112 protein-coding genes (2 of these 112 cut by a window edge) are annotated in these 114,153 nt (G+C 69.4%); 35 read left to right on the plus strand and 77 right to left on the minus strand.

Features of this window, described 5'->3' with window-relative positions; all coding sequences use genetic code 11:
- Both IU450_RS06605 and IU450_RS06610 read left to right on the plus strand, forming a co-directional pair.
- Positions 1-98, plus strand: partial view of a hypothetical protein gene (locus IU450_RS06605; RefSeq protein ID WP_195148899.1) — the final stretch only. Its footprint begins 262 nt before the window's first position; the window shows 98 of its 360 coding nt (coding positions 263-360); the start codon falls outside the window, past its left edge; it ends in the stop codon at positions 96-98.
- Between the two features lie 687 nt (positions 99-785).
- A complete protein-coding gene (locus IU450_RS06610) occupies positions 786-2,036 on the plus strand; it encodes an SGNH/GDSL hydrolase family protein (protein WP_195148900.1) in 1,251 nt (416 codons plus the stop codon).
- Between the two features lie 48 nt (positions 2,037-2,084).
- Here IU450_RS06610 and IU450_RS06615 read toward each other — a convergent pair whose 3' ends face one another.
- A complete protein-coding gene (locus IU450_RS06615; protein WP_195148901.1) occupies positions 2,085-2,249 on the minus strand; it encodes a hypothetical protein in 165 nt (54 codons plus the stop codon).
- A 227-nt stretch (positions 2,250-2,476) separates the two neighbouring features.
- Here IU450_RS06615 and IU450_RS06620 point away from each other — a divergent pair, with 227 nt between their 5' ends.
- Positions 2,477-4,009, plus strand: a complete 1,533-nt coding sequence (locus tag IU450_RS06620; protein WP_195148902.1) for an acyl-CoA synthetase — start codon at positions 2,477-2,479, stop codon at positions 4,007-4,009.
- Between the two features lie 33 nt (positions 4,010-4,042).
- Here the strand turns inward: IU450_RS06620 and IU450_RS06625 are convergent, their stop codons facing one another.
- Both IU450_RS06625 and IU450_RS06630 read right to left on the minus strand, forming a co-directional pair.
- The gene (locus tag IU450_RS06625; protein ID WP_195148903.1) at positions 4,043-4,999 is read right to left on the minus strand and encodes an alpha/beta fold hydrolase; all 957 of its coding nucleotides are present in this window, start codon (positions 4,997-4,999) and stop codon (positions 4,043-4,045) included.
- Between the two features lie 111 nt (positions 5,000-5,110).
- On the minus strand, positions 5,111-5,992 hold the full coding sequence (locus IU450_RS06630) for a TetR family transcriptional regulator (protein ID WP_195148904.1): 882 nt from the start codon (positions 5,990-5,992) through the stop codon (positions 5,111-5,113).
- A gap of 158 nt (positions 5,993-6,150) precedes the next feature.
- Between IU450_RS06630 and IU450_RS06635 the strand changes: the two genes are divergently transcribed.
- Both IU450_RS06635 and IU450_RS06640 read left to right on the plus strand, forming a co-directional pair.
- On the plus strand, positions 6,151-7,353 hold the full coding sequence (locus IU450_RS06635; RefSeq protein WP_195148905.1) for an acyl-CoA dehydrogenase family protein: 1,203 nt from the start codon (positions 6,151-6,153) through the stop codon (positions 7,351-7,353).
- A 128-nt stretch (positions 7,354-7,481) separates the two neighbouring features.
- Positions 7,482-7,697, plus strand: coding sequence for a hypothetical protein (locus tag IU450_RS06640; protein ID WP_195148906.1), 216 nt, complete (start codon positions 7,482-7,484; stop codon positions 7,695-7,697).
- A gap of 102 nt (positions 7,698-7,799) precedes the next feature.
- On the opposite strand, the gene IU450_RS06645 is transcribed toward IU450_RS06640, so the two are convergent.
- Positions 7,800-8,045, minus strand: a complete 246-nt coding sequence (locus IU450_RS06645; protein WP_195095360.1) for a CsbD family protein — start codon at positions 8,043-8,045, stop codon at positions 7,800-7,802.
- Between the two features lie 97 nt (positions 8,046-8,142).
- Positions 8,143-8,976 carry a hypothetical protein gene (locus IU450_RS06650; protein ID WP_324197570.1) on the minus strand — a complete coding sequence of 278 codons (834 nt, stop codon included), beginning with the start codon at positions 8,974-8,976 and terminating at the stop codon, positions 8,143-8,145.
- 512 nt (positions 8,977-9,488) lie between these two features.
- Between IU450_RS06650 and IU450_RS06655 the strand changes: the two genes are divergently transcribed.
- From IU450_RS06655 to IU450_RS06665, 3 genes are all read left to right on the plus strand, one after another.
- Complete coding sequence (locus IU450_RS06655) at positions 9,489-10,907, plus strand: hypothetical protein (protein ID WP_195148907.1); 1,419 nt, start codon at positions 9,489-9,491, stop codon at positions 10,905-10,907.
- 5 nt (positions 10,908-10,912) lie between these two features.
- Positions 10,913-11,527 carry a DUF5134 domain-containing protein gene (locus tag IU450_RS06660; RefSeq protein ID WP_195148908.1) on the plus strand — a complete coding sequence of 205 codons (615 nt, stop codon included), beginning with the start codon at positions 10,913-10,915 and terminating at the stop codon, positions 11,525-11,527.
- A gap of 171 nt (positions 11,528-11,698) precedes the next feature.
- The gene (locus IU450_RS06665) at positions 11,699-11,983 is read left to right on the plus strand and encodes a hypothetical protein (protein ID WP_195148909.1); all 285 of its coding nucleotides are present in this window, start codon (positions 11,699-11,701) and stop codon (positions 11,981-11,983) included.
- Positions 11,984-12,032: 49 nt separating this feature from the next.
- Here the strand turns inward: IU450_RS06665 and IU450_RS06670 are convergent, their stop codons facing one another.
- The 7 genes from IU450_RS06670 to IU450_RS06700 all read right to left on the minus strand — a co-directional run bounded on the left by IU450_RS06670 (position 12,033) and on the right by IU450_RS06700 (position 17,044).
- Positions 12,033-13,256 (minus strand): NADH:flavin oxidoreductase, encoded by a 1,224-nt coding sequence (locus IU450_RS06670; RefSeq protein ID WP_195148910.1) that lies wholly within the window; start codon positions 13,254-13,256, stop codon positions 12,033-12,035.
- On the minus strand, positions 13,253-13,831 hold the full coding sequence (locus IU450_RS06675; RefSeq protein ID WP_195148911.1) for a TetR/AcrR family transcriptional regulator: 579 nt from the start codon (positions 13,829-13,831) through the stop codon (positions 13,253-13,255). Before IU450_RS06675 ends, IU450_RS06670 begins: the two co-directional genes overlap by 4 nt.
- A gap of 86 nt (positions 13,832-13,917) precedes the next feature.
- Entirely contained in the window at positions 13,918-14,337 is a 420-nt protein-coding gene (locus IU450_RS06680) for a MerR family transcriptional regulator (RefSeq protein ID WP_195148912.1), read from the minus strand.
- Positions 14,334-14,540, minus strand: a complete 207-nt coding sequence (locus IU450_RS06685) for a hypothetical protein (RefSeq protein WP_195148913.1) — start codon at positions 14,538-14,540, stop codon at positions 14,334-14,336. The genes IU450_RS06680 and IU450_RS06685 overlap by 4 nt, the downstream gene beginning before the upstream one ends.
- 101 nt (positions 14,541-14,641) lie before the next feature.
- Positions 14,642-15,649 carry an esterase/lipase family protein gene (locus tag IU450_RS06690; protein ID WP_195148914.1) on the minus strand — a complete coding sequence of 336 codons (1,008 nt, stop codon included), beginning with the start codon at positions 15,647-15,649 and terminating at the stop codon, positions 14,642-14,644.
- Positions 15,650-15,709: 60 nt separating this feature from the next.
- The gene (locus tag IU450_RS06695; protein ID WP_195149556.1) at positions 15,710-16,363 is read right to left on the minus strand and encodes a PadR family transcriptional regulator; all 654 of its coding nucleotides are present in this window, start codon (positions 16,361-16,363) and stop codon (positions 15,710-15,712) included.
- A gap of 102 nt (positions 16,364-16,465) precedes the next feature.
- Positions 16,466-17,044, minus strand: a complete 579-nt coding sequence (locus IU450_RS06700) for a TetR/AcrR family transcriptional regulator (protein WP_195148915.1) — start codon at positions 17,042-17,044, stop codon at positions 16,466-16,468.
- Between the two features lie 73 nt (positions 17,045-17,117).
- Here IU450_RS06700 and IU450_RS06705 point away from each other — a divergent pair, with 73 nt between their 5' ends.
- Positions 17,118-17,960 carry an NAD(P)H-binding protein gene (locus IU450_RS06705; RefSeq protein ID WP_195148916.1) on the plus strand — a complete coding sequence of 281 codons (843 nt, stop codon included), beginning with the start codon at positions 17,118-17,120 and terminating at the stop codon, positions 17,958-17,960.
- An 82-nt stretch (positions 17,961-18,042) separates the two neighbouring features.
- Here the strand turns inward: IU450_RS06705 and IU450_RS39520 are convergent, their stop codons facing one another.
- From IU450_RS39520 to IU450_RS06775, 14 genes are all read right to left on the minus strand, one after another.
- Positions 18,043-20,799 carry a hypothetical protein gene (locus tag IU450_RS39520; protein WP_416382853.1) on the minus strand — a complete coding sequence of 919 codons (2,757 nt, stop codon included), beginning with the start codon at positions 20,797-20,799 and terminating at the stop codon, positions 18,043-18,045.
- A gap of 46 nt (positions 20,800-20,845) precedes the next feature.
- Entirely contained in the window at positions 20,846-22,057 is a 1,212-nt protein-coding gene (metK, locus tag IU450_RS06715; RefSeq protein ID WP_195148917.1) for a methionine adenosyltransferase, read from the minus strand.
- 233 nt (positions 22,058-22,290) lie between these two features.
- A complete protein-coding gene (gene coaBC, locus IU450_RS06720) occupies positions 22,291-23,514 on the minus strand; it encodes a bifunctional phosphopantothenoylcysteine decarboxylase/phosphopantothenate--cysteine ligase CoaBC (protein WP_195148918.1) in 1,224 nt (407 codons plus the stop codon).
- Positions 23,515-23,557: 43 nt separating this feature from the next.
- Positions 23,558-23,839, minus strand: coding sequence for a DNA-directed RNA polymerase subunit omega (gene rpoZ / locus IU450_RS06725; RefSeq protein ID WP_039798918.1), 282 nt, complete (start codon positions 23,837-23,839; stop codon positions 23,558-23,560).
- Between the two features lie 26 nt (positions 23,840-23,865).
- A complete protein-coding gene (gene gmk / locus IU450_RS06730) occupies positions 23,866-24,450 on the minus strand; it encodes a guanylate kinase (RefSeq protein WP_062973597.1) in 585 nt (194 codons plus the stop codon).
- An 8-nt stretch (positions 24,451-24,458) separates the two neighbouring features.
- The gene (gene mihF, locus IU450_RS06735; protein ID WP_028476708.1) at positions 24,459-24,779 is read right to left on the minus strand and encodes an integration host factor, actinobacterial type; all 321 of its coding nucleotides are present in this window, start codon (positions 24,777-24,779) and stop codon (positions 24,459-24,461) included.
- A gap of 568 nt (positions 24,780-25,347) precedes the next feature.
- A complete protein-coding gene (gene pyrF, locus IU450_RS06740; protein ID WP_195148919.1) occupies positions 25,348-26,172 on the minus strand; it encodes an orotidine-5'-phosphate decarboxylase in 825 nt (274 codons plus the stop codon).
- 25 nt (positions 26,173-26,197) lie between these two features.
- Positions 26,198-29,506, minus strand: a complete 3,309-nt coding sequence (carB, locus tag IU450_RS06745) for a carbamoyl-phosphate synthase large subunit (RefSeq protein WP_195148920.1) — start codon at positions 29,504-29,506, stop codon at positions 26,198-26,200.
- A complete protein-coding gene (carA, locus tag IU450_RS06750) occupies positions 29,506-30,645 on the minus strand; it encodes a glutamine-hydrolyzing carbamoyl-phosphate synthase small subunit (protein WP_195148921.1) in 1,140 nt (379 codons plus the stop codon). The genes carB and carA overlap by 1 nt, the downstream gene beginning before the upstream one ends.
- Positions 30,642-31,163, minus strand: coding sequence for a transporter (locus IU450_RS06755; RefSeq protein WP_195148922.1), 522 nt, complete (start codon positions 31,161-31,163; stop codon positions 30,642-30,644). Before IU450_RS06755 ends, carA begins: the two co-directional genes overlap by 4 nt.
- A 39-nt stretch (positions 31,164-31,202) precedes the next feature.
- Positions 31,203-32,531 (minus strand): dihydroorotase, encoded by a 1,329-nt coding sequence (locus IU450_RS06760; protein WP_195148923.1) that lies wholly within the window; start codon positions 32,529-32,531, stop codon positions 31,203-31,205.
- The gene (locus IU450_RS06765; RefSeq protein ID WP_195148924.1) at positions 32,528-33,487 is read right to left on the minus strand and encodes an aspartate carbamoyltransferase catalytic subunit; all 960 of its coding nucleotides are present in this window, start codon (positions 33,485-33,487) and stop codon (positions 32,528-32,530) included. The genes IU450_RS06760 and IU450_RS06765 overlap by 4 nt, the downstream gene beginning before the upstream one ends.
- 46 nt (positions 33,488-33,533) lie before the next feature.
- Positions 33,534-34,166 carry a bifunctional pyr operon transcriptional regulator/uracil phosphoribosyltransferase PyrR gene (gene pyrR, locus IU450_RS06770; RefSeq protein WP_220135262.1) on the minus strand — a complete coding sequence of 211 codons (633 nt, stop codon included), beginning with the start codon at positions 34,164-34,166 and terminating at the stop codon, positions 33,534-33,536.
- A gap of 139 nt (positions 34,167-34,305) precedes the next feature.
- Entirely contained in the window at positions 34,306-34,821 is a 516-nt protein-coding gene (locus IU450_RS06775) for a class I SAM-dependent methyltransferase (RefSeq protein ID WP_195148925.1), read from the minus strand.
- Positions 34,822-34,851: 30 nt separating this feature from the next.
- On the opposite strand from IU450_RS06775, the gene IU450_RS06780 reads away from it, so the two are divergent.
- The 4 genes from IU450_RS06780 (at position 34,852) to IU450_RS40865 (ending at position 37,613) form a co-directional block, all read left to right on the plus strand.
- Entirely contained in the window at positions 34,852-35,478 is a 627-nt protein-coding gene (locus IU450_RS06780; protein ID WP_195148926.1) for an alpha-ketoglutarate-dependent dioxygenase AlkB, read from the plus strand.
- Between the two features lie 76 nt (positions 35,479-35,554).
- Positions 35,555-36,004, plus strand: a complete 450-nt coding sequence (locus IU450_RS06785; RefSeq protein WP_195148927.1) for an SgcJ/EcaC family oxidoreductase — start codon at positions 35,555-35,557, stop codon at positions 36,002-36,004.
- A 43-nt stretch (positions 36,005-36,047) separates the two neighbouring features.
- The gene (locus tag IU450_RS06790; RefSeq protein WP_195148928.1) at positions 36,048-36,761 is read left to right on the plus strand and encodes an HD domain-containing protein; all 714 of its coding nucleotides are present in this window, start codon (positions 36,048-36,050) and stop codon (positions 36,759-36,761) included.
- 108 nt (positions 36,762-36,869) lie between these two features.
- Positions 36,870-37,613 (plus strand): CPBP family intramembrane glutamic endopeptidase, encoded by a 744-nt coding sequence (locus IU450_RS40865; RefSeq protein ID WP_195148929.1) that lies wholly within the window; start codon positions 36,870-36,872, stop codon positions 37,611-37,613.
- 4 nt (positions 37,614-37,617) lie between these two features.
- Here IU450_RS40865 and IU450_RS06800 read toward each other — a convergent pair whose 3' ends face one another.
- On the minus strand, positions 37,618-38,193 hold the full coding sequence (locus IU450_RS06800; RefSeq protein ID WP_195148930.1) for a TetR/AcrR family transcriptional regulator: 576 nt from the start codon (positions 38,191-38,193) through the stop codon (positions 37,618-37,620).
- 85 nt (positions 38,194-38,278) lie between these two features.
- On the opposite strand from IU450_RS06800, the gene IU450_RS06805 reads away from it, so the two are divergent.
- The gene (locus IU450_RS06805; RefSeq protein WP_228834165.1) at positions 38,279-39,259 is read left to right on the plus strand and encodes a quinone oxidoreductase family protein; all 981 of its coding nucleotides are present in this window, start codon (positions 38,279-38,281) and stop codon (positions 39,257-39,259) included.
- Positions 39,260-39,304: 45 nt separating this feature from the next.
- Positions 39,305-40,471, plus strand: coding sequence for a serpin family protein (locus tag IU450_RS06810; RefSeq protein ID WP_195148931.1), 1,167 nt, complete (start codon positions 39,305-39,307; stop codon positions 40,469-40,471).
- Positions 40,472-40,756: 285 nt separating this feature from the next.
- Here the strand turns inward: IU450_RS06810 and IU450_RS06815 are convergent, their stop codons facing one another.
- The 4 genes from IU450_RS06815 to IU450_RS06830 all read right to left on the minus strand — a co-directional run bounded on the left by IU450_RS06815 (position 40,757) and on the right by IU450_RS06830 (position 43,795).
- The gene (locus IU450_RS06815; protein WP_195148932.1) at positions 40,757-41,989 is read right to left on the minus strand and encodes an FAD-dependent oxidoreductase; all 1,233 of its coding nucleotides are present in this window, start codon (positions 41,987-41,989) and stop codon (positions 40,757-40,759) included.
- 120 nt (positions 41,990-42,109) lie between these two features.
- Positions 42,110-42,643, minus strand: coding sequence for a DUF4334 domain-containing protein (locus tag IU450_RS06820; protein ID WP_195148933.1), 534 nt, complete (start codon positions 42,641-42,643; stop codon positions 42,110-42,112).
- Between the two features lie 98 nt (positions 42,644-42,741).
- Positions 42,742-43,245: a DMT family transporter gene (locus IU450_RS06825; RefSeq protein ID WP_195148934.1), complete on the minus strand. Its 504-nt coding sequence runs from the start codon at positions 43,243-43,245 to the stop codon at positions 42,742-42,744.
- 61 nt (positions 43,246-43,306) lie between these two features.
- Positions 43,307-43,795: a DMT family transporter gene (locus IU450_RS06830; RefSeq protein ID WP_195148935.1), complete on the minus strand. Its 489-nt coding sequence runs from the start codon at positions 43,793-43,795 to the stop codon at positions 43,307-43,309.
- Between the two features lie 189 nt (positions 43,796-43,984).
- On the opposite strand from IU450_RS06830, the gene IU450_RS06835 reads away from it, so the two are divergent.
- Positions 43,985-45,256: an SLC13 family permease gene (locus tag IU450_RS06835; protein ID WP_228834166.1), complete on the plus strand. Its 1,272-nt coding sequence runs from the start codon at positions 43,985-43,987 to the stop codon at positions 45,254-45,256.
- A 310-nt stretch (positions 45,257-45,566) separates the two neighbouring features.
- Here the strand turns inward: IU450_RS06835 and IU450_RS06840 are convergent, their stop codons facing one another.
- The 4 genes from IU450_RS06840 to IU450_RS06855 are packed head-to-tail and all read right to left on the minus strand — an operon-like array spanning position 45,567 to position 48,110.
- Complete coding sequence (locus tag IU450_RS06840) at positions 45,567-45,830, minus strand: YciI family protein (protein WP_181720843.1); 264 nt, start codon at positions 45,828-45,830, stop codon at positions 45,567-45,569.
- The gene (nusB, locus tag IU450_RS06845) at positions 45,827-46,336 is read right to left on the minus strand and encodes a transcription antitermination factor NusB (protein ID WP_195148936.1); all 510 of its coding nucleotides are present in this window, start codon (positions 46,334-46,336) and stop codon (positions 45,827-45,829) included. The genes IU450_RS06840 and nusB overlap by 4 nt, the downstream gene beginning before the upstream one ends.
- Positions 46,337-46,370: 34 nt before the next feature.
- Complete coding sequence (gene efp, locus IU450_RS06850; RefSeq protein ID WP_039798939.1) at positions 46,371-46,934, minus strand: elongation factor P; 564 nt, start codon at positions 46,932-46,934, stop codon at positions 46,371-46,373.
- Between the two features lie 48 nt (positions 46,935-46,982).
- Positions 46,983-48,110: a M24 family metallopeptidase gene (locus IU450_RS06855; protein ID WP_195148937.1), complete on the minus strand. Its 1,128-nt coding sequence runs from the start codon at positions 48,108-48,110 to the stop codon at positions 46,983-46,985.
- A gap of 223 nt (positions 48,111-48,333) precedes the next feature.
- Between IU450_RS06855 and IU450_RS06860 the strand changes: the two genes are divergently transcribed.
- The 5 genes from IU450_RS06860 to aroB all read left to right on the plus strand — a co-directional run bounded on the left by IU450_RS06860 (position 48,334) and on the right by aroB (position 53,191).
- Positions 48,334-48,801 carry a prepilin peptidase gene (locus IU450_RS06860; RefSeq protein WP_195148938.1) on the plus strand — a complete coding sequence of 156 codons (468 nt, stop codon included), beginning with the start codon at positions 48,334-48,336 and terminating at the stop codon, positions 48,799-48,801.
- A gap of 205 nt (positions 48,802-49,006) precedes the next feature.
- Entirely contained in the window at positions 49,007-49,888 is an 882-nt protein-coding gene (locus tag IU450_RS06865; protein WP_195148939.1) for a universal stress protein, read from the plus strand.
- A 98-nt stretch (positions 49,889-49,986) separates the two neighbouring features.
- A complete protein-coding gene (gene aroC, locus IU450_RS06870; RefSeq protein WP_195149559.1) occupies positions 49,987-51,195 on the plus strand; it encodes a chorismate synthase in 1,209 nt (402 codons plus the stop codon).
- Complete coding sequence (locus IU450_RS41265; RefSeq protein ID WP_195148940.1) at positions 51,192-52,073, plus strand: shikimate kinase; 882 nt, start codon at positions 51,192-51,194, stop codon at positions 52,071-52,073. Before aroC ends, IU450_RS41265 begins: the two co-directional genes overlap by 4 nt.
- Entirely contained in the window at positions 52,070-53,191 is a 1,122-nt protein-coding gene (gene aroB, locus IU450_RS06880) for a 3-dehydroquinate synthase (RefSeq protein ID WP_195148941.1), read from the plus strand. Before IU450_RS41265 ends, aroB begins: the two co-directional genes overlap by 4 nt.
- A 117-nt stretch (positions 53,192-53,308) precedes the next feature.
- On the opposite strand, the gene IU450_RS06885 is transcribed toward aroB, so the two are convergent.
- The 6 genes from IU450_RS06885 to IU450_RS06910 form a co-directional block, all read right to left on the minus strand.
- Positions 53,309-53,767, minus strand: a complete 459-nt coding sequence (locus tag IU450_RS06885) for a B-4DMT family transporter (RefSeq protein WP_195148942.1) — start codon at positions 53,765-53,767, stop codon at positions 53,309-53,311.
- A 48-nt stretch (positions 53,768-53,815) separates the two neighbouring features.
- Positions 53,816-54,643 carry a shikimate dehydrogenase gene (locus IU450_RS06890; RefSeq protein WP_195148943.1) on the minus strand — a complete coding sequence of 276 codons (828 nt, stop codon included), beginning with the start codon at positions 54,641-54,643 and terminating at the stop codon, positions 53,816-53,818.
- On the minus strand, positions 54,633-56,123 hold the full coding sequence (locus IU450_RS06895) for an endolytic transglycosylase MltG (protein ID WP_195148944.1): 1,491 nt from the start codon (positions 56,121-56,123) through the stop codon (positions 54,633-54,635). The genes IU450_RS06890 and IU450_RS06895 overlap by 11 nt, the downstream gene beginning before the upstream one ends.
- Positions 56,120-56,683, minus strand: a complete 564-nt coding sequence (ruvX, locus tag IU450_RS06900) for a Holliday junction resolvase RuvX (RefSeq protein ID WP_195148945.1) — start codon at positions 56,681-56,683, stop codon at positions 56,120-56,122. The genes IU450_RS06895 and ruvX overlap by 4 nt, the downstream gene beginning before the upstream one ends.
- The gene (gene alaS, locus IU450_RS06905) at positions 56,683-59,352 is read right to left on the minus strand and encodes an alanine--tRNA ligase (RefSeq protein ID WP_195148946.1); all 2,670 of its coding nucleotides are present in this window, start codon (positions 59,350-59,352) and stop codon (positions 56,683-56,685) included. The genes ruvX and alaS overlap by 1 nt, the downstream gene beginning before the upstream one ends.
- Positions 59,353-59,447: 95 nt before the next feature.
- Positions 59,448-60,791 (minus strand): replication-associated recombination protein A, encoded by a 1,344-nt coding sequence (locus tag IU450_RS06910; protein ID WP_195148947.1) that lies wholly within the window; start codon positions 60,789-60,791, stop codon positions 59,448-59,450.
- Positions 60,792-60,929: 138 nt separating this feature from the next.
- Here IU450_RS06910 and IU450_RS06915 point away from each other — a divergent pair, with 138 nt between their 5' ends.
- The gene (locus tag IU450_RS06915; RefSeq protein ID WP_324197571.1) at positions 60,930-62,585 is read left to right on the plus strand and encodes an alkaline phosphatase D family protein; all 1,656 of its coding nucleotides are present in this window, start codon (positions 60,930-60,932) and stop codon (positions 62,583-62,585) included.
- A 13-nt stretch (positions 62,586-62,598) separates the two neighbouring features.
- Here IU450_RS06915 and IU450_RS06920 read toward each other — a convergent pair whose 3' ends face one another.
- Positions 62,599-62,844 (minus strand): hypothetical protein, encoded by a 246-nt coding sequence (locus IU450_RS06920; protein WP_195148949.1) that lies wholly within the window; start codon positions 62,842-62,844, stop codon positions 62,599-62,601.
- 365 nt (positions 62,845-63,209) lie between these two features.
- Positions 63,210-64,379, minus strand: coding sequence for a phosphotransferase family protein (locus tag IU450_RS06925; RefSeq protein WP_195148950.1), 1,170 nt, complete (start codon positions 64,377-64,379; stop codon positions 63,210-63,212).
- 190 nt (positions 64,380-64,569) lie between these two features.
- On the opposite strand from IU450_RS06925, the gene IU450_RS06930 reads away from it, so the two are divergent.
- Positions 64,570-65,535 carry a hypothetical protein gene (locus IU450_RS06930; RefSeq protein WP_195148951.1) on the plus strand — a complete coding sequence of 322 codons (966 nt, stop codon included), beginning with the start codon at positions 64,570-64,572 and terminating at the stop codon, positions 65,533-65,535.
- Between the two features lie 7 nt (positions 65,536-65,542).
- Here the strand turns inward: IU450_RS06930 and IU450_RS06935 are convergent, their stop codons facing one another.
- Together IU450_RS06935 and aspS are read right to left on the minus strand one after the other, a co-directional pair.
- Positions 65,543-66,511 carry a DUF389 domain-containing protein gene (locus tag IU450_RS06935; protein WP_195148952.1) on the minus strand — a complete coding sequence of 323 codons (969 nt, stop codon included), beginning with the start codon at positions 66,509-66,511 and terminating at the stop codon, positions 65,543-65,545.
- A gap of 75 nt (positions 66,512-66,586) precedes the next feature.
- Positions 66,587-68,377 (minus strand): aspartate--tRNA ligase, encoded by a 1,791-nt coding sequence (gene aspS, locus IU450_RS06940; RefSeq protein WP_195148953.1) that lies wholly within the window; start codon positions 68,375-68,377, stop codon positions 66,587-66,589.
- A 190-nt stretch (positions 68,378-68,567) separates the two neighbouring features.
- On the opposite strand from aspS, the gene IU450_RS06945 reads away from it, so the two are divergent.
- Together IU450_RS06945 and IU450_RS06950 are read left to right on the plus strand one after the other, a co-directional pair.
- Entirely contained in the window at positions 68,568-69,491 is a 924-nt protein-coding gene (locus IU450_RS06945) for a neutral zinc metallopeptidase (RefSeq protein ID WP_195148954.1), read from the plus strand.
- Between the two features lie 116 nt (positions 69,492-69,607).
- Entirely contained in the window at positions 69,608-70,144 is a 537-nt protein-coding gene (locus tag IU450_RS06950) for a hypothetical protein (protein WP_195148955.1), read from the plus strand.
- A gap of 75 nt (positions 70,145-70,219) precedes the next feature.
- Here IU450_RS06950 and IU450_RS06955 read toward each other — a convergent pair whose 3' ends face one another.
- Both IU450_RS06955 and IU450_RS06960 read right to left on the minus strand, forming a co-directional pair.
- On the minus strand, positions 70,220-71,845 hold the full coding sequence (locus tag IU450_RS06955) for a hypothetical protein (RefSeq protein ID WP_195148956.1): 1,626 nt from the start codon (positions 71,843-71,845) through the stop codon (positions 70,220-70,222).
- Complete coding sequence (locus tag IU450_RS06960) at positions 71,842-72,171, minus strand: type VII secretion target (protein WP_195148957.1); 330 nt, start codon at positions 72,169-72,171, stop codon at positions 71,842-71,844. The genes IU450_RS06955 and IU450_RS06960 overlap by 4 nt, the downstream gene beginning before the upstream one ends.
- Before the next feature lie 211 nt (positions 72,172-72,382).
- On the opposite strand from IU450_RS06960, the gene IU450_RS06965 reads away from it, so the two are divergent.
- The 4 genes from IU450_RS06965 to IU450_RS06980 all read left to right on the plus strand — a co-directional run bounded on the left by IU450_RS06965 (position 72,383) and on the right by IU450_RS06980 (position 77,595).
- A complete protein-coding gene (locus IU450_RS06965) occupies positions 72,383-73,387 on the plus strand; it encodes an NAD-dependent epimerase/dehydratase family protein (RefSeq protein WP_195148958.1) in 1,005 nt (334 codons plus the stop codon).
- 31 nt (positions 73,388-73,418) lie between these two features.
- Complete coding sequence (locus tag IU450_RS06970; protein ID WP_195148959.1) at positions 73,419-74,435, plus strand: Rv2578c family radical SAM protein; 1,017 nt, start codon at positions 73,419-73,421, stop codon at positions 74,433-74,435.
- A gap of 110 nt (positions 74,436-74,545) precedes the next feature.
- The gene (locus tag IU450_RS06975; protein ID WP_195148960.1) at positions 74,546-76,519 is read left to right on the plus strand and encodes a 2-oxoacid:acceptor oxidoreductase subunit alpha; all 1,974 of its coding nucleotides are present in this window, start codon (positions 74,546-74,548) and stop codon (positions 76,517-76,519) included.
- Positions 76,516-77,595 carry a 2-oxoacid:ferredoxin oxidoreductase subunit beta gene (locus tag IU450_RS06980; RefSeq protein WP_195148961.1) on the plus strand — a complete coding sequence of 360 codons (1,080 nt, stop codon included), beginning with the start codon at positions 76,516-76,518 and terminating at the stop codon, positions 77,593-77,595. The genes IU450_RS06975 and IU450_RS06980 overlap by 4 nt, the downstream gene beginning before the upstream one ends.
- A gap of 33 nt (positions 77,596-77,628) precedes the next feature.
- Here IU450_RS06980 and IU450_RS06985 read toward each other — a convergent pair whose 3' ends face one another.
- The 3 genes from IU450_RS06985 to hisS form a co-directional block, all read right to left on the minus strand.
- On the minus strand, positions 77,629-78,633 hold the full coding sequence (locus tag IU450_RS06985; RefSeq protein WP_195148962.1) for a malate dehydrogenase: 1,005 nt from the start codon (positions 78,631-78,633) through the stop codon (positions 77,629-77,631).
- Between the two features lie 104 nt (positions 78,634-78,737).
- Positions 78,738-79,385 carry a hypothetical protein gene (locus tag IU450_RS06990; protein ID WP_195148963.1) on the minus strand — a complete coding sequence of 216 codons (648 nt, stop codon included), beginning with the start codon at positions 79,383-79,385 and terminating at the stop codon, positions 78,738-78,740.
- Positions 79,386-79,525: 140 nt separating this feature from the next.
- Positions 79,526-80,797, minus strand: coding sequence for a histidine--tRNA ligase (gene hisS, locus IU450_RS06995; RefSeq protein WP_195148964.1), 1,272 nt, complete (start codon positions 80,795-80,797; stop codon positions 79,526-79,528).
- Between the two features lie 140 nt (positions 80,798-80,937).
- Between hisS and IU450_RS07000 the strand changes: the two genes are divergently transcribed.
- Both IU450_RS07000 and IU450_RS07005 read left to right on the plus strand, forming a co-directional pair.
- Positions 80,938-81,816 carry a peptidylprolyl isomerase gene (locus IU450_RS07000; RefSeq protein WP_195148965.1) on the plus strand — a complete coding sequence of 293 codons (879 nt, stop codon included), beginning with the start codon at positions 80,938-80,940 and terminating at the stop codon, positions 81,814-81,816.
- Between the two features lie 501 nt (positions 81,817-82,317).
- The gene (locus IU450_RS07005; RefSeq protein ID WP_195148966.1) at positions 82,318-82,866 is read left to right on the plus strand and encodes a hypothetical protein; all 549 of its coding nucleotides are present in this window, start codon (positions 82,318-82,320) and stop codon (positions 82,864-82,866) included.
- An 81-nt stretch (positions 82,867-82,947) separates the two neighbouring features.
- Here IU450_RS07005 and IU450_RS07010 read toward each other — a convergent pair whose 3' ends face one another.
- From IU450_RS07010 to IU450_RS07100, 19 genes are all read right to left on the minus strand, one after another.
- Positions 82,948-83,334, minus strand: coding sequence for a DUF4913 domain-containing protein (locus IU450_RS07010; RefSeq protein ID WP_233060934.1), 387 nt, complete (start codon positions 83,332-83,334; stop codon positions 82,948-82,950).
- Positions 83,331-85,166: a type IV secretory system conjugative DNA transfer family protein gene (locus IU450_RS07015; protein WP_195148967.1), complete on the minus strand. Its 1,836-nt coding sequence runs from the start codon at positions 85,164-85,166 to the stop codon at positions 83,331-83,333. Before IU450_RS07015 ends, IU450_RS07010 begins: the two co-directional genes overlap by 4 nt.
- Positions 85,167-85,208: 42 nt before the next feature.
- Positions 85,209-85,841, minus strand: coding sequence for a hypothetical protein (locus IU450_RS07020; protein ID WP_324197572.1), 633 nt, complete (start codon positions 85,839-85,841; stop codon positions 85,209-85,211).
- Positions 85,838-87,502: a M23 family metallopeptidase gene (locus IU450_RS07025; RefSeq protein ID WP_195148968.1), complete on the minus strand. Its 1,665-nt coding sequence runs from the start codon at positions 87,500-87,502 to the stop codon at positions 85,838-85,840. Before IU450_RS07025 ends, IU450_RS07020 begins: the two co-directional genes overlap by 4 nt.
- Before the next feature lie 37 nt (positions 87,503-87,539).
- A complete protein-coding gene (locus IU450_RS07030) occupies positions 87,540-87,848 on the minus strand; it encodes a transposase (RefSeq protein ID WP_159919349.1) in 309 nt (102 codons plus the stop codon).
- Positions 87,845-89,989, minus strand: coding sequence for a hypothetical protein (locus tag IU450_RS07035; RefSeq protein WP_195148969.1), 2,145 nt, complete (start codon positions 89,987-89,989; stop codon positions 87,845-87,847). The genes IU450_RS07030 and IU450_RS07035 overlap by 4 nt, the downstream gene beginning before the upstream one ends.
- Before the next feature lie 7 nt (positions 89,990-89,996).
- On the minus strand, positions 89,997-91,487 hold the full coding sequence (locus tag IU450_RS07040; RefSeq protein WP_174187181.1) for an SCO6880 family protein: 1,491 nt from the start codon (positions 91,485-91,487) through the stop codon (positions 89,997-89,999).
- Complete coding sequence (locus IU450_RS07045) at positions 91,484-92,911, minus strand: conjugal transfer protein TraG N-terminal domain-containing protein (RefSeq protein ID WP_228834169.1); 1,428 nt, start codon at positions 92,909-92,911, stop codon at positions 91,484-91,486. Before IU450_RS07045 ends, IU450_RS07040 begins: the two co-directional genes overlap by 4 nt.
- A gap of 38 nt (positions 92,912-92,949) precedes the next feature.
- Positions 92,950-93,759 (minus strand): hypothetical protein, encoded by an 810-nt coding sequence (locus IU450_RS07050; RefSeq protein WP_195148971.1) that lies wholly within the window; start codon positions 93,757-93,759, stop codon positions 92,950-92,952.
- A gap of 23 nt (positions 93,760-93,782) precedes the next feature.
- Positions 93,783-94,595 carry a hypothetical protein gene (locus IU450_RS07055; RefSeq protein ID WP_195148972.1) on the minus strand — a complete coding sequence of 271 codons (813 nt, stop codon included), beginning with the start codon at positions 94,593-94,595 and terminating at the stop codon, positions 93,783-93,785.
- Positions 94,592-95,248 (minus strand): hypothetical protein, encoded by a 657-nt coding sequence (locus tag IU450_RS07060; protein ID WP_228834170.1) that lies wholly within the window; start codon positions 95,246-95,248, stop codon positions 94,592-94,594. The genes IU450_RS07055 and IU450_RS07060 overlap by 4 nt, the downstream gene beginning before the upstream one ends.
- A gap of 28 nt (positions 95,249-95,276) precedes the next feature.
- Positions 95,277-95,552, minus strand: coding sequence for a hypothetical protein (locus tag IU450_RS07065; RefSeq protein WP_195148973.1), 276 nt, complete (start codon positions 95,550-95,552; stop codon positions 95,277-95,279).
- A gap of 8 nt (positions 95,553-95,560) precedes the next feature.
- Positions 95,561-95,857 carry a hypothetical protein gene (locus IU450_RS07070; protein ID WP_043694168.1) on the minus strand — a complete coding sequence of 99 codons (297 nt, stop codon included), beginning with the start codon at positions 95,855-95,857 and terminating at the stop codon, positions 95,561-95,563.
- 51 nt (positions 95,858-95,908) lie between these two features.
- A complete protein-coding gene (locus tag IU450_RS07075; RefSeq protein ID WP_181724850.1) occupies positions 95,909-96,571 on the minus strand; it encodes a DUF6668 family protein in 663 nt (220 codons plus the stop codon).
- Positions 96,568-97,446 carry a MinD/ParA family ATP-binding protein gene (locus tag IU450_RS07080; protein WP_195148974.1) on the minus strand — a complete coding sequence of 293 codons (879 nt, stop codon included), beginning with the start codon at positions 97,444-97,446 and terminating at the stop codon, positions 96,568-96,570. The genes IU450_RS07075 and IU450_RS07080 overlap by 4 nt, the downstream gene beginning before the upstream one ends.
- Positions 97,447-97,461: 15 nt before the next feature.
- Entirely contained in the window at positions 97,462-98,430 is a 969-nt protein-coding gene (locus IU450_RS07085; RefSeq protein WP_195148975.1) for a hypothetical protein, read from the minus strand.
- Positions 98,431-98,487: 57 nt separating this feature from the next.
- Complete coding sequence (locus IU450_RS07090; protein WP_195148976.1) at positions 98,488-100,086, minus strand: cutinase family protein; 1,599 nt, start codon at positions 100,084-100,086, stop codon at positions 98,488-98,490.
- A 301-nt stretch (positions 100,087-100,387) separates the two neighbouring features.
- Positions 100,388-102,796 carry a RelA/SpoT family protein gene (locus IU450_RS07095; RefSeq protein ID WP_195148977.1) on the minus strand — a complete coding sequence of 803 codons (2,409 nt, stop codon included), beginning with the start codon at positions 102,794-102,796 and terminating at the stop codon, positions 100,388-100,390.
- Between the two features lie 391 nt (positions 102,797-103,187).
- Positions 103,188-104,165: an alkaline phosphatase family protein gene (locus IU450_RS07100; RefSeq protein ID WP_195148978.1), complete on the minus strand. Its 978-nt coding sequence runs from the start codon at positions 104,163-104,165 to the stop codon at positions 103,188-103,190.
- Positions 104,166-104,437: 272 nt separating this feature from the next.
- On the opposite strand from IU450_RS07100, the gene IU450_RS07105 reads away from it, so the two are divergent.
- Entirely contained in the window at positions 104,438-105,193 is a 756-nt protein-coding gene (locus IU450_RS07105) for a metallophosphoesterase family protein (protein ID WP_324197573.1), read from the plus strand.
- Between the two features lie 14 nt (positions 105,194-105,207).
- Entirely contained in the window at positions 105,208-105,540 is a 333-nt protein-coding gene (locus IU450_RS07110; RefSeq protein WP_195148979.1) for a YnfA family protein, read from the plus strand.
- Positions 105,541-105,643: 103 nt separating this feature from the next.
- Here IU450_RS07110 and IU450_RS07115 read toward each other — a convergent pair whose 3' ends face one another.
- From IU450_RS07115 to IU450_RS07130, 4 genes are all read right to left on the minus strand, one after another.
- The gene (locus tag IU450_RS07115) at positions 105,644-106,279 is read right to left on the minus strand and encodes an NUDIX hydrolase (RefSeq protein WP_195148980.1); all 636 of its coding nucleotides are present in this window, start codon (positions 106,277-106,279) and stop codon (positions 105,644-105,646) included.
- Between the two features lie 47 nt (positions 106,280-106,326).
- Positions 106,327-107,580: an adenylosuccinate synthetase gene (locus IU450_RS07120; RefSeq protein ID WP_195148981.1), complete on the minus strand. Its 1,254-nt coding sequence runs from the start codon at positions 107,578-107,580 to the stop codon at positions 106,327-106,329.
- Positions 107,581-107,593: 13 nt separating this feature from the next.
- Positions 107,594-108,541, minus strand: a complete 948-nt coding sequence (locus tag IU450_RS07125) for a hypothetical protein (protein WP_195148982.1) — start codon at positions 108,539-108,541, stop codon at positions 107,594-107,596.
- A 158-nt stretch (positions 108,542-108,699) separates the two neighbouring features.
- Positions 108,700-109,209 (minus strand): winged helix-turn-helix transcriptional regulator, encoded by a 510-nt coding sequence (locus IU450_RS07130; RefSeq protein WP_195148983.1) that lies wholly within the window; start codon positions 109,207-109,209, stop codon positions 108,700-108,702.
- 80 nt (positions 109,210-109,289) lie between these two features.
- Here IU450_RS07130 and IU450_RS07135 point away from each other — a divergent pair, with 80 nt between their 5' ends.
- A complete protein-coding gene (locus IU450_RS07135; protein WP_195148984.1) occupies positions 109,290-109,703 on the plus strand; it encodes a nuclear transport factor 2 family protein in 414 nt (137 codons plus the stop codon).
- 9 nt (positions 109,704-109,712) lie between these two features.
- A complete protein-coding gene (locus IU450_RS07140; protein ID WP_195148985.1) occupies positions 109,713-110,069 on the plus strand; it encodes an MmcQ/YjbR family DNA-binding protein in 357 nt (118 codons plus the stop codon).
- A gap of 4 nt (positions 110,070-110,073) precedes the next feature.
- On the opposite strand, the gene IU450_RS07145 is transcribed toward IU450_RS07140, so the two are convergent.
- The 4 genes from IU450_RS07145 to IU450_RS07160 all read right to left on the minus strand — a co-directional run.
- Positions 110,074-111,663 carry an ABC-F family ATP-binding cassette domain-containing protein gene (locus IU450_RS07145; protein ID WP_195148986.1) on the minus strand — a complete coding sequence of 530 codons (1,590 nt, stop codon included), beginning with the start codon at positions 111,661-111,663 and terminating at the stop codon, positions 110,074-110,076.
- 165 nt (positions 111,664-111,828) lie between these two features.
- The gene (locus IU450_RS07150) at positions 111,829-112,434 is read right to left on the minus strand and encodes a DUF4291 domain-containing protein (RefSeq protein WP_195148987.1); all 606 of its coding nucleotides are present in this window, start codon (positions 112,432-112,434) and stop codon (positions 111,829-111,831) included.
- A 105-nt stretch (positions 112,435-112,539) separates the two neighbouring features.
- The gene (locus tag IU450_RS07155; protein WP_195148988.1) at positions 112,540-113,112 is read right to left on the minus strand and encodes an adenine phosphoribosyltransferase; all 573 of its coding nucleotides are present in this window, start codon (positions 113,110-113,112) and stop codon (positions 112,540-112,542) included.
- Positions 113,113-113,149: 37 nt separating this feature from the next.
- Positions 113,150-114,153, minus strand: partial view of an ABC transporter substrate-binding protein gene (locus tag IU450_RS07160; RefSeq protein ID WP_195148989.1) — the 3' portion only. It continues 718 nt past the right edge of the window; 1,004 of the gene's 1,722 nt are visible here — the last part of the coding sequence; its start codon lies off the right edge, out of view — the gene reads right to left on this strand; the stop codon is at positions 113,150-113,152.

Genomic DNA, 114,153 nt, shown 5'->3' on the forward strand with positions numbered 1-114,153 from the left:
ACGGCGAGATGTCCGACGAGGTCCTCGCCGGGCTGCGTTCGGGACCGGCCGGCGAGGCGCCGGTACGGCCGATGCTCACCGGCTTCATCCGGTTCTGAATATCCGCACGGCTGGTCCACTACCTCGGCGCGGGCACAGCCGGCCTGCGGGCCGACCCGGACCGCTTTCGGGACTCCAGCGTGTCGGCGCGAGGATCGCCATCCCCGCCTGGAGCCACCGCTCTGCTGACCGCTGCGCGCGGCTCGGGTCCGGCGCCGGTCCCCGACGCCGTGGGCGGTGGCTCGAAGGTGGGGCGCCCGCTGTCTCCAGGGGCGGTCGACGCCGAATTCGACCAGTTCGCCGTAGGTTTCGGGTCGCACAGGGCTGAGCGCGAGGTCGAGCAGCGCTTTCGCTGCCTGGGCGAGGCTGTGCGCCTGGTTCATATCGTCGAACCGATACTCGCCGCCGGATGGTTCGGTGCCGATCAAGGCCAGTCGTAGCGCCAGATGAGTGTTTCGGACAAGAATCTGATCTTCTTGCCCATGTTGACGCTCACAGCGGATCCGTAGATTCAGCGTTCGAACAAACACGCACCGAACGGAGTTCGATATGGAGATCGCCCCCGGCGGCGTCAACGGCCGCACAGGCGGCCGCCGCACTGCAGAATCGGTTCGACCGGGTATCCGGCCGGTCCTCGCCGGACCGGACGGCGACCGACCGAGGTCGATCGCCGCAGACACCGGCTCCGAGATCGGAATCGCCGTGCGCGACGACCGCGAGGGCTCGGGTCGATGAGCCTGCGGAATATGCGAACTGCCGTGCTGTCGGCAGTGGCGGCGTCGCTCCTGGCCGTCACGGGCACAGCACTGTATGCCGGCGACCGATCGCAGCAGCGCGAGATATGGCTCGACGGTTGGTCCGCCGCGCAGATGGCCGCCGCCGATGTGGCGGGGGCCAACTGGTCTACGAAAGGCTTTGTCGACCAGACCATCCGGCAGACCGTGCGCCCAACCCTCGCAGGCGAATCCGTCCGGATCACGCTGTCCAATCTCTTCGGCGATCGCCCGTTGCGGATAGCGGCGGGCACGATCGCGCGCAGCGCTGAAGGGGCGGCGGTGCATCCGGGCACCGTGCGGCCACTCACCTTCGGCGGTGCGCAGGGCGCGGTGATCCCGCGCGGCGCCGAGTTCACCTCCGACGCCACCGATTTCCCGGTCACCGCGCGACAGTCGATTACCGTGACCCTCTATCTGAGCGAGGTAACCGGGCCGGCCACCTTCCACTTCCTCGGCAACGCCACCTCATACCGCGCGGACGGCGATCACAGCGCCGATACCCCCGGTGCGGCATTCACCGAGTCCGACGACTCCTGGTACTACCTGGCCGACGTCGAAGTCCGGGGCGCACCGAATCGCGACGGTGTGGTTGCCTTCGGCGATTCCATCACCGACGGCGCGGGCGCCGGCACCGACGCGGACAACCGATACCCCGATGCTCTGGCCGATCGCCTCGCCGACGACGCGCCCCGAGCCGTGCTCAACACCGGAATCGGCGGAAACCGGATCGTGTCGGACTCGGATTACCTGGGCCAACGCGCGGCCACCCGATTCCGCCGAGATGTGCTCGACAAGAACGGAATCGGCACCGTGATCCTGCTCTCGGGCATCAACGACATCGGGGCCAGTGAACTCCCCGAGCTGTGGCTGCGACCGAATCCCGAGGTCTCCGCCGAGCAGCTGATCGCCGAATATCGGCTCCTCATCCACATGGCACGTGCGGACGGTCTGCGCATCATCGGCGGCACCCTGCTTCCTTATCGCGGAGCCCCGTACTACAGCGAACGCGGCGAACGGGTCCGGGACGCGGTCAACTCCTGGATACGAAGCTCCGGCGAATTCGACGCCGTCATCGACTTCGAGCGCGCTCTCGCGAACCCCTCGGACCCGGACGTCCTCGCCGCGCCGTTCGACAGCGGAGACCACCTGCATCCCAATCCCACCGGGTATTCGGTAATGGCCGACGCCGCCGCGCGCGTCCTGAACGAGACGGACGACTAAGGCGCCTCTCCCGATGGGCGCCAAACCGCCCATCGGGTGAGAGCGGAATCAGTTCGTCGGCTCCCGGGGCTCGTCATCCGGGGCGGCGAGTTCCGGTGCGACTTCCCGGGTCGCCATTCCACCGTGGCGGCCCTGATCGGTCGGGCCCGGTGCGACGCCCTTCGGCCGCTCTGTGTCCTTTTCGTCTTCGTCGGGGTCTTGTGCGCGTGGCATGGCAGCCCTCCTCGGTTGTCGGATCGACCTACCCGCCTGGACCTGTTTCAATCCCGGGCCGCCACGCTTTGCCGAATAGACCAGAACCGCCGTTTACTTTCAGCTATCGTTCGATGGCAGAGCAACCGCTCGACGGGAGACCAGGGATGCCGGCGCGGCCGTGAGTCCGGGAGCCCGTGCAAGCCGAGCGGTCGAGCATCGACCGCTCTGTTCCACCGAGGAGCCGCATGTACCCCGGCGCACACGTCGACCGATTCCCCGAAAAACCAGCGGTTGTTCTCGCCGAAAGCGGCGAAGTGCTGACCTACCGGGAACTGGAGGAGAATTCGGTTCGGCTCGCCCGGCACCTGCACGACGCGGGGCTGCGCAAGGGCGATCACGTCGCGCTGCTGTCGGGAAACGACCCGAAGGTCTACGAGGTCTACTGGGCGGCGTTGCGAACCGGGCTTTACATCACCGCGGTCAACCGGCACCTGTCGCCGAGCGAGATCAGCTACATCGTGAACGACTGCGCAGCGCGGGCATTGATCGTGTCGGCCGGTCTCGCCGACGCCGCTGAGCAGATCGTCGCGCAAACCCCGGCGGTCGACATCCGGCTGGCCTTCGGCGGCCACGTGCCGGGATACAAGTCCTACGAGGACGCCCAGGCGGCAGCGTCGCCCGAACCTCTGCCGGATCAGCCGCGCGGTGCGGACATGCTCTACTCCTCCGGTACCACCGGACGCCCCAAGGGCATCGAGCAGCCGCTGCCGGATCGGCAGGTGGGCGACGCACCCGGCGACACCTACACCGCGATCTTCGGCCCGCTCTACGGATTCGACACCGAGACCGTCTACCTGTCTCCCGCCCCGCTCTATCACGCCGCGCCGCTGCGCTTCGGCGGCGTGGTCCACGCCCTCGGCGGAACGCTCGTGGTGATGGAGAAGTTCGACGCCGAACAGGCACTGGCCGCGATCGAGCGCTACCGCGTGACGCACAGCCAGTGGGTACCGACCATGTTCGTCCGGATGCTGAAACTCGACGAGGCCGTCCGCGCCCGCTACGACGTGTCCAGCCTGCGGGTCGCCGTGCACGCGGCCGCCCCGTGCCCCGTCGACGTGAAACGGGCGATGATCGACTGGTGGGGCCCGATCCTGCACGAGTACTACGCCTCGACCGAGGCCAACGGGGCGACCTTCATCGACAGCGACCAGTGGTTGCGCAAGCCGGGCTCGGTCGGCAAGGCCGGTCTGGGAACCATCCGGGTCTGCGGCGACGACGGCGCGGAACTTCCCACGGGCGAGATCGGCACCATCTACTTCGAACGCGACGAGGTTCCCTTCGCCTATCACAACGATCCCGCGAAGACGGCCGACGCGATTCACCCCGGCCACCCGACCTGGACCACCACCGGCGACATCGGCTACGTCGACGAAGAGGGCTACCTGTTCCTCACCGACCGGAAGGCCTTCATGATCATCTCCGGTGGCGTGAACATCTATCCGCAGGAGGTCGAGGACGCGCTCGCCCTGCATCCGAAGGTGCTGGACGTGGCCGTGATCGGCGTGCCCGACGAGGAGATGGGCGAATCGGTCAAGGCCGTCGTCCAGCCCGCGCCGGGCGCCGAGCCCGGCCCCGCGCTCGCCGCGGAGCTGCGTGGCTACCTGCGCGATCGCATCGCGCACTACAAGGTGCCCAGGAGTTTCGACTTCGCCGACGACCTGCCGCGAACCCCCACCGGCAAGCTGGTCAAGGGCAAACTCCGCCAACGTTACGTGTGACCGCGAGGTCGGCGGCGGCTGTGCTCGAGCGGGCTAGGCGACCAGGGTGAGGTGAGCGGCTGCGACCTGACCGGTATCGGCCGCTCGCCTCATCAGGCGGGCGATGGCGCCGGCCACCTGGCCGGGCTGCTCGAGGATCACCGAGTGACCGGCGCCGTCGACCATCACGAAGTCGGAGTACTCGACGGCCGCGGCCATGGCGACGGAATGCGACGGCGGCGTCATCAGGTCACCGGAGCCGCACAGCACCAGCGTGGGGATCCGCGAGAGAACCTCGAGTGCGTCGGTCCGGTCGTAGACCATGAATTCGCTCAGGAAGGCCGCCATCGTGACGATCGGCGTCTCGTTGCGCATCGCGTTGGCCAGCGCCAGCACCCGCGAGCTGACCTTGCGATCGCCGAATTCCGCCGTACGGATGACCGGGGCGAAGAGTCTGCAGGCCACGAGCTTCGCGTGGTGCATCAGGCCCGGAGCACGACGCACCGCCGCTTGGAAGGCGGAAACGACCGGATTGCGCAGAAGGCGGCCGAAGCCCGCGTCGGCGAGCCCGCTCGCGGCCGTCGCGAGGAGTGCGACGCCGACGACGCGAGTGCCGATCTCGTGCGGATGCCGAGCGGCGTAGGTCAGCACGGTCATGCCGCCCATCGAGTGGCCGACGAGGACGACCGGTCCGGTGGGGGCGACCGCGTCGAGCACGTCGCGCAGGTCGCGGCCCAGCTGCTCGAGGTTGTAGGTTCGCCGGGACGCCGCCGCGGAGTCGCCGTGGCCGCGGTGGTCGTAGCAGACCACCCTGGCGCCCGGGTATCGGCGCAGCAGCGCGTCGCGCACGTAGGTCCAGGACTCGGTGCGCAGGCAGTGGCCGTGCAAGAGGACGACGGTGAGGTCGGCATCGCGCGGACCGTATTCGCGAACCGCGAGAGCGACGCCGTCTTCGGTCGATACCGTGGCACGCCGTTCCGCCACGGTGGGGATGGTGGTGAGGATCGACATGAGCGGCTCCGGATCGCTGGCGGTGATGTGTTCAACCTTCCGCCTTGTTCGCCACCGGCAGCAGGCCCCCGAGAGTGTGGGTCCTTTCCCCAAGGTGGAGCCGATCACCACCTAGGGTGGCGGTGTGGGCTCGTGCGCCGGATCGACCCCGAGCACACCGAGGGCGAAATCGCCGTACTGCGTGGCCACTTCCTCGGGTGTCGCCGGGCCGGATTCGCGGAACCACTGTGGGATGCCGGTGCACATGGTGGCTATGGCTCGCCCCGCGGCGCGGGTGTTGTGGGTGGCGACGCGGCCCTCGGAGCTTGCCTCCGCGATCGCGTCGTCGAGGATGGCCTGGATACCGCGGCGGGAGCGAGCGATGCGCGCGCGTTCGCCCGGGGAGAGGCTGCGCATCTCGCTGGCGCCGATGAAACCGAGCTCGCGGCGGTGGGTGTGGAACAGGGCCAAGGCTTCGACGATCAGGCGCACCCGGTGGATGCTGTCGCGGCCCTCGGCGCGGGCGGCCCGCACTCGCCAGTGCAGTTCGTCCATGGTCAGGTCGAGGATGCGGACCAGCAGGTCGTGTTTGTCGCGGTAGTGGTGGTAGAGGCCGGGCACGCTGGTGCCCGCCCGCCGGGCGAGGGCGCGCACGGTCGTGCCGTGATAGCCGATCTCGACGAAAGAGGCGATGGCGGCGGCCAGCACCGGATCCACATGCAACGGATCGAACGCGCGCCAGCCGCCCTGCGCACCGGGGGTGTCGGCCGGGCGAGAGATCGGCCCGGCCGGGGAAGAAGTGGCGCCGAGCAACTGGGCAACGGGCACGCCGAGGACATCGGACAGGCGGATGAGCCGCGCGATCGAGATTCCGGTCTTTCCGGTCTCCACGGCGCTGAGGGTCGCGGGGCTCACCTCGAGCCGCCGGGCCACTTCGCGCAGCGACAGTCCGGTCGCCCGGCGCGCACGGCGGATCGCCGCGTGGGGTGCGGCGTCCTCGGCCTCATTTCGCATAGCGTTCAGAATAACTGAACAACGCGTGACCGCAGCTTGCCGAAGAGTATCGACTACATTCGCGCCTTTGACACCCACCGAGCCCAGTGGGACAGTGTTCAGATGGAGCGATCGTTCGGTCACACGAACAGGCTCCGGATATCGAGGAGGAATACGCGATGCCGATCGATCTGACCTATTCCGAGGAAGTCCGGGCGCTGACCGACCGCACCCGCGCATTCGTGCGGGAGACGGTGCTGCCGATCGAGGACGAATACCACGGCGATATCACCGCCGCGGGCGGCGACGGGCTGCGCGCCGCGCTGAACAAGCAGGCGCGCGATGCCGGAGTCTTCGCGCCGCACGCACCCGTGGAGTACGGCGGTCACGGACTGTCGATGTCGGATCGCGCGCCGGTATTCGAGGAGGCGGGTTACTCGCTGTTCGGGCCGACGGCGCTCAATATCGCGGCGCCGGACGAGGGCAACGTCCACATGCTCGCCCACATCGCCGATCCGGAGCAGAAGTCCCGCTATCTGGAGCCGCTCGCCCGCGGCGAGGTGCGTTCGGCCTTCGCGATGACCGAGCCCGCGCCCGGCGCCGGCTCCGATCCGGCGGCGCTGGCCACCCGCGCCAGCCAGGTGGACGGCGGCTGGCGGATCAACGGCCACAAGCACTTCATCACCGGCGCCGAGGGGGCGGGCTTCTTCATCGTGATGGCCCGAACCTCCGGCGAACCGGGGCAGCGCGGCGGCGCGACCATGTTCCTGGCGCCCGCCGACACGCCCGGCCTGCGCGTGGGCAGGCACATCACCACGCTGGACCGGGCCATGATCGGCGGCCACTGCGAGGTCTTCTTCGAAGACATGTTCGTCCCCGACGAGGCGGTGCTCGGCGCCGTCGATCGCGGTTTCGAATACGCCCAGGTCCGGCTGGGCCCGGCCCGGATGACGCACGTCATGCGGTGGCTGGGCGCGGCGCGGCGCGGACACGACATCGCCGTCGAGCGGGTCGCTCAGCGCGAAGGCTTCGGGGCGCGCATCGGCGATCTCGGCATGGCGCAGAAGATGATCGCCGACAACGAGATCGACATCGCCGCCACCCGGGCGCTACTGGTGCGCGCCTGCTGGGAACTGGACAACGGGGAGCACGCGGGCAACGCCACGTCCATCGCGAAGACATTCGCCGCCGAGGCGATCTTCCGCATCGTCGACCGCAGCATCCAGCTGTGCGGCGGACTCGGCGTCTCCGACGACCTCCCGCTGGCGCGCCTTTCTCGTGAAGTGCGGCCGTTCCGCATCTACGACGGCCCCTCCGAGGTGCACCGCTGGGCCATCGCCAAGCGTGCGGTGAGCGCCGCCCGCCGCGCGGCCCGGGACTGACCGCCCTCGGCCTTCGTGCCCCCGTCCCGGCCTCGCCGTCGCCGGTATTCGGCACGCGAGTCGGGAGGGGGCCCCTTCGTTGTCGAAGCCGGTCGGTCCACGATGGTGATGAGGGAAAGGAGAGTCGTATGTCAGCGCATGATCGCCAATACCTCATCCTTTTGGATCCGGGAAACCTCGGCGGCGACGCCGTTCGGACCGAGTTCTTCGAATGGCTGCGGACAACCGACGGCAGAGTCGTCCAGGACGGCGGCGCCAATCGAGTAGTCATCACTTCGGCGCCGGAGGTCGCCGAACGGCTCACGGGCCTCGAGTACGTGCTCGCCGTCGAGCCGTACGCCTAGCCGCGCCTCGCGGGCCGTGGCAGCGGCCGGCGATGACGATCCGCCGCCGCCAGCGGAGCTGACGGCGGCGGTGTCGGCAGCCCGGCGAACCGGGCGGGTGGATTACCGTCCGTGCTGATGCGCGGACTGGCGGGCCTCGTCGACGTCGGCCTCGGCCCTGGCCTTCTCGGCCGCGGCTTCCTTACCGGCCGCCTCGCGCTGCGATTCCGCCTTGTCCTGCTGCGCGCGGCCCTCGTCCTTCAGGCCCTCTTTACCGGTGAGGGTACCGGCCGCTTCCTTCACCTTGCCCTTGGCATCTTCGACGACGCCCTCGACGCCTTCCCGGGCACCGCTTCCATGTTCAGCCACAATAACCTCCTGGAATATCGGAACAAGCTGACATCTCGCGCATACCCGGGAGACCGGCCTCGAACCGTCTCCGGCGAGAAAGTTCGGATCCGGGGCTTCAGCGCAGCGGGGTGCTCTCGCTCGGTCCCTGCCGATACCGCGTCATCGTGAGCCGCTGCTCACGGTCGTTGTACTCCGGGATCGGCAGCGGGAACCAGTAGCTGCCATCGAGCCAGGCCTGACCCAGCAGGGGCACCGGCTTCTGCAGGATATTGACGCCCTTGCCGTGCGGCGGGCTCTCGAACGCTCCGACCGGCGCGCCGTCGATGAAGAACTCCACGCGTTCCTCGGTGAGACGCACGGCGTAGGCGTGATCGTCCGACAGCAGTGCCGGGTCCAGCGGCGTGATCTGCGGGACCAGCTCGCCGCCCCGTTTGACCATCAGGAAGAAGCCGCGGGGCAGGTCCTGACCGAGGACGTTGAAGATCGGCCGGGTGAGTTCGCTTGCGTCGCCGAGGAATCCGTGCGAACCGTTGTACATGAACCAGGCGATCTCGAGTCCGAGTGGATCGATCGAGCGGTTCGAGACGCCCCAGCCCGCGGTGCCGTTGTGGGTCGTCAGGTCGGGCGCGCCCTTGATGTCGATGGTCATCGTCTGGCCTGGTTCGAACACCGGCTTGGCGAGGACCTCGGAGTTGTTGTAGGGGAACAGGCCATCACGTGTCGGCGGGTTGACGAAGGTCACGCCCCCGGGGCCGTAGCCGGTGGACGAATACCCGACGTTCGTGTTGCACCAGTCCCCCACCGGCGCGGACGCGAAGTTCTCGTCCATCGCCCTGGTCGGCCGCGGTTCGCCGGTGCCGATGTAGCCGGCGAAGGCATTGATGTTCAGCACCGCGCAGTTGGGTAAGCCGTCGTCGGCGCCCGGAACCTGGATATTCGGATCGGCCACTGCCCCCACCGTTGCCATCACCGTGCAGAGCACCGCGCTGGTTACTCCCGCCGCCGTCCTGATCGTTTTCCGGCCGTGTCCATTGCCCACTGATCTTCTCCCGATATGAGTCGATGAGATGTTGCGATGAAAAATGTATCAACATCTCATCGTGTCGTGCTGTCGTCCTCCTCACGCACCGCCGCGCGTTTAGAGCCCGATTTCCCTGTTACGCAGCTCGATTCGCGCCCGCGCCCGCCGCGCGCCTTCCCCCGGAGGCAGCCAGATTGATAAGATAAGTCTCAAAACATCTCATTGCCACAACGTCCGTGGCCTGCGGAAGCGAGTAGTCCGATGCCGTGCTGTCTCCTTGCCGGTTACCTCGTCGCCGGTGTTCGCCGGCTCCGGCATCGGCTGCGGGGCCGATCCGAGCACCCCGGGGAATTCCACAGCGTGGAATTCCCGCCCACCGCCTATCGCGTCGGCCCGGCAGCCGTCCCCGCTTCCGGCGCGGCACGGCACGAGGCCGCGGCATGACCAGCGCACCGGCCGCACACACCCTGCCTCCGGTCACCGAGTCGAACGAGGACGATCTGGCGGCCCAGCGCTTCGTCCTCGACCTCGCCCTGCAACCTCTCGACCGGTTCGACGGTTTCGACCGCATCGAGCAGATCGGGGGCAGCGCACTGCGATACCAGCTGAACTTCATCACCTACGCGCTCGCGATGGCGCAATACACGAGGACGCCTGCCTTCACCGGTTACCTCGCCGAAGCGCAGCGCAACGCCATCCTCAAGATGTGCGACAAGCGGGTGTGGGGATATTGGGCGACCGAGAGCCTGATCGGCTACGCCCGCAGGGAAACCGATCCGATGCGGCATGCGAATGTCATGTACACCGGCTATTTCGGCGTCATGATCGGTCTCTACGAAACGCTCAACGCCGATCCGAGCTTCGACCGGCCCGGCTCGTTGACGCTGCGATGGAGTCCGAGCCGGGTACACGAGTACGACTTCGCCCGGCTCAGCCGCGCGCTCCGGCGAAATATGCTCGCACGCAAGAACTGTCCGCAGTACGCCTGCGAACCCCACCTGATCTATCCGATCTGCAATGTCTTCGCCTACAACACTTTGGTGATGCACGACCGCCTGCACGGCACCGCGCTCACCGGCGATCTGGTCGACCGGATCCGGCACAGCTATCTGCACGACGGATGGCGTCTGCGCAACGGCCGCTTCATCCCGGGCAGGCTCGGCCCGTCGATCACCATCAGCAGGCCGGTGCTCGGCTACGACGCCGGCATGGTCGCCTGGCTCAACGCGAAGATGCCCGATCTCGCGCGCGGCACCTGGACCACCCTGCGGGACAGATTCATCGACTTCGACGGGCACGACGTACGGCTGCGCGGCCGTTCGCGCGCACGCGTCGACCTCGGCAACTACAACGTGGTCAACGGTGACGGGATGACGCGGATCTTCGTGGCCACCGCCGCGGCGGAGATGGGCGAGACCGACCTCGCCGCCGCCCTCGTCCGCTCCATGCACGACCGGTATCGAGTCGTGGAACGCAACGGCGCCCGCCGCTTCGCCGGAGTCTCGACGGTGACCAACGCCCACCACGCGCTCGCCCGGTTCAACCGGCCCGACGGATTGCGGGACCTCATCCTCGGTACGGTGCCGCCGGAGTGGCGGACCGGCCCGATCCTCGGCGTCGCGCCTTATCCGGATGTCCTGGTCGCCAAGGCGGTCACCGACGGCAGCGCACTCGAGCTGGTGCTCCGACCCGGCAGCGGGGCGAAACGAGTGCGGCTGGGGCTGCAGCGGCTGATCCCGCACCGCGGTTACCGCCTCGTCGGCGCGACCGAGTCGATGCTGGTCGCCGACGAAAACGGCGACGGGCTCATCGAGGTCGACCTGGGCGGGCGGCGCGACGTGCGCGTCACTCCGGCGTAGATCGCGTGCACCACTCCGGCCTGCCGCCCGCGGTGAACTGGGCGATGATCGTCCTGTGCGTCGGCGGCGCGGCGGTAGCGGCCGCCGGCTTTCTCGGTTCACGCACCGCGGCGCGACGACTCGACCGGTATGGCGGACAGGGCTCGGAACTCTTCCACTTGGTCATGCTCGCCGCCATGGCCGTGATGGGGAACCAGTGGAGCGAGGCGCTCTCGGCCACGCGCTGGCGCCAACTGTTCGGCGCCCTCGCCATCGCGTCGCTGTTGTGGCTGATCGCCGGCACACGCGGCCGTCCCGGCGAGCGCGAGCATCGGATCGGCGCCGCCCTCTATCACTGTGTCGCGGCGCTCTCGATGGTCTACGCGACTCTCGGGTCCCCCACTGCCGCCTCAGGGCACGCCCACCATGCGGCCACCGACCACACGGCGGATCTGCCGTGCCCGATGCTCGGCTGGCTTCTCGCGGGCGTGTTCCTCCTCGACGCGCTGGTCGCGGCGGCGGCCGTGATCCGCCCGCCCGGCGGCGTCGAGTCGACCCGCCGCCGCCTCGTTGTCACGGTGTTCCCGCATCTGGCCATGGACATCGCGATGACGGCGATGCTCGTCGCAAGCCTGGCGTAACTCTGAACCTCGGGAGTCGCCCGGATCGCCGATAGAAAAGTTCGATCGCGCGCTGGATCCGACTCTCCTCTGGTGGCGCCGAAGCTCCGCGTGTGTCTGAATATTTTCTGCCACAAGCGGTTTGGAGATATTCATACGATGCGCTGACACGCACGAAACAACCAGGGGACGATGAGCCAGCCCACGAAAAGCCCGACCGCCGCGGTCCGCGACTTCGTGTCCGCCTGCCAGACGCTGACCAGCCTGATCGAGCTCGCCGGACACCCCGCGACCTCCCCACGCCTTCGGGTGACCTTGGCCGAGTACTGCCGCGCTCACGCCAAGGCCGATCCCGGGTTGGCGGCGAGCTTGTCCTTGTGGAAGCGGCGCCGTGCTTCCCTGACGCCGAACGACCACGAGGCGATCGGACACGTCCTCGTCCGGGACGGCGCCATCCTGCGCGCGGTCAGCCACTGATCGCGGCCGAAGCGCCGCTCAGCGATTCCCGGCTCGAGCGCCGGGCTGGTCATGCCTTTTCATCGACGCCGCCCGCCGCCGACAATGTCAGCTCCACGGGTTCGGACGGCTGACCGGGACGGAACACGCAGCGGGTACAGGTGTAGATCGTGGGCATGCATTCGTTGCAGTGCACGCAGGCCGACCGGGTGGAAGCGTCGGATCGGATGCGATGCAAGAGGTTCGGCTCCCGCAGCAGCGCACGGCCCATCGCGACGAACTCGAAGCCTTCCGCCATCGCGAGCCGCATGGTGTCCAGCTCGGTGATGCCGCCGAGCAGGATCAGCGGCATCGACAGTTCCCGCCGGAAGTGGCGCGCGCGCTCGAGCAGATACGCCTCCCGGTACGGATACTCCTTCAGGAATGCCTTGCCCACCAGACGAAAACCCCAGCGCGCCGGTACCGGAAGAACGTCGGCGAACGACTTCAGCGGTGCGTCGCCATGGAACAGCAGCATCGGGTTGAGCAGTGAACTGCCCGCCGTCAGCTCCAGCGCGTCCAGCGTGCCGTCGGCTTCCAACCAGGCGGCGACCTGCACCGACTCGGGCACCGTGAGCCCGCCGCGCACGCCGTCTTCCATGTTCAGCTTGGCGGTCACGGCCAGACGGCCACCCACGGCTCGCCGCACGGCCGCGGCAATCTCCCGCGCCAACCGTGCCCGGTTGGCCAGGGTGCCGCCGAACCGGTCTTTGCGGCGGTTAAGTTTGGGGCTCAGAAACGAGCTGACCAGGTAGTTGTGCCCGAAGTGGATCTCGACCGCATCGAAGCCGGCCTGTTCGGCCAGCTTCGCCGCGTCGGCATGGGCGGCCACGAGTTCGCGGATCCCGTTCTCGTCGGGAGTTCGCATCATGCGCATCGAGAGCGGGCTGAGCATCCGGCTCGGTGCGAGCGCCGGAGCCCGGTTGGAGGCCGCGTTGGCCACCGGGCCGGCATGACCGATCTGCGCACTCACCGCGGCGCCCTCCCGGTGGACCGCGTCGGTGAGTCTGCGCAGTCCCGGCACGGCATCGGGGCGCATCCAGATCTGATGCCGGTCGGTCCGGCCGCCGGGAGCGACCGCGCAGTACGCCACGGTCGTCATCCCGACGCCACCGGCGGCGACCTCGCGATGGAACTCGATCAGTTCGTCGGTCACCAGAGCGTCCGGCGTGCGGCCTTCGAATGTCGCGGCTTTGATCACCCGGTTGCGAAGGGTGATCGGCCCGAGCTGGGCCGGTGCGAATACGTCGTTCATCGTTTCTCTCCTGTCGGCGCGGTCAAGCCGGCCACCACGAAATCCCGGAGGGTGGCCACCGCCTCCTGCGACATCTCTCGTTGCTCCGCACTCCCGAATCGCATGATGACGAGGTCGAACGCCAACATCCACCGCCGCCGGCTCTCGCGTTCGCTCACCCCGGGCAAGAGGCTCACCCACGAATTGATCAGGAACCAGGGCTGACGCCATTCGGTCACATGCCTGCCGAGGACGAATTGCGCCAGCAACCGCAGGTGCAACCGACCCATCGGATCGGCCGACAACGCGACGAAGGGCTCGATCACCGCATCCACCACTTCGGTGATGGAGCCGCGCCCGCCGGTGACAGCGGACAGCCTGCTCTCCCACACGGGCCCCAGCCGCTCCTCGAGCAGCGCCGCGACAAGGGCGTCCTTCGACCCGAAGTGATAGTGCACCGCCGCCGGATTCGCGTTCGCCTCGGCGCAGATCCCGCGCACCGACACCTCGTCGTAGCGCCCCTCGAGCAGCAGCCGTTCGGCAGCCGTCAGCAGACGATCACGGGTGGTCGTGGAGTCGGAGACCTGTTTCGGCATGCGCTCAGTCAACCACGTTCCCATCAATGGTTCAATCATTGATTGAACCATTGATGGTGCATATAACCTACCGCTGCCGAGACGTCTCAGCGGCTGTCCTCGTCAGCGAAGGGCACCGGACAACAGGGGCTTTCGCTGCAGGCGATCAGGTCGTCACATCCGGCCGCGAGCGCGGCCCGCAGGGTGTCGCGCACCGCGGTCAATTCGGCGAGTTTCGCGTCCACCTCGGCCAGTTTGGCCGCCGCGCGCGCCTGCAACCCGGCATCGGCCCGGCGGCGGCCCCTCCGGGTGGCGGCGAGCAGATCGGCGATCTCGTCCAAGGTGAAGCCCAGCCGCTGGGCGGCCTTGATCACGCGCAGCATGGTGAGCGCCCGCTCCGGATACAGGCGATGACCGCCCGGGGACCGGTCCGGTTCGGCGAGAATTCCTCGTCGCTCGTAGTAGCGCAGCGTCTGGATATTCACTCCGGCAGCCGCGGCCAGCTCACCGGTGCGCAGTTCGGTCATCGGTATTCGCCGCCGATCGAGATGCTCACTCGGCGGGCGAACGCGTCCGAGACGTCGACCTGCGTGCCGGAAATCTCGATGGGCGGCACCGGCCCGGGCTCGGCGAAGAACCACCCGAAGATCGCGGCCCGCCCTGCCCGCCGGGCGGCGGGCGGGGCGCACGTCTCCGGCATCCGATCGGCGGAGAAGGCATCGTTGGTCATGACGCCACGGTAAGCCGGTACCCAGGTACCGGATGCAACCTTCGGAGTCGTTAACCGGATCACGGACGCGGCAGGCGTCTGCCCAGCCGCGATCTTTCGAGTCAGGAATTACCCGCGATGATCACCTCGGGGATGCCGGTGCCCAACGGGACTGCCCGGCACACCGGAGCCGGACTGCCCGGATCGAGGACGGTGAGCAGCAACTCCTGCACGAACGGGTCATACACCATGTGGAAGTGCCCGGTGAGATCGGCGGGACACAGGTCCTGCAGGGCGAGGTTCCGCGCGCCCGGCCCCCGCAGCGCGATGTTCTCGAACGGCTGGATCATCTCGTCGACGCGGCTGCCGATGGTCACGTACCGCACACCGGGCACCGTGTCGCCGCCCGCGTTGAGGGCGAGCATGATCGGCGACCCCTCGGCCTGCTGCACCGCGGCGAGCGAGGTCACCGCGGCGAATGCCTGCAACGCTCCGGGGATCGCCTGGGCGACCGGCACCAGCCCGTACATCACGCCGCCGTAACTGGGCGAAGCGAGGCCGACCCACTGGTCGACCTCGGGCGCACCGCCCAGCTTGTTGACGTAGTACCGGGTCACGTTCGCGCCCTGCGAGAACCCGACCAAGTCGACCTTGTCCGCCCGGGTCGCCGCGAGCACCTGATCGACGAACGCGCCGATCTGGTAGGCGCTGAGCACCAGATCCTCGGTGCCGTAGCTCTCCGCCCCGGGCTTGCCGCCGTAGTTCATCGCGAAAACGCAGAATCCGGCCGCGGTCAGTCGCGGCGCGATCCCTGACCAGTCGGAATAGGCCGAGGAATCGGTCCCGTGCGCGAGTACCACCGGATGGGGATGCGCGGCGCTCGGCACGCAGGTGAAATCATTGGTCCCGCTCGGAACCGCGTTCGGGTGACTCTTCTGATACCACGCGGCGGCCAGGTGATCGGATTGCGGCGGCGCGGCGTACGTCGGTACATCGGGCGGCCGGAAGCCGACGGGCTCGGCCGAGACCACGCCCGTGCCCAGCGCGGTGGCGCAGGCGACCACGAAGGCCAGCACAGCGCCACGCAAGTGTGAAATACCCCAGGCTCCCGACCCAGTCGACTGTCGCATATCACAATGATCGCTCCGATCGGCTCGAAATGCCCGCGCTATCGGGGTGTTTCGCCTCCCCTACTTCTCGGGGGTCTCATCCTCGGCGAGGATGCGGTAAAGGGACTTGCGGGTCTCGGTGAGCAACTCCGCCGCACGCGCCGCCTGCTGCGGGGTGCCCGCCGCCGCGACCTGGGCGACCGCGCCCATCAACTGCCCGACGAGCCCGCGCAGATCCATCGCCTGCGCCCCGACATCCTGCTGCACGTCCGCCCACGGATCGCCCAGTTCGTCCCGGTGCGCCGTGACATACTCGGTGCCGGTCTCGGTGAGCTTCGCGGTTTTACGTCCGGCCACCTTCTCGATGAGGACCAGGCCCTCGTCCTCCAACTGCGCCAGCGCCGGGTAGATCGATCCCGGGCTCGGCCGCCAGATGTCGTCGCTGCGTTCCCGGATCTGCTGGATCAGTTCGTATCCGTGCATGGGTCGCTCGGTGAGCAGCAGCAACACGGCCGCCCGGACGTCACCGCGCCTGCCGCGGCCGCCCCGGCCGCGGCCACGACCGAAGTGCGGACCGAAGCCGGGTCCGAAACCGGGGCCGAAGCCCGGCCCGAATTCTGGGCCGAAGCCGTGCCGTCCGCCCCGGCGGAAGCGCAGCCCGCGTTCGAAGCCCTCGTGACCGGGCTGTGGTCCACGACCACGCCGGCCGAATTCTCGTTGTTCTCGGTGTTCCATCTCGGCCTCCCAAGGCTCTCGTGTTCTTCTCACGTTATCGACGATATATCGGCAATGCATCTAATGCAAGGCCCGGTTCGATTGTCCGGACCCGCCGGGCGGTCAGCCCGCCAACGAGTCGATCCAGCGCGTCAGCCTCGCGCCCTCCGTGACCATGAGCTCCGGATCACGAAAAGTGTTGGTGAGCAGCGATATTCCCTGATAAGCAGCAACGTAGGCGACCGCGAGTTCCCGGGCGTCGGCACGTGCCATCGCAGCGAACTGCCGTTCGGCCCAGTTCACCAAAACGCGCATCACATCGGCCGCCGCACTGTCCAACCCGTCGCCCCGCTTGTCCAGTTCCGACGACAAGGTGCCGAACGGGCAGCCGTAACGCACGGTCTGGTCACGATCGGCGACCCACCCCGCGATGAGCGCTTTCAGTCGCTCCACGGGCGTGTCGTGCCGGTCGCTCGCCGCGATGACCGCCTCGAGGATGCGTGCGTGCGAACCGATCGCCGCCTCGATGAGCTGGTCTTTCGTCTTGAAGTAGTAGTAGACGTTGCCGACCGGAACATCCGCGTCGCGAGCGATGTCGGCGATCGTCGTCTTCTCCACGCCCTGTTGGTAGAACACCCGCACGGCGGCTTCGACCAACCGCTCCCGTTTGCCCGCCCTGGTCCCCGCTTGTGAGTCAGTCACACAACTAACTGTAGACAGCACTGCCACTACCGGCTAGATTGCATTTAGTCAGTCAACTAACTAAGGAGCAGTAATGATCGTGGTCACCGGAGCCACCGGAAATATCGGCGCACCGCTCGTGCGCTTGCTGGCGGACGCCGGCGAGGAGGTGACGGCCGTCGCCCGGCATGCGGATCTCTCACTGCCTGAGGCAGTCCGATCGGTCCGTGCCGATCTGGGCGAGCCCGAAAGCCTCTCCCCCGCCTTCGCGGGGGCCGACACACTGTTTCTCTTGATCACCGGCGAGCAGTTGGTGGCGGGCCCGGAACCCGAGCAGGTACTGAAGACCGCCGCCGCGGGGGGCATACGCCGAGTGGTCTTCGTGTCCTCGCAAGGCGTGGCGACGCGGCCCGACGCGGCGGGCTATGCCCGGCTCATCGCCTACGAGCTGGCGATCAGGGACTCCGGGATGGACTGGACCTTCCTTCGGCCTGCCGGGTTCTTCTCCAACACCTACGCGTGGACGGATTCGGTGCGCACGGAGCGTATGGTCGCCGCGCCGTTCGGCGACATCGGTCTCCCCTCGATCGATCCGGCCGACATCGCCGCCGTCGCGGCGACCACGTTGCGCGACGACCGGCACGCCGGACAGGTCTACACCCTGACCGGTCCCGAACTCGCCACGCCACGAGCGCAGGCCGACGCACTCGGAACGGCACTCGGCGAACCGCTGCGCTTCGTGGAACTGACTCGGGCACAGGCCCACTCGGCAATGGTCCGCTTCATGCCAGAGCCGGTGGTCGAGCATACGCTGACGATCCTCGGCGAGCCGACACCCGCCGAGCAGCTGATCAGCCCCGATGTGCCCCGCGTACTCGGGCGGCCCGCCACGAAGTACGCCGATTGGGCCGTCCGCAATCGAGCGGCCTTCGTCTGACGCTCGCGCACCGGGCGAGAGTCGCCCTTACAGGGCGGTCGCGGAAGGATCGCACCGGAAGCTCGCGCGTCCGCAGTGCTCGTCAGCCGATGTCGACCGGGTCGATCTGGACGCGGAGCGGGGCGTCGGAGCGGTGTGTGCTGCGGACCGCTTGGGCGGCGCGCAAGGCACGGGCGAGCGCCGCTCCGGAGCGGCGCTCGACCCGCAGCAGCAGACGTTCGACTTCGGCGGGCGAATCGCCGGAGGAGAAGGGCTTGCGGGCGCCGTCCGGCAGCGGCACCGGCCCGAGGCGGTCGACGGTATCGGGCAGGTCCGCCGCCGCGAGCAGTTCGGCAATGGTGTCGGCGGTGCCGTCGATCGCGGCGAGCCGGACCGCGGGCGGGAACCCGACCTCGGCGCGAGCCGCTACCTCGGCACGCGCCGCGCCCACCGGATCCCACCGGACCAGCGCCTGCACGGTGGGGATCGACGGCTCGGCCACCACGATGACCTGGCCGTGCGCACGGACCAGCGCCGCGGCCGCCATCCAGCGGCGCAGCGCGTCCTCGGCGGCCCGCAGGTCGGCACGACCGAGCAGTGCCCAGCCGTCGAGCAACAATGCGACGCCGTAACCGCCGGGTACCACCGGTTCGGCGCCGACCGTCGAGACCACCACTTGGGGGCCCGGCTCCACGGTGTTCAGCACCGCGCCGCCGCCGGAACCACGGATCGGCACGCCGGGAAAGGCGCGCCCCAGCTCCTCCGCCGTGCGCGCCGCACCGATCACCACGGCACGCAGCGCCCGCGACCCACAGGTGGTGCAGCGGAACGCGGCCTCGGTGATCCCGCACCAACGACAAGCGGGACTCTGCGCGGCCGCGCCGGATTCGGCCGCTCCCCGCGATCCGCGGGCCTCCGGCAGCGCGAGAGGCCCGTTGCAGTGCCTGCATCGGGCCGGAGTGCGGCATTTCCCGCACGCCAGCGCGGGAATGTAGCCGCGGCGCGGGACCTGCACCAGCACCGGCGCGCCCTCCTTCAGAGCGGCACGAGCGGCGGCGAAGGCGACGCCGGGAATCCGCACGGCGCGCGCTACCGGATCCCGTTCCAGAGCGACGTCGCTGTCGCCGGGGGCGCTGATCCGGGGCGCGGCCTTGCGCAGTACGGCGCGGTCGGCCACCAGATCGTGCGCCCAGCCGGAATCGACCACGGCCTGGATCTCGGCGGTGCGCGCGAAGCCGGCCGCGACGAACGCCGCGCCCGTCTCGTGGGCACGCAACATCGCGACCTCACGGGTGTGCGGATACGGCGCGCGTGGTTCGGCGTAGGTGTCGTCGCCGTCGTCCCAGAGCGCGATCAGGCCGAGGTTCACCGCCGGGGCGAACACCGCGCTGCGCGTGCCGACCACCACCCGCGCCGAACCGCGCAGCACCGCGAGCCAGCGGCGATATCTGGCGGCGGGCCCCAGACCGGCGGCGAGTCCGACGGCCGAATCCCCCACCAGCCGTACACATTCCGCCAGCACCCGGTCGAGATCACGTTGGTCGGGCACCATGAGGATCGCGCTGCGCCCTTGCCCGGCCACCACGGCGGCGAGTTCGGCCAGCCGCCGGGGCCAGTCCTCGCCGGGCAGCGCCTGCCAGGCCGCGCGAGCCCCTTTCCCCTGCGCGAGCGCACCCACGAACGCCGCGCCGTGCACATAGCGCTCCCAGGCCGCGATATCCATATCCAGAGCCGAGAGCTCCTGCGGGACCGGCGAGTCGCCACCGGCAGCCCGGTCCGCGGAGGCGGCGTCCGTGCCCTGCTCGGTGTCGATTCGTTCGCCGACCGGGCGTGATGCCCCCGGCTCCGAGGGCAACCCGGCATCGGGCTCGTCGCTGCCGGGTGCCGAAGGGTGCGGCTGCCCGTTCGCCGGGCTCGCACTCGATTCCCCTGCTCGAATGCCTCCGCCATCCGGCGTCTGCGACTGCCGACTCACCGGATTCGCAGCCCTCATGGCCCGCGCTCCGGCGGCTCCGTGATCCGGCGTCTGCGGCTGCCCGCTCACCGAGCTATCACTGGATTCCCCGGCTCCACCGGCCCCGCCATCCGGCGCGTGCGGCTGCCCACTCAACGGGCTGTCACTCGGTTCCCTCGCTCCGGCGGCTTGGTGATCCGGCGCGCGCTGCCCACTCACCGAGCTATCACTGGGTTCCCTCGGTCCAGCGGTTTCGTGATTCGGCGCGCGCTGCCCACTCACCGGGCTGTCACTGAGTTCCCCGGCTCCAGCGACTCCGTCGTTCGTCGGCACTCGTGGACCGCCGACCACCGCCGACTCGGTTTCCGTAGCAGGGGAATCCGAGAGTCGAGAATCGAGAGACGTTGAATCGCCGTCGTGTTCGATTGCGATGTCGTCCGCACGCCCGTCATGCGGCGCCGAGGGGACAGCGGGAACGACCGATTCGGCGGAAACAGTTTGGGCGGCAGTGGATGTCTTGCCGCCACCGGTCTCGGTGCGGGCATGGCGAGGGGGGATGGCCAGGCGCAGGACGTCGGCGCGGGTGCCCGCATACCGATCGGCCACCGCGCCGGCCAGGTCGAGGATCTCGGGCGTCAGCACGCGTTCGCCGGAGACGACCCGTTCGAGCTTGACCAGCTTGCCCCCGTGGTCGGTGTGCGCCGAGCGCGCGAGCAGATAACCGTCGACCAGGCGGCCCGCGAAACGGACCCGTACCCGGACCCCGGGCTGGGCGAGATCATCCAGCTCGGGGGGCACCAAGTAGTCGAAGTCGCGGTCGAGATGCGCCGGCGACAGCAGCGGGAGCACCCGGGCGATCGGCAACTGCACAGCCGCGGGACCCGCGGACGGACCGTCCGCCTCGATGGCGGGGGTGTCCGCCGCGGGTTCGTTCACTCGGACCTGATCGAGATCAGAGTCCGACGGCCGCGCGCAACTTGTCCGCGCGGTCGGTGTGCTCCCAGGGCAGGTCGACGTCGGTCCGGCCGAAGTGGCCGTACGCGGCGGTCGGCGCGTAGATCGGGCGCAGCAGGTCCAGGTCGCGGATGATCGCGCCGGGGCGCAAATCGAAGACCTCGGTGATCGCGGTGGAGATGCGCGCCGGGTCGACCTTCTCGGTGCCGAAGGTCTCGACGAACAAACCGACCGGGGCGGCCTTGCCGATCGCGTAGGCCACCTGGACCTCCACCCGCTCGGCCAGATCGGCCGCGACCACGTTCTTCGCGACCCAGCGCATGGCGTAGGCGGCCGAACGGTCCACCTTCGACGGGTCCTTGCCGGAGAAGGCGCCGCCACCGTGGCGGGCCATGCCGCCGTAGGTGTCGACGATGATCTTGCGGCCGGTCAGGCCCGCGTCGCCCATCGGGCCGCCGAGCACGAACTTGCCGGTGGGGTTGACCAGCAGGCGGATGTTCGAGGTGTCCAGCGTGGGCACTTCCAGGTCGGCGAGCACCGCATCGAGCACCTTCTCACGGATGTCGGGCGCGAGCAGGTTGTCCAGGTCGATGTCGGCGGCGTGCTGGGTGGAGATGACGACCGTGTCGAGGCGGACCGGGCGGTCGCCCTCGTACTCGATGGTGACCTGGGTCTTGCCGTCCGGGCGCAGGTAGGGCAGCACACCGGACTTGCGCACCTCGGTCAAGCGGCGCGACAGCCGGTGCGCGAGCGCGATCGGCAGCGGCATCAGCTCAGGGGTGTCCTTGGTGGCGTAGCCGAACATCAAGCCCTGGTCGCCCGCGCCCTGGCGCTCGATCTCGTCGTCGGAGCCGCCGACGCGCGCCTCGTGTGAGGTGTCCACACCCTGCGCGATATCCGGCGACTGCGCGCCGATCGCGATATTGACACCGCACGAATTTCCGTCGAATCCCTTTGCGGAAGAGTCATATCCGATTTCCAGGACCTTTTCCCGGACAATTCGCGGAATATCGGCATACGCCGACGTGGTGACCTCACCGGCGACATGGACCTGGCCCGTCGTCACGAGGGTTTCCACCGCGACCCGGCTGCGCGGATCTTCCGCGAGCAATGCGTCGAGAATGGAATCGCTGATGGCATCACAGATTTTATCCGGATGACCTTCGGTCACGGACTCACTGGTGAAAAGCCGGCTCCCGGACGTGCGCACAGTTCTTCCCTCTCCCTCAACGGGTTACTCGTATCGGGTTGCGACAGTAACGCGATGTCGCGACTGCGCAACCCTTATATCCCAGACTATTCCAAATCACCGACACGGCGGGGAGCTACCCCGAAGCCATTCCTGACAGCTGAACCGGCGGTGTCCCGGCGGTACCGAAATGATGACGGCGGCGCGAACGAACGACCGATCAGCCGTCGATCCTGGCAGGCACGCGGCCCGGCTCAGCGCAGCAACACGCTCAGCGCGTCGAGCACCCGGCTGGCCAGCAGCGCCTTCGACCCGTGATCGAGCGCCTGCTCGGTGCCGTCCGCGCCGAGCAACCAGCCGTCGTTGGTGTCCACCTCGAACGCCTTGCCCTCGCCGACGGCGTTGACCACGAGCAGGTCGCAGCCCTTGCGCGCGAGCTTGGCCCGCGCGTGGGTGAGGACGTCGCCGTGCTCGTCACCGGTCTCGGCGGCGAAGCCGACGATCGCGGTGCCGGGCAACTGTCCGTCGCGTCGCGACTGCACCAGCCCGGCGAGGATGTCGTCGGTCTTGGTCAGCGCGATGACGTCCGGCTCCCCCGCACCCTTCTTGATCTTGGCGGCGGCGACGTTGGTCGGCCGGAAATCGGCGACGGCCGCGGCCATGATCACCGCGTCGGCGCCGACTGCGTGCTTGTCGACGGCGGTCTTCAGCTGTTCGGCGGTGGTGATGTGCACCAGGTCGACGGCGGCGGGCGCCGCCATCTCGATCGTGTTGCCCGCGATGAGCGTGACGTGGGCGCCGCGCTGGGCGGCGACCCGCGCGAGCGCGTAGCCCTGCTTGCCGGAGCTGCGGTTACCGAGGAATCGCACCGGATCCAGCGGTTCCCTGGTGCCACCTGCGGTGATGACGACCCGGCGGCCCTCCAGATCACGCGGGATCGCGTCGGCGCGCTCCATGAGCAGCGACGCGAGGCCGAAGATCTCCTCGGGCTCGGGCAGCCGTCCGGGACCGGTGTCGGCGCCGGTGAGGCGGCCCGCCGCGGGCTCCATGACGATCGCACCGCGGGCGCGCAGCGTCGCGACGTTGGCGACGGTCGCCGGATGCTCCCACATCTCGGTGTGCATCGCGGGCGCGAACAAGATCGGACATCGGGCCGTCAGCAGCGTGGCGGTGAGCAGGTCGTCGGCACGGCCGGACGCGGCGCGCGCCATGAGGTCGGCGGTCGCCGGGGCGATGACCACCAGGTCCGCCTCCTGGCCCAGCCGAACGTGCGGAACCTCCGGCACGTCGGAGAACACGCCGGTGTGCACCGGGTTCCCGGACAGTGCCTCGAAGGTCGCTTTGCCGACGAACTCCAGCGCCGAGTGGGTGGGGATCACCCGGACGTCATGTCCGGTCTCGGTGAACCGCCGGACCAGAGAGCACGCCTTGTAGGCGGCGATTCCTCCGGCTACGCCGACGACGATCCTTGTGGTCACTACGCCTCCGGCCTAGTAGTGGTCACGGCGAACTCGGTTCGCCTCACTCGCCTTCGGAGTGCTCGAGCAGGTCGGAGTGGATCTCGCGCAGGGCGACCGACAGCGGCTTCTCCTGCAGACCCGGCTCGACCAGCGGGCCGACATACTCGAGGATGCCGTCGCCGAGCTGGTTGTAGTAGTCGTTGATCTGGCGGGCCCGCTTGGCCGCGTAGATGACCAGGGCGTACTTGGACGACGTGCGCTCGAGCAACTCGTCGATCGGCGGGTTGGTCAGGCCGACCGGCGTGTCGTAGGCGGGCGCGGTCTTGGTGTCCGTACTGCTCACTAGGGGGACTCCTGGTGTTTGGGAGGTCACGAACTCGAATTTGTGCTAACGAACAACGATACCAACTGCTCACAGGCGCTGGTCACCTCGTCGTTCACGATAACGATGTCGAACTCGTCACAGGCCGCCAGCTCGATCCTGGCGGTTTCCAGCCGGCGCTCGATCACCTCGGGCGACTCGGTGCCGCGCGAGGTCAGCCGCGCCACCAACTCGTCCCAGCTCGGCGGGGCCAGGAACACCAGGATCGCTTCCGGGATCGCCCGGCGCACCGACCGAGCGCCCTCCAGATCCACTTCGACCAGCACCGGAAGGCCTTCGGCCAGAGCGGCGCGAACCGGCCCGGCAGGCGTGCCCGAACGCTGCAACCCGCCGTGGATGTCCGCCCATTCGAGCAGCTCATCCGCCTCGATCATCGCGTCGAACTCCGCACGGGAGACGAAGCGATAGTCGAGGCCGTCGACCTCCCCGGGCCGCGGGGCCCGGGTCGTTGCCGACACGCTGAAGACCAGGTCGGGCAGTCGTTCGCGGACACAGCGGACCACGGTGGACTTGCCCACGGCCGAGGGGCCGACCAGTACTACCAGCCGACCCTTCCGCGTGTGTTCGATCACCCTCGTCGTCAGGCGTCGAAGTCGAACCGGGCCAGCAGCGCCTTACGCTGCCGGTCGCCGAGTCCGCGCAGCCGCCGGGTGGGGGCGATCTCCAGCTCGCTCATGATTTCCGCCGCCTTGACCTTGCCCACCTTCGGCAGGGCCTCCAGCAGCGCCGACACCTTCATCTTGCCGAGGATCTCGTCGGTCTCGGCGTCGGTGAGGACCTGCTTCAGGTTGGTGCCGCCACGCTTCAAGCGCTCCTTGAGCTCCGCCCGAGCGCGGCGAGCGGCAGCCGCCTTCTCCAAAGCAGCGGCGCGCTGCTCGTCAGTCAGCTGGGGAAGGGCCACGGTTCCTCCGTCTCATCGTTCATTGCATCAACTCCTGCCGGTAACCCGGCAGTCTCAGCGACCGTACCCACGACGTCCGCCGATTGCGAACCCACCCCCCAGGTCAGCGCATGATTCCGAATACCGGGTGCACCGGGGCGGCGCCGGTGGCGGTCCGCCCGCGCCACCGCGCGGCTCACCGTGACGAGCTCGCGAAATGTGCCGCCAGCAGGGAGTTTTCGACAGACCGAGTGGTTTGCGGAAGGGTTGCGACACCGCGGCGCATCGCTCCAGCAACCCCTCGACCGCCCTACCAGGAACTTTCTCGAAAATTTCCGCGTGTCGCGCATTCTTACCGCGTGTCGGGCGTCACATCCGGGTCATTCCGGCCGTCGTCCGCGGCATCCGATGCCGGATCCTGGCCCTGTACGCCGGTCCAGATGCGAAGTGCACCCCTGTGCACCAACCTCCCCCGAAATCGATCCAGGAGCGCGCACAGGCCCCGCTAAAGGCCGCCTGTGTACGTGCACCTGCATGCACAGGCGACGAAAACAAGAGAAGGCCGGCGCGAGCGCGCCGGCCTTCGTGGTCATTTCCGCAGAAACGCGAACGCGTCCTGGAGCGCGTGCACGCTGGCACGCAGTGCCGGGACGGTCGGCCCGTCCCGGAGCACCTCCCGCGAGACATTCGGCACGACCGCCCCGAGCATCGGCTCGGGGACCAGCTTCCGAATCGTTTCCGGGCCGCCGCCCTGCGCACCCACCCCGGGCATGAGGATCGGCCCGTTCAGCGCGGCGAGGTCAGGGGCCTCGCTCAAGGTGGCCCCGACCACCACGCCCACCGAACCGAACGCTTCGCCCGCGTTGTGGGCCGCGGCCTCGTCGACCATTGTCTGCGCCACGACGCGACCGTCCGCGGCCACCGCCCGTTGCACCTGCGCGCCCTCGGGATTCGACGTCGCCGCGAGCACGAAGACGCCGCGATGGTTGGCCTCCGCCAGCGTCAGCGCAGGCGCCAGCGAACCGAATCCGAGATACGGCGAGACGGTCACCGCGTCGGACGCGAGCGGGCCGTCGGCCAGCCAGGTCCTGGCGTAGGCGTCCATGGTGGAGCCGATATCGCCGCGCTTGGCGTCGGCGAGCACCAAGGTCCCCGAGGCGCGCAACACGTCGATGGTGCGCTCCAGGACCGCGAAACCGCCGGAGCCGTAGGCCTCGAAGAACGCGACCTGCGGCTTGACCAGCGCGACCAGGCCGTCGAACGCCTCGACGCAGATCTCGGCGAACCGTTCCAGCCCCTCGGCGTCCTCGGTGAGGCCCCAGGAGCGCAGCAGTGCCGGGTGCGGGTCGATGCCGACGCACACCGGCCCGAACTGCCCCATCGCGTGCCGCAACCGGTCGCCGAAGGTCTTCATCTCGCCCGCTCCGTCCTGCCGCGGCTCACCCACGCAGCACCGAGTGCAGTTCCTGCAGCGACCGCACACCGATCCCGCCGTTGATGCTGGCCTCGATGCCCTGCACCGCGGCCGCCGCGCCCTGCACGGTGGTGATGCACGGGATGTTCACCCCGACCGCCGCGCTGCGGATCTCGTAGCCGTCCACCCGCGGACCGGAGTTGCCGTAAGGCGTGTTGAACACCATGTCGACCTCGCCGTCGCGGATCTGCTCCACGATCGTCGGCTCGTCGCCCGGCCCCACCTCGGAGTGCTTGCGCACCTGCTCGCACGGAATCCCGTTGCGGCGCAGCATTTCCGCCGTGCCCTCGGTGGCGAGGATGCGGAAGCCGAGGTCGTGCAGGCGCTTCACCGGGAAGACCATCGCGCGCTTGTCCCGGTTGGCGATCGAGACGAAGACGGTGCCCTCGGTGGGCAGCGAGCCGTAGGCGGCGGTCTGGCTCTTGGCGAAGGCGGTGCCGAAATCGGCGTCGATGCCCATCACTTCGCCGGTGGACTTCATCTCCGGCGACAGCAGCGAATCCACGCCGCTGCCGTCGGCGCGCCGGAAGCGGTGGAACGGCAGCACGGCCTCCTTGACCGCGACCGGAGCGTCCAGCGCGACGTGCCCGCCGTCGCCCTCGCTCGGCAGCATGCCCTCCTTGCGCAGCTCGGCGATGGTGGCGCCGAGCATGATCCGCGCGGCGGCCTTGGCCAGCGGCACCGCGGTCGCCTTGGACACGAACGGAACCGTCCGGCTCGCGCGCGGATTGGCCTCCAGTACGTAGAGCACGTCGTCCTTGAGCGCGTACTGCACGTTGAGCAGGCCGCGGACGCCGATGCCCTTGGCCAGCGCGATGGTGGAGCGGCGCACCGCCTCGATGTCGCTGCGGCCCAGCGTGATCGGCGGCAGCGCGCAGGCGGAGTCGCCGGAGTGGATGCCCGCCTCCTCGATGTGCTCCATCACGCCGCCGAGGTAGACCTCCTCGCCGTCGCACAGCGCGTCGACGTCGATCTCGATCGCGTCTTCCAGGAAACGGTCGACCAGCACCGGATGCTCCGGGCTCAGCTCGGTCGCGCGGGAGATGTAGCCCTCCAGCGACTGCTCGTCGTACACGATCTCCATGCCGCGGCCACCGAGCACGTAGGACGGGCGCACCAGCACCGGGTAGCCGATCTCGGCGGCGATCCTGCGCGCCTGCGCGAACGTGGTCGCGGTGCCGTACTTCGGCGCGGGCAGCCCGGCTGCGACCAGCACGTCGCCGAACTCGCCGCGGTCCTCGGCCAGGTCGATGGCGGCCGCGCTGGTGCCGACCACCGGCACGCCCGCCTCGGTGAGGCGCTGCGCGAGACCGAGCGGGGTCTGCCCGCCCAGCTGCACGATGACGCCCTCGACGGTGCCGGAGTCGCATTCGGCGTGGTAGACCTCGAGCACGTCCTCGAAGGTCAGCGGCTCGAAGTAGAGGCGATCGGCGGTGTCGTAGTCGGTGGAGACGGTCTCGGGGTTGCAGTTGACCATCACCGTCTCGTATCCGGCCTGCGACAGCGTCTGCGCCGCGTGCACACACGAGTAGTCGAACTCGATGCCCTGGCCGATCCGGTTCGGCCCGGACCCGAGAATGATCACCTTCGCGCGCTCCCGCTGCGGCGCCACCTCGGATTCGGCGGCGGGATCGAGCTCGTAGGCCGAGTAGTGGTACGGCGTCTTGGCCTCGAACTCGGCGGCGCAGGTGTCGACGGTCTTGAAAACCGGCCGGACACCGAGCCGGTGCCGCAGCGCACGCACCCCGGTCTCCCCCGCCAGCTCCGGCCGCAGCGCGGCCAGCTGACGATCGGACAGACCGTAGTGTTTGGCCCGCCGCAGCAGCGGCTCGTCCAGCACGGGCGCGTCGAGAATCTCCTGGCGCAGCTCGACCAAGCCGGCCACTTCCGCGACGAACCACGGGTCGATGCCGGAGGCGGCGGCGACGTCCTCGATGCTCGCGCCCAGGCGCAGCGCCCGCTCCACCTGGTAGATGCGCCCTTCGGTGGGAGTGCGCAGGTCCTCCAGGATCGCTTCGACGTCGGTCCACGCGCCGTCTTCCTGGGTCCAGAAACCCGCGGCCTTGGTCTCGAGCGAACGCAGCACCTTGCCCAGCGCCTCGGCGAAGTTGCGGCCGAGCGACATCGCCTCGCCCACCGACTTCATGGTGGTGGTCAGCGTGCCGTCGGCGCCGGGGAACTTTTCGAACGCGAACCGTGGCGCCTTGACCACCACGTAGTCCAGGGTCGGCTCGAAGCAGGCCGGGGTTTCCTTGGTGATGTCGTTGACGATCTCGTCGAGCGTGTAGCCGATGGCCAGCTTGGCGGCGATCTTCGCGATCGGGAATCCGGTCGCCTTGGAGGCCAGCGCGGACGAGCGCGAGACGCGCGGGTTCATCTCGATGACGATCAGACGGCCGTCGAGCGGATTCACCGCGAACTGGATGTTGCAGCCGCCGGTGTCGACGCCCACCTCGCGCAGGATGGCGATGCCGAGGTCGCGCAGCTTCTGGTACTCCCGGTCGGTGAGCGTCATGGCCGGGGCGACGGTCATCGAGTCACCGGTGTGCACGCCCATCGGGTCGACGTTCTCGATCGAGCAGACCACCACGACGTTGTCGCGGCCGTCGCGCATCAGCTCGAGCTCGTATTCCTTCCAGCCGAGGATGGACTCCTCGATGAGGACGTTCGCGGTGGGCGAGGCGGCCAGGCCGCCACCGGCGATGCGGTCGAGGTCCTGGTGGTTGTAGGCCATGCCGGAACCGAGCCCGCCCATGGTGAACGACGGGCGCACCACGACGGGGAAGCCGAGCTCGGCGACCGTCTCGCGCACCTCGTCCATGGTGAAGCAGACCCGCGAGCGGGCGCTCTCCCCGCCCACCTTGGCGACGATGTCCTTGAACTTCTGCCGGTCCTCACCACGCTGGATGGCGTCGAAGTCGGCGCCGATCAGCTCCACGCCGTACTTCGCCAGCACACCGCGCTCGTGCAGCGCGACCGCGGTGTTCAGCGCGGTCTGGCCACCGAGGGTGGCCAGGATGGCGTCGGGACGCTCCTTCTCGATGACCTTTTCCACGAACTCCGGCGTGATCGGCTCCACATAGGTGGAGTCGGCGAATTCCGGGTCGGTCATGATCGTCGCCGGGTTCGAGTTGACCAGCGACACCCGCAGGCCCTCGGCCCGCAGCACCCGGCACGCCTGGGTGCCGGAGTAGTCGAATTCGCACGCCTGGCCGATGACGATCGGGCCAGAGCCGATCACCAGGATGTGCTCGAGATCCTCGCGACGAGGCATCAGGCTCCTTCCATGAGACCGGCGAAACGGTCGAACAGATATGCGGCGTCGTGGGGCCCGGCGGCGGCCTCCGGGTGGTACTGCACCGAGAACGCGCGGCCGTCGACCAGCCGGACGCCTTCGACCGTGCCGTCGTTGGCGCAGACGTGACTCACCTCGGCCGTGCCGAAGGGGGTGTCGAACCGCTCGCCCCGCTCGCCTTCCAGCGCGAACCCGTGGTTCTGCGCCGTGATCGAGATCCGGCCGGTCTCGTGCTCCACCACCGGGATGTTGATACCGCGGTGGCCGAACTTCATCTTGTAGGTGTCCCGGCCGAGCGCACGGCCGAGGATCTGGTTGCCGAAGCAGATGCCGAACAGCGGCAGGCCCTTGCCGAGCACGCCACGGGTCAGTTCGACCGCCGCATCGGCGGTGGCCGGATCCCCGGGACCGTTGGACAGGAAGACCCCGTCCGGCTTCAGTTCGAGGATCTGCTCCAGCGGCGTGGACGACGACACGACGTGCACCCGCATGCCGCGCTGGGCGAACATGCGCGGGGTGTTCGTCTTGATGCCGAGATCGACCGCGACGACCGTGCACCGGTGTTCGCCGTCCGGCTCGATCGTGTAGAGCGCGTCGGTGCTCACTTCGCCCGCGAGGTCGGCGCCGAGCATGGACGGCTGACCGTTCACCCTGGCCACCAGCTCGTCGGGGCCGGCGAGCGCGTCACCGGAGAAGATGCCCGCCTTCATCGAACCGCGGGTGCGCAGGTGGCGCACCAGCGCGCGGGTGTCGATTCCCGCGATGCCGACGATCCGCTGGCGCTCCAGTTCGTCCGGCAGCGTGGTGGTGGCGCGCCAGTTGGACGCGCGCCGCGCGGGATCGCGCACCACGTACCCGGCGACCCAGATCTTCGCGGACTCGTCGTCCTCGTCGTTCCAGCCGGTGTTGCCGATCTGCGGGGCGGCGGCCACCACGATCTGGCGGTGGTAGGACGGATCGGTGAGGGTCTCCTGATACCCGGTCATCGCGGTGCAGAACACCGCCTCACCGAGCGTCTGGCCCACGGCGCCGTAGGCCTGGCCGCGAAACACCCGGCCGTCCTCCAGCACGAGTGCTGCGTCCGTCCCCGCCCTGCTCCCGCCCGTGTCTCCTGTCATCCCTCGTCATCTCCCGTCATCGTCCCGCTCTGATCCACCGCAGGAAGCCGGCGCCAAGCCGGGTAGACCGACTTGTCGTCGCCGCGGAAACCCGTATCGATCTCGGTTCCGGTCGGCAGCTTCCAGCGAATGACCAGCACACCATCTTCTGTCATCACTTTGCCCGCATGGCCGCGTTCGGTGCGCACCGCGGTGATGGATTCCTGCGGAATCCAGATCACCGTCGCGCCGTCGCGTTCGAGCAGGATCCCCCGTTCGAACCGCGTCAGTTCCGCGGTGGCCCGGAAACCCAGGTCGCCCACCGTGATCCGGTCCTGCCAGCTCGGCGCGATAGTGCTGCCCAGGTACAGGCCGGTGGTCGGCTCCAGCACCTGCGCGCCGAGTTCGGCGGGCACGGCAGGCAGCGCGCCGATGCGCTCCGCCTGACGAGCCGCGCGGTTGCGCCACCCCCGGTACATCAGCCAGAGGCAGACCGCGAACAGGACCAGCAGCCCGACAACCCAGAGTGTTCTTTCCACTTACGGACCTCCTTGAACGGCTGCGCCTCGATCGCTCATCTACGCCTCCGCACGGTTCCCCAGCGCTTTGCCGTCCCGGGCGGTGACCCGGCCGCGCAGCAGCGTCGCCGTCACCCGCGCCGGGAAGGTCATCGCCTCGAACGGCGTGTTGTTCGCGATGCTGGCCAGTTCCCGCCCGCGCACCGTCCAGCTCGCCTTCGGGTCCACCAGCGTCAGGTTGGCGGGCTCACCGACCTCGAGTGGCCTGCCGTGGTCGTCGAGCCCGACGATCGCGGCCGGACGCTCGCTCATCACGCGCGCGACGCCGCGCCAGTCCAGCAGCCCCGGCTCGACCATGGTCTGCACGATGATCGACAGCGCCGTCTCCAGGCCGAGCATGCCGGGGCGGGCCGCGGCGAACTCGCAGCATTTGTCCTGCTCGGCGTGCGGAGCGTGGTCGGTGGCTACGCAGTCGATGATCCCCTCGGCCAGCGCCTGCCGCAGCGCGGCGGCGTCGGAGGCCTCGCGCAGCGGCGGGTTGACCTTGTTGACCGCGTCGTAGGTCTCCAGCCGGGAGTCGTCCAGCAGCAGGTGGTGCGGGGTGACCTCGGCGGTGATCGAAATGCCCTGGGACTTGGCCCACTTCACCAGTTCCACGGTGCCCGCGGTGGAGGCGTGGCAGATGTGCACCCTGGCGCCGGCGTCGCGCGCCAGCAGAGCGTCGCGCGCCACGATGGACTCCTCGGCCGCGCGCGGCCAGCCGGCCAGGCCCAGCCGGGCCGCGGTCGGTCCCTCGTGCGCGATCGCGCCTTCGGTCAGTCTCGGCTCCTCCGCGTGCTGGGCGATCAGCACGCCGAGCGAATTCGCGTACTCCAGTGCGCGGCGCATGATCAACGGGTCGTAGACGCAGTGTCCGTCGTCGGAGAACATGCGCACCGCACCGACGCCCGCGGCCATCGTCCCCATCTCGGCGAGCTGCTTGCCCGCCAGGCCGACGGTGACCGCGCCGACCGGATACACATCGACCAGGCCGACCTCCCTGCCGCGCCGCCACACATGGTCGGTGACGACCACCGAGTCGGCGACCGGGCTGGTGTTGGCCATCGCGAACACCGCGGTGTAGCCGCCCAGCGCCGCCGCGGCGGACCCGGTCTCGATCGTCTCGGTGTCCTCGCGACCCGGCTCACGCAGGTGGGTGTGCAGGTCGACGAAGCCGGGCAGCAGGATCTGCCCCTGCGCGTCGATGATCTCGGCGTCGACCACGCTCGGATCGGTGCCGATCCGGCGGATCTCGCCGTCGGCGACGAGCACATCGACCGGCTCGCCCTCGCCGTAGAGCAACGCGCCCTTGATCAGCACGGGGGTGTTCGCACTCGTCCGAGCGCTCATGCCACTGCCTCCTGTGTCCCGACGAGCAGGCGGAACAGGACCGCCATACGCATGTGCACTCCGTTGGTGACCTGTTGCAGCACCGCGGCCTTCGGGGAGTCCGCGACCGAGGACGCGATCTCCATGCCGCGCAGCATCGGGCCCGGGTGCAGCACGACGGCGTGGTCCTCCAGCAGGGCGAGCCTGCGCTCGGACAGTCCGTAGGTGATCGAGTACTCGCGCGCCGACGGGAAGAACCCGCCGTTCATCCGTTCGGCCTGCACGCGCAGCATCAGCACCGCGTCGGCGCCGATCAGCTCGGCGTCCAGATGGTGGGAGACGCGGGCGGGCCAGGTCTCGACGCCGATCGGCAGCAGCGTGCGCGGTGCGACCAGCACGACCTCCGCACCGAGGGTGGCCAGCAGGAAGACGTTGGACCGCGCGACCCGGCTGTGCAGGATGTCGCCGACGATGACGACCCGCTTGCCTTCGATGTCGCCGAGACGCTGCCGCAGGGTCAGCGCGTCCAGCAGGGCTTGAGTCGGGTGTTCGTGGGTTCCGTCGCCCGCGTTGACGACCGCCGGGCCGGATACCCGTCCCGCGTCGACCGCCCATTCGTCCATCCAGCGCGCGATCTGGTGCGCGGCTCCGGAGGCCGGGTGCCGCACGATCAGCGCGTCCGCGCCCGCGGCGTGCAAGGTCAGCGCGGTATCGCGCAGTGACTCGCCCTTGGCGACCGAGGAGCTGCTCGCGCTGACGTTGATCACGTCCGCGCTCATCCACTTGCCCGCTACCTCGAACGAGACCCTGGTGCGGGTGGAGTTCTCGTAGAACACCGTCATCACGGTGCGGCCGCGCAGCGTGGGCAGTTTGTGCACCTCGCGGCCGAGCAGGGCCTGCTCGAACCGTTCGGCCTCGTCGAGCAGCTCGGTGGCGGCGGCGCGATCGAGCGCGGCGACCGACAGCAGATGCCTCATGCGCCCGCCTCCTGCCGCGAGTCGGCGTGCGGATACCTCACGTACCTCACGCCTCCTCCTGATGCAGGTAGACGCCGTCGCGGCCGTCGTGTTCGGTCAACAGCACCGAGATGTCCTCGGACCGGCTGGTCGGCACGTTCTTGCCCACGTAATCGGCGCGGATCGGCAGCTCCCGGTGACCACGGTCGATGAGCACCGCCAGCTGCACCGCGCGCGGGCGGCCCAGATCGCGCAGGCCGTCGAGCGCGGAGCGGACGGTGCGGCCGGAGAACAGGACGTCGTCGATCAGAACCACCAGCGCATCCTCGATGCCTCCTTCGGGGACGGAGGTGCGTTCCAGTGGTCGGTGCGGACGGCTGCGCAGATCGTCGCGGTACAGGGTGATGTCGAGCGAGCCCAGAGCCGGGCGGACGCCGGAGAATTCCTCGATCTTCTCCGTGAGCCGCGCGGCCAGTGTGGTGCCCCGGGTGGGGATGCCGATCAGCACCACCCGCGGCGCGTCCGGCTCGCCGGCGTCCAGCGCGGTCTTCTCGATGATCTGGTGCGCGATGCGCGCGACAGTCCGCCCGACATCCGAAGCCGACAACAGCTCTCGCCCCGCCGCCACCCACTCCGGGGTATGTCGCTGCGATGTCTCGGCAGCGCCGGACTTGGCGGCCCGTTCTTCGGGCACGGCCATGCCGACCTCCTTCCCCGCCTCACCGGACGGTCCGTTAAAGGATGTCTTACGGCAAGCAGCGTAGCAGCGCCCCGACCCCCGCTTTCACCAGGCATATCGCGCTGTGAGCGGGGCCACTGGCCGCCACGGGTTCGCGCGGCTACTCGCGGACCGCGAGAATCAGTCCGAGATCCCGGCTGCCCAGGGCGGCCGGACGATCGAGCGGCGCCACCAGATCGTCCCAGGCCCGGAACGCGGTCCGCCATCCGTTCTCGGCGAGCCACCGTTCGGTGTCGGGTCCGAGCCCACTGGGTTCCCGTGGCCCGTCGGCCCCCGCCCGCACCAACCGCCGTAGTCCGGTGTACCGCTCGCTGTACTGAGCGGTGTCGAACTCGGCGAGGCCGAAGTGGCTTCCCGGCACGGAAAGATCGGTCAACGTGCGCACCACCCGAATCGCGTCCTCGCGCCGCAGGTAGCCGAGCACACCCTCGTCGACCCAGTGCGTCGGGACCTCGGCGCGAAATCCTCTCGCGCGCAGCGCGCCCGCCCAGTCTCCGCGCAGATCGGCGGCCACCACGTGACGCCCGCAGACCGGTCTGGCGTTCGCGGCGGCCAGCACCGGCTCCTTGAACGCGAACAGGTAGATCCGGCTACCCTGACCGAAAACCGCTAGCACATATGTTCGATCAACGGTACGCTCGGCCGCATGTCCACACCGCTGCAGGGATCGCTGCTCGACGGGTTCGGTGATACCGAATTCGCGCCGCTTCGCGATGCGCGCCGCGCCGTGCTCGACCACGGCGCCTGGGTGGATCTGCTGCCCGGTTGGCTCTCGGGGGCGGACGCGCTGTTCGACCGACTGGTCGACAGCGTGCCGTGGAAAGCCGAGCGCAGGCCGATGTACGACCGCGTGGTCGACGTGCCCCGGCTGCTGCGGTTCTATGCGGAGCACGAGCCGCTGCCGGACCCGGCGCTGGCCGACGCCCGCACCGCGCTGAGCGAGCACTATCGGCACGAACTCGGCGAACCGTTTCGCACCGCGGGCCTGTGCTACTACCGGGACGGGCGCGACAGCGTCGCTTGGCACGGTGACAACATCGGCCGCGGCGCCACGCTCGACACCATGGTCGCGATCGTGTCGATCGGAGCGCCGAGGGCATTGCTGCTCCGGCCGCGCGGCGGAGGCGCGAGCGTCAAATACTCTGTGGGGCACGGTGATCTGCTGGTCATGGGCGGCTCCTGCCAACGCACGTGGGAACACGCCGTGCCGAAGACGCGCAAGCCCGCCGGTCCGCGGATCAGCATCCAGTACCGGCCGCGCGGCGTCCGCTGACCCCGCGCCGGTGTGCCGTGGGGAACACTGCGGCCGACTTGACCTGAACCGTTGTTGAGGTCGGAAGCTCGTCGGCATGAGTACGACAGCATCCACCCCGCCCCTGGTCCGAGACACGACGGTGGACCACACCGACGACATCGACGCGATCCGCCGGATCGTGGCCAACGCGGAGGCCGGTTTCAACACCAACGACGCGCGGCTGCTCTCGGCGGACTTCACCGCCAACGCCGCCGTCGTCAACGCGATGGGCACGTTGATCACCGGATTCGACGCACTGCTCGACGCGAACCGCAGCGGTCTGGCCGGATTCCTGAAGGATCAATACGCCCGCTACGAACTCGCCGACATCACGTTCCTGCGCCCCGACGTCGCGATCGGGCACAAGCGGGCGTGGGCGACCACGGCCGACGGCGAACTCCTCGACAGCGATCACGCCATGATCGCGCTCTACGTCTTCGTGAAGCAGGGCGATCGCTGGCACATCGCGGCCAGGCAGAACACCCTGGTACCCAAGGCCGTGTGATCGTCGTCCGCCGCGTGTCACCCGCTCCGGTTAGCCTGGCATCATGAGCAATCCAGGGGCGGGGGTCTTGGCCGTGATGCCGCTGCACACGATCAGCGAGGTCTACGGCGAGGCCGGGCTGCGGGAACGACTACTGCTGGAAATCGCCGAACTGCCGGACACGCAGCGCCTGGCCGCGGCGCTCGATCTCGCGGCCGACCTGCATCGCGACGATCGGTACGGCCGTGAACCCTACCTCAGTCACCTACTGCGCGTGACGATTCGGATCATCAGCCACTACGAGGTCCGGGATCCCGACGTGGTCGCGGCGGGCCTGTTGCACGACTCGGTCGAGGACCACGCCGCCGAATTGGCCGCCGACCGCCCGGGCCCGGCCGTCGACGCCGCGTTGGGCGCGCTCAGCGATCGGTTCGGCGCGCGCGTGGCCGACCTCGTCGCCGCGGTGACCAATCCCGAACCGGATCCGGCGCGTGACCGGCAGGCACAGTACCGCGAACATGTCGCGACCAATCTGGACCGAGATCCGTGGGCCCGCGTCATCAAGCTCTCGGACTTCACCGACAACGGCGTCGGCATCCTCTACGCCACCGGTCCCGCGATGGCCAAACTCGCCGCCAAGTACCGCCCGCTCACCGCCGTATACCGTGACCTGGTCACCCGGCCGGACACACCGCTGGCCGAGCACGTCCGCCGGCACATCCTCGATCAGCTCGACCGGGCGGACGAGCGCTTCGACGCGATTCTGTCGCGGGACTGACAAGTCAGCGGTTCGGCGAAGCGGGAGAATTTGCTACACAACAGAATCCGCCGACTGAGCGCGCTCGCGGGGGTTACCGTCTTCTTCGCCGCGACGGCAACGCTCGTCGTGACCGAGCGGACCGCGCTGCGATACTCCGGAGACCACGAGGGCACGCTGCCACTATGGGCCGCCTGGGCGCCGGTGCTCGGCGGACTGGCCGTCGCCCGGCTGGTTCCACCCGCGGGTTCCGCCGCGACCGAGCCCGCACTCGGCGACGAGCCCGCGACCGTCCGGCAGGCGTGGTGGCTGTGTGCTCTCGGCATCACCTTCAGCGTCGCCTTCTACCTGTCGCCCCGTACCGACCTGTGGTTCGTCGGCCTGAAACTGCTTCTTCTGCTTGCGATTCCCCTGCTGTTCCGGCTCGGGTCCTGGCGCGAGTGGTATCGCGTCGGCACCCGCGGGCGATGGTTGCGCGCGCTACCCGCCGCGGCGACTTTCGTAGCCCTGGCAACCCTGCTGAGTCCGGGGTTCAGCGGCAGCGCGCCGGATCCGGTGACCATGCTGATGGTGTTCCTGCTGAACGCGGTGCTGGAGGAGATCTTCTACCGGATCTGGCTGCAAACCCGGCTGGAAGCGGTCTGCGGGCGGCTACCGGCGATACTGTGGACCGCTATGCTATGGGCGTCTTGGCATGTCGCCATCCAGGGCAGTGCGGGGTTCGGCATCGACCTGGCGACCGTGGTGGTCCGGCTCGGGGCCGACGGGCTCTTCCTCGGCTACCTGTGGTCGCGCTACCGCGACCCCTGGTTGCTGTTCGTGGTGCACGGGCTGATCAACGCACCGATCGCCATGCTGTCGACCATGCGGTGACTCGTCACGGCGCCCGCAGCACCGACTCCACCAGCTCACGCACCGCCGCCAGCAACCGATCCGTCTGGCCTGCCCGGACCATGGCGGGCACCACCTCGGTACTCAGTGCGCCGAGCAGCAGCCGCCCGACCGCTTCGGCGTCCAGGTCGGGACGCGCATCGCGCAGCAACGTGGTGATGTGGTTGTCCCAGAATGCGTGGAACTCCGCGGTCCGTGGATGGGGCGGTTCGGTGCGGTAGGCGACCATCAATTCGGAGTTGTCGATCACCAGTCGCGTCATCGCGTCGAAGTAGGCGATCAGGCGGGCGCCAGCGGGCGCGCCAGGCCCCAGCGGGGGCGGGCCGCTGGTGACCGCCTCCATGAGCGTGAGCGCGCTCTCGGCGACCATCTCGTGCAGAAGCCCCGCGCGATTGCCGAACCGATGGAAGATCGTGCCCTTGCCCACCCCGGCGGCCGCCGCGACACGATCCATGGTGATCGCCTCGGCGCCGTGCTCGGCGAGCAGCGCGAAGGTGGCGTCCAGGATGGCGCGCCGGTTGCGCGCCGCGTCCGCCCGTTCCCTGGGCCGTTCGTCGCCCATCGCACCCGCTTTCTAGACAAGTTGACCGACGGTCCATATGATCAGTGAGTCAATTGGACCGTCAGTCAACTTATGGAGTTCTTCGATGCAGGCAATCGTAATGACGGCGCCGGGAAGCCCGGACGTGCTGGTACCGCGCGAGGTTCCGGCCCCGCGAGCGGCCGCCGACGAGGTGGTGATCCGCGCCGAGGCGATCCCGGTGCTGTTCCCGGAGACCAAGCTGCGCTCCGGCGAGTTCCCAGTCGGTGCGCCACTGCCGCTGGTGTTCGGTTTCCAGGCCGCGGGCGTCGTCACCGAGGTGGGCACGCAGGTCGATCCTGCGCTGCTGGGGCAGCGGGTCGTCGTGTCGACCAGAGGTTTCGGCGCATACGCCGAATTCGTCGCCGCACCAGCGGATTCCGTGACCGCCGTTCCGGACGGCCTGTCCGCGGTGGACGCGGCAGCGGTGCTGATGAACGGCACGGTGGCGATCCCACTGCTGGAGACCGCCGCGCTGAGCGGGGACGAGACCGTACTGATCGAAGCGGCCGCGACGGGCGTCGGAAGCGCTCTGACTCAACTGGCCAAGGAATTCGGGGCGGCTCGCGTCATCGGCACCGCCGGTGGTCCCGAGAAGGCGGCCCGCGCCCGCGACCTCGGGGCCGACGAGGTGATCGACCACAACGACCCGGCGTGGACCACCCGGCTGCGCGAGACGCTCGGCGGCGCAACGGTGGACGTGGTGTTCGACTCGATCGGCGGCGAAAGCGCTTCCGATCTGCTCGACCTCATGACTCCTCTGCGCGGCCGGATGCTGGGCTACGGGTGGCTGTCCGGCGCGCCCGCGCAGATAACGGCGACCGACCTGATCATGCGCGGGCTCACCTATACCGGCTGCGCGGGGCCGGAATGGTTGGACCGAGTGGCCGCCGCGCGCACCACCGTGCTGGCCCGTGCGGCGGCGGGTGGACTCGATCCGCTGGTGGAGGCGGTGCTGCCGCTGGATCAGGCGAGCCACGCGCACCGGCTGCTGGAGGATAGAGCGCCGCTGGGCAAGATCGTGCTGCGCCCGGGATCCACCACATAGCGCGAACGGCGCGAGGCCGGTGCGACCGTGGCTAGGGTGGGGGTCGTGCGGACTTCCCTGGAATCTCACGTCGATGCCGCCAACGCGCTCACCGCACGGTGGTGCGCGGCGGCGGGCGAGCGAGACTTCGTGGTGTCCGGTGCCGGAGTGTGGCCACTGCTGGCCTTGCTCGCCTCCGCCGCGGAAGGTCCAGCGCGGGAGGAACTGACAACGGCGATAGGAGTGCCCGCCGCGAACGGGCGAGACGGCGCGCTGCGGTTGCTGCGCGACCTCGAACGCGCGGAAGCGGTGTCGGCCGCACTGGGCGTATGGGTGCACCGCGATCTTCCGCTGCACGAGACGTGGTCGCGGGCACTTCCCGAGGGGGTCCTCGCACGGTTGACCGGGCAGTCCGAGCTCGACGGCTGGGCGGCCCGGCACACCGACGGACTCATCGAGCGGTTCCCGCTCACGGTCGATCCCGACACCCTCCTGGTGCTCGCGACGGCGCTGGTGGCGAAGACGCGGTGGCAGATTCCCTTCGAAGTCGGGACGCTGACGTCGAACGACGGTCCGTGGCAGGGACATCGCGGGCCCGGCTTGTCGCGCACCAGCACCGATGTCGGTAACGCCGCGATTCTGGAAGCGCCGCAACCGGTCACGCGCGTCGTCATCGAAGGTGTCGCCGACCTCGACGTCCACCTTCTGCTCGGCGCCGGCACACCCGCGGCCGTGCTCGGAACGGGCCTGACGGCGTTGTCCGGCGCCACGCCGATCCGCTCCGACCTACCGGTCGGGACCGAGGGCCCGGGACTCGGCGTGCGCACCGAGGAGGCGCTGTCCAGCACCGGTCGACTGCGAATCCGGCTGCCACCCTTCGAGGTTCGCTCCACCCACGATCTGCTCACCGCATCCGGCCTGTTCGGCCTGGCCGCCGCGACCGATTGCACCCACGGCCATTTCCCCGCGATCTCCCCTTCTCCGCTGTGTGTCGGCCAAGGAGCACAGGAGGTGCTCGCCCGGTTCGGTCACGAGGGCTTCGAGGCCGCCGCCGTGACGGCCTTCGGCTTGCGCGCGGCAGCGGCGGCGCTGCGCCCCACCAGCGCACCCGTGATCTCGGTGACCTTCGACCGCCCCTTCGGCTTCCTCGCCGTCCACCGCCCGACCCGCCTGGCGGTAGTAGCAGGTTGGATCGCCGCCCCACCCACCTCCTCCCCCGACACCTTCGCCTGACCACCCGCGAGCCAAGCCGTCCGCACACACCCACCCGTTCCTCGCACATCATCCGCAGCGTGCGAGGTACCGAGCACCGTTGCGGAGAGGGTTTCAGTGGCGCGCCCGACGCAACCGGCATCGGCCCGACCACAGGTTCCGAGCGAAGCGAGACCGAGCATGCGCCGTTCGCGGCCCGGCTCGCGTCCGAGCGGCCGCCGCGTCCGCGACGAAGTCGCCAGCGGCGGTCGCTCGGACGCGAGCCACAAGAGGGCCGCGAACACCCAGCGCCGCAGGCGCTGGAAATCAGATAGAGCGCCGAGCGAAGTATGGAGCGTGTTCCGGTAAGACACCGCGGGCGAGCAGGAACGGGGGAACGCCGCGGAGGACGGGGATGCGGCGCAGGATCCGGATCGGCAGCGGTGCGCGAGGGGCGCTCGCGATGTCGATTCGTCCGTCGAGGGCGGGAGCGATCGCGATGGCGTGCAGGACTCGCTGCATTCCCTGCGTCACGACGGTCGGGAATCTTCGTCGGCGCTGCACCTGGGCCAGGTCGCGGGTGCCCAGTGTGCCCGAGAGCAGCGGTGGAGCAAGGATTCTCGCCGCGGCGACGGCGTCCTGGACGGCCAGGTTGATGCCGACCCCACCGGCCGGGGACATGGCGTGCGCGGCGTCGCCGAGACAGAGCAGGCCGTTGGTGTACCACTTGGTCAGCCGGTCGAGTTTCACTTCCAGCAGCTTGACCTCGTCCCAGCTGGTCAAGGCATCTACCCGGTCGTGCAGCCAAGGCGCGGCCTCGGCAAGGCCGCGCACGATGTCCCGGACCGGACCGCGGCGGGCGGACTCGTCGGCGCCCTTGGCGATCAATGTGGCGCACTGCCAGTAGTCGCCGCGGTCGAGCAGAACCGCCACTCGCCGGGCGGTGACGATCGGCAGCGCCCCCGCGGGATCGATCTCGGTGCGCGGCAGGCGGAACCACCAGACGTCCATCGGCGTCGACCATTTGCGGATCGGCAGCCCCGCGGCTGACCGCAACAGCGAACCGCGCCCGTCGCATGCCACGGTGACGTCGGCTTCGATCGAGCCGGTCGCGCCGTCGACGGTGCGGTAGGCGACGCCGCCGACCCTGCCGTCGATCCAGACCAGATCGGTGGCCTCGGTGTTCATCCGCAGCCGAAAGGTCGGCTCCTCGGCCGCGGCCCGCGCGAGCAGATCCAGCAGATCCCACTGCGGCACCATCGCGACGTATTTGTGCTTGCCCGGCAAGTTCTTCAGCGTCGCGAGGGTCTGCAGACCACCGGCGATCGGCAGTTGCACCTGATCCACCTTGCGCGCGGGCAGTTTCGCGAATTCCGCGCCGAGCCCCAGTTCATCGAGCAGGTCGAGGGTGGTGGGATGCACGGTGTCACCGCGGAAGTCGCGTAGGAAGTCCTTGTGTTTCTCCAGCACCGTGACGGCGACGCCGGCTCGCGCGAGCAGCAGCCCGAGGAACATTCCGGCCGGCCCCCCACCGACCACCAGGCATGTCGTGCGTTCCATCGACTGTCCCTCCCTCGGTCGCCGCATCGCCGCAAGGTGTCGCCTGTTTGCGCAAAATCCTAGTGCGGCGGGCGCGGCACCGGACCCGATCGGCGACGGCGGACCGGATCCGCGGCGACTTCAGCCGATGTCCCTGCGCAGGACGAAGAAATACGGCTCCGGCATGCCGCGCAGATCCATCACGCCGAACAGGGTGTGCTCGTCGGCGCTGCGAAAGTGATCGATGATCGGCAGGTGGTCGTAGACCATCGCGGCACTCGTCACGCCGCGGTATTCCACCTCGCGCAGACGCGCGGTGGGCTTGCGCGTGCGCAGCGCGGGGCTCAGCACCGGCAGCATCTTGCGCACCGCGCGCACACCGGAGAGCGGCACCCGCCCGGCGAGCGAGAGCGGGACCCGGCGCGGATCGATCGGAAACACCGTGCCGCCGGAGGTGAACAGCAGCGGATGCACACTGTCGGGGCCGTCGAACTGCTTGCCGTACCAGCCCGAAGCGACCAGCACGCCATCCATCGGATGACCGGTCTGGAGTTCCTCGCCCCGCCAGCGCCCCGTCGTGATGTCCTCGACTCGCGCCGCCGGGAGGCGGTCGAACAGGGCCCACGCCTCCTGCGCGTTGTGGACGTCCGTCACGGTCAGCTCGTTCGCGGCCATGTCTCCTACTTCCTCAGCGACGCAACGTTGCGATAGATACCCTATCCGTCTATCAACGCGGCGCGCTCATCGGCAGCTACCCGTGGCCGCTCCGAAGTTCAGTAGGTGGCCATGAGATAGATGCCGATGATGATCAACACACAGGCGGCGACGCGTTTCGGGCTCACCGCGCGCCGCGGGAACCCCATCAGTCCGAAGTGGTCGATCGCGAGGGCGCCGAACATCTGACCGGCGATGATCAGGGCATTGAAGGTGCCCGCTCCCACATCGGACGCCACGGAGATCATCGCCAGAATCGCGGCCCCGCCGAGCAGACCGCCGAACGGCGCCCACCGCGGCATGCTCCGAATGTCGGCCCTCGTCGGCCACGGCCGGTTGGCGGAAACCAGCAGCGCGACCGTGAGGAAAATGGCGAAGCCGGTGAATGCCACCGCGTAAGAGATCACGCCGCACAGCCACACGTTCTTCAATGCGAGCTTCAGCGAGTTCTGGCAACCGGCTTCCACGGAGCGCAGCGCGCCGCCGACCAGGATGAACGCGAAGATGAGTGCCGTTGTGACACGGGGCAGGGCGGCGCGGGTTTCGGCGGTCTTGACCGTCATCGAGAATCCTCGGAGGGTGCGAAGGTTGGAGGACTGACCGGCAGCTATATGCGACTTGTCGTCAGGTCACGCTCGCCGTGCGCTCACCCGCTTCGGAGTCGTCGGCCATCAGGTAGATCGCGAGCGTGATCAATCCGCATGCCGCCAAACGGGGAAGGCTGGCGGACCGCTCTTCGAATCCCATGAGGCCGAAGTTGTCCATGATCACCGCGACCACCATTTCGCCGATGATCACCAGCGCGCTGAACGTCGCCACGCCGACATAGCGGGCGACGGCGATCATGCCCATCACCGCGGCTCCGCCGAGCAGGCCACCGAACGGCGCCCACCACGGCATGTTCCGCACATCGTCGAGCGTCGGCCAGGGCGTCTTGGACGATAGTGCGAGGAAGATCAGAAATCCGGTCAGCGCGACGGCGTACGAGATGACCGCGCAGAGCCACATGTTCTTCATGTGGTTCATCAGAGTGTTCTGGCAGCCGGCTTCGGCGGACCGTAAGCCGCCTCCGACCAGGATGAACAGGAATACCAATCCGACGACGATGGTCATGGGCAACACATCCTTGGCTCGAGGCGGCCGAGCACCGGATCACCTCGGACACAACCGAATCGGCTCCCAGCAAAAGGGCCGATCGCTGTCCGAGTCGACGCGCGACCGTTGTGACCCGGATAACGTACCATCGTCCAACGGCACGATCAACGGGTCACATAAATGTCCTGTCCCAGGGAAAAGGCTGCCATGATGGCCCTCGTGCGCGAACTGGTCGACTCCTCACCGCGGAAACCGCCCTCGCATGCCACGGTGGCCGCCTCCGGCCCGAAGCCGCGACTCGGCGTCCTGGACTGGGTGCGGTTCGCTTTGCTGGGCGCCGGTCTGCTGTGCGTGGTCACCGGACTCCTACCCCGCGACGAGGCCGCCGAGAACCTGCGCCGCGTCGGCCCGCTCCTGCTGTTCCTCGCCAGCGTGATCGTGCTGGCCGAACTCACCAAGCAGGCCAAGGTCTTCGACGCCATCGCCCATCGCCTCGCGATCCTCGGTCGCGGCTACTATCCCGCGCTGTTCGGCCTCTGCGTACTGTTCGCCTCGGCAACGACGATCCTGCTGAACCTCGACACCACAGCCGTGCTCATCGCCCCGGTCATGCTGGCGCTCGCGGCGCCTGCCCGGATTCCGCCGCTGCCTTTGGCCATGACCACTCTCTGGCTGGCGAACACCGCGAGCCTGCTGCTCCCGGTCTCCAATCTCACGAACCTGCTCGCCGCCGATCGGGTCGCACTGACCGCTCCCGAATTCGCCGCGAGGATGTGGGCGCCGCAACTGGTTTCGATCGCCGCCACGACGGCGTGCCTGTGGTTGTGGTACTGGCGGCGCGGACTCCGCGAAACCGACCGCTATGTGCCGCCCGAGCCGATCCGCCCCGCGAACTTCCGGGAGCGCGCGCTGTTTGTCACGACGGCGGGGGCCTGCCTGCTGTTCATCGTCGCGATCCCGCTCGTCGGCGACCGGATCGGTGTCGCGGCGACGCTCGCGGCGCTGATCGCGTTGGCGGCGTTCGCGGTCTTCGACCGCGGTGCATTGCGGCTGTCGCTCGTCCCGTGGCAGCTGCTCGTCTTCGTGGTCGGCTTGTTCCTGGTGGTGCCCACCCTGAGCCGATTCGGCCTCGGCGATGTGATGCACACCCTGATCGGCACCGATCCGGGCGCGTCCGGCGCGTTCCGTGCCGCCGCCGCGGGCGCCGGCCTGTCCAATATCGCGAACAACTTGCCAGCCTACACCGCGGGCGAGGCGGTGATCCCGGCACAGAACGGCGACCAGCTGCTCGCCCTGCTGATCGGCACCAATGTCGGCCCGCTCGTCACGCCGTGGGGCTCGCTCGCCACGCTGCTGTGCTTGGAGTTCTGCCGCAGCCACGAAGTACGCGTCCCCATGACGCGTTTCGTCCTGACCGGGTTCGTCCTCGCGATGGTCGCCACCGCGGGCGCGGTGGCGGCGCTGTTGGTGATGGGTTAGTCGTGGCGACCGCCCAGCGGGCAGTGGAGCAGAGCCGGTCGAGTCCGGGTGCCGCGGATCGGCTCCCTTGACCTCGAGTGCGGTCGAGGTCAGAGAATCGCACCGAGGCCGGATCGAGGCGATTCGGTCTCACGTGTGGAGTCACCCGGCTCCCGGGGCTCCCGCTGGTCATCCGTACACCCACCAGCGGGAGTCCCGAGCTCCGAATCGTGGTGCCGCGCAGCCGTGCAGCTGATGCTGCACGAATGACCGCGCCAAGCCCTGCCATCGCATAGACCGGAATCAGAAGCGGAGTTCACGGCGAACGAACTCAGTTCACCGCCGTGATCTCCCACTCGTAGACGGTGAGTTCCGAAGCGCCCGTGGTGTGCACGGGGTCGGTGAACGCGATTTCCCGTGCGGCATCCAGGCTTTCGGCGTAGATGACGTACGCACCGCCCGTGCCGTCGGTGAAACGCCCGCTCTCCTGCAGCTGCCCGCGGTCGTGCAGGGACCGCAGGAATCGCCGGTGCGGCTCGATCACGGCGGAGTCGAAGCGCGGGGTTCGCATCACCAGGACGAGGTACTTGTTCACGACTCGGCTTCCGGGCGCGGTGCCCTCGTCGCGGCCGCCGCGGCGCGCACCTGCGGCGCGACCAGGACGACCTGACCGAGCACACCGTTGAGGAAGGACGGCGAGTCGTCGGTGGACAGCTCCTTGGCCAGCTCCACCGCCTCGTCCACGGCGACCACCGGGGGGACGTCGGCGGCGTGGAACAGCTCCCAGACCGCGATGCGCAGGATCGCGCGATCCACGGCCGGGAGACGCGACAGAGTCCAGTCCTGCAGGTATGACTCGATGGTGCCGTCCACCCGGTCGAGGTCGTCGGCGACGCCCCCGACCAAGGTGCGAGTGTAGGGGTGCACCGGCGCGACCGACTGGTCGCGGGTGGCCAGCTCGGCGCGCTCGTCGAGCAGGTCGGCGGCGTCGACGTCCCTCGCCTCCGCCTCGAACAGCAGGTCGACCGCCCGGCGGCGGGCCTTGTGCCGCGCACCGAGCTTCTTGTACGTGGACTTCTTGTCCACGGGCTGTTCAGCCACGGTCACATCATCCCGAATCGGCCGGTCGGCCGGATCAGGCGTTGACCCGGCCGAGGTAGCTGCCGTCGCGCGAGTCGATGCGCAGCTTGTCGCCGGTGTTGATGAACAGCGGAACCTGCACCTCGGCGCCGGTCTCCAGGGTGGCGGGCTTGGTGCCACCGGTGGAGCGGTCGCCCTGCAGGCCGATGTCGGTGTGCTGGACCACGAGCTCGATGGAGACCGGGAGCTCGACGTACAGCGGTGCGCCCTCGTGCATCGAGACCTGCACGGTCATGTTCTCCAGCAGGAAACGGGCACCGTCGCCGATGGTCGCCTCGGAGATGGAGATCTGGTCGAAGGTCTCGCCGTCCATGAAGACGTAGTCCGAACCGTCGTGGTAGAGGTAGGTCATGTCGCGGCGGTCGACGGTGGCGGTCTCCACCTTCACACCGGCGTTGAAGGTCTTGTCGACCACCTTGCCGGACACGACATTCTTCAGCTTGGTCCGCACGAACGCGGGGCCCTTGCCCGGCTTGACGTGCTGGAACTCGATGATCTGCTGGAGCTGACCGTCGATCTTCAGCACAAGGCCGTTCTTGAAGTCGCTGGTGTCCGCCACTGTCTTCGGATCTCCTCGTTCTACCGCTTGGTCTCGGGTAGACCGGCGTCAGTCGACGACGGTCAGGTCTTTGCTGGTGTGGGTGAGCAGCTCCGGGCCCCCTTCGCGCACCACGAGCGTGTCCTCGATCCGGACCCCGCCGCGGCCGGGAAAGTACACACCTGGTTCGACGGTCACCGCCACGCCAGTCAGAAGTGTACCGGTTCCGGTTTTCGCGATTCCGGGCGCTTCGTGGATCTGCAGACCCACCCCGTGGCCGAGACCGTGCACGAACAATTTGCCGTGTCCGGCGGCCTCGATCACCGCCCGCGACGCGGCGTCCACGTCGGCCACCGGAACCCCTGGTCGCAACGCCGCACACCCGGCCCGCTGCGCTGCGGCGACCAGCTCGTACACCTCGCGCTGCCAGTCGGTCGGCGCGCCGAGCACGAAAGTGCGGGTCATGTCGGAGTGGTAGCCGCCGACCACCGCGCCGAAGTCCAGCTTGACGAAATCGCCCGCGGCCAGCACGGCGTCGGTCGGGCGGTGATGCGGTACAGCCGAATTCGCGCCGGTCGCCACGATGGTCTCGAACGACACCGCTTCGGCGCCGTGTTCGAACATGGCCCATTCCAGATCCCTGGCCACCTGACGCTCGGTGCGGCCGGGTCGCAGTCCACCTCGCTCCAGCAGCGCGGCAAGGCCCGCGTCGCCCGCCGCGCAGGCCGCGCGCAACCGCTCCACCTCGTAGGCGTCCTTGACCATGCGCAACTGCTCGACCAGCCCGGGTGACGCGACGAACTCCAGGCCGGTGCGCTGTTCGAGGAAGCCGCGGTGCTGGTCGACGGTGACGACATGGCTTTCGAAGCCCACCCGGCCGAGCTGCCACTCCCCGGCCAGTTGCACGATGCGCCGCGTGGTGGCCCGCGCGATCTCCGCCCGCAGGTCGGGAGCCTGCTCGGCGATCTGGGTCCGATACCGGCCGTCGGTGCCGATCACGGTCCGGTCCTCGGCGGTGCGCGTGTCCCAGGAGTGCACCAGCAGCGCCGCGTTGGAGCCGGTGAACCCGGTCAGATATCTGATGTTCACCAGATCGGTGACCAGCAGGGCATCCACCCTGTTCTCCACCAGCAGGCTGCGCAGCGCGCCACGCCGCGCCGCGTAGTCCGGCACATGACCTGGGTGATCAGCACACATGTGTCAAAACTACCGCCGACACACCGCGGGCGGTCGGGCAACACGTGTTCAGCATGCCGTCGGCCGGGATCGAAGCGTCCTCGGATAGTCGAAAACCGCTGGCGCCCAATGCTTGTCGCCTTTGGCGCCAAGGCTGACCATGCACCTGTTCACATTCGCCCATGTTGCGCACATTCCGGGCCTGCGCGGCTGTTTCGCGCCGCGACCGGACGAAGGTGGGGACATGACTCCTCTCGCCTACGTCGCGCTCGCCGTGTGGTGCGCGGCACTGACGGTGTCCGACGTGCGCGAACGGCGCCTACCGAACGGTTTGACCGGTTCGGGTGTTCTGGCCGTTCTCGGATATGCCCTGGCCACAAAGCAATTCACTGTCGCACTGCTTGGCGCACTGCTGCTGTCGGCGCCGTACCTGCTGGTGCACCTCCTCGCGCCTGCCGCGCTGGGCGCGGGCGATGTCAAGCTCGCGGTGACGCTGGGAGCGGCGGCCGCGCTCGGCGGCGCTCGGACGTGGGTATGGGCGGCGATCGGGGCACCGGCGCTCACGGCCTGTCTCGCGGCCGGCGTTCTGGCCCGCCACCGCGCGTCGACCGCCGCCGTCCGCGGCGACAGCGCGGTCACCGTGCCACACGGGCCCGCGATGTGCTCTGCGACGCTGCTCGCCTTGTTGTGGGCGGCCCTGGACTCGACCTGAGTTCGACGGTCCGGGCCGAAGACCCCTCAGCGGGCGGCTGGACCGGATCGCGAAGCCAGCAAATCATCCGCAATCCATCGGTAGCATTACCGCGGGCAACGACCTTCCGGGCTGCCGCCGGATCTGTACCGGGAACGCGGCAGCGCGCGTGAGTTGCCGCTCGAGTGCGCCATGCCAGCGATGCAGGTCGAGAAGGAGCCGCCGAGTGAATCCGAGGCATCCGTCGCGGAAACCGATCGTGGTGGGAACCGACGGTTCCGCCCAGTCGGTCGTCGCGGTGCGCTGGGCGGCGCAGACCGCCGCGCTGCACGACGCGCCACTGCACATCTCGCTCGTCGTCGAGTCCTCGCTCGGCTCCGACGACGACGATCCGCCGCGTCCGGCGGCATTGCTGCGGGTGCGCGAGGCGGACGAGGCGATCGAGCGCGCCGCGGAGGCTGCCGTAGCGGCCGCACATGCGGTGCGCGACATCGCCATCGGCACCGAGATCCGCACCGCGCACATCGCCACCGCCCTGATCGAGCGCTCCCGCAGCGCGGCCATGCTCGTGGTGGGCACCCGCGGCATCGGCCGTGTTCAGCGTGTCCTGCTCGGATCGGTCAGCACCGCCGTCGCCAGGGAGGCGGACTGCCCCGTCGCGGTGGTGCCCGCCGAGACACGGCTGTGGGACCGGACGAGCACCGGCCCGGTGATCGTCGGGGTCGACGGCTCCACCGCCGAGCAAGCCGCCATCGAGGTGGCGGCCACCGAGGCGTCGCTGCGCGGGGTCGAGCTGGTGGCCGTGCACACCTGGGGCGAGGTCGAGCCGCTGGCCGCGATCGGCACCGACTGGGCCGCGCTGCGCCGCACCGAGGAAGCGCTGCTGGCCACGAGCCTGGCCGGCTGGCAGGAGCAGTACCCCGAGGTCACCATCCGGCGCGAGGTGGTCCGGGACCGTCCGGAGCGGCGGCTGCTCGAACGCTCCCGCGACGGGCAACTGCTCGTGGTGGGCAACCGCGGCCGAGGAACTTTGGGCCGCCTGCTGTTCGGGTCGGTCGGCGACGCGCTGCTGCGGTCGGTGGACCGCCCCATCGTGATAGCACGCTGAGCACCTGGACCGGTGGCATCCGGTCCGCCCCGTGCGTGCGCGTGATCACGGCGGGCCGCATTCCCGAGCACCGGCGTCGACATGGGAAGATGAACGGCGTGCTGCGTTGGATAACTGCCGGAGAATCCCATGGTCCCGCTCTCGTCGCCATCCTCGAAGGGATGGTGGCAGGCGTCGAGGTGACGTCGGACGAGATCTCCACGCAGCTGGCCCGCCGCAGGCTGGGATACGGCCGCGGCGCGCGGATGAAGTTCGAGGCCGACAAGGTCACCGTCGTCGGCGGCGTACGGCACGGACGGACCATGGGCGGTCCGGTCGCCATCGAGGTGGCCAACTCCGAGTGGCCGAAATGGACCACCGTGATGTCCGCCGACCCGGTCGATCCGGCCGAACTCGCCGAGCTGGCCCGCAACGCCCCGTTGACCCGGCCCCGGCCCGGGCACGCGGACTACTCCGGCATGCTCAAGTACAACTTCGACGACGCCCGCAACGTGCTCGAGCGGGCCAGCGCCAGGGAAACCGCCGCCCGCGTCGCGGCGGGCACCGTCGCGCGCAATTTCCTGCGCCAGGCGTTCGGGGCGGAGGTCGTCTCGCACGTGGTCTCGATCGGCACGGCGCAGAACACCTCGGGCATCGTGCCGACCGCGGCCGACCTCGCTGTGGTGGACGAGAGCCCGGTGCGGGCGTTCGACAAGGACGCCGAAGCCGCGATGATCGCGGAGATCGAGGCGGCCAAGAAGGACGGCGACACTCTCGGTGGCGTGGTCGAGGTGGTCGTCGATGGGCTTCCGGTCGGTCTCGGCTCGTTCACCAGCGGCGAGAACCGGCTGGACTCGCGGCTCGCGGCCGCCCTCATGGGAATCCAGGCCATCAAGGGCGTCGAGGTCGGCGACGGCTTCGAGACCGCGCGACGCCGCGGCAGCCAGGCGCACGACGAGATGCGGCCCGGCCCCGACGGCGTGCTGCGCTCCACCAACCGCGCGGGCGGCCTGGAGGGCGGCATGACCAACGGCGAGGCGCTGCGCGTGCGCGCGGCGATGAAGCCGATCTCCACCGTGCCGCGCGCGCTGTCCACCGTCGACATGACCACCGGTGGCGAGGCCGTGGCCATCCATCAGCGCTCGGACGTATGCGCCGTGCCCGCCGCGGGCGTGGTGGCCGAATCCATGGTGGCGCTGGTCGTCGCGCAGGCCGCGCTGGAGAAGTTCGGCGGCGACTCGATCACCGAGACGGTCGAGAACATCACCAGCTACGTCAAGCGCATCAGCACCCGTCCTCACGTGCCCGCGGACAGTCGGTCGCAATGATCGTGCAGACCGATCCGCGCGCCCCGCGCGTGGTGCTGGTCGGACCGCCCGGGGCGGGGAAATCCACGATCGGCCGCAAGCTCGCCAGGGAACTCGGTGTCGAGTTGTACGACACCGACGCAGGCATCGAGCGGGAGACCGGTCGCACGATCCCGGAGATCTTCGCCGAAGACGGTGAGCCCGAGTTCCGCAGAATCGAGGAGCGGGTGGTGCGCCGCGCCGTGCTCGCCGAGCGTGGCGTCGTCTCGCTCGGTGGCGGCGCCGTGCTGTCGGAGAACACCAGGGCCCTTCTGCGCAACCGCACCGTCGTCTACCTGGAGATCAGTGTGGCCGAGGGCCTTCGGCGCACCGGGGCGAGCACCCAGCGGCCCCTGCTCAACGGCGCGGACCCGGGCGCGAAGTACCGGGAGCTGATGCGCACCCGCCGCCCGCTCTACCGGGAGGTGGCCACCGTCCGGGTCCGCACCGACGGTCGCAGCCCGGGCCGGGTGGTGCGGATGATCATGACCAGGCTCGGGATGGAGCCCGCGGAGCGCGCCGAGGCGGACCTCCGGCCACCGCCCAGCGGAATCCCGCAGGGCAGCAGCCGATCCCGGGCCCGCCGTCGCGCCCGAGCCAGGGCCACGTCCCGGCGCAAGGACGCCGATCAGGGCGAGCCCAACGACACCGCCGCCGATCCCGCGCCGGAATCCGCGGTCGCGGCCGTGCGATCCCGCCGCACCCGCAGGAGCGTCACCAGCGAACCCGACGCCGCGACCGGAGCGGGCAGCAGTGAGGCCGCGGGCAGCCGATCCAGGCGCGCCCGCTCCCGCCGTGCCCGCTCCCGGGCACGTCAGCAGTCGACAACAGCATCAACAGAATCGGAGCAAGCCACGTGACAGAGCCGAGTCGTCTCGAAGTCCGGACCGCCGACCCGTACCCGGTGATCATCGGCCGCGGGTTGCTCGGTGAACTCGTCGAGTCGGTCAGCGGCGCGACCAAAGGCGTGCGCACCGTGGCCATCTTCCACCAGCCGCCGCTCACCGAGACCGCCGAAGTGGTGCGGAAGGCGCTGGCCGACACCGGCATCGACGCACACCGCGTCGAGATCCCGGACGCCGAAGCGGGCAAGGACCTGGCCGTCGCCGGGTTCTGCTGGGAGGTGCTCGGGCGCATCGGCCTGACCCGCAACGACGTCGTGGTCAGTCTCGGCGGCGGGGCGGCGACCGACCTGGCCGGGTTCGTCGCCGCCACCTGGATGCGCGGCGTGCGCATCGTGCACGTGCCCACCACGCTGCTCGCCATGGTCGACGCGGCGGTCGGCGGCAAGACCGGCATCAACACTGAGGCGGGCAAGAACCTGGTCGGCTGCTTCCACGAACCCGCCGCCGTGCTGGTCGACCTGGCCACCCTGGAAACGGTGCCGCGCAACGAGATCGTCGCGGGCATGGCCGAGATCATCAAGGCAGGCTTCATCGCCGACCCGGTGATCCTGGACCTGGTGGAGCGTGACCCGGAGGCCGCCCTCGACCCGACCGGCGACGTGCTGCCCGAGCTGATCCGCCGCGCGATCCAAGTGAAAGCCGACGTCGTCGCCGCCGATCTGAAGGAGTCGAGCCTCCGCGAGATCCTCAACTACGGCCACACCCTCGGCCACGCCATCGAGCGGCGGGAACGCTACCGGTGGCGGCACGGCGCCGCGGTCGCCGTCGGACTGGTGTTCGCCGCCGAGCTGGGACGTCTCGCGGGCCGTCTCGATGACGCCACCGCCGACCGCCACCGCGCCATCCTGTCCGCTGTCGGATTGCCGACCACCTACGACGCCGACGCGCTGCCCCAACTGCTGGACGCCATGCAGACGGACAAGAAGACCCGCTCCGGGGTGCTGCGCTTCGTCGTACTCGACGGCCTGGCCAAGCCCGGCCGCCTGGAAGGACCCGATCCCACCCTGCTGGCCGCCGCCTACTCGGCGATCGCCCGGGAGGACAGCCCCAGCGGCGGCGCGGTCCTGCTGTAGCGCCACCGCCCTTCGGCGCTGAGATCGAGCAAACGAGAAACGGCGCACCCTCTCGGGATGCGCCGTTTCTCTGTTACGTCAGCGGCGTACCCACGGGGTCCGGGCGGCGAGCTCAGGTCAGGCGGGGGTGTGGGCGGTGGCGGACCGTTTGGTGGCGGCGCGCTCGGCTAGGGCGCGGCCGATGCCGACGCCGATGAGGGCGGGGATGAAGATCAACAGGACGATGAACGATGCGGCCCCGGTGAGTTCGAAGAGCAGGCCGTTGTCCCCGAGGTCGAACCTGGGCAGCCAGTCGAGCAACCAGGCGCCGAGGCCGCTGCCGACGCCGGCCACCACGGCGGTCTTCAGCCACAGCATTGTCAGGTCGGTGCCGCGCTCGGGATCGGGGTGGGCCGTCCTGTCCTTGCGACCGTCCAGGAAACCCCAGGACAGGATGGCCGCCACGAGCACGACCAGTGCGAGCGCACGCATCCACGCCCCGTGGGTCGGCCAGTACACCATCGCGAACCCGAGCAGGGCGCGCAGGAAGACGACCAGCGCACCGAGCACGATGGCCCGCAACACCCAAGCATTCATGCGCACCACCCTAACCCTGCGCCACGCCGAACCAAACTAGAACTTGTATCAATTTTTGGGTCGATGCCCCTCGTCCAGCGCCGCCGCCATCTCCGCGCGCGGCGCCGGCCGCCCGGTGAACAGCTCGACCTGCCCGTACGCCTGGTTCAGCAACATCTCCAGCCCGCTCACCACCGTGTGCCCGGCTCGCGCCACCGCCTCGGCCAGCGGGGTGGGCCAGGGGTTGTAGATCGCGTCGAGGACCACCGGGGCCGCTGCCACCGAAGGGGCGACCACCGCGGCTGCCGTGGCGGGAATGGTGCTCACCACGGCGCCTGCCGCCGCACAGATCGCCTCCAAGGTTCTGACATCGAATCCGGCCAGTGCCGGGATCATCCCGAGCCGCTCGGCGAGTTCGAGTGCGCCGCGCGCCCGCCCGGCGTCCCGCGCCACCACGGTGACCGACTTCGCGCCCAGCTCCGACAACGCCAGCAGGGCGGGCCGCGCGGTGCCGCCCGCGCCCAGCACCACGCCCTCGGTCAGGTCGGTGACGCCACCGCCACGCAGCGCGCCGAGCACTCCGTCCACGTCGGTGCAGTCGGCCAGCCAGCCGGAGTCGGTGCGGACCAAGGTGTTGGCCGATCCCACCAGCACGGCCCGGTCGGTGCGCTCGTCCGCGTAGGCCAATGCCGCTTCCTTGCCGGGCATGGTCACCGAGAGCCCGACCCATGCCGGCCCGAGCCCGTCGACCAACCCGGGCAGCTGCTCGGCCGAGCATTCGATGCGCTCGTAGCTCCAGTTCAGCCCGAGCGCGCGATACGCGGCCAGGTGCAGCTGTGGCGATCGCGAGTGCTCGATCGGCTTGCCGAGCACCGCCGCCTTGCGACTATCGGCCACCGCTGTCCTTGGAGCTGTCGAGAATGCCGCTGCGCTGCGCCCGTGCGATCAGGCGCAAATGCTCCTGATAGTCGTCGGTGAACAGGGTGGTGCCCTGCTTGTCGACGGTGACGAAGTACAGCCACGGCCCCGCCTCCGGATTCTCCATGGCACGCAACGCGTTCAACGACGGCGCGGCGATCGGGGTCCTGGGCAAGCCGCGCATCGCATAGGTGTTCCACGCGGTTTCCTGAGCACGGTCGGCGTCGGTGGTCGCCACCTCGGTGCGATCCAGGGTGTAGTTCACCGTCGAGTCGAATTGCAGCATCTGATCCACCCGCAGCCGGTTCACGATCACCCGTGCCACCTTGCCCATGTCCTCGGGTTTCGCCTCGCGTTCCACCAGCGAGGCGGCGACCAGCGTCTCGTACGGGGTCAGTTTCGTGTCGGCCCCGGATTGCAGCAGTCCGGTGGATTCATAGCTCTTCGCGCTCGCGCTCACCAACTGCCGCAGGATCTGTTCCGGGGTGCCGCTGGGATCGAAATCCCATGTGCCCGCGGCGATGAGGCCTTCCAGCTGCCTCGTCCGGTCCGGGCAATCCTTGACACCCTGCATCGCCCACGCGGGCACCCCGAGCGCGGCCAGATCCAGGCTCGCGCCCGCGGCGTCGAGCTGTTCGTAGGTCACGCACTTCTGGTTGGGCCCGGTGCCGATGCAGCTGGCCTCAGCGATCTTGCGGTAGATGCCGTCGTACCGCCCGCCGGTGCTCATGTCGTGCTGGTCGTGCAGCAGCCGTCCCTCGGAGACGACCAGGTTGCCGACCCTGGACTGCTTGCCGACCAGCGCGGAGACCGCCTCCACGGCGGGACTGCGGCTCGGGATCGCGTAGAAGCCCGGCTGCACCGCGCTCATGTTCGAATTCCGCACGGCCGCTTCGATGAAAGCACCGGTGCTCGCGACGACGCCCTTCTCGTGCATGGTCGCCGCGATCTGCGTGGAGGTGTCGCCGTCGTGCACTTGCACGATCACCAAGGGGCCGGGCGGACCCGCGTAGTCCTCCGGCGGGCCGAAACTCGCGATCAGCTTCATGCCCGCGAAGACCACGGCGCCGCTGAACAGCAGCGCGAGGACGCCCCCGACGATCCATATGGTCCGGCGGCGCCGCTTGCGCTCGGCGGCTTTGCGCGAGGCGACCCGGGATCGCTTGCCGCGCTGCGAGCGACCGGAGCGCTCGGGACGCTCGGACCGGACGCGCTTGGCGCGGCGCGGCGTCTGCTCGCGTGTAGCGCTCGCGCGCTGCCCGCCACGCCGCGGGGCGGGCGGAGGCGGCGCCGGCTCCTCCTCCTCGTCATCGACGTAGCGGGGGATGACGGTCGTGTCGTCGTCGTAGTAATCGTCGCCGTCGTCGTGTTCGGCCCAGGCCTGGTCGTCTCTCCGGTAACGCCGATCAGCTTCGCGCTGTCGGAACAGTTCCTCGGCCCGCGCCCACCGATCCGTCATGCATCGTCCCCGGGCGACGCAGGACGTCCCGCTTCCACCGACCTCAACACCGCACTCCGTTCGTCCAACCATCCTTGCAGGATCGACACGGCCGCCGCCTGATCGATGACCTGCCGCTGGCCACGCGCGCGAACTCCGCTGTCCCGCAATGCACGTGCAGCTGACACCGTAGTCAAACGTTCGTCGGAAAGCCGGACCGGCACCGGCCCGACGGCAGCCCGCAATCGCTCAGCGAATGCGCTGGCCAGCGTAGCTGCAGTCCCCTTCTCCCCGCGTAATGTTCGCGGTAATCCGACGATTACCTCGACTGCCTCGTACTCCCGCACAATTTCGGCAATTCTTTCGATATCGGGTGCGGGAGCCGTCCCCCTGGACTGTTTCGCGCGCGGCACGGTCTCCACCGGCGTGGCGAGAATGCCGTCGGGATCGCACGCGGCGACCCCGATCCGGACACTGCCGACGTCGACGCCGATCCGCCTGCCCCGACCGGGATCGGTAGCGGGATGCGGCCGGTCGGCGCCGCGCTGCGCCGACCTCTCCGGTTCCGCGGGCTCGCCCATCACCCGGCCAGTTCGGCCACCCGCGCGCGGACCGCGGCCAGGCCCGCCGGAATGCCGGACGGGTCCGAACCCGCGCCCTGAGCCATCTCCGGCTTGCCGCCGCCGCGTCCGGCGATACTCGGGCCGAAGCTGCCGACCAGATCGCCCGCCTTGATGCCGAGCTCCTGGGCGGGCTTGTTCACCGCGACGACGAACGGCACCTTGCCGTCGGCGTTGCCGAGCAGCACCACCACGGCGGGCTCACTGCCGAACCGGCCGCGGATATCGGTGGCCAGGGTGCGCAGATCGCCCGCGGGCACGCCCTCGGGCGCGGCCACGGCGACCAGCAGCAGGCGGCCGATCCGCTCGGCCTCCTCGACGAACTTGCCCGCCGAGGACAGCACGGCGGCCATCTTGGTGCGCTCGAGCTCTTTCTCGGCCACCTTGAGCCGCTCCACCAGCTGCTCGACGCGACCGGGCACCTCCTCGGAGGGCACCTTCAGCGCGGAGGCGACACCGGCCAGCAGGGCACGTTCCTTGGCCAGGTACTTGTAGGAGTCCAGGCCGACGAACGCCTCCACGCGGCGTACACCCGAGCCGACCGACGACTCACCGAGCACCGTGATCGGGCCGATCTGCGAGGAATGCTGCACGTGGGTGCCACCGCAGAGTTCCATCGAGAACGGGCCGCCGATCTCCACGACGCGGACCTCGTTGCCGTAGTTCTCGCCGAACAAGGCCAGCGCACCCATCTGCTTGGCCTTCGGCAGGTCGGTGACGAAGGTGTTCACCGGGAAGTCGGCGCCGACCGCGTCGTTGGACACGGCCTCGATGTCGACCTTCTGCTGCTCGGACAGCTGGCCCTGCCAGTTGAAGTCGAAGCGCAGGTAGCCCGGCTTGTTCAGCGAGCCGGCCTGCACGGCGTTCGGGCCGAGCACCTGCCGGAGGGCGGCGTGCACCATGTGCGTGCCGGAATGGCCCTGGGTGGCGCCGCGCCGCCACGCCGGGTCGGCCTGGGCGAGCACGACATCACCCTCGGTGACCTGGCCGTGCTCCACGGTGGTCTTGTGCACCCACAGCTTCTTGGCGATCTTCTGCACGTCGTTGACCCGCAGCTTCAGGCCCGTGGATGCGGTGATGGAGCCGCGGTCGGCGATCTGGCCGCCGGACTCGGCGTAGAGCGGGCTGCGGTCCAGGATGACCTCGACGTCCTGGCCCAGGGTCGCGGCGGGCACCCGTACCCCGTCGGCGATCAGGGCGAGCACGGTGGCCTCGGAGGTCAGCTCGTCGAAACCGGTGAACTCGGTGGCGCCCCGGTCGACCAGTTCCTTGTAGATCGTGAGGTCGGCGTGGGCATGCTTGCGGGCCTGGGCGTCCTCCTTGGCGCGCTTGCGCTGCTCGGCCATGAGCGAGCGGAAGCCCTCCTCGTCGACCGACAGCCCGGCCTCGGCCGCCATCTCCAGCGTCAGGTCGATCGGGAAGCCGTAGGTGTCGTGCAGGGTGAAGGCGTCCGACCCGGCGATCGTGCTGCCGCCCTCGGCCTTGACCGCGGCGGCGGTGTTGTCGAACAGCGTGGAGCCGGTGTTCAGCGTCTTCAGGAACGCGGTCTCCTCACCGACCGCGACGGTCTCGATCCGGCGGAAGTCGGTGGCCAGCTCCGGATAGGACGGGGCCATCAGGTCGCTGACGACCTTCATGAACTCGCTCATCACCGGCTTCTCCGCGCCGAGCAGGCGGGCCGAGCGCACGATGCGGCGCAGCAGGCGGCGCAGCACGTAGCCGCGGCCGTCGTTGCCGGGGTTCACACCGTCGGCGATCAGCATGGCGGCGGTGCGGGCGTGGTCGGCGATCACCCGGAAGCGGACATCGTCCTCGTGCTGGACGCTGTAGGAGCGCCCGGTCAGTTCCTCGGCTTTGTCGATGATCGGGCGCAGCAGGTCGGTCTCGTAGACGTTGTCCACGCCTTGCAGCAGCAGCGCGATCCGCTCGACGCCCATACCGGTGTCGATGTTCTTCTTCGGCAGCGACCCGACCGGCGGATGCCCCAGCTTCGGGCTCAGCTCGCCGCGGACGTCCTGCATGAACACGAGATTCCAGATCTCGAGGTAGCGGTCCTCGTCGGCGACCGGCCCACCGTCGCGACCGTGCTCGGGCCCGCGGTCGTAGTAGATCTCCGAGCAGGGTCCGCCGGGACCGGGCACGCCCATATCCCAGTAGTTGTCCTTGCCGTCGCGGAACTGGATGCGCTCCTCGGGCATGCCCGCGACCCGCTTCCAGATCTCGGCGGCCTCCGGGTCGTCCTGGTAGACGGTCACCCAGATCCGCTCGGGATCGAACCCGTAACCGCCCTCGTCCTGCGGCTTGGAGATCAGCTCCCAGGCGAGGGTGATCGCCCCCTCCTTGAAGTAGTCACCGAAGGAGAAGTTGCCCGCCATCTGGAAGAACGTGTTGTGCCGCGTGGTGACGCCGACCTCTTCGATGTCGCCGGTCCGCACGCATTTCTGCACGCTGGTCGCGCGCGGGTAGGGCGGCGCTTCCTGACCCAGGAAGTACGGCTTGAACTGGACCATGCCTGCGTTGACGAACAGCAGGTTCGGGTCGGCCAGGATCAGCGAGGCACTCGGCACCTCGGTATGGCCGGCACGGAGGAAATGGTCCAGGAAACGCCGTCGAATCTCGTGGGTCTGCACGAATACCCAGCCTACCGGTGCCGCGCACGCGAATTTCATCGACCGGGGCTGCCCGCACGTCCCGGCGACCGGCCTGCGAACCGGTCCCGCGGCGGTCAGCCTCGGACGATGCGGCGCAGCTTGTCGACTCTGGGGCCGATCTCGCGTTCGTGGCCGTGGTCGGTGGGCCGGTAGTAGTCGACACCGACCAGTTCGTCGGGCGGGTACTGCTGGGCGAGCACGCCGTCCTTGTCGTCGTGCGGGTACTTGTAGCCCTGGGCGTTGCCGAGTGCCGCCGCGCCCGGGTAATGACCGTCGCGCAGGTGCGGCGGCACCGCGCCCGCCTTGCCCGCCGCGACGTCGGCCATCGCCGCGCCGATCGCGGCCACGACCGCGCCGGATTTCGGGGCGGTCGCCAGGTGGATCGTGGCCTGCGCGAGCGCGAGGCGGCCTTCGGGCAGGCCGACCAGCTGCACCACCTGCGCGGCCGCGGTCGCGGTCTGCAGCGCCGTCGGGTCGGCCATGCCGATGTCCTCGCTCGCGTGGATCATCAACCTGCGGGCGATGAAACGCGGGTCCTCGCCCGCGCTCAGCATGCGGGCCAGGTAGTGCAGCGCGGCGTCGACGTCCGAACCGCGGATCGACTTGATGAACGCGCTGATCACGTCGTAGTGCTGGTCGCCTGCCCGGTCGTAGCGGACCGCGGCCTTGTCCACGCTGGCCTCGACCAGGTCCACGTCGACGGTGCCGTCGAGCGAGGATTCGGCCGACGCTTCCAAGGCCGTCAGCGCGCGGCGGGCATCGCCGCCCGCGATCCGGACGATGTGGTCGAGCGCGGCCTCGGTCACGGTGTACGCGCCGGCGAGTCCGCGCGGATCGGTGATCGCGCGGGTGAGCACCTCGCGGATGTCGGCCTCGGTCAGCGAGCGCAGTTGCAGCACCAGCGAGCGCGACAGCAGCGGCGACACCACGGAGAACGACGGGTTCTCCGTGGTCGCGCCGACCAGCAGGACGATCCGGTTCTCCACCGCGGCGAGCAAGGCGTCCTGCTGGATCTTGGAGAAGCGGTGCACCTCGTCGATGAACAGCACGGTCTGCTCGCCCGCCGACACCCTGCGCCGGGCCAGGTCGATGACCGCGCGCACCTCCTTGACGCCCGCCGACAGCGCCGACAGCGCCTCGAACCGGCGACCGGTGGCCTGCGAGATGAGCGCGGCCAAGGTCGTCTTGCCCGTGCCGGGCGGGCCGTACAGCAGCACCGAAGCGGCGCCCGAGCCCTCGATCAGCCTGCGCAACGGCGAGCCGGGACCGAGCAGATGCTGCTGGCCGACCACTTCCTCCAGCGCCGCCGGACGCATGCGCACGGCCAGTGGCGCACCCGCGTCCCTGCGCACCACCGTGTCGATCGAATGCTCCGGGGGCACCGCGGCGCCGGGCACGTCGAACAAACCATCGCTCACGCGGAAAACGTTACCGAGCCGCACCGACAGCACGACATGCCGCTCCCGCGGGGGCCGTACGGGCGGCGGCGCGGTCCCGACCAGCACGGGGGCAGGCCGAGTTGCGTGGCGCCGATACTTCGGTTGGGATCGGTACCCGTGACTGAAAACGCGACCGTTTCAGATCCCTCGTCCGTTCCGCGCTTCGCTCGGCGCACACTCTTGGCGGGCACCGCGGCCGCCGCCACCGCCACCGCGGTACTGGGCGCCGGACGCGCGGCAGCCGCCACCCAGGTCTTCCGGCACGGCGTCGCCTCGGGCGACCCGCTTCCCGACGGCGTGATCCTCTGGACCCGCGTCACCGTCTCCGACGACGCCACCCCGGGCTCGGGCTCGGGCGACCCGGCGACCGTGCGCTGGGAGATCGCCGCGGACGACCGGTTCGCCTCGCTCGCCGCATCCGGGACCGCGACGGCCGCCGCGGACTCGGACCACACCGTCAAGGTCGACGTTTCCGGCCTCGCGCCGGGTGTGGAGTACTTCTATCGATTCAGCGCCCTCGGCGAGACCTCCCCGGTGGGTCGCACCAAAACCGCGCCCGCTACCACGGACACACCGGACCGCCTCCGATTCGGCGTGGTCTCGTGCTCGAACTGGGAGGCGGGCTACTTCGGCGCCTACCGCCACCTGGCCGCCCGCACCGACCTGGACGCGATCGTGCACCTGGGCGACTACATCTACGAATACGGCCGGGGCAAGTACGGCGGCCGCAACGGCACCGTGCGTCCGCACGAACCGGCCGACGAGATCGTGAGCCTGGCCGATTACCGCATCCGCCACGCGCAGTACAAGACCGACCCGGATCTGCTCGGCCTGCACGCCACACTGCCGTTCATCTGCACCTGGGACGACCACGAATCCGCCGACAATTCCTGGTCCGGCGGCGCGAACAACCACGACCCCGCCGCCGAGGGCGACTGGACCGACCGGCGCGCCGCCTCCGCTCGGGCCTACCTGGAATGGATGCCGGTCCGCGCGTCCGGGTCCGGCGCGGACGCGCGGATCTACCGCAGGCTGCGCTTCGGCACCTTGGCCGAACTCGCCATGCTCGATCTGCGCAGCTACCGCGACCGGGAGGCGAAGCCGGGAGCGAACTGGCGGGAGACCGACGATCCGGCGCGCACCCTCACCGGCAAGGCCCAGATGGAGTGGCTGACCGCGGGCCTGGCGTCGGCGCCGGTGCGGTGGAAGCTGGTGGGCAACTCGGTGATGATCGCTCCGCTGGCCTTCCCGCCGCTGGAGCCCGCCACCACGGCGGCGATCACCAGCACCGTGGGCGTCCCGCAGGCCGGCCCGTCGCTGAACGGCGACCAGTGGGACGGCTACACCGCCGACCGCGCCCGCCTGTTCCGCACCATCCTCGACCAGCAGATTTCCGACGTGCTGTTCCTGACCGGCGACATCCACTCCTCGTGGGCCGCGGATCTCCCGGTGGACGCGGCGCACTATCCGGGCGGGCCGACGGCGGGCGCCGAGTTCGTGGTGCCATCGGTGACCTCGACCAGTATCGGCGACCTGCTCCGGGCGAACTCGGCGCCGCTGGCCGCATCGCTCGCGACGGTCAACCGGCATCTGCGCTACGTGGAACTGGATTCGCACGGCTACGGCGTCCTGGAGGTCACTACGGACCAGGCGCAGATGGACTGGTACTACCTGCTGAACGTGGCCGACCCGAATTCCGGTGTGCGTCACGGCGCTTCGTTCGCGGTCCGTTCCGGGGGCCGGATCGAGCCGCGGCAGGTCCCGCTCGGCTGACCGACGCGGGAGATCACTCCCCGCCGGCGCACCCCCCGGCGCCTCCGCATCCGCCGCCTCCTGCGGAGTAGTTGTTCGATTTACCCTTGCGCCACTGCCGACCGCGGGCCTCTTTGCTGAGCTGGGCCCCGGCCGCGCGGGCGCGAGTAGTCGTGTCTTCGCCGATCCGGCCGCGGGCCTTGTTCCGTCGCACGATCACGACGCCGAGCACAGCGGCGACGAGACCGATCGCGAACACGACGAGCAGTAGGTAACCCACCCGGTACTCCCTCTTCCCCGCGCCCGCTCTCGCTTCGACCGAGCGCTCCGAACCTGCCATTGTGCCTCGCGCGCAGAGGAATTCGCATCCGGCGTTTCGGCTGGGGGTTGCCGGAGGGCCGCGAGCAACGCGATGGCATGTCCGGCGCTGCGACCGTCTCGGTGGCGCCGATCGGCTACCGACGTTCGATCGCCCAGCGGCGATCCGCTCTCCGGCTCCTCGCTCGCAACGCGGCGCGGCGGGTTCACGGAACCACCTCGCGGTTCAGCGAAGGCCGCCGGAAACGACGCTCGGCGGTCGGTACGCACGCCGCGAAGCCGGATTCGTCGTGGCCGAGCCCGGCCGACGCTCTCCCCCCGGAAGACCTACTCCGACCAGCGCTCTTCCAGCATCGCCGACACGTCCTCGGCGAAATCGCCCACGATGTCGTCCCCCGTGCACCGCGCGTCTTCGGCGAGCGCGGCCCAGCGATTGATCAGCGCAGCCGAGCGCGGCACCGACAGCCCGTGCTCCCTGGCGGCCGCGATGCGCGTGTGGTCGGCGGGCAGGAACCAGTAGGTGGACAGCCAGACCCAGATCAGCCTGGCTTCCAGAATGCGTTCGTCGAGCTGCTCGTCGTCGGCCAGCGCGGGCCATACGCCGACGACCTCCGCGCGCCACGCCTCCACCATCTGCTTGGCACGTTCGCGGGAGAGCTCGACATCGCACAGGCAACCGGGGAAGGACACCAGGGCGTAGGCGATGTCCAGGGTGGCGTCGCGGAACCCGCCCCACTCGTAGTCGAGGAAGCGCGCGCCCTCCTCGTTCAAGATCACATTGTCCGGGCAGAGGTCCGAGGGGCTGAACGCCCGGAAACGACCCGCGGAGTACAGCCGATTGCCCCGCACGATCCGCTCGGCGATCTCGCCGGGCACCTCGATGCCCAGTTCGCGCTGCAGCAGTCCGGGCACCTCGGCGATCGCCGACTCGGCCTGCTGCGCGATCCCGTCCACCCGGTGCACCACGTCCACCCGGCGCAGCAGCGCGACGAAGTCCGCCTCGCGCCCGACGGTGGCGGCGTGCATCCGGCCCAGCGCCTGGGCGAATGCCATCAGGGCGTTGCGAGCCGCGGTCTCGGAGCCCGACCGCAGCACGGCGGTCAGCAGCGAGTTCTCGCCGAGGTCGCTGAGGATCAGCAGACGGTCGGGGAGGCTGTGCGCGATCAGGTACGCACCCGGCCGGTGCTCCCGGCTCAGGGCGGTGGTGAACTGGTAGGACACCGCCTCGCGGAGGAAAGCGGAGTCGATGCTGGCCACCCCGGGCGCCAGCCCTCCGGTGCGGCGATCCTGGGCGGCTCCGCGAACCTGCTTGATGATCAGGGTTCGCGGTAGCGAGAATGCGTTCTCCGCTACACGCACACGTAGGACCGTCGTCCTACCACTACCGCTGAGTTCGATCGGATCGCTCAGCTTTACCGGAGCACCCATTCGCTTTGTGAGCAACTGTTGCGCTGCGGACACGACTTCGGCGGCGCGTTCGGCCAATAGTGCGGTCATCGCCATTCAAGCTACTCGCATCCGGTCACTTCTAGCGAGCGGTTACACAACCTTTCCGCGTCGCTCGGCGTGTCTCCGGCGAGGCCGGAGCGCGACCGCAGGTCGCTTGACACCTCGACAACGGTCGGGTTTTCTCATCGTCAACTGCCATGCGCCACACCGCAAACCAGTTGAGTGGAAAGGTCTACGCATGACCGAAACCCCGCCCCCCGCACCCAAACCATCAGCTGGCGGCGCTTCCTCCCCGAACGACGACGAACGCTTCGCGCCACAGCCGGGCCGACACGAGAGCCCGCATCCGCAGGCTCCCGGTCCCGGGACCGGCCATCCCCGCCACGAGATGGCGGGTTCGTCCGGATATCCGCAGTTCGAGGGCCCAGGGGCGGCGCACTACGGCAACGAACCGCTGGAGCCGCCCCCGCCGGTGGGCGCCCCGCACCCCAGCTACGGCCCGCAGGGCACCGGGCCGGGGTGGGCGCCGCCCGGCCCGGCGCAGGCGCCGGTCTACGGCTACCAGCAGGTCCACGTGGGGTCGAGCTCGCTGGACGTCGGTCAGGCGCTCAGCTACGGCTGGGCGAGATTCCGGGCCAATCCGGGGCCGTGGGCCGGGGTGACCGCGGTGGGCCTGGTCATCTACCTGGCGTTCCTGCTCGTCGTGCAACTCGCCGACCCGACGACGATGCTGCCCCTGCTGCTCATCTTCCTGGCGGTCATGGCCGCGATCTGGCTGCTGCAGGCGGCCATGGTGCGCGGCGCGCTGTACGAGGCCGACGGCACGCCCCCGCCGTTCGGCGCCTACTTCCGCTTCGTGAACGCGGGCAACGTGCTGCTCACCGCGCTGCTGGCGTTCACACTGACCTTCATCGGCTCGGCGATCTGCCTGGTCCCCGGTCTGATCGCCGGCTGGCTGTGCATGTTCTCGCTGCATTTCGTGGTCGACCAGGACCAGGGTCCGTTCGAGGCGCTGAAGTCCAGCTTCACGCTGGTGGTCGCCAACGCCTGGCAGGTACTGCTGCTCGCGCTGGCGGTGCTGGTGGTGACCTTCCTCGGCCTCCTGCTGTGCGGGTTCGGCCTGCTGATCGCGGGCCCGGTCGCCGCCATCGCGGTGACCTACGCCTATCGCACGCTCACCGGCGGCACCGTCGCCGCGTACTGAAGCGCGGTCATCCGCCGATCCGAGGGCGTATGCCGAGCCACCGCTCGAGTCGCCCCACCGGTCCGGCCTCGCTGCCCGCGCGAGGTCGGAGGGCGAGTACCACGATCCCGGCCACCACGATGCCTGCCATGTTCACGGCCAGCTGCCCCGCGGACAGAAACGCCACCCGCCACTCCCCCAAAGTCGCGGCGACGACGGCGAACCCGGCCGCGGGCACGGTCGTCACCGAGATGAACACCCCGACCAGCGCGGCCGATTTCGCGGTCACCAGCGACAGCATGCCCGCCGCGCCCGCCAGTAGTGCGACGACCAGTGAGAACGGCCCGACCTGGTAGATGAAGTCGACCTCATCGATGCTCGACACCCCATCGATGGTGATCCAGCCGACCTGCCGCCACGCCACCGTCGCCAGCAGCGTGACGACCATCGCCACCGGGAAACCGACCGCGAGCGCCGTCGCCGACCGCCGGGCCAGCTGAAAGTCCCTGCGCACCACCGCGACAGCGAAGGCGGCCAGCGGCCCGAATTCCGGGCCGACGACCATGGCGCCGACGACGGTCACCGGCGAATCGGTCGCGACCCCGACGGCGGCGAGCAGGCAGGCGATCGTGAGGAACGCCAGGAACGCCGCGCTGAGGCTCGACTCCTCGTGGGTCTGCGCGAGCAGTTCCTCCCATACCACCGCGTCGCTCGGCTCACCGGGCGCCTCGTGCACCGCACGCTCGCCCGCGTCCGACAGAACCGTCTCGACCGGTGTGAGTGTCATACCGCCGGACCGGCAGATGCCCAGCGCGGTCAGGTCGTCGAGGACGTCGTTGGCGGCCTCGCGAGCCACGTCCGCCTGCACGAGATCGCCCTCCGGCTCCAGCGCGACGCCGCGTGCCAGGGTCACGTGCGTGACCCCGGGATCGGCGGCGAGCACCTCGAGCGCCGCGTCGGTGATCTCCGGCGGGCTGATCATGCGCAAGTGCAGCAACGGATTTCCCTCGCGGTCGGCGTCCTCCAGCAGGGACGCGGCTGACCAGAAGGTACCGTTCGCGCGTTCGCTCCGCTACGACGCGGTCGCGGCGTCGGCCGCCTTCTGCTCCGGCTTGACGTCCAGCCCCGCCTCTTTGCGCTGCTGTGCGGTGATCGGCGCGGGTGCGTCGGTCAGCGGGTCGACGCCGCCACCGGTCTTCGGGAACGCGATGACCTCACGGATCGAGTCCTCTCCCGCCAGCAGCGCGGTGACCCGGTCCCAGCCGAAGGCGATGCCACCGTGCGGGGGAGCGCCGAAGGCGAAGGCGTCCAGCAGGAAGCCGAACTTCTCCTGCGCCTCCTCCTGGCTGATCCCCATCACCTCGAAAACGCGTTCCTGCACGTCGCGGCGGTGGATACGAATCGACCCGCCGCCGATCTCGTTGCCGTTGCAGACGATGTCGTAGGCGTAGGCCAGCGCCGAGCCCGGGTCGGCGTCGAAGGTGTCCAGCGACTCCGGCTTCGGCGAGGTGAAAGCGTGATGCACCGCGGTCCACGCGGAGTGACCCACCGCCACGTCGCCGCTCGCGGTCGCCTCGACGGTCGGCTCGAACAGCGGCGCGTCCACGACCCACACGAACGACCAGGCGTCCTCGTCGATGAGCCCGACCTTGCGTGCGATCTCGACACGCGCCGCGCCGAGCAACGCACGCTGCGCCTTCGGTGCGCCCGCGGCGAAGAACACACAGTCGCCGGGGACCGCGCCGACGTGCTTGGCCAGCCCATCACGCTCGGCTTCGCTGAGGTTCTTGGCGACCGGGCCGCCGAGCGTGCCGTCCTCGTTCACCAGGATGTAAGCCAGCCCCTTGGCGCCGCGCTGCTTGGCCCACTCCTGCCAGGCGTCGAGCTGCCGCCGCGGCTGGCTCGCGCCGCCCGGCATGACCACCGCGCCCACGTAGGGCGCCTGGAACACCCGGAACGGGGTGTCGGCGAAGTAGTCGGTGCACTCGGTGATCTCCACGCCGAAGCGCAGGTCGGGCTTGTCGGTGCCGAAACGGCGCATGGCCTCGGCGTAGGTCATGTGCGGGATCGGGGTCTGGATCTCGTAGCCGACCAGCTTCCACAGCGCGACCAGGATCTCCTCCGCCAGCAGGATCACGTCCTCCTGGCGCACGAAGCTCATCTCGATGTCGAGCTGGGTGAACTCCGGCTGGCGGTCGGCGCGGAAGTCCTCGTCCCGGTAGCACCGCGCGATCTGGTAGTAGCGTTCGATGCCGCCGACCATGAGCAACTGCTTGAACAGCTGCGGGCTCTGCGGCAGGGCGTAGAAGCTGCCCGGCTGCAGGCGCGCGGGCACCAGGAAGTCGCGCGCGCCCTCTGGCGTGGACCGGGTCAGCGTGGGGGTCTCGACTTCGACGAACTCGTGGCGGGCGAGCACCTCGCGGGCGGCCGCGTTCACCCTGGAGCGCAGCCGGATGGCGTGCGCCGGGGCTTCGCGGCGCAGGTCCAGGTAGCGGTGCTTCAGGCGCGCCTCCTCACCGGGCTGCTCGTCCAGCTGGAACGGCAGCGGAGCGCTCTCGTTCAGCACTTCGAGCTCGGTGACGTTCACCTCGATGGCGCCGGTGGGCAGTTCCGGGTTCTCGTTGCCGCTCGGCCGCGCTTCCACGGTGCCGGTGACGCGCACGCAGTACTCGGCGCGCAGCCGGTGTGCCTGTTCGGCGGGTTCGCCCTCACGGAAGACCGCCTGGGCGACGCCCGACGCGTCGCGCAGATCGATGAAGATCACCCCACCGTGGTCACGCCGCCGGGCCACCCAGCCGGTGAGAGTGACGGTCTGACCGGCATGCTCGCTTCGCAGCGAACCAGCCAAGTGGGTGCGCAGCACGGGGTTCCTTTCGACGACTCGGCACCGGGCGCGGTGTGACCAGGTGCGAGACCATCGTAGTGAGACACATTCCCCGAGTGGAAACCGATATCGCCGCGCCCGTGCCAAGCTGTACCCGCGGGAGTGAGAACCGGGGCTCGTACGACCGAGGGCTGTGTGACCCCGACGGACAAGCGAGAAAGCGACGACGATGACCTTCAACGAGGGCATGCAGATCGATCCGGACCGGGTTTCCTCCGGCGGTCCGGGCATGGGCGGCAAACTCGCGCTCGGCGGCGGCGCGGGCGGACTCATCGTGCTGGTACTGACGCTGCTGCTGGGTGGCGACCCCGGCTCCGTCCTCGGCAATTTCACCGGCGCGCCCGAGCAGACCCGGACACAGCCCGGCACGGAGGGCACCCCCACCCACTGCAAGACCGGCGCGGACGCCAACAAGTACGTCGACTGCCGGGTGGCGCTCACCGCGCAGAGCTTGGACGCGGTGTGGTCGGCCGAGCTGCCGAAGCAGGCAGGCAAGCGCTATGCCGAGCCGAAAGTCGTGCTCTTCTCCGGCGCCACCTCGACCGGCTGCGGCAACGCCACCAGCGATGTCGGCCCGTTCTACTGCCCGGCCGATCGGACCGCCTACTTCGACACCAGCTTCTTCCAGGACCTGGTGGATCGCTTCGGCGCCAGCGGCGGTCCGCTCGCCCAGGAATACGTCGTGGCGCACGAGATCGGCCATCACATCCAGAACCTGCTCGGCGACCTCGGCCGCGCACAACGCGATCCGCGCGGGCCGGAGTCCGGCGCGGTGCGCACCGAACTGCAGGCCGACTGCTACGCCGGAATCTGGGCGCATTTCGCGGACCAGCAGCCCGCGCCCGGCAGCGACCAGCCGTTCCTGAAGCCGCTGTCGGACAAGGATGTCGCCGACGCACTCTCGGCGGCCGCGGCGGTCGGTGACGACCGTATCCAGCGGGCGGCGCAGGGCCGGGTGAATCCCGAAGCCTGGACGCACGGTTCGTCCGAGCAGCGCCAGAAGTGGTTCCTCACCGGTTACCGGACCGGTCAGGTCCGTGCGTGCGACACCTATTCGGCGCAGGACCTCAACAATCCGCCCACCCCGCGGTAGCACCGGATCGGATCGGACACAGCGCGCCGGTACCGCCAGGGCCGGCGCGCTGTCATGATCTACGGCAGTCCGCCTGCGCCGCAGGCGAACACGGACCGCACCGGAAGATGGGATCGATGCGAGTAACGAAAGCTGTTCTGCTGGTTGTGCTGCTGATCGTCGCGGCGGGCTCGGGCGCCGCCACGGCCGACCCTGCCCCGGATCGCCCCAGTGCGCTACCGCCGATCGCCGCACCGCTGGCACTGTTCACGCTGACCACCATTCCGGACGGTTGGCAGGCCCGGACCGATCTCCGCCCACAGCTGGAGATCTTCGCCGACGGCCGTGCGATCAGCAGCCCCGATGCCGTGGCCGCCGATCGCAGTCCCGAGACCGCGCCGAAGCGGATCGACGGTCACATTCCGCCCGATGTGCTCAGCGCCGCGCTGGCCGAGACCAACGCACTGGCCGCGGCGGACCTCGGCGTGCCGAGGCCCATTGATCAGAGCAGCCGGATCATCGACTACATGCCACAGGCACCGGCTCAGGACGTGCATCTGGTGGTGTACTCACCGGAAACCGCCGAGGGACTCGGCGCCGAGCAACAGGCCGCACGCAAGCGCTTCGCCGACCTCTACAAGAAATTGCTCGACGCGTTCGTCCAGAGCAACTGACATTCGCTCGTCACTCGGCCCGAACGGCCACGAGCCGTTCGGGCCGGGTGCCGCGCCGGGCACCCGGCGGCCGGGTCAGAACTGGTCCTGCTCGTAGTCCGAGCTGATGATCTCGTCCGAGTGCGTCGCACCGATGACGTCCGGCGTACTTTCGCCGAGCGGACCGGTGAGATCGTCGTTGCCGGTGGGGCTCTGGTACGGCTGCACCGTGCGCGAGTGCTCCTCCTCGTTGCTCCGCTGCCCCGCGGCGCCGGCCGGGCCACCCATGAAGCTGCTCGATCCGGCGGGTGTGGTGCTACCGGGTGTGCCGGTACCGAGCGAAACACCGGGGACACCGGCGACCGAGCGAATCGGCGGAACCGTGGTGCCGGGCAGGCCGCTGGCCTTGGGCACCGAGGGCGTGCTCGGGCTTCCGGACCGGCTGGGGCTGCTGCCGAGCAGTCCGCTCGGCGCGCCGTGGCTGGAACTGGGACTGTGCGTGCTGGGCACCGACGACGGCGTGGTCGTCGGGCTCGACGTCCCTGGCGTGTAGGAGTCCAGACCCGCCGCCTTCGTCGCGGTGTCGGACGCGGTCGACTGCGCCTGCTCCAGGATCGGCTGGCCGACGTTCTGCGCCAGCGCCTGCGCGACCTCCTGGGGCGCGGGCCCGCCGCCCGGCGCGACCAACTGCTGCACCATGCTGCCGAGCTCGCCGGTCTTGCCCGCCAGATCCCCGCGGGTGGCGTTGACCACGCCGACGGCGTTGCCGAGGTGTTCGGTGGCCGAGGCGATCAGCGCCGCCTGCGCGGGCGGGGTGAGGATCACCGGCGCGAACGCGGTGGCCTGGGTGGCGAACGACGACGCGATCCCGAGCAACTGGGCGTTGCCCTGCTGCACGACCGCGGCGGCCCGCTGGGTGAGTTCGGAGATGTCGATGCCGCGCTTGCTGGTCTCCTGCCCCTCCACGTTCGCCTGCTGGCTCGCGGCCTGGGCATTGCGGGCGGCCTGACTCTGCCACAGCTGGTCGACCGTGCTGATGCTGCCCTTGCCCACCTGCATCGCCATCTCGATGACCTTGGAGGACTGGCTGAGGATCGCGGTCGGATCGAACGCGCCGATGACACCGGTACCGAAGCTGCTGAGCAGGTCCAAGATCGGCTTCATCAGCAGGTCGACGCCGGGCAGCGCGGGAACCGCGACGCCCTGCATCAGCGCGGCGACCGGGTCGGCGGGCAGCGCGGGCAACGACGCGGCGGCGGCCGAAGCCTGGTTCACCGCGGTGCCGACCGCGCTCGGCGCGGCGGTGAGCGCGCCGTCGAGCACACCCTGCGCCTGGTCGAGCGCGGACTCGGCCATCGGCGCGGCGACGTGCTCGACCGCGGTGTTCATGTCGCCGAGCAGCGCGGACATCTCGTGCGGCACGCCCGCCGCGTCCGCCGAGTCCCCCGCGCCCGGCACGCCGCTCAATCCGGGCAGACCGGCGGGCACCGCGGCGGCCGAATGCTGATCCTCGGAGATCTTGCGCGACAGCACGAATTCGGGTGGCTCGATGGGCGGCAGGTCTTCGGGCAATTGCGGCAGCGGCACGTCGAGCACCGCCTGGGCCGGTGCCTGCTGCAGCGCCTCCAGCACGGTCTGCTGGCCGATGGCGAGGTTCTGTTCGGCCGCGTGTGCGACGGCTTCGTCCTGCGGCGCGATGACGCCGCTGTCCAGCGGTCTCATATCGCGTCCCCGATCTGTCCCGCGATCGATCCGAGCGCGCCCGCGTTGGACCAGTCGACGGCGTCGTAGGCCGCGGCGGCGCTGAACGCCGACTCCGACAGCTTGGTGTACTTGGCCGACAGATCGTTGATGTCCTTGGCCTGCAACACCTGCGCCGCGGCGAACATCGCCAGGTAGTCGGCCCCGATCAAACCGAACACCGGAACCAGCGCGGACACGTTGCGCACCGCGTCGAAATTGCCCGCCCCCGCGAGATCACCGGCGATTCCGGCGTTCGTGGCGGCGAACGCCCGGACCGCTTCGGTCTCTACCGAGAGATCACTCATCGAGTTGCCCCCCACATCGTCGTACAGATCTGCGTCATGAACTTGTCGTGATCCGCCGGCTCCCTGCCGAATCGGCAAGGGCCGCTACGGTTGCGCCCAATATAGCGGACCGGACCGGCATCTCACGAGCCCGAACGCGCCGCGCGACCGGGCGAACCGGACCGAATTGGAACGTGTTGCAAATTAGAACAAGTTCTATATTCTCTGTCCCATGAAGGTCGCAGTGACCGGCGCAGCCGGCTACCTTGGCACGAATCTGCTCCGCATCCTCACCGAGCGCGGTCACCAGATCGCCGCCATCGATCGGGCGATTCCCGACGAGCCGGCGGCGCCCGGCGTCACCTGGGTGCGCGGCGATGTGCTCGACCCGGCCTCGATGCGTGCCGCGCTGGACGGCGCCGAGGTGGTCTACCACCTGGTCGCGGTGATCACCCTGGCGGAGAAGAACGACCTGGCCTGGCGGGTGAACACCGAGGGCGTGCGCGTGGTCGCCGAGGCGGCGCTGGCCGTGGGCGCGCGCCGGATGGTGCACGCCAGCTCGATCCACGCGTTCGACCAGTACAGCTGTGGCGGCCGGATCGACGAGAACGCGCCCCGCTCGACCGACCCCGCGCTGCCGGTCTACGACCGGTCCAAGTGGGCGGGCGAGGTGGCGCTGCGCAAGGTGATCGACCAGGGCCTCGACGCCGTGCTGTGCAACCCCACCGGCGTGTTCGGCCCGCTGGACTACAGCAAGCCGCTCTCGCGCATCAACCGGACCCTCAAGGACGCGGCACTGGGGCGGGTGCCCGCCATGATCGGCGGTGGATTCGACCTGGTGGACGTGCGCGACGTGGCAGAGGGCCTGGTCCTGGCCGGAGAACACGGCCGCACCGGCGAGAACTACCTGCTCGGCGGATCGATGATCTCGATGCTCGAACTGTGCCGCGTCGCCGCGACTCATGGCGGCAAGCGGGGTCCGAAGTTCGCCATCTCCCCCAAACTCATATCCGGCGTCATCCCGGTGCTGGCCCCGATCGGCAAGCTGTTCAACTCCGACATCGTCTCCAAGGCCGCGCTCGGCGCCCTGATCTCCGCGCCCGTCGTGGACCACGGCAAGGCCGAACGTGAGCTCGGCTACCAGCCACGCCCGCTCGACGACACGGTTCGCGACCTGGTCGCCTTCTTCGCCGACCCGGCCCGGCTCACCCCGCCCGACACCAGGCAGATCGCTTGACAGCTCCTAGAACACATGTTCGACTGAGGGGGTGCGTTGGCAGAGCCAGACCTTGGACGCCGAGGACGGCGCCTTGCCCGGGCTGTCCCGGGCCGGTCTGGTGCGCACCGTGCAGACGCCGGAGTTCGAGGGCATCACGTTCCACGAAGTGCTCTGCAAGAGTGCGCTGAACCGGGTACCCGAGGGCGCCAACGTGCCGTTCCAATGGACGGTCAATCCGATGCGGGGTTGTTCGCACGCGTGCCGCTACTGTTTCGCGCGCGGCACGCACGAGTATCTCGATCTGGACGCAGGCCGGGACTTCGATTCGCAGATCGTGGTGAAGACGAATGTCGCCGCGGTCCTGCGCAAGGAACTCGGCAGGCGATCCTGGCGCCGCGACCCGGTGGCACTGGGCACCAATACCGATCCCTACCAGCGTGCCGAGGGGCGATATCGGTTGATGCCGGGCATTATTCGCGCACTGACCGAATCCGGCACCCCCTTCTCCATCCTCACCAAGGGCACCCTGCTGCGCCGGGACCTGCCGTTGCTCACCGCGGCCTCCCGCGAGGTGCGGGTGAGCCTCGCGGTGTCCATCGCGATCCTGGACCAGGATCTGCACCGGAGCCTGGAGCCCGGCACACCCTCGCCCCGTGCCCGGCTGGACTTGGTGCGCGCACTCGCCGACGCGGGTTTCGCGGTCGACGTCCTGGTCGCCCCGATCATCCCCTGCCTCACCGACGGCCGGGCGCACCTGGACGCGATCTTCGGCGCGATCGCCGATGCCGGGGCGGATTCGGCCGTCGCGTTCCCGATGCATTTGCGCGGCAGCACGCGGGGCTGGTTCCTGTCCTGGCTGGCCGAGCACCATCCGGCGTTGCTGCGCCGGTACCGCCAACTGTATCGCCGCGGGGCCTACGTCACGCCGGAGTACTCGGCTTGGCTGCGCGCGCGGGTGGCTCCGCTGCTGGCGGAGCACGGCCTGACGGCGCGCACGCGAGCCGAACCGGAGACACGACGCGAAACCACGCACACGACCGGCTCGCAACTGGCATTGTTCGCCTGACGCCAGCACCGCCGAATCTCGCCGGTCCCCGCGCTTCGGGGGCGCGCACCGCATTCGACGGAGTAGTTTGGCGATGGCACCTCTCAGCGACGAGGAAGTGAAGCAGGCATATGGTTTCACACCAAAAAGATGTCGGCACAGCGAAATTGGAAAAGGTCGTCATTCGGTTCGCCGGGGATTCCGGCGACGGAATGCAGCTGACGGGCGATCGCTTCACCCACGAGGCCGCCGCCTTCGGTAACGACCTGGCCACTCAGCCCAGCTTCCCCGCCGAGATCAGAGCGCCGCAGGGCACCCTGCCGGGCGTCTCGTCGTTCCAGATCCAGATCGCCGACTACGACATCCTCACCGCGGGCGACCAGCCCGACGTGCTGGTCGCGATGAACCCCGCCGCGCTCAAAGCGAACCTGGAGGATCTCCCGCGCGGCGCCACCGTCATCGTCAACACCGACGAGTTCACCAAGCGGGCCATTGCCAAGGTCGGCTACCCAGCCGATCCGCTGGCCGACGACACCCTGTCGGACTTCGTGGTGCACCGCGTACCGATGACCTCGCTCACCCTCGGCGCCACCGAATCGACCGGCGTCGGCAAGAAGGACGCCCAGCGCGCGAAGAACATGTTCGCCCTCGGCCTGCTGTCCTGGATGTACGGCCGGCCGATCGGCGGCACCGAGCAGTTCATGCGGGAGAAGTTCGCGACCAAGCCGGATATCGCCGAGGCCAACGTGCTGGCGTTCCGGGCGGGCTGGAACTACGGCGAGACCACCGAGAGCTTCGCCACCACCTACGAGATCGCGCCCGCCAAGCTGCCGCCTGGCACCTACCGCCAGATCACCGGGAACACCGCGCTCGCCTACGGCCTGATCACCGCCGGTCAGCTCGCGGGGCTGCCGGTCTTTCTCGGCACCTACCCCATCACGCCCGCTTCGGACATCCTGCACGAACTGAGCAAGCACAAGAATTTCGACGTCACCACCTTCCAGGCCGAGGACGAGATCGCGGGAATCGGTGCGGCACTCGGCGCTTCGCTCGGCGGCGCGCTCGGCGTCACCAGTACCTCCGGTCCCGGACTCGCGCTCAAGAGCGAAACCATCGGACTCGCGGTGATGACGGAGCTGCCGCTGATCGTGATCGATGTGCAGCGCGGCGGGCCGTCGACCGGCCTGCCGACCAAGACTGAGCAGGCCGACCTGTTGCAGGCCCTCTACGGCCGCAACGGCGAGTCACCGGTGGCGGTGCTCGCGCCACGCTCCCCCGCCGATTGCTTCGCCACCGCCGTGGAGGCGGCGCGGATCGCACTCACCTACCGCACGCCGGTGCTGCTGCTGTCCGACGGCGCGATCGCGAACGGCTCCGAGCCGTGGTCCATTCCCCGGGTGACCGAGCTGGCACCGATCGACCCGGCGTTCGAACCGGAAGGCGACGACACCGACCCGTTCCAGCCGTACGCGCGCGATCCCGACACGCTCGCGCGCCCGCTCGCCGTCCCGGGCACGAAAGGCCGGGCCCACCGGATCGGCGGGCTGGAGAAGGCCGACGGCAGCGGCAACATCTCCTACGACCCGGCCAATCACGAACTCATGGTTCGCCTGCGCCAGGTCAAGATCGACGGCATCGAGGTCCCCGACCTCACGGTCGACGATCCGGACGGCACCGCCGAGCTGCTGTTGATCGGCTGGGGCAGTTCCTACGGCCCGATCGGCGAGGCGTGCAGGCGCGCGCGGCGGCGCGGTGTCGCGGTCGCCCAGGCGCATCTGCGACATCTGAATCCGTTGCCCGCCGATCTCGGTGAAGTGCTGCGCCGCTATCGCGTCGTGGTCGCGCCGGAGATGAACGGCGGCCAGCTGGCCACACTGTTGCGGGCGAAGTACCTGGTCGACGTGCGGCCGTGGACGAAGATCGCGGGCACGGCGTTCTCCGCCCAGGAACTGGTCGGGGTGATCGACGCGGCGCTGGACGGGTCGATCGAGGAGATGGAACAGAACAAGGTCTTCGCCGCACGGGCGCGGGCCACCTACCGACCCTGCGCCGGGCAGAGCGCAGGCGAAGCAGCCGCTGATCGCACAGCTGGGGGTGACGCATGACCATCGTGGAGACCTCGCTGGTCGGTACCGATCTGGGATTGACCGGAGTGTCCGGGGTGCCGTCCGCGGACGGACCGCAGAAGGTGAAGGACTTCACCTCCGATCAAGAGGTGCGCTGGTGCCCCGGCTGCGGCGACTACGTGATCCTGGCGACGGTGCGGGGCTTCCTCGCCGAACTCGGGTTGCGCAGGGAGAATCTGATGTTCGTGTCCGGGATCGGCTGCTCCAGCCGCTTCCCGTACTATTTGGAGGCCTACGGCATCCACTCCATCCACGGTCGCGCGCCCGCGATCGCGACCGGTTTGGCGGTCAGCAGGCCCGACCTGTCGGTCTGGGTGGTGACCGGTGACGGCGACGCGCTGTCCATCGGCGGCAACCATCTGATCCACGCGTTGCGCCGCAACGTGAACATGACGATCCTGCTGTTCAACAACCGGATCTACGGCTTGACCAAGGGGCAGTACTCGCCGACGTCGGAGCAGGGCAAGGTCACCAAATCGACCCCGATGGGATCGGTGGACCATCCGTTCAACACCCTGTCGGTGGCGCTGGGCGCGGAAGCGACCTTCGCCGCCCGCGCGCTGGATTCCGATCGCGCCGGGCTCACCGAGGTGCTGCGCGGCGCCGCGGAGCATCGCGGCACGTCGTTCGTGGAGATCCTGCAGGACTGCCCGATCTTCAACGACGGCTCGTTCGACGCGCTGCGCCGGGACAACGCCGCCGACCACCTCATCCCGCTGCGGCACGCCGAGCAGATCCGTTTCGGCGCCGAAGGCGAATTCGCGGTCGTACGCCGCGGTTTCGGGCTCGCGGTGGCTCGCGCCGACAGTGTCTCGGAGTCCGACATCGTGGTGCACGACGCCTACGCCGACGACCCGGAATACGCCTACGCGCTGTCGCGGCTGTCCGACCAAGGACTCGACCACGTGGTCACCGGCGTCTTCCGCAACGTCTCGCGACCGACCTACGACGACGGAGTGCGCTACCAGACGGAGGCGGCTCGCGAAAAGAAACCCGTCGGTCCGGACTCGCTCCAGTCCCTGCTCACCGGACCCGAGACCTGGACGGTCGGATAGCCAGCCCCTGGTCGCCGGGCGTCCCGCGGCAGGTCAGGCGCGCTTGGCGAAGCCGAGGTCGATGACGGCGTCGCGTTCCTGCTCCAGTTCCGCGAACGAGGCGTCGATCCGGGGCCGGGCGAGATCGTCGACGACCAGATCGGGCACGATCCGGTACTCGCCGTTCGCGCAGGTGACCGGGAACGAGCTGATCAGCCCTTCGGGCACGCCGTAGGAGCCGTCCGAGGGCACGGCCATGGAGACCCAGTCGCCGTCCCGGGTGCCCCGCACCCAGTCGTGGATGTGATCGATCGCGGCGCTGGCCGCACTGGCTGCCGAGGACGCGCCGCGGGCCTGGATGATGGCGGTGCCGCGCTGCTGCACGGTGGGCACGAACTCGTCGGTCACCCAGGCCCGATCGCCGATGAGGTCGAGGGCGGGGCGTCCGGCGATGGTGGCGTGCGCGATGTCCGGGTACTGCGTCGCGGAGTGGTTGCCCCAGATCGCGACGCGCGCGATGTCGGCCGCGGGCGCACCGGTCTTCTTGGCCAGTTGCGCGATGGCGCGATTGTGGTCCAGCCGGGTCATGGCGGTGAAACGCTCGGCGGGCACGTCGGGGGCGTTGCTCATGGCGATGAAGGCGTTGGTGTTGGCCGGGTTGCCGATCACGAGCACCCGCACGTCGTCCGCGGCGCTGGCGTTGATCGCGGCGCCCTGCTCGGTGAAGATCGCGCCGTTGGCGGCCAGCAGATCCGAGCGCTCCATGCCTGCCGTACGCGGCCGAGCGCCGACCAGCAGGGCGATGTCGGCGCCGGCGAAGCCGATCCACGGGTCGTCGCTGATGTCGACCGACTCCAGCAGCTCGAACGCGCCGTCGTCCAGTTCCATCGCGACGCCCTCCAGCGACGCCACCGCCGCGGGGACCTCGAGCAGCCGCAGCCGCACGGGCGTGTCCGGGCCCAGCATCGCGCCGGAGGCGATCCGGAACAGCATGCCGTAGGCGATCTGACCCGCGGCCCCGGTCACGGTGACGGTCACGGTCCCAGCGGCGGTGCTCACGACGAACTCCTTGTGGTCGGCGGACTTCTGCTGCCACCCTAGCCACTCTCACCGCCGCTGAAGGCGCACGGTGAGCAACGCGACAGCGCCCCCGGAGCGGACGGTCAGCCGAGCGTGGCAACCTCGGTGTCGGTCAGCACGATCGGTGACACCGCGTCCTTGGCCCGCGCCAGCCGCACGGCGCGATACAGGGGCCGTTCCTCCAGCCCGGCATCCCGCGCCTCGGCCCGCAACTGCTGCACCAGCATCTCGGAAACCGCTACGGCCGCTGCCAATTGGCTGGCCGACAGCGCGTCGGCGAGCCTGCGCAGGCCGAGCAGGTGCAGTTCCCGGCCGCTGCCCGCGTCGGTGTACATGGCCAGCGGAACGACCTGGGAGACCTCTCCGGCGGTGACCCGCAGAGCGATGCGGCTCAACCTGGCCGGGAAAACGAGGACCTCGACGCCGGTCGCCGCCGACATCTCCACCTGGCGTTCACCGAACAGCCTGCGGGCGTGGATCCTCGTTCCCGTCACCCACATTCGCCGCCGGCGCAGCGCGACGGCGTACAGCACGGTCGGCGCGCCGACGACGACGCCGATGGCAACGGCGATCGGCCAGCTCACCACGGTCGCGGCCAGCAGCGCCGCGCCGAGCCCGATGCCCGAAGCGGCCAGCGCGAGACGACGCAGCATCGGCGCGTACAGCTCGGGCGCGACCAGATCGAGCCCCACCGGTGCGACCGCCCGCTGGTCATCAGAATTCGTGGACACTGCTCCGCCCTCTCGCGACTCCGGCACCGGTCGTGCGCCGGTCACGCCACCGCGCCCATCGCCCGGTCAGCGACGGGTTCGACGCACAGTACCGTGCGTGCGGCGCTTGTGCCGGGAAACCCGACAGCGCCGCGCACCCGCTATCCGGCCAGCGACTCCCGGATCACGCCGACCGCCTCGGGCAGCGGAATCTGCCGCTGGTCACCGGTGGCCATGTCCTTGAGCCCCACGGTGTTCTCCGCGAGATCCCGATCCCCGAGCACGAGCGTGAACTTCGCCCCGGAGCGGTCGGCCGCTTTCAGCGCGCCCTTCACGCCGCGGCCGCCGTAGGCCAGATCCACCCGGACGCCCGCCGCCCGCAACTGCGCGGCCAGCACCACCAGCCGCTGTTTGGCGGCGTCACCCAGCGGCACGCCGAAGACCTCGCAGCGCGCCTGATCGCCCGCCGACTTGCCTTCGGCCGCCAGCGCCAGGATGGTGCGGTCGACGCCGAGGCCGAACCCGATGCCCGACAGCGGCTGCCCGCCGAGCTCGGCCATGAGCCCGTCGTAGCGGCCGCCGCCACCGATGCCGGACTGCGCGCCGAGACCGTCGTGCACGAACTCGAACGTGGTCTTGGTGTAGTAGTCCAGCCCCCGCACCATGCGTGGGTTCACCACGTACGGCACACCCAGCGCTTCCAGGTGGCCGAGCACCTGCTCGAAGTGCGCTTTGGCCGACTCCGACAGGTGGTCGATCATCAGCGGCGCGTCCGCGGTCATCGCGCGTACCTCGGGTCGCTTGTCGTCCAGCACGCGCAGCGGGTTGAGCTGGGCGCGCCGCCTGGTCTCCTCGTCCAGCGGCAGGCCGAGCAGGAAATCCTGCAGCAGTTCGCGGTACTGCGGACGGCACGTCTCGTCGCCCAGCGAGGTGATCTCGAGCCGGAACCCGTCGAGTCCGAGACCGCGGAACCCGGCGTCGGCGATGGCGATCACCTCGGCGTCCAGCGCCGGGTCGTCGACGCCGATCGCCTCGATGCCCACCTGCTGCAACTGCCGGTACCGACCGGCTTGCGGCCGCTCGTAGCGGAAGAAGGGACCCGCGTAGCACAACTTCACCGGCAACTGGCCGCGGTCGAGGCCGTGCTCGATGACCGCGCGCATCACGCCCGCGGTTCCTTCGGGACGAAGGGTGACGCTGCGATCGCCGCGGTCGGGGAAGGTGTACATCTCCTTGGTGACGACGTCGGTGGACTCGCCGACACCACGGGCGAACAGGCCCGTGTCCTCGAAGACCGGCAGCTCGATATGCCCGTACCCGGCCAGTCGGGCGGCGCGCAGGAGGCCGTCGCGCACCGCGACGAACTCGGCCGAGCCGGGTGGCACGTAGTCCGGTACCCCCTTCGGGGCGGAAAAGCTGCTGGTCTTGGTCACGATGCTCCAGTTTCCACCACTACGCCCCCGCAAGTCCAACCGGTTCCGCGCAAGCGCCTCTCAGGAAGGTTGCCGAGCAGTCTCAGGAAGAAATGGCACACTCTTATCCCGATGTAACCGGATACGGGAGGAACGTGGTAGTGCCGACCAACGAACAGCGACGAGCAGCGGCGAAACGCAAGCTGGAACGTCAGCTCGCCAACCGGGCCGAGCGGGCGCGCAGGCGCAAGCAACTCACGATCGCCGGATCGGTACTCGGTGTCGTCGTCGTGGTCGCCGCCGTGACCGGGGTGTACTTCTTGACCCGCGGCGACGACAGCGGCAGCTCCGACGCAGCCGACGCCTCGCTGTCCAGCACGCCCACCGCGGCAGCGCCGCCGTCGGCGAAGGCCAAGGCCGCCACGGTCGACTGCGCCTACCGCGACAGCGCCAAGCCCGCGGACAAGCCGGTGAACAAGCCGAAGGGCGACGGCATCCCCACCACGGGCGTCGATGCCGAGGTCAGCGTCAGCGTGGAGACCAGCCAGGGCCCGATCGGGCTGACGCTGAACAACGCCGAGTCGCCGTGCACGGTGAACAGCTTCGTCAGCCTGGCGTCGCAGAACTACTTCGACGGCACCAGCTGTCACCGGATGACCGCGGGTGAGGGCCTGAAGGTCCTGCAGTGCGGCGACCCCACCGGTTCCGGAATGGGCGGGCCCGGCTACGAATTCGACAACGAATACCCGACCGATCAGTATGCTCCGAATGATCCGGCAGCGTCGAGCGAGCCGATCTCCTACAAGCGCGGCGTACTCGCCATGGCCAACGCCGGCCCTGGAACCAACGGCAGCCAGTTCTTCATCGTGTACTCCGATTCACTGCTCCCGCCGCAGTACACGATCTTCGGCACGGTGGATGACAACAGCCTCGGCACCCTCGACAAGATCGCCGCGGTGGGCCAGGACGACTCCAACGGCCCGGGTGACGGGAAGCCCAAGCAGCCGGTCACCATCCAGTCGGTGCGCATCGACCGCTGAGCGCGATCCCTCGGGCCCGCCGCCGATCACGGCCGCGGGCCCGAGTCGTGTCCAGCCCCCGTCCGGCCAGAGCAAGGATAACCAAACCTTTCTTCAGTTAGGCTGTCCTGAATTCGAAGATCGTCCGGCGCGCCAGGAGACACGCCGGAAATGTGCGATATATGCTGATAAAGCGGCACGCTCGTTCGATTGTGCCGACCTTTGTCGGGTAATCTCGAAACAAGGAGTTCCCGCAGCGTAGTCACCCTTCGGCCGGGCTATCCCGAACCGAGGATCCGAACCGAGGATCCGAACCGAGGATCCGAACCGAGGATCCGAACCGAGGATCCGAACCGAGGATCCGAACCGAGGATCCCGAGCCGAGAGTGGCGCGACGCGAGTTCTCCGGGTGTCCACGTTTGCAGGCGGGACCCGCTGCACGGGACTACAGTTCGCGTGGCGGTGTCCGTAACGAAGCACCACAACCATCCATAGTGATCACTGCAGCATCGGGGAGCAGCCATGTCCGAGGAACTGGACGACATCGGCCGGGAAACCGCGGCCATGATGAGGACAATGTTGCAGCTTGCGACGCTCGTCGCCTTGCGGACCCGCGAGCGTGGTCAGAAGGAAGCCGAAGCGCGCGCCAAGCTCACCGAGGCCCGCATCAAAGAGGCCAAGGAATTGCAGATCCGGGAAGCTCGTGACGCGAAGGCCAAGGACCCGCGCAACACCGAGCTGGCCCGGCTGATCGAGAAGCCGATCGCGGAAAAGGGTGTGTCCCTGGAGAAGGACCGCTTCTCCGCGCAAGCCGAGGCGTCCCGAATGGCCGCCAACGCCGCCGCCACCGCCAAGCCGGCTTTGCAATACGACTCCGCGGAACGCCGGATGGCTATCGCGGCCCATCTGGCCAAAATGGGTGTCGCACCGGAGCTCGCGGCGGTGCGGATGCTGATCGAAGTAGGGCAGGCGCAACCGCCCGGCGAGGCGGTACGCACCCGCCCCGACGCGGCGCCGTCGGTCACCCGGGCGAGGGAACAGGAATCCCGCGGCCTGGAACGCACGAGGTAGCCGAACGAACAAACGCCCGCCGGATTCCGGCGGGCGTTCGTGTTTCCGGGGTCATCGCGAGAAAGACCGCCGCACAGCGGATTACGTACGGAAGTCACCCACCGTGGGATCACCGAACATGCCGTGCTGCGGCGATTTCAGAGGCAGCGGGCTGAGCATGTCCTTGTGGCCGTTGCGGACACTGCAGTACTTGAACGGTCCCTTGGGGTCGAACAGCTTCGCCATGTGCGGGTCCGCGTGATCCAGGAACCAGACGCTCAATCCGGTGCGCCCGTCCAGCCGGTAGTGCTCCCAGGCCCGCCACAGCGCGTCCAGCCGGGCGACCGCCTCGGCGTGCTGCCACCACTCCGGGCACCACACCGTGTCACTGAGATCGGTGACCTGCCGCCGATAGACCAGGCTGAGGTAGTTCTCGACGAACTCCACCACGCTCGCGTAGATCATCGGTTGTTGCTGCTGTTCGGTCACAGCGGCCGAACCTCCTCGACTTGTCCGTATTCCGGCGGCGGCGTCGACTTGCTGAGCGAGGGCGCGCCGATCAGGTCCGTGATCTCCGTCTTGCGCTGCGGGTCGTGGCGCGAGATGGACTTCTTCACGTCGGCAGCGTACTCACCCTCCCACCACGGCACGGTGCGCAGGAGCACCGGCGGCGCACCGGACGGGAACAGGATGGCCCGGCCCCGCGGCAGCGTCGCCAGGCCGTTCACCGAGAAGGTCTTGGACGAGCCCAGCGAGCGCGAATAGCTCTTGCCGCCTTTGGATTCGGAGACCGACTGCGAAATCGCGTCGTACTCGCCGAGCACATCCGAACGCTCCTGCAGGAACTTGGTGTCGTCCACACCGCTGCCGAGCACCTTGATGTTCGCCGCCGACCACAACGCGTTCATGCCGCTCTCACCCCAGCAGCGCGCGCCCTGCGCCCAGGATTGCAGCACCGTCATCACCACGATGCCGCGCGAGCCGAAGTGGCTGTACTGCTTGGGCAGATCCTTCCAGCGCACCACGTTGGCGGCCTCGTCGAGCACGGCGAGCATCGGAATAGCCAGGCGGCCACCGGCCGACTGCGAGGCCTTCCGCATCGCCACGTCCACCACGGCCTCGGTGAGCGCGCTCACCAGAGGCGCGGCCGACCCGCGGCCCTCCAGCGACAGGCTGTAGAGAGTTCCGTTGTTCTCCAGGAACTCCAGCTCGTCGAACTCCCTGCGGTCGCCGCCGCGGGTGATCCACGGGTGCACGTTCGACAGCTTCAGGCAGCGGATCATCTTCTTGGCGGTGCCGAAGATGCCGCTGCGCGTGCGCGGATCGGTGTTGTACTGCGAGGACAGACCCGAGGCCGTGTAGTGGTGGCGGGCGGCGCGCAGAAGCTCGATGGGTTCGGTGTCCTGCGGGTTGGTCACCCATTCCCACACCTGCACGATCGGCCTGCTGCCGTTGCGGTCGCCCACCGCTGCCGCGAGGAACAACCCGGCCAGCAGATCCTCGGCCTCGGGATCGAAGAACGCGTCGGTCTTGGTGTCGCGGCCGTCGTCGCCGTCGGCGAAGTGGCCCGCCAACCGCGCCGCACGCATTTCGCAGCCCTCACGCCTGGCGTCGACCCAGGACAGCGGGTCCCAGAACCAGGTCGGCTCCTCGCCCGCGACACCCTGCGGATCGAAGACGAAGGTGGGACTTCCTTTGGCCTCGCGGACGTCTCGGGTCGCGTCCACCACGTCCCGCTTGTTCGAGGTGGCCAGCACCGGACCGATCGCGGTGAGGATCGCCGGGATCACCCGGGAGGTCGACTTGCCTTGACGCGGCCCCCAGATGTCCAGGTGCAGATCCTCGTACGAGCCGTAGAGCATCACACCATCGGCCACACCGACGCCGATCGGCACGCCCGGGACGTCGTTGTAGCCGAGTTTCACGCCGAGCTGCTCGGCCTTCTCCCGGACGCCCGCCTCGGTGAGCATCGAGATCGCGCCGCCGTTGCCCATCACGTCGGCCTTGTCGTCGACCGGCAACCTGCCCTTGGTCCGGCGCTTCTGCAATTCCTTGCGGATCACCAGGTAGGCGACCACGCTCAGGATCACCAGCAGTACGATCGCCGTGGCCGCGCCCGGCCACTGCAGCCTGCCCCGCGCCAGATCGGCCGCGATCGCGATCGGATTGAACGGGACCTTCTGCGGGCTGCCCGCGAGCAGGTTGCCCAGATGCAGCGCGAGCCACAGGGTTCCGAAGATCGCGAAGCCGGCGTAGGTCAGTAGCAGGCTGACGTCGGGTCCGGGAACGGCCGGATCCGTCACCTTTTTCTTCTTCGCCATGTGTGCCTCCTGGGTCGGCCGTCCGGTACGGAAAGCGGGTGGTCAGCGGAACGCGTCGAGCCGCCAGCCGTCGGGTGTGCGCACGACGGTGGCGATCACCGTCGCGGGCGGCAACGGCTCTTTGCGCCCGTTCGGATAGACGACGGTCTGCTCGATCCCGATCTTGAATTGCTGGACGTTCGGGTCGCTCAGGGTCGGCGCCTTCTCACCGGACGCGAAAGTGAACGCCTCCACCCGCGCCCCTTCCCTCGCCCAATCCGACCATTGCAACGTCGACTTCGGCGTCTCCACCGCGGTCGGTGCCGCATCCAGCATACGAATCAAGCTGGGGCCGAGGAACTTCCGCGCCCGGCCCAGCGAAGCGCCTTGGGCCTCGGTGGCGGGTTGCCAGCTGTAGATCTCCCGCAGCGCCGCGACCGCCACGCCGTCGGGCGTCACCGGGTCGGGCGCGGGCACGCCCTCCAGTAGCCGGGGTGTGGACGTAGCGGGGTGCGCCGCATCGGATCCCGCGTCCGCGCGGTCCGCGCGGCCACAGGCCGCACTCAGCACCGCAGCGCTCAGCACCAGAATCACCACCAGTTTCGCACGTGCATTTGCTCTGTCCATCCAGGCTAACCGCACCCGTGGTGGTCGCGGCAGTCCCGCCGTCGCGTGTTCGGGCGCGTCGACGCTCACAGCACCCTCCTCGCCCGTCCGTCCCCTGGCACCGCGACTTCCGAAACGCCGCCTCCCGACCGGGCATCCGCGCCCGGCACCGACTGGATCATCCGGCCGTTCCCGGCGTAGACGCCGACCTGCGCGGGTCCACGCGGACCGAACGAGCTGAACACCAGATCGCCCGGCTGCGCTCTGCTCATCGGCACTTCGGCACCTGCCTCCCACTGCTGTTCGGCCGTACGCGGCAGCGTCACCGTGCCGGAGGACGCCGCGAACACCGCCGCCGCGGTCAGCCCCGGCCCGTCCAGTCCCCCGCCGCTCGGTCCTTGTGGCCCGCCCCCGCCCCAGACATAGGGGGTGCCGAGCCACTCGTGCGCCGCTTCGACGATCTGGTCACCGCTGGAACCCTGTCCGGGAGTGAACCGGCCGAGCGAACCCGGCGCTCGGTATTGCGCCTCCATCGCGAGGATGTTGCGTACGTACGGCTGGGTCTCGGCGTAGTGGGCCGCGACCTGGTTCGGCATGCCGCCGGAGGCCAGCACCGCGCCTTCGCCCGCGTTGTACGCCGCCAGCGTGAGCGCGACAATGTCGCCCTGCACCCGGCCCTCGGCCTGCCAGCGCTGGATCTTGTGCGCGATCGCGCACATGTACCGCCCCTGACCGATGATCGCGTCTCCGTCGTCCCACACACTCGCCACCCCGTTGCCGTCGGCGTCGATCACGTAGGGCTGACCGTCGTCGGGATTGATGCTCACGGCGGTGGTCGGCAGGAACTGCGCCAAGCCCTGGGCACCGGCGGGCGAGGTCGCGCCACGGCGGAAGCCGGACTCCTGCCTGCCCTGCGCGGCCAGCAGCGACGGCGCGACCTGCGGGCAGATCGAACCCGCACGGCGGTACCAGATCTCCAGTTCCTGCGGTACCTTGCCCGCGGCGAGCGCGCCGCCCGCGGTGCCGAAGCCGAGGCTGCACCGCGGATCGCTGGAATAGGCGCGCGCACCGCCGACGTCCGGGGTCGGCGCGCCGTCCAGCCAGGGCAACGGGTCGATCTGGCGTCCGCCGGTGAACCGGCCGCCCGGGACGATCTCGAAATGCAGGTGCGGCCCGCTGGATTCACCGGCCGAGCCCACCGCGCCGATGTGCTGCCCCGCGGTCACCGTGTCGCCCGGCCGGACGAGCACGCCCGAATCCCACATGTGGCCGTAGACCGCCGAGTACGAACGGCCGTTGGTGTCCACCGAGTCGACGACGATCCAGTTGCCGAATCCCGACGCCGGACCGGCGGCGACCACGCGGCCGTCGGATACCGAGAAGATGGGGGTACCGTCGGGCGCGGCCAAGTCGACGCCCCGGTGCGCGCCGCCGCGCGACCCGAAAGTGTCCGACACGGTGAAGGTTCCGGTGGCCATCGGCAACGTGCGGCGCAGCGGGCCGACTCCCGCGGCGAGCGAGGGGGTGGCGGTCGCGGCCGGATTGGTCTGTGACGCGCCGGAGGTGGCGGTCGCGGCGGCACGCCGATCGCCCGGCGGGTGACCGCCCAGCGGCGGAAGCGCCGACTGCGAGCCGAGGACGGAGCCGCCCTCACAGGGGTCGTCCACGGCGGGCATGACGATGACCAGCACGATGGTCACCAGACCGAGCACCGCGCCCAGCGCCGTCCACAACGCCGATTTGCCGCTCATCGCCGCACTCCGGCATCGTGCCGCGCGCAGCCGTCGTTCACGTCCGGCGCCGGGCTTCGTTGAGGGTGTCGGCCAACGTGCGGTTCATCTCGGCGGCGGCCGCCAACTGCTGTTGCAGCAGCGCCACTTTGCGCCGCAGCGCGGTCGCGTCCATCCGCTCCAGACTGGGGCCTTCGGCCGCGCGCACCCAATTCCGCACCGAGTTCGTGTGCACGCCGATCTGTTCGGCGACCACGCGGCACGCCTCCGATTCACTGCGCAGCTTGCCGGTCAGCGCGATGACCTGTTCGACCGCCGCCTGGCGTACCTCCGGGGAGACGCGACGGTAGGACCGGTGCGGCATCATGCTGCACTCCCCGGTGAATCCGTCCCGCGCGAGGTGGATTCGGTGAACTCGCTGAACCTCTGGTTGGTGTCGTGGATCCCGCTTTCCTTCTCCGACAGCGTGAATTCCATGTGGAACGGGATGCCGGGCCTGCGGTCCTCACCGATCTTCAGCAGGAATTTACCGGTGCCGGGCGGGGACGGCCGCTGCTGACCCGGTTTGAGCGCCTCGCCGGTCAGCGCTTGCGGTGCTGACCATCCGGTCACCATCTCCTCCTCGGCCGATGTGAACGGAACCGTGCTGTCCAGCCGTTTGATCTCCTCGGCCGGGAGCGCGCCGAAGATCTTGGCGCGCGCCCGCTCGAGGAAACCGAGCGCCTTCGCGATGGCGGCTTCCGAACCGAGCGATTGCAGGTCCTTGATGGTGTGGCTGATCATGATCAGCGCGGTGGCGATGCCGCGCTGCAACCGGGTGAGCTCGTCGACGCGGTCGACCATGAAGTCACCGAGGCCGAGCACCTGCCACAGCTCGTCCATCACCACCTGGAAGTAGCGCTGCGGGCCGAGCTTCGCGTCGGCGAGCACGTGCGCGGCCTCGACCGAGGCGAACCCGTCGGCCCAGCAGGCCAGCATGACCGCGGCCTTGAGCTTCTTGTCGCCGGTCGGGATGTGCGAGACGTCCATGCACACCGCCACCGCGCTGGTGTCGATCGGCACGGTGGTCTGGCCGTTGAAGACCGCGCCGAACGGGCCCTGGGTGAGCGCGCGCAGCGAGCGGCGCAGCCCCTTGATCGCTTCCTGGTACTCCGCGGGGTTGTCGGAACCCGCGTCCAGCATCAATTCCTCGCCGCCGCCGACGATCACCTCGAGAAGGTTCTCCATGATCGGCGGCTTGTCCGGGGTGTAACCGCTGCCCGGCCGGTAGAGAATGCGCAGCGCGGTGGAGATCAGCGTCTCCTCGTAGTCGCGGACCCGGTCACCGCGCACCAGTTCGACCAAGCCCGCGATCAGCGTCACCTGCCTGGCCCGCAGGTCTTGCAACACCTGCAGTTGCAGGGCGGGGAACTCTTCCAGGCGCGGAACGACCGCACCGAGCACGCCCGCCGCGAGCGGGTTGAGCTTGCCGTGCCCGTACCCCAGGTCGATCACCTGGCCGCCGACGAGCTCGACCATCTTCCGGTAGTCCGGTTTGACGTCGGCCAGGATCAGCGGCGTGATCCCCTGCGCGATGCCGCCCAGCACGATCCTGCGGACCAGCGAGGACTTACCGAAACCGTTGAGGCCGAGCACGAACAGGCTGGGGGCGGTGATGAAGCTGCCGCGCATGAACCAGTTCATCGGATCGAAGCAGACCGGCGCTCCGGTGTGCAGATGCGAACCGAGCGGCGTGCCGATCAACGGCGCGCCCGCACCGACCGACCACGGCCACAGACCGGCGACCTGGGCGGTGGTGGCCCGGTACTCGACCGGGCGGCCGACCACGTTCATCCGGCCGCCGCCCGGTCCCGCGTAGCCGCGGTCGGTGAGTTGCGCTGTGCTGCGGTCGAATCCGTCCTCGATCGTCTGCTCCGCGCGGGCCGCGTAGTTGCGGCGGCGGATGTCGTCGGTGCGGACCCGGAACTGCGCGAACGCCGCACGCAGGCCACTGCCCTCGCGGGCGATCATCTCCAGTCTGGCGCGGGTGGCGTCGTCGAGCAGCGGCGGACCGGACTGCTTGCGCCGATCGGCTTTCGCCTTCGCGCGGCGGGCCGCCCTGTCCGTGTACGGCGTGCCCATGGCGCGGTCGGCGGTGTAGTCGACCTTCGCGGGCCGCGCCACGCGGCCGTTCCTGCCGCCGTTGCGATCCGGTCGTGCGGCGATGCGCTCGGTGGCCGCGTCACGGGACGTGCGGGAACTCCGCTCGCCGCGGGACCGCTCGGCGTGCGCCCGGTCGGCGCGCATGCCGTCGGCCCGGCCCGCGGCCGCTCGCGCGCGCCGCTCGGCGGCCCGCCGGTCGGACGGGTCGACGCCGAGCCGGTCCTCGCCGTTCACCCGCGCCGAATCCCGTGCGGAACGCCGCCGCTCCGGCCGCTGTCCCCACTCGTCCCGGCCGGATTGCTCGAGTCGCCTGCGGCGTGCGTCCTCGTCGCGTTCCCGTACGGGTGGCTCGTAGTCCCGTGCCATGAATCGCTCACCCCGCCAGTGCCTTCGGAATAGTGGCATGCTCCGGCAGGATCACCCCGCAACCGAGCGAAGCCGCGAAGGCCGCCGCCTGGTAGCGGTAACACCGCCGAATCTTCAGGCGCGCCTGGGTCGACAGGTCGCGCGTGATGGCTTCGATGCGCGGCAGGTCACCGCGCAAGGGCTCGGTGATGGTCACCAGCGCCCCGAAGCGGGTCACACCGTGACCCCTGGCCTGCTCCTCGCGGGCCTGCTGAGTCGCGCCCACCCGCAGCGTCGCCGCCGCGGACACGACCCCTCGTTCGCTCTGCTGGGCCACCAACGCGTTCTTGAAATCGTCGTCGACGATCTCGGCGGCGTCGGCGGCTGAATGCGGACGGTACACGATCGCGATACGTTTGCGCGGTACTTCCGGATTCGGTGCGAGCAGCCGTTGCAGCACCCGCTCGTCCACCGCGCCCTCCGGAGCGGCGTCCATCTCCCAGGTGACCGACCGGCCACCGTCGTGCACCAGGTGATCCCACTTCTCGTCATGGGACACCGGGCCCGCGTCCGCCCAATCCAGGCCGTGCCCTTCGGGTTCGCCTGCGGCCACCTCGAGGTCGGCCTGCGAGGCGGGATCGTAACTGCGGCGGATGAACGAGATCACCTCGTCGGCCGACATCGGCTGGGCCCGCACACCGGCTTCCGCCAGCGCGGCGCAGATGCCGGGCAGGCGGCGGCCGATCTCGACGGCCTCCTCCGCCGGGTTCTTGCGGCGCTCGGCGGTGGTGGCCTTGAACGTGATCGCCACGCGCGGCAGCAATTGCACCCGCTCCTGCGGCAATTCGGTGGCCAGCTCGTACATCACCTGCTGGGCCAGCTCCGGCGCCTCCGGCCTGGTGATCGTGGAAACCTCGGTGAGCAAGCGGTTTCCGGTCTCGGGCACCGTGTCGATGACCGGCACCACGGCGACGATGTCGCTGGTCTGGCCGACCGAGGCCAGGAAGGTGCCCCACGCCGACACCCACCGGTCGATCACGGGCTGGTCCACCGCCTCGTGGCCCTGCGGCCACGCGCGCAGCACCACCGTGTACTGGGCGAACTGCGGGAGGTGGATCATGCCGAAGCTGTAACCGCCCGCGTCGATGCCCTCGTACAACTTGGAGGGCGCCAGCAGACCGGGCAAGCGGGTAACGCCGCCCGGGATCCGGGAGAAGCGGCCACCGCGGTACACGTGCTCGCCGCGATTGCGCGAGCGCATCCAGTTGAACATCATCAATCCCGTCTCGTAGCCCGAACGACCTCCGGTCCGCCACACCAGCGGGACCATGACGACGACACCGACGCCGCCGACGATCATCCCCCACTGGAAGCCGCCGACCATCGCGGTGATCAGCGCGGTGATCACGACCGCGAAACCGAGAACGGTCTCCTCCCAGCGCAGGCCGAAAAGGCCCGCGCTGCGCGGCTTCTGCCAGAGCCCGTACGAGCGCCGCTCGTAGGTGTCGGTGAGTGTCATCGCGGAATGGTGCTCCTCCCGAGGTCGGGTGACCGGTTCGTCCAGCGATCGCCCGCGACGTCACCCATGGCTTGATCGGCCCGGTTCAGCCCGCCGCTCGCGGCGCGCGCCGCTCCGATCCGGCCGGCCGCCCTGGCCGCTCCGGACGGTACCCCGGCCGCGCCCGCAGGTCCGGAGGCGCGCGGTGCCGCACCACCCTGACCACCGCCGCCACCGCGCGGCGGGGTCGGCCGCGGCACGCCGCCGCCACGCGGTCCTCCCGCACCGCCGGGCCGGGGTCCGGTTCCGCCGCCGCTCACATATCCGGGCGCACCCGCGGCCGCGGTGCCCTTGACACCGACCGCCTTGGTGCCCATGGCACCCAAGGCCGCCACACCGACGAGGGTGCCGCCGGCCGCGGTGAAACCGGAACCGCCGCTGCCGACGATCGCGACGGCCGGGGTGACCAGCCGCATCAGCGCGGGCAGCACGAACGCCACGCTGCACAGCAGCACGATCGCGACCAGCATGCGCTGAGCCTGCTCACCGTCGGGCAGACCGCCCGTCGGGGTGAGGCCGTCGACGTGCCCCGCCGTGGTGAAGGCGATCATGTAGACGATCGCCGCCACCGGTTTCCACAGCATGAAGGCGATGATCCAGCCGATCAGCTTCTGATAGGACTGCTTGCCGATGTTCATGCCGGAGGCCGCCGCCGCCAGCGGGAGCACACCGGCCGCGATCACCAGTAGACCCTGCCGGACGATGGCGAGCACGATCTGCGCGAGCGCGCCGAGCAGACCGACGATCGCGATGATCAGCACCAGGCCGGGGGAAAATGCCTGCAGCTTACTGGTTTTCACCATCAGCTCGGCGAGGTCCTTGGCGTTGCCGTTGGTCGAGTCGTCGATGATCCACTCCGCGAAGCGGTCCGAGGCCTGCGTGCCCGCGACGATCACCGCGCCGAGCATCCAGGAACTGAACACGACGCGAGTGAACATTCGGAACGATTCGGCCGCCTCGTTCATCGTGGCCCCGCGTCTGGCCTCGGCCAATCGCGCCCCGGAAAGGATCACCGACGCTATCAACAGCAGGATCTGCGCCTGATAGGTGTAGTCGTTGATCTTCGTGAACAGCGAACCCGAATCGCTGACCGCCTCGTTCGGCACCTTCATCCAGAAGGTCAACGCCAGGATGATGGCCTCGCCGAGACCGTTCATCAGCGAATCGACCACCTTGCCGAAGGTCGAATCCCAGGCTTTGTCCTTCACCGCGGTCGCCGCTTGGCCCGGATGCGAGGCGGCATTGCCCGCCTTGCACGCGGCCGACGCGGCGTCACCGAGGGTGAAGCCGGGCAGTCCGACGCCGTCGAGTGTGTCGTGGATTTCGTTGCACGTATCGTCGAAGCCGTATGTCTGGCCGTAGGCCACGGTCGGAGTAGCGGTCATCACTGTGAAGATGACCGCAAGGATTGTGACTAGCCGCCTCACCATTGTGTCCACCCATCGATCGAACCGATCGTCTCGAGCGGCTGCGCGTCGCCCGCGGACGACTTCAGTTTCCAGCCACCGTCACGCCATACCACGTTGAGTCTCATGGCCACCCAACTTCGCCCACCGTGCAGAAACTCACGGGTCTTGCGGGCGACACGAACAACAGCGAAATCGTCACCATAGCTTTCGATTCGAAAAGCGTCGGACGCGTACAACAGTGGTTTGACACTCTCCGGCAAGACGTCGGGCACTTTGCCCTCGGCAATCTTGCGTGCCCGATCGGCGAGCTCCTCGGGTGTGAGGATCACCAGCTGCTGCCATAGCGTGTGGTCATTGGGCCGTGCCACGGTGCGCCAATAGATCTGCTCGGCTGCCAGCGCGGCGCCCTGCGGGGTCTTGGCGAAGCCCGACGGCACGCCGTTGTCGATGCGGGCCGGTCCATCGGTTGTCGAGAAAGGAATGATCGGGCCGCCGTATACCTGTTGCCAACCGCCCGGCTGGTTCGTCCCGCCCGGCGCGCCGGTCTGCCATTCCGGATCGGTCGCCGTTCGCGGCGGGCCCGACTGCGAAAGCGCTTGTCCGGCAGGGTTGTCCGAAATATCGAAACGATGTCCGAAGGAGTCCTTACCGGAGCCGACGAACGATGACGCGGAAGCCGTTCCGCCAGAGCAACTTTCCGATGCTGTTGTCGTTTGGGACACCTGGTCGCGCGGCGCGTCGTCGTCCCGGACAGCAACTACGGTGACGACTGCGGCCACGGCGACCGCGAGTACCGCACCTGCGCCCAGCACCGCCAGCGGCATGCGATCGGAAGACCTTCTACGGCTCACCACTTCGTCCACCCCTGCAACGACTCGATGTACTCCGTCTGGGCATTGTTGGTGGCCGCGGGCTTCAAACGCCAGTCACCCGCGTCCCACACCATCACCAGGCGGGTCGCCGCCCACAGCTGCTTGCCGTCCACCACGGGGCCCCTTGTGGCAAGGCGGATGATGGCGAGATCGTCGGCGTAGTCGTCGACCTTGAACGCATCGGAGGCGACGAAGTAGCGGGTCACCTTCTCCGGCTGCTGCTGCGGCAGCCGGTCGTCGGCCAGCGCCTTGTCGTAGGCGGCGATCTGCTGAGCGGAGACCCGCACCTGACGCACGTACAGGTCGCGGTCGGCGGGACGCGCGTTGAGCCGGTAGGTGATCTGCGCCGCGGCCAGCACCGCGCCCTGCGGGGTGTGCGCGTAGCCGACGGCCAGGTCGTCCTCGATCCGCGTAGGCCCGTCGGAGGTGGAGAACGGCACGGAGGCGCCGTACACCCGCTGCCAGCCGTGCGGCTCGGTGGTGCCCTCCGGCGCGGCGGTCAGCCAGTCCGGGTCACTGGGCTTGCGCTGCCGGGAGGGGTCCTGCGGAAGCGGTTGTCCCGCAGCGTTGTTCGGGATGTCCACCCGCCTGCCGAGGATGTCCGCCTCGGCGGTCGCGAAGCCGGTGCCGCCGGAGCCCTCGGTGACGGCGGGTGCTCCGCCGACTTCCTCGTCGTCCCGGCCGACGAAGACGAAGATGCCGACCACCACGATGAGCGCCAGCACGGCGGCGGAGGCGACCACGCCGAAGGAGACACGATCGCGCGCGTACGACTCCCTGTCGCTCACGTCGGTGCCTCCAATTTCACGATATCGGTGGGTAATGCGTCGATCGAATCGATGGGCCGGGCGGTCGAGTCCGGATCGGGCAGTCGTAATCTCCAGTCCTCGCCGAACCACTCGACGGTGGTGTGGTGCACCGCTTTCGAGCTGTCGGAGTATTCGGTGTACACGTCGACGGTGGACTGCCGCTCGGTGTAACCGGTGATCTTGTAGCCCAGCAAGCGGGGCGCGAACTCGGGGCCCGCCGGTCCGGTGATGGACAGCTGCACCCGGTTGATCGCCCACTCGTCCTTGGCCGTGCCGGGAACCACCTCTCGCGCAGCCACTTTCGCCCACTGGGTGTCAGCGGCTACCGCCAGCCGCACCGAATGGGTCAGCGCGGCGACGCCCGCGCCGCGCGGCGAGTGCTCGAAACCGGTGGCGGCGCCGTCGGCCGTCGACCGCGGCCCCTGGTCGGTGTGCGGCAGCGGTACACCTTGGAACGGCTGCCACCGCACGTTGGTGGGAGCGGCCGCGAGATCCGGACCCGCCGAGTCCTCGCTACCGCCGCAGCCCACCGCCGCGAACAGCAGCGCGGCGCCGACGACTCCCGCCGCGGGACGGCGGATGTCGCGCCGCCACGCCGTGGAGTCCACCGGCCGCAGTACTGTCGAATTCATTCCCGCTTCGTCCCCGTCCCACTCCGGCTCACGCGGGCAGGAACGCCAGGGCGATCCCTGACGCCGTGCTCGCCACCACAGCACCCAGCAGGCTCATCAGGACGCCGTGCGAGGCATCGTTCATGGCCAGATCGCTGCGGAAGGTCAGCCACAGCTTTCCAGCGGACACGATCATCCAGGCCAGGCACACCAGAAGGACGAACCACAGCAGCCAGTTCAGCAGCTGCATCAGCGGTGCGAGAACGTCGGCGGGCATCCGCTTGTAGGCCAGCGGCTCGGCCGCGAGCATGCGCACGGTAGTCATCGCGGGCCTCAGGTGCCGATGACGGCGTTCATGATGGTGCCCGCGCTGGTGGCGACCACGCCGCCGATCATCGCGCCCGCCACCATCTTCGGCGACTCCAGGCCACCGCCGGTCCACTTCTCCCAGGCGAACCTGCCGCCGGCGTAGACGATGCCGCAGATCCCGGACAGCAGGACGAACCACGTGAGATACCGCACCAGCTGCAGGATCTTCTCCGAGCCCGGCGGCGCCTCCGGCGTCGGATTACCGACTTGTGCGAGTACGGTGCCGTACGTGTCCTGCACGGCGAGGAGGAGCATGCTCATCGGGTGCCTTTCTCGAATAGTGGGTGGTTGTCGCCGTTTCGAGGCGGACGATCACTCGTCGGGCGGCTTGCGGAGATCCGGTGACCGGCGGTCGTAGCCGGCCTCCTCCAGTGCCGTCCGAGCGGCCGCCACGATGTCGGCGCCGAGCTCCCGGACATCGAGCGGGACTTCCTCCAGCAGATCGAGCTTGCGCTTCCTGGGCGGCAGCGGATCACCGGGCGACCACACCGGCAGCTGCTCGGGTTCGACCAGCGTCCACTCCTCGTACCACGGCACCTGCCACACCTGTCCGGCCAGCGAGCCGACCACGTCGCGATAGCGCCGGATCTCCGGAGCCATCCGGCCGGGGCGCGCGGCGACGGTGATCAGGCCGAGCACGTCGGAGGGGCCGGCGAAACCCGAAAGGTGTTGGCGCAGAAGGTCGTGCGCGCGGGACAGACCGGCGATGGTCTCCCTGGCGACCAGGACGACGAACGGACTTTCGCGGTCGAAGACGCCGGGCCAGCGGCGGCCCGAATCCGCCGCGGGCGCAAGCACATGCGCGAGGGTACTGGCTCCCGCACCGCCGTGCACACCCAGCAGCCAGACCAGCGGCGCACGGCCGACACCCGGTACCGGACGATCCCAGATCGCGGCACGGCGAGACTCCGGCGGGGCGATCACACCGGCGGGCGTCGGGTCGGGCTGGCGCGGAAAAATCATGGCGGCGGTCATGATGCCACCCCGGCGAGCAGGCGCCCATATGCCCGGCGCGTCTCGGCGGCCAGCGAGGTGTGCCGCACGAGTTCGCCACGGGCCAGGTGCGGATCGTAGGGGATCTCCATGATGTCGCGAACCCAGCCGGAGAGGTGCTCGCGCAAATGATCCGCTACCCGGGAATCGTCACCCGGGTATTGATGCGAGACCACGATCGTGGTGTCACCGACGACGCCGCCGCCGTGCCCCTCTCCCGGGTCACCGAACTGGTCGTCGAGCCATTCCAGGGCGACCCGCAGCCGGTTGGCCGCGTCGGTGCGGGCCGGAATGGCAAGCACCAGAGCCACATCCGCGTCATCGAGCAAGGGCAGCAGTTGCCTGGCGGCAATCGGGTGCCCACCGTCGTAGACGGCGGTGTATCCCGCGTCGTGCACGGCACGCGCGACCGTGAGATAGGTCGCACGCCTGCGCAGCGGCGCGGCGTCACGCCAGAGCAGACCGATACCCGAAGTCGCGCGCGACAGGCACTCCTTCAACGGCGCCGGCTCGTCGTCACCGCGGCCGTACAGCCAGGACTGCAAACTGATCGGGTGCAGGTGCTCATCGGCGCCGCGCAGCGCGAGATCGCTGCCCGCCGAGGTGGCGTCCACCGCGACCGTCGGCGTCCCGCCCGTGCCGAGTTCACCCGCCAACCCCAACGTCGTCGTGGTGGTACCCGCACCACCGCACCCGCCGACCACCAGAATCGGCCGCTGCACCGGATGATCCGCCTCGGAGCCGCCGCCCCTGCCGCGCCGCAACCGCACCACCGGAGCCTTGGAACGCACGGGCCGGCCCGACGCCGCGCCCTCGCCGGGCGTCTCGTCGAGCCAGCGGCTCCAGTCCTCTCCCATCGCCTCTGCTCTCCTTTATCCGGCCGCGATACCCGTGATCAGGGTGCGACCGTCGATCACCGCGGTGGTGACCGTCTGTCTGTTGTACGTGGCGGGCACACCGCCAGGCCGGTACTCCGTCACCTCCACCGAATACCGGTTGTCACCGGCACCCACGATCCGCACGCAATGCGCCGTGCCCACCGGGACCGAGTCGATCCCCCGCTGGATGACCCAGGCCGGCTGGACGCTGGCATCCGGCGCGACGGCCGCGCGGGCCCGTTCCCCGGAGCGTTCGACGTAGTACGCGTATTGGAACGACAGCACCGCGTCCGGCCCGGATCCCGTACCGCCCGCCTCCGCGCTGCGCACGACCGTGTCGCCGCGCTCGGTCGGGCAGGCGCCCGCGCTGATCGCACGCGGATCGGCGCCCGCCTGCGCGCTGCCGACGGTGAGCTGCACCGACTCGGACATGTGCGAGTCTCTCGGCAAGGCGGCGCGATCGGCCGCGGAGCGCAGCAGCAACAGCACGCCCACCGCGGCCACCGCGATGACGAGCACCGCCACGATGACGATGATCAGCAGCCGGGCCCGGCGCAGGGCGGGGTGGTCACGGGCGGCTTGCCGCAGCGCACGCGACTCCGCAGGACGCGGCCGGTCCTCGGGCTCGTGTTCGTCGTCGTCGGCCCACGGGAACGGGACCGGACCGACCGGCCGGGGCGCGACGTAGTCGTCGTCGGGACCGGGCGCGTGGCCGGTCACCACCCAATCCGACCACCCTCCGGTGAATTCGCTGCGCTGCGCGGGCAGATCCGCCGGGACCTCATCGGGTCTGCGCTGCCATTGCTGGTCGTCGTCGCGAATGTAGTCCGGGTAGCGGGAAGGCCCGTCATCGTCCGCGGGGGCGATGACATTCGGCTCGTCACGCTTGCCTGCCTCCGGCGCGTCGGTCTCCGGCTCCAAAGCGCCGTACCAGCGGGAAAGCTGTTTGTACGACTTCAACATTCCCCCATTCCCGCAGAGCAGGGCACGCAGTATCGCATCGTCGGACCCTCTCGGCGATCAGTTCGTGGAGAACGGGTAGGCGTTGGGTATGCCGGGTCGGTCGGTGGGCGGAATCGATGTCACGCCGCCGGATGAGGCGCCATCGGCTCCTGTCCCGAACGGAAATTGTCCCGTACCGGACGAACTCGACGTGGGAGACGCGCCGGAGCCGTCCCCGAAGAATCCGGTGGGCTGCTTCTCCAGCACGCCCCGCGGCTCGGCCTTGCCGCCGAAGGCGTCGGCGACGTCGCGGGCGACGGCCGCGAACCAGTCGGCGACGAACTGGGTGGGAGCGGCGCCGTTCGCCGACACGGTCGCGCTGCCGTAGGCGGTGTGGCGCTGAACGGTGTCCCAGTAGCGCACCCAGGTGGTGGTGTTCAGCAGTTCGCTGTTGTCGGTGATGTTCTGCACTACCGCGTCGAACGCCTGGGTGACCAGCCGGACTCCGGTGGTCGGCGGAATCAGCTGGGGAATGGCGCCGAGCAACTTGACGCCGAGCTGCAGCAGCGCGGCGGGCGGATTCGCCAGGCCCGCGGTGGCCAGCTCGGAGATGTTCGCCGGGTCGATGACCGCCCGGACCACCGCTACCACGGAGTTCAGCCCGATCATGCCGACCTTCAGCAGCGCCTGCAACGCGCCGGGCAGATTCAGCGACGTGCGCGGGTCCGAGGCGTCGGCCAGGCGCTGCGAGATCGACTTCTGCGGCGAGATCGCCAGGGTGGCCAGCGAATTACCCTGGACGTCCTCGTTGACCACTTGGGTCGCGGTCTTGATCGAGGTGAACGCCAGCGCCTGTGCGATGGACACCAGGGAGGCGATCGGGTCGCCGCCGCTGAGCTTGGACTGGCCGACCACGTTGGCGACCGCTTTCAGGATCGGCGCGCCGTCCGGGGCGTCGCAGGCGAGGTCGCCCGCCGTGCAGAAACTCGCCACCCGGCCGGTGAGCGCCCCGAAGTTGGCGGCCTTGTCCCGTTCCGGGCCGATGCCGCCGCCGCTGGCGGGCGTCTGCGACAGGGCGACGAGGGATCCCAGCCGGTCGCCCGCGGTTCCCGGCGCGGGGTCCGGCGTCGCCTTGCCCGGCGATCCGGGGAACAGCGGTGCGCCCGGATTGCGGGTGGGGTCGCCGAACAGCGCGACGGCAGCGACCTTCTCGGCGGGCAGCACGCCACGACCCTGGCCGATCTCCTGGGCGAACATCGACGCGACGTGCGCGCCCTGCGAGTAACCGACGATCGCGAAGCGGGTGTTCGGGCAAGCGTCGGCGACGGTTTCGGCCATGCTCCGCAAACGGTCGAGGCCGCCGGACACCGATTCCGAGTAGGGCGCCGCGCCACCGGCAGTCACACCGCCGAAGCCGGATTCGTATGGCACATAGGCCCGGTCGACCAGACCGGTGTCGGGAGCTTTCGCCATCATCGGGCGGAAGACGGTGGAGAGCATGCCGGTGTCGGTGGTGGGCGCCGCGTCCGGCGAGGATTCACCGGTGCCCTGAATTCCCAAGGCGTACAACGCGGGACAGGTCGCGAGGCGAATGTTCGTGGACGGACCGGCGGGACTCGACGGCTCCGCCGCGGCGACACCGGCGGTCGCCACAACCACGGCGAGTGCTACCAGCATCCCCGAGAGTCTTGCCGTGTATCCAGTCATAGCGATCCGCAATCAAGTCGTCTGCCGCAGCTACCTCAACGCCATGAAACGCAATAGACGGTAACAGATTCCGGCTATTACTGCCGCATCGACGGAAAACTTCCATGACACGCCGACATGAACGCGACACACCGCGGCGCGTTCCGGGAATCAGTCCGACAAGTTTCCGACAACGCGCTGCGGATGGCAACCCCCGAACCGATTCCGCGCACACGAAAACCGTTGCGTCGACAGTTAATTAATAGCTATCGAATGCGGGCGGAGCCGTAGCTCAGGCCGCGGAGGTGACGCGGTAGACGTCGTAGACGCCCTCCACGTTGCGCACGACGTTCAGCAGGTGCCCCAGGTGCTTCGGATCGCCCATCTCGAAGGTGAACTTGCTGATCGCCACCCGGTCGCCGTGCGTGGCCACCGACGCGGACAGGATGTTGACCTTCTCGTCGGCCAGCACCTTCGTCACGTCCGACAACAGCCGCGTGCGATCGAGCGCCTCGATCTGGATGGCGACCAGGAACACCGAGGACGGCGACGGCGCCCAGGACACCTCGATGATCCGTTCGGCCTGATCACGCAGCGAACCGGCGTTCGTGCAGTCGGTGCGGTGCACGCTCACCGCGCCGCCGCGGGTCACGAAGCCCATGATCTCGTCACCCGGGACCGGGGTGCAGCATTTCGCCAGCTTGGCGACCGTGCCCGGCGCGCCGGGGATCAGCACGCCCGCGTCGCCGGTGACCCGCTGCCTGCTCGGCGTCGTCGACGGGGTGGAGCGCTCGGCCAGCTCGTTCTCCACGTCGCCGATGCCGCCGAGCTGCGCCATCAGCCGCTGCACCACGTGGTGCGCGGAGACCTGGTGCTCACCGACCGCGGTGTAGAGCGTGGAGATGTCGGTGTAGTGCAGCTCGTGGGCGACCGCGGTCATCGCGTCGACGCTCATCAACCGCTGCAGCGGCAGCCCGACGCGGCGGACCTCCTTGGAGATCTGGTCCTTGCCGCTCTCCAGGGCCTCCTCGCGCCGCTCTTTGGCGAACCACTGGCGAATCTTGGCCTTGGCGCGCGGCGACACGACGAAGTTCTGCCAGTCGCGGCTGGGTCCCGCGTTCTGCGCCTTGGAGGTGAACACCTCCACGACCTCGCCGTTCTCCAGCTGACGCTCCAGCGCGACCAGGCGCCCGTTCACCCGGGCGCCGATGCAGCGGTGGCCTACCTCGGTGTGCACGGCGTAGGCGAAGTCCACCGGCGTCGACTTCTGCGGCAGCGTGATGACGTCGCCCTTCGGCGTGAAGACGAAGATCTCCGGCGACTTCAGGTCGAAGCGCAGCGACTCCAGGAACTCGGCCGGGTCGGCCGCCTCCCGCTGCCAGTCCAGCAGCTGGCGCATCCACGCCATGTCATCGACCTCGGCGGTGTCGTTGGAGTGCTTGCCGCGGGTCTCCTTGTAGCGCCAGTGCGCGGCGATGCCGAACTCCGCGGTGCGATGCATGTCCTGGGTACGGATCTGCACCTCGAGGGGCTTGCCGTCCGGCCCGACCACGGTGGTGTGCAGCGACTGGTAGACGCCGTAGCGCGGCTGGGCGATGTAGTCCTTGAACCGGCCCGCCATGGGCTGCCACAGCGAGTGCACCACGCCGACGGCCGCATAGCAGTCGCGCACCTCGTCACACAGGATGCGGATACCGACCAGGTCGTGGATGTCGTCGAAGTCCTTACCCTTGACGATCATCTTCTGGTAGATCGACCAGTAGTGCTTCGGACGGCCCTCGACGATCGCGTTGATCCGGGAGGCGGCCAGCGTGTTGACGATCTCGGCGCGCACCTTCGCCAGGTAGGTGTCGCGGGAGGGCGCGCGGTCGGCGACCAGCCGGACGATCTCGTCGTACTTCTTCGGGTGCAGGATCGCGAAGGCGAGGTCCTCCAACTCCCACTTCACCGTCGCCATGCCGAGGCGATGGGCAAGGGGCGCAATGACTTCCAGCGTCTCCTTGGCCTTCTTCGCCTGCTTCTCCGGCGGCAGGAAACGCATGGTGCGCATGTTGTGCAGCCGGTCGGCCACTTTGATCACCAGCACGCGCGGATCACGGGCCATCGCGATGATCATCTTGCGGATGGTCTCGGCCTCGGCGGCGGCGCCCAGGTTGACCTTGTCCAGCTTGGTGACGCCGTCGACGAGGTGGGCGACCTCGGAGCCGAAGTCCTGGGTCAGCTGCTCGAGGCTGTAGCCGGTGTCCTCCACCGTGTCGTGCAGGAGCGCCGCCACCAGCGTGGTGGTGTCCATGCCGAGTTCGGCGAGGATGTTGGCCACCGCGAGCGGATGCGTGATGTAGGGATCGCCGGATTTGCGGAACTGATGCTTGTGCCGGTCGTCGGCCACATCGAAGGCGCGCTGCAGCAGCGTCAGGTTCGCCTTCGGGTACAACTCGCGATGCACGGTGGCCAGCGGTTCGAGCACCGGCTTGACCGCCGCGATGCCGCGCTGCCCGGTCATGCGGCGGGCCAGGCGCGCACGCACCCGGCGTGAGGCCGAGGTCGGGACGGCCGAAGAGGTGCCCGGCTGACGCGGAGGCGTCGCGTTCGCCGGCGCGGTCGGTTTCGCGGCCTGCGCGGCGTCGGTGGCGCCCGCACCGTTCGACTGCGGGCCCGACGTCGATTGCTCGACTTTCGCCTCGCCCAGATGCTGCGTCATGCCACCACCTCTCCGCGCCTCGATCGGACCACCCTATCCGACCGGTGCAACCTCCCGGACCACCAACTTTAGTCCGGGCGGAGCACCCACGTCCGCTCAGCCGACGCCGGATGCGCACCGGGGCCTCCGGACGGGGAACGGGCGCCGAGTCCGGGCGGTTCCGGACGCACCCGGCAACCGTCACATATCGGACACGCCCGGGCCGCGGGGCGCAGCGTATTCACGGGGGCGCGGCAACGAGACCAACCGCCGCACCGGCGACGACCAGCGCTTTTACGCCCGATGCGGCGAGGAGGGTGGGATGGGCCGGACATCGGAGCCTGCCGGTTGATCGAGAGGGCAACCGGAGGCACCGGAGCCGACGAGCCCCGGCCCGGTTCCTGGAGCTCGGTCAGCGAATCGCGGCGGGCTGAGGTTCGGAGAGCGGCGACCGGGCGGGCACGGGCTCGGGAAGCAGGGAGCGACCGTCGAGATCGGCGGCGGGGACGACGTCGAGCAGGTCGAGCACCGTGGGGGTGATGTCGACCAGGGTTGCTCGCGTACTGGTGGCGCCGGGCCGGAAGTCCGGCCCGCGAGCGATGACGAAATTGGTCGTCTCGTCGGCCGATTGGCCGCCGTGCCCGCCTTTCGGCGTGTGACCGTGATCGGCGGTGACGAGCACGGTCCACCGCTCGGCGGGGTGCGCGGCGGCGCGGGCGTCCACCGCGGCGACGATGCGGCCGACCAGAGCGTCGATGCGCGTCACGGCGTCCAGGTAGGCACGCGAGGCGCCACCGGCGTCGTGACCGGCGCGGTCCACCTGGTCCAGATGGGTGAAGAGCAGGTCGGGCGCGAATTTGCCGATCGCGGTCACCACGGCGTCGGTGGTGGCGGCATCGGTGCGCGCCTCGTCGGGATCGCCCGGTACGGGCGCGGTGGAGACGACGACGTCGGCGCGGGGGCTGCCGCTGCCGGTCATGGTGGCGATCTGGTCCCAGGTCGCGATCGACTGCGTCTTCAGCGCCGGCCGGGCCCGTTCGAGCTGGGTGAAGACCGTCGGGTACCGCGCGAACGGCGCCGCGGTGAACTGGTTGTTCGTGATGCCGTGCTTGCGATCCCATACACCGGTCAGCACGCTGGCCCAGGAGGGACCGGAGATGGTGATGTGCGGGGCGATCGATGAACGGCTCAGCAAGCCCGCACCGCTCAGTCGCAGCAGATTCGGCGCCTGAGCCTGCTCGATCTTGCTGTACATCAGGCCGTCCAAACCGATCACGACTACTTTGGCCGCCTGCGCCTCCCCCGCGGCGACTCCGGCCGCGCCGGACAGCGGAAGGAGTACGGCCGCCGCGACGGCAACAACTTTCGGCACCAGTCGCGCTCGGCTCATACCGCGAACCATGCGGGACCGACCGGGGCGTGCGATAGCCCGCCACGGCAGTGTTCATGGACGTTTCATCAACGGCCACACTGCCCGTCGCCTCACTGAACACGCCTTGAACAAGGCATAGCGGAAAGCTATATCCGAACTTCACGGTGGGTCGCGGCCAGGTGAACGCCGAGTTTCCGCCGTGCGACGCGATCGGCGCGCCCGCGACTCACCGCCCACGGCACGGCACCGTCCCTTGACACGCCCTTCACCGATATGGATGGCTGGCCGTCGTGACCGCAGGATGCATTCGCGTGGCGGCCGTCGGCGACCTCCATATGCGCGCGACCGTGTCCGGACGTTTTCGTCCCGATTTCCTCCGCCTGTCCGCGGACGCCGACCTTCTTTTGCTGGCAGGTGATCTCACCGACGGGGGCAGCCGAACGGAAGCGGATCTGCTGTGCGCCGAACTCGACGATCTTCCGGTGCCGGTGGTCGCCGTGCTGGGCAATCACGACCACGATCGGAAATCGGGCTACCTGATCGCGGCGCGGCTCACCGCGCTGGGCGTCCACGTGCTGGACGGCACCGCGATCACCCTCGCCATCAAGGGAATCCGGCTCGGCGTCGCCGGAGTCATGGGCGGCAGCGGTGGCTTCCCCGGTCATCCCGGCAACCCGGAGGAGGGTTCGGCCGAACATCGCGCCCGCATGCGCCGCGGTCCGCTCGACGCCCTACGGCTGCGCCAGGCGCTCGACCTGATCGACTGCGAAACCCGCATCGCCCTCATGCATTTCGCGCCTGTCCTCGACACGTTGGCCGGTGAACCGCCCAAGATCTACCCCGGACTCGGCTGTCATGATCTGGCCGCGGCGGTCGACGCGGGCGGGGCGCTGCTCGCCGTCCACGGGCATGCGCACGGCGGAACGGAATTCGGTCGCACCCAGGGTGGGGTGCCGGTGCGGAACGTCTCCTACCCGGTGCTCGGGCGCCCCTACGCCGTCTACAAGGTCGCCGCGGGCTCGCGCCGTCCGGCCGGTACCGGCTGAGTACCGTCCCCGCCATGACGGTCGCTCGCTCCCTGCTCCTGTTCGCCCTCGCCGCGCTCGCCGAGATCGGCGGCGCCTGGCTGGTCTGGCAGGGCTGGCGGGAGCAGCGCGGCGTCGCCTGGATCGCCGCGGGCGTCCTCGCGCTCGGCGCCTACGGCTTCGTCGCCACCTTCCAGCCGGACCCGCACTTCGGGCGCATCCTCGCCGCCTACGGCGGTGTCTTCGTCGCGGGCTCACTGGCGTGGGGCGTGCTGGTGGACAAGTTCCGTCCCGACCGCTGGGACTACCTCGGCGCGGCGATCTGCCTCGTCGGCGTCGCCGTCATCATGTACGCGCCACGGCGCTGAGACGTGTACGCCCCCGGCGCTGAGACGTCGCCTCCGATCCACGGCGACGTCGACACCGAACGCGCACCGGTTCGCGCCCGGAACGAAACGACGACAGCGGTGGCTACGCCGTTCCCTCCTCCTCTCCGAAGGCCCACACCGCGGCGGGCCGCCCGGTCGCCTTGACGCGACGCCGTTCGGTGGTGCGTGACAGGCCGGGGATGGCCGCCAGGGTGCGGTTGAGGTTCGCGGCGTCGGGACGATCTCCGGACAGCGCGGCGGCGGCGGCCACCGCCCTGGTCGCGGGAAACTCCGCGCCGAGGAGGGCGCGGGTGAAGGTCAGGTCCTTCCACAGCAACCGCGTCAGGACACCGCGGGCCACCGCGACGATGCGATCGTGGTCGAACGCCAGTTCGGGCGCCTCGTCGAACCCGGTCCACCGCGCCGGTCCCTCGTGCGGGCCGACCACCGCCCACATCGCGATCGACAGCGTCGGTCCGCGCGGGTCGCGGTTCGGTTCATCGAAGGTCACCAGCTGCCCCACCGGTCCGATGGCGGCCTCCGGCACACCCAGCTTGGTGTGCACCGCTCGCCGCGCCGCCACAGCCAGCCGCTCCCCCCGCCCGAGCAGCACACCGGGCAGGGCCAGCTGTCCCGCGAACGGCTCCAGCGCACGGGGTGCGATCCCGAACCGCACTGCACCGTCCTCGTCCCAGAACCGCAACGCCACCACATCCACCGACACAACGGACTGCTCCACGGCCACCCATCCTGCCCGACCGTCCGCACGACGCGTGGACCGTCTCGTCACGCTGCGGCGGGATACGCCGTGCGGGTGCGGTGACGGCGGCCGGGGCCGTGGCCGGTGAGGACGACCGGCACGCCGAGCGTCCCGGCCAGCCACGGCACAGGGTCGGCAGGCAATTCGGTGAGGACGGGTTCGGCCCGCGACAACAACCCGGTCAGCTCCCGCTGGTGGTCCAGGTCCTGCCGGCGTCCAACGGGCACCGCGTCCACGGCGACACCGTCAACGGTGTATCCCGTTGCGGCGTACCGTGTCCCCGGCACGTCGAGGTGGTTGACCGCGAGCCCGTCGACGCCGCCGCATACCTCGATGGCGTAGCGCAGCAGGACCGCGTCCAAGTGCCCGAGACGGAACGCGCCTTGGTAACGGCCTGCCGCATTGTGCGGCTCGGGCAAGTCGAGGCCGGACACCTCGGTGGGGAACGGCCCGGCGCCGTGGCGGGTCTGGTAGGTCCGGGTGACGCCGAGCACGTAACCGGAGGCGCCGATCTCGGCGAGCATCGCCCGCGCGTTGCGCGGTTCGACGGTCGACCACGTGGTGTGCGGATGGAATCCGCGCCACTCGTCGAGCAGGACGCCTTGGGCGCCTTCGAACACCACTCGGCCCTGCCGCGCGAATCGGGCCAGCTGATCGTCGCCCACCACGGATACTGCCGCGGCGAACTCGCGGTACATCTCGACCAGGTCGTCGATCGGTTCGTAGCGATGATCGCTCGGGGCGATCAGCGGCGCGTAGAACGCCGCCAGCGCCCGCAGCTTGCGTCGCAACACCGTGGGGCGCAAGCAATCCGACACCGTCGCAGCGGCGTGCGCGAGCGCGTATCCCGCGGTCTCGCCGATCCCGCGACCGCACGAACCGTGCCGCGCGGAACCCCGCGCATCCTCGCGTGCACGGTTGGCGGCGATGTGGACGGGCGTGGTGAGCAGCGCCCGCCCATCGACCCGCAACAGCGACAGCGGGTCCCGGACGCCCAGCGCGGCCAGCCTGCGCGCCTCCGCGGCCAGCGCGATCGGCTCGACCAGCATGTGCCGCGACAGCAAGGTCGGTACGCCCGCGAAGGTCCCCGATCCGAACTGCGCGAACGTGTGATGCCGCCCGTCTGCGATCACATTGTGCGCCGCCTGCGCCCCGCCGTTGAACCGGACCACGGCGGCGACATCGAATCCCGATTCGGGTGCGCAGAGCCAGTCGACCGTCGCGCCCTTGCCCGCGTCCCCGAAACCGAGATCCACGACGATGATGTGCGGCCCGGACATGGCCGGCCCGGGTTCAGCCGCGGCCACGCGGCAGCGCCCGCGGTCGCCCGCCGTCGGCGCCAAGCGCCTTGCCGACCGACGCGGCCTCGGCCACGGACCCGACATCCCGCAGGTCCGCCAGCCCGGCCGACAGGTCGACGCGCCCCTCGGCCAATCCGATCGTCAGCGCGATGAGTTCACACACCGCGGCCGGGTCGTCCAGGCGCAGGAAGTTCTGGCCGAGCAGCCCGCGCCAGTGTTCGGCGATCTCCGGATCGTGGAAGTAGCTCGACTGGTCGGGCAGGATGTAGTGCACGTGCCAGCGTTCGGCGAGCTCGCGATAGACCGATTCCACCGAGATGTCCTGGCGCACACTGTCTCCGATGATCGCGCGGATGTGCCGGGAGGCCAGCCGCGGCTTGTTCAGTTCGTCGCCGATCAGGAACAGGTAGCCCTTCTTGCGCCGCTTCTCCCACGCGTCGGTCACGATGTGCGTCGCCAGGAAATAGGCGGCCAGTTCGTAGCTTTCGGACTTCTGTCCTCCACCGCCGCCCTCCAGGAAGACGGCGCGCAACTGCTCGTCCATCCTGTTGTCGGATTCGAACTGGCCGATCTGCAGCGGCACACGGTCGGTATCCGCGTCACCGATGGCCCCGAAAAGGATCTGCGGATCCTCCGCATATCCCTTGCGCTGCAACAACCCGTGCAACGTGCCCAGCTTGTCCTGCATGATCCGCGGCACCCGGCCCATCGAACCGGTGACGTCGAACAGCACCGCGATGGGCAAGGAGTTGCCGTGCTCGGCCGAGTCCCGGCATTCACGTGCCGTGACCCCGAGCGGATCCAGCATCGGATGCACCCGCCAGTTCGCGTGCGACTCGGCTCGCATCTGGGCGGTGTAGCCGAAATCGTCGATGCCGCGGGCGGCGCGAAAGGTCTTGGCCGCGTGGTAGGCGGAGTCGTCCCAGTGTCCGTATCCCATGTGATCACGTCCTCTCTTTGTTTTAGTCTAAATGACTAAAACAAAGGCGGTCAAGGCTTCCGACCGTCACGCGCGCCCGGTTGGGCGCGCGCAAGCCCGCACCCCGAGTCGCAGATTCTCGACGCGGCAAGATATCCGGCCGCGCGGGGACCCCCGGATCAGCCGGCGGCGTCCCCGGCTTCGAGCAAACCACCGATCAGCATCGTTCCCGGCCCCTGTCGGCCTCCCGGACCGGGCAGCCACCGAACATCGTCCGCGGTGAGCGGCTCGCCGCATTCGCGGCAAACCACTACACCGGAGGTCGGCCGCCCGCACTCGCGATGGACCACGACGGCGGGCGGTCCTTCCGCGCCCGCCAGCCATTTGTCACCCCAGGTGATCAACATGGTGAGCACCGGATACAGGTCACGTCCACGGTCGGTGAGCAGGTACTCGTAGCGGACCGGATTCGACTGGTACGCGCGCTTTTCGACGATGCCGTGCTCCTGCAGCGCCTCCAGGCGAGCGGCGAGCACGTTGGAGGCGATGCCGAGATCGCGGCGGAGATCCTCGAAGCGGCTCAGCCCGACGAACAGGTCGCGCAGGATCAGCGGCGTCCAGCGCTCGCCGATCGCGTCCACCGTGCGCGCGATGGAGCAGACGATGTCGGAGAAAGCGGCCTTGGGCATTCGCCCAGTCTAGTCCGTTGCTTTTCGCAAGTTACTTCCACTAGGTTCGAATCCACCGATGAGCAAAGGGGTTGAGGGACATGTCCGAAGCGATCGCCGAGTTCCGCAGGGCAACGGAGGCGGGTGACATCGACGCGTTGACCCAGGTCTTGGCGCCCGACGCCGAGCTGATCTCGCCGCTGTCGGGCCGGCTGGTATTCCGCGGCCGAGACGATCTGCGCGTCCTGCTCTCGGCGGCCTACGGCAGCCTCAGCGGCTTGCGCTGGACCGAGGAGATCGGCGACGGCGCGCGGCGCGTCCTGCTGGCCTGCGCCACGATCGGACCGTTCCGGCTGACCGAAGCCCTGGTACTGGGACTCGATGAGCAGGGCCGCATCCGCACGTTGCAGCCGCACTTACGGCCCTGGCTCACGCTCACCTATCTCGCGGTGCGGCTGGCGCCCGGCCTGCTGAGACATCCCGGCATCCTGCGGCGGGCAGCCCGCGCCGCGTAAGCTTCCCCGGTGGACCCGCTCGCCCGCATTCGCGCGATCTGCCTGGAGCTACCGGAGAGCACCGAACGGCCCAGCCATGGCTCTCCCACCTTTTTCGTTCGAACGATAACCGTGTTCACCTACTATCTCGAGGACGGGCACCGGGAGCCGGGCGCGACGATCTGGTGCCCGGCTCCCGTGGGCGTGCAGGCCGAACTGATCGCCGCCGAGGCCACCCGGTTCTTCGTGCCGCCCTATGTCGGGCACCGCGGCTGGATCGGCGTTCGTCTCGACATCGCACCCGACTGGGACGAGGTGGCCGAGATCGTCCAGGACGGTTACCGCCTCGTCGCCCCGAAGCGGTTGTCGGCGCGACTGGACCGATAGCGCGTCAGGTCACCAGCGTCTCCACCAAGCCGTCGGCGGTGAGCTCGAGACGCCGGGTGACCCCGATGTCGTCGAGGAAACGCGGATCGTGGCTCACCACGATGAGCGCGCCCTCGAAACTCGCCAGCGCCTGGGTGAGGTGCTCCAGGCTGGGCAGGTCGAGGTTGTTGGTCGGTTCGTCCAGCAGCAGCAGCCGTGGTGCCGGATCGGCCAGCAGCAGCATGGCCAGCGCCGCGCGCAACCGCTCGCCGCCGGACAGCGCCGCGGCCGCGACATCGGCGTCGGTGCCGCGGAACAGGAATCGGGCCAGCTGCGCCCGGATCCGTTCCGCGGACGCGTGCGGCGCCGCCGAGGCGACGTTTTCGAACACCGATCGCCGCTCGTCGAACACGTCCAGCCGCTGCGGCAGCATGCGCCACGGCACCTTCGGCCCCTCCTGCGCGATGGCCCGCAGCAACGTCGTCTTGCCGACGCCGTTGCGGCCGGTCAACGCGATCCGTTCGGGGCCGGACACCCGCAGCGTCACCGTCGGCCCGCAGGCCAGCTCGACTTGGTCCAGCTCGATCACCTCCTGGCCGGGATACAGCCGCGTGTCGGGTAGCTCCACCCGGATCTCCCGATCGTCGCGCAACAGCTCCTTGGCCTGCTCGAGCTGTTCCTTGGCGGTGTCGAGCTTCTCGATGTGGTTGTTGCGCAGCTTGCCCGCCGACACCTGCGCCTGCCGTTTGCGTTCGCCCATCACGATTTTCGGCTCCCGCTTCTGGTCCCACATCTTCTGCCCGTATCGCTGCCTGCGGTCCAGCTTGATGCGCGCCTCGACGAGCTCCCGTGCCTGCTTACGAACGTCGCTGCGCGCATCGCGGATCGCCGCGCGCGCCGCTTCCTGCTCGGCGGCGACGATCCGCTCGTACTCGCTGAAATTCCCACCGAACAGCCGCAGTTCGCCGTGGCGCAGCTCCGCGATGGAGGTCATCCGCTCCAGCAGCTCACGATCGTGGCTGACCGTCAGCACCGTGCCGGAGAACTGCCCGACCACCTCGTAGAGCCGTGCGCGAGCCACCTGATCCAGGTTGTTCGTCGGCTCGTCCAGCAGCAGCACGTCGGGTTCGGCGAGCAGCTCGGCGACCAGTCCGAGCAACACCGTCTCGCCGCCGGACAGTGTGTCCAGAGTGCGATCGAGCTGTTGCACCGAATCGGCGACGTAGTGCAGGCCGAGCCGGGCCAGCAACGCCAAGGCCCGCTCCTCGACGTCCCAGTGATTGCCGACCAGGTCGAAATCGGTTGCACTCCCGTGCCCGGATTCGATGCGGTGCAATGCTTTTCGCACATCCGCGATGCCGAGCACCGCATCGACGCGCTGACCCGCGCCCAGACCGAGGTCTTGGCGCAGATACCCGAGATGCCCGGTGACCGTGACGGACCCGCGAACGGGCTTCAGCTCCCCCGCGACCAAACGCAGCAGCGTGGACTTGCCCGCGCCGTTTCCGCCGACCAGGCCGATGTGACCGGGACCGAGGACGGCGTCGAGCCCCTCGAAAACGGGGGTGCCGTCCGGCCAGCCGAAAGTGAGATCGGAAAAAGACAGATTGGTCATACCAGCTCCCAGAGGTTGCGACGAAACACGGCGCGCGAATGCGGGCCGCACGTGTGGCTACCTCAGATGAGCAACGGCAGAACTCCGATCAACGGGGATAAGACCTGTAAAGGTTAAACACAACTCCGGTGACTGCGCCAGTGCAATTCGGATCACACTTCCGCGTCAGGACGACGCGCCGATGGCGGCGGCCACGGCCGCGGGCAGCGGATACGGGCGTTCCTCAGGAAGAGCACGCGCCGCCGCCTCCAGCTCCCCCGCGGCTACCAACCGCCGCAGCTGCCGCGCCTCCTCGGTGACGTCACGGATCCCGGTGATCCATCGATCGAGGTAGTGCCCTACGGCGAGACCACCCAGGCCCACTTGCAAGGAGCGGTAGGACAGCGGCCGGTGCCCGAGATCTCGCTCCGGGTCCCACTGGATGCGCACCGGGCTCGTTTCGAGCCGCTCCGCCCACACCTCGCGATCCGGAAACAAGGTCGGCTCGAAGTGGCTGAGGCAGGCGTGCGCCAGCGCCCACTCGAACCCGGCACGGGTGATCGTGACCGCCAGGACCCGTTCCTGCCCCGGCTTGCTCGCCCACCCGCAGCGATACATCATCCACAGGAACGAGGGCTTGATCCACGTCATCCGCTCGCGGCGGAATGGGGCGACGAAAGTCCCTGCGGCCAGGGCCGGTTCGGCGATCTCCGGAGCGTATGCCTGATAGACCACGATCGTGTGCTCGTCGTAGACCGCCCGGATGCGGCGCAGCGGCTCGTCGGATCGCATGTCGCGATCCTGACAGTAACCGTGGTGCCGGGCAACAGGTTTCCGCTACGCGGAGCCCCGCGCAAGTGGCGGGCGGGCTTCCGCGCGCGGTCTATCCGTACCGGCTCAGAGCTTGACGATCGAGGTCAGGGGGTAGTCACCTTGCCGCGCACGCCCACCGAGGAAGCCCAGTTCCAGCACGACCGCGGCGGCGGCTACCTCGGCGCCCGCCTGCTTGAAGAGTTCGGCGGCGGCGGCGAGGGTGCCCCCGGTGGCCAGGACGTCGTCCAGCAGCAGGACACGGCGGCCGGACAGGTCGATGCCGTCCGCGGGAATCTCCAACGCGGCGGTGCCGTATTCGAGGCTGTACTCCCGGCTGATCACCGGCGGCGGCAGCTTGCCCGCCTTGCGGATCGCGAGCACGCCGGTGCCGAGAGACGCGGCGACACCGGCCCCGAGCAGGAAGCCGCGGGCGTCGACACCGGCCACCAGATCGGCGTCGGGCGCGCACGAGGCCAGGCACTCGACCACCGCGCGAAAGCCCTCCGCGTCGGCGAACACCGGAGTGAGATCCGCGAAACGGACACCGGGCGTGGGGAAATCGTCGTGCCAACGGGTCAAACGGTCGACCACCTCGGCGGCTTTGGTGGTCCGTTCGGCGGCTACGTCGTCGGATTCGATTGCCGCGTGCTTGCTCATCGACACCTCTCCATGATCACATCACCCACACCATCTGTCACCGCTCGAGCACCCACCGGTCCATGTTCCATCCGGATCCGGCCTGGTTGGGGGCAGCGATCCCATTGCGCAACCCCTTGCCGAAGGCGATCGTGCGAGGGGTGGCGAACAACGGAATGCTCGGCAGCTCCGCCCACAGCAGGTTCTCGGCCTCGATGAGCAGATTCAACTGTGCGCCCGAGTTGTCCTCGGCCCCGAGCTGATCGGTGATCGCATCGTAGCGGCCGTTGCCGAAGCGACCGACATTCAGCCCGCTACCGGTGCGCAACGCGCTGGTCGCGGTGACTCCCGCGATCGAGCCCGCCGGACCCGGCGCCGCCGCGGTGCTGCCCAGCACGGCGTCCACCTTGCCCTCGGCGAGCCGGGTGGGCGTGAAGTCGGGCGCACCGGCGTCGACCACGGTGATCCCCGCCGGTTTGCAGGCCTCGGCGATCATCGCGACGGTCTGCGCGCGGCGATCGTCCGGCGCCACGTAGCCGATGCGGACGGTCGGGTTCGGTGCACCGGAGGCCGCCACCGCCCTGGTCGCGTTGGCCACGTCACCGCCGGAGTACTTGTTCGACGCGGCGATGACCGCCGGGTAGAACAGGGCATCCTGCTGCACGACGTGCGCGTTGAGCGGGCCGGAGCCCAGCCCCGTCTTCGGCGCGTCCGGCACCTTGCCCAGTTTGTCGAACAGCGTCTGCCGCGGCAGGCACAGCGCGAACGCCCGTCGCGCCTCGACCGAGGAGAACACTCCGCCGGTCGTCAGCACCAATTGCTCGGCGCCCCGGCCTGCCACGGTCTGCACCGAGAAGCCGCCCAGGTTCAGGTCTTTCACCGAGTTCGCGCCGATGTCGAGCACACCGACGGCGTTGTCGCCGACCTTCTTCTTCAAGTCGAAGGTCTTCGGCCACACCACGATTCGCCCGGTCGCCGGTTTGTTTCCCCACCACCGCTCGTTGGCCACCAGCACCAAACCGTCGGCGCTGCCGAAGGATTCCATGCGGTAGGGCCCCGAGG

Source organism: Nocardia abscessus, assembly GCF_015477775.1.
GTDB classification, from domain to species: domain Bacteria; phylum Actinomycetota; class Actinomycetes; order Mycobacteriales; family Mycobacteriaceae; genus Nocardia; species Nocardia abscessus_A.

Excerpts from the sequence above, each read along its gene's own strand:
- IU450_RS07035 (WP_195148969.1), bottom strand. The coding sequence starts at position 89,989 with ATGGCACGGGACTACGAGCCACCCGTACGGGAACGCGACGAGGACGCA.
- IU450_RS06930 (WP_195148951.1), top strand. The coding sequence starts at position 64,570 with ATGACCGAAACCCCGCCCCCCGCACCCAAACCATCAGCTGGCGGCGCT.
- pyrF (WP_195148919.1), bottom strand. The coding sequence starts at position 26,172 with ATGAAGACCTTCGGCGACCGGTTGCGGCACGCGATGGGGCAGTTCGGG.
- IU450_RS07085 (WP_195148975.1), bottom strand. The coding sequence starts at position 98,430 with ATGTTGAAGTCGTACAAACAGCTTTCCCGCTGGTACGGCGCTTTGGAG.
- IU450_RS06945 (WP_195148954.1), top strand. The coding sequence starts at position 68,568 with ATGACCTTCAACGAGGGCATGCAGATCGATCCGGACCGGGTTTCCTCC.
- IU450_RS06705 (WP_195148916.1), top strand. The coding sequence starts at position 17,118 with ATGATCGTGGTCACCGGAGCCACCGGAAATATCGGCGCACCGCTCGTG.
- IU450_RS06680 (WP_195148912.1), bottom strand. The coding sequence starts at position 14,337 with ATGACCGAACTGCGCACCGGTGAGCTGGCCGCGGCTGCCGGAGTGAAT.
- carB (WP_195148920.1), bottom strand. The coding sequence starts at position 29,506 with ATGCCTCGTCGCGAGGATCTCGAGCACATCCTGGTGATCGGCTCTGGC.
- IU450_RS07100 (WP_195148978.1), bottom strand. The coding sequence starts at position 104,165 with ATGAGCCGAGCGCGACTGGTGCCGAAAGTTGTTGCCGTCGCGGCGGCC.
- pyrR (WP_220135262.1), bottom strand. The coding sequence starts at position 34,166 with ATGGCCGTGCCCGAAGAACGGGCCGCCAAGTCCGGCGCTGCCGAGACA.
- IU450_RS07135 (WP_195148984.1), top strand. The coding sequence starts at position 109,290 with ATGTCCGAAGCGATCGCCGAGTTCCGCAGGGCAACGGAGGCGGGTGAC.
- IU450_RS06950 (WP_195148955.1), top strand. The coding sequence starts at position 69,608 with ATGCGAGTAACGAAAGCTGTTCTGCTGGTTGTGCTGCTGATCGTCGCG.
- IU450_RS06960 (WP_195148957.1), bottom strand. The coding sequence starts at position 72,171 with ATGAGTGATCTCTCGGTAGAGACCGAAGCGGTCCGGGCGTTCGCCGCC.
- IU450_RS07070 (WP_043694168.1), bottom strand. The coding sequence starts at position 95,857 with ATGAGCATGCTCCTCCTCGCCGTGCAGGACACGTACGGCACCGTACTC.
- IU450_RS07130 (WP_195148983.1), bottom strand. The coding sequence starts at position 109,209 with ATGCCCAAGGCCGCTTTCTCCGACATCGTCTGCTCCATCGCGCGCACG.
- ruvX (WP_195148945.1), bottom strand. The coding sequence starts at position 56,683 with ATGGGCGAGCCCGCGGAACCGGAGAGGTCGGCGCAGCGCGGCGCCGAC.
- IU450_RS07125 (WP_195148982.1), bottom strand. The coding sequence starts at position 108,541 with ATGGGATACGGACACTGGGACGACTCCGCCTACCACGCGGCCAAGACC.
- IU450_RS06765 (WP_195148924.1), bottom strand. The coding sequence starts at position 33,487 with ATGAGGCATCTGCTGTCGGTCGCCGCGCTCGATCGCGCCGCCGCCACC.
- IU450_RS07145 (WP_195148986.1), bottom strand. The coding sequence starts at position 111,663 with ATGACCAATCTGTCTTTTTCCGATCTCACTTTCGGCTGGCCGGACGGC.
- IU450_RS07090 (WP_195148976.1), bottom strand. The coding sequence starts at position 100,086 with ATGCTGGTAGCACTCGCCGTGGTTGTGGCGACCGCCGGTGTCGCCGCG.
- IU450_RS06860 (WP_195148938.1), top strand. The coding sequence starts at position 48,334 with ATGACTCCTCTCGCCTACGTCGCGCTCGCCGTGTGGTGCGCGGCACTG.
- IU450_RS06805 (WP_228834165.1), top strand. The coding sequence starts at position 38,279 with ATGCAGGCAATCGTAATGACGGCGCCGGGAAGCCCGGACGTGCTGGTA.
- IU450_RS07045 (WP_228834169.1), bottom strand. The coding sequence starts at position 92,911 with ATGACCGCTACTCCGACCGTGGCCTACGGCCAGACATACGGCTTCGAC.
- IU450_RS06675 (WP_195148911.1), bottom strand. The coding sequence starts at position 13,831 with ATGCCGAAACAGGTCTCCGACTCCACGACCACCCGTGATCGTCTGCTG.
- IU450_RS06895 (WP_195148944.1), bottom strand. The coding sequence starts at position 56,123 with ATGACGGATCGGTGGGCGCGGGCCGAGGAACTGTTCCGACAGCGCGAA.
- IU450_RS07120 (WP_195148981.1), bottom strand. The coding sequence starts at position 107,580 with ATGTCCGGGCCGCACATCATCGTCGTGGATCTCGGTTTCGGGGACGCG.
- IU450_RS06800 (WP_195148930.1), bottom strand. The coding sequence starts at position 38,193 with ATGGGCGACGAACGGCCCAGGGAACGGGCGGACGCGGCGCGCAACCGG.
- IU450_RS06835 (WP_228834166.1), top strand. The coding sequence starts at position 43,985 with ATGATGGCCCTCGTGCGCGAACTGGTCGACTCCTCACCGCGGAAACCG.
- IU450_RS07075 (WP_181724850.1), bottom strand. The coding sequence starts at position 96,571 with ATGACCGCCGCCATGATTTTTCCGCGCCAGCCCGACCCGACGCCCGCC.
- IU450_RS06980 (WP_195148961.1), top strand. The coding sequence starts at position 76,516 with ATGACCATCGTGGAGACCTCGCTGGTCGGTACCGATCTGGGATTGACC.
- IU450_RS06830 (WP_195148935.1), bottom strand. The coding sequence starts at position 43,795 with ATGACCATCGTCGTCGGATTGGTATTCCTGTTCATCCTGGTCGGAGGC.
- IU450_RS06695 (WP_195149556.1), bottom strand. The coding sequence starts at position 16,363 with ATGGAACACCGAGAACAACGAGAATTCGGCCGGCGTGGTCGTGGACCA.
- IU450_RS07060 (WP_228834170.1), bottom strand. The coding sequence starts at position 95,248 with ATGAATTCGACAGTACTGCGGCCGGTGGACTCCACGGCGTGGCGGCGC.
- IU450_RS06965 (WP_195148958.1), top strand. The coding sequence starts at position 72,383 with ATGAAGGTCGCAGTGACCGGCGCAGCCGGCTACCTTGGCACGAATCTG.
- IU450_RS06785 (WP_195148927.1), top strand. The coding sequence starts at position 35,555 with ATGAGTACGACAGCATCCACCCCGCCCCTGGTCCGAGACACGACGGTG.
- IU450_RS06820 (WP_195148933.1), bottom strand. The coding sequence starts at position 42,643 with ATGGCCGCGAACGAGCTGACCGTGACGGACGTCCACAACGCGCAGGAG.
- IU450_RS06610 (WP_195148900.1), top strand. The coding sequence starts at position 786 with ATGCGAACTGCCGTGCTGTCGGCAGTGGCGGCGTCGCTCCTGGCCGTC.
- IU450_RS06620 (WP_195148902.1), top strand. The coding sequence starts at position 2,477 with ATGTACCCCGGCGCACACGTCGACCGATTCCCCGAAAAACCAGCGGTT.
- IU450_RS06665 (WP_195148909.1), top strand. The coding sequence starts at position 11,699 with ATGAGCCAGCCCACGAAAAGCCCGACCGCCGCGGTCCGCGACTTCGTG.
- IU450_RS06685 (WP_195148913.1), bottom strand. The coding sequence starts at position 14,540 with ATGACCAACGATGCCTTCTCCGCCGATCGGATGCCGGAGACGTGCGCC.
- IU450_RS06825 (WP_195148934.1), bottom strand. The coding sequence starts at position 43,245 with ATGACGGTCAAGACCGCCGAAACCCGCGCCGCCCTGCCCCGTGTCACA.
- IU450_RS07155 (WP_195148988.1), bottom strand. The coding sequence starts at position 113,112 with ATGAGCAAGCACGCGGCAATCGAATCCGACGACGTAGCCGCCGAACGG.
- IU450_RS06815 (WP_195148932.1), bottom strand. The coding sequence starts at position 41,989 with ATGGAACGCACGACATGCCTGGTGGTCGGTGGGGGGCCGGCCGGAATG.
- IU450_RS07040 (WP_174187181.1), bottom strand. The coding sequence starts at position 91,487 with ATGACACTCACCGACACCTACGAGCGGCGCTCGTACGGGCTCTGGCAG.
- IU450_RS06655 (WP_195148907.1), top strand. The coding sequence starts at position 9,489 with ATGACCAGCGCACCGGCCGCACACACCCTGCCTCCGGTCACCGAGTCG.
- carA (WP_195148921.1), bottom strand. The coding sequence starts at position 30,645 with ATGACAGGAGACACGGGCGGGAGCAGGGCGGGGACGGACGCAGCACTC.
- IU450_RS07050 (WP_195148971.1), bottom strand. The coding sequence starts at position 93,759 with ATGCCGCTGGCGGTGCTGGGCGCAGGTGCGGTACTCGCGGTCGCCGTG.
- IU450_RS06625 (WP_195148903.1), bottom strand. The coding sequence starts at position 4,999 with ATGTCGATCCTCACCACCATCCCCACCGTGGCGGAACGGCGTGCCACG.
- IU450_RS06615 (WP_195148901.1), bottom strand. The coding sequence starts at position 2,249 with ATGCCACGCGCACAAGACCCCGACGAAGACGAAAAGGACACAGAGCGG.
- IU450_RS07095 (WP_195148977.1), bottom strand. The coding sequence starts at position 102,796 with ATGACGCAGCATCTGGGCGAGGCGAAAGTCGAGCAATCGACGTCGGGC.
- IU450_RS07110 (WP_195148979.1), top strand. The coding sequence starts at position 105,208 with ATGACGGTCGCTCGCTCCCTGCTCCTGTTCGCCCTCGCCGCGCTCGCC.
- IU450_RS06975 (WP_195148960.1), top strand. The coding sequence starts at position 74,546 with ATGGTTTCACACCAAAAAGATGTCGGCACAGCGAAATTGGAAAAGGTC.
- IU450_RS07025 (WP_195148968.1), bottom strand. The coding sequence starts at position 87,502 with ATGAGCGGCAAATCGGCGTTGTGGACGGCGCTGGGCGCGGTGCTCGGT.
- IU450_RS07005 (WP_195148966.1), top strand. The coding sequence starts at position 82,318 with ATGTCCGAGGAACTGGACGACATCGGCCGGGAAACCGCGGCCATGATG.
- IU450_RS06670 (WP_195148910.1), bottom strand. The coding sequence starts at position 13,256 with ATGAACGACGTATTCGCACCGGCCCAGCTCGGGCCGATCACCCTTCGC.
- IU450_RS06630 (WP_195148904.1), bottom strand. The coding sequence starts at position 5,992 with ATGCGAAATGAGGCCGAGGACGCCGCACCCCACGCGGCGATCCGCCGT.
- IU450_RS06885 (WP_195148942.1), bottom strand. The coding sequence starts at position 53,767 with ATGAATGCTTGGGTGTTGCGGGCCATCGTGCTCGGTGCGCTGGTCGTC.
- IU450_RS06790 (WP_195148928.1), top strand. The coding sequence starts at position 36,048 with ATGAGCAATCCAGGGGCGGGGGTCTTGGCCGTGATGCCGCTGCACACG.
- IU450_RS07080 (WP_195148974.1), bottom strand. The coding sequence starts at position 97,446 with ATGGGAGAGGACTGGAGCCGCTGGCTCGACGAGACGCCCGGCGAGGGC.
- IU450_RS06640 (WP_195148906.1), top strand. The coding sequence starts at position 7,482 with ATGTCAGCGCATGATCGCCAATACCTCATCCTTTTGGATCCGGGAAAC.
- IU450_RS06925 (WP_195148950.1), bottom strand. The coding sequence starts at position 64,379 with ATGACCGCACTATTGGCCGAACGCGCCGCCGAAGTCGTGTCCGCAGCG.
- IU450_RS07015 (WP_195148967.1), bottom strand. The coding sequence starts at position 85,166 with ATGGCGAAGAAGAAAAAGGTGACGGATCCGGCCGTTCCCGGACCCGAC.
- IU450_RS07030 (WP_159919349.1), bottom strand. The coding sequence starts at position 87,848 with ATGATGCCGCACCGGTCCTACCGTCGCGTCTCCCCGGAGGTACGCCAG.
- IU450_RS06690 (WP_195148914.1), bottom strand. The coding sequence starts at position 15,649 with ATGCGACAGTCGACTGGGTCGGGAGCCTGGGGTATTTCACACTTGCGT.
- IU450_RS06635 (WP_195148905.1), top strand. The coding sequence starts at position 6,151 with ATGCCGATCGATCTGACCTATTCCGAGGAAGTCCGGGCGCTGACCGAC.
- IU450_RS07065 (WP_195148973.1), bottom strand. The coding sequence starts at position 95,552 with ATGACTACCGTGCGCATGCTCGCGGCCGAGCCGCTGGCCTACAAGCGG.
- IU450_RS06855 (WP_195148937.1), bottom strand. The coding sequence starts at position 48,110 with ATGTGTGCTGATCACCCAGGTCATGTGCCGGACTACGCGGCGCGGCGT.
- IU450_RS06760 (WP_195148923.1), bottom strand. The coding sequence starts at position 32,531 with ATGAGCGCTCGGACGAGTGCGAACACCCCCGTGCTGATCAAGGGCGCG.
- IU450_RS06955 (WP_195148956.1), bottom strand. The coding sequence starts at position 71,845 with ATGAGACCGCTGGACAGCGGCGTCATCGCGCCGCAGGACGAAGCCGTC.
- IU450_RS41265 (WP_195148940.1), top strand. The coding sequence starts at position 51,192 with ATGATCGTGCAGACCGATCCGCGCGCCCCGCGCGTGGTGCTGGTCGGA.
- IU450_RS06780 (WP_195148926.1), top strand. The coding sequence starts at position 34,852 with ATGTCCACACCGCTGCAGGGATCGCTGCTCGACGGGTTCGGTGATACC.
- IU450_RS07150 (WP_195148987.1), bottom strand. The coding sequence starts at position 112,434 with ATGCGATCCGACGAGCCGCTGCGCCGCATCCGGGCGGTCTACGACGAG.